69 protein-coding genes and 4 pseudogenes (1 of these 73 running past the window's edge) are annotated in these 115,343 nt (G+C 68.3%); 33 read left to right on the top strand and 40 right to left on the bottom strand.

The window, feature by feature from the left end; genetic code table 11:
* The 3 genes from OG589_RS24700 to OG589_RS24690 form a co-directional block, all read right to left on the bottom strand.
* On the bottom strand, positions 1–270 hold the 5' portion of the coding sequence (locus tag OG589_RS24700) for a hypothetical protein (RefSeq protein ID WP_405139951.1). The gene continues 168 nt to the left of window position 1, outside the view; only the first 270 of its 438 coding nucleotides appear in the window; its start codon is at positions 268–270; the stop codon falls past the left edge of the window.
* A gap of 148 nt (positions 271–418) precedes the next feature.
* Entirely contained in the window at positions 419–979 is a 561-nt protein-coding gene (locus tag OG589_RS24695; protein WP_405139949.1) for an NYN domain-containing protein, read from the bottom strand.
* Positions 980–1,006: 27 nt separating this feature from the next.
* On the bottom strand, positions 1,007–1,783 hold the full coding sequence (locus OG589_RS24690) for an ATP-binding protein (RefSeq protein WP_405139947.1): 777 nt from the start codon (positions 1,781–1,783) through the stop codon (positions 1,007–1,009).
* On the opposite strand from OG589_RS24690, the pseudogene OG589_RS24685 reads away from it, so the two are divergent.
* Positions 1,677–2,195, top strand: a pseudogene (locus tag OG589_RS24685) (helix-turn-helix transcriptional regulator); the annotation flags it as partial. The gene OG589_RS24690 and the pseudogene OG589_RS24685 overlap by 107 nt on opposite strands.
* Before the next feature lie 90 nt (positions 2,196–2,285).
* Positions 2,286–3,377: a hypothetical protein gene (locus OG589_RS24680; RefSeq protein ID WP_405152253.1), complete on the top strand. Its 1,092-nt coding sequence runs from the start codon at positions 2,286–2,288 to the stop codon at positions 3,375–3,377.
* Positions 3,378–3,442: 65 nt separating this feature from the next.
* Here OG589_RS24680 and OG589_RS24675 read toward each other — a convergent pair whose 3' ends face one another.
* The gene (locus OG589_RS24675; protein ID WP_405139945.1) at positions 3,443–5,455 is read right to left on the bottom strand and encodes a DUF2075 domain-containing protein; all 2,013 of its coding nucleotides are present in this window, start codon (positions 5,453–5,455) and stop codon (positions 3,443–3,445) included.
* Between the two features lie 473 nt (positions 5,456–5,928).
* Here OG589_RS24675 and OG589_RS24670 point away from each other — a divergent pair, with 473 nt between their 5' ends.
* A complete protein-coding gene (locus OG589_RS24670; RefSeq protein WP_405139943.1) occupies positions 5,929–7,815 on the top strand; it encodes a DNA/RNA helicase domain-containing protein in 1,887 nt (628 codons plus the stop codon).
* Positions 7,816–8,095: 280 nt separating this feature from the next.
* Positions 8,096–9,658 (top strand): serine/threonine protein kinase, encoded by a 1,563-nt coding sequence (locus tag OG589_RS24665; RefSeq protein ID WP_405139941.1) that lies wholly within the window; start codon positions 8,096–8,098, stop codon positions 9,656–9,658.
* On the opposite strand, the gene OG589_RS24660 is transcribed toward OG589_RS24665, so the two are convergent.
* From OG589_RS24660 to OG589_RS24610, 11 genes are all read right to left on the bottom strand, one after another.
* Entirely contained in the window at positions 9,648–11,777 is a 2,130-nt protein-coding gene (locus OG589_RS24660) for a DEAD/DEAH box helicase (protein ID WP_405139940.1), read from the bottom strand. The two genes, OG589_RS24665 and OG589_RS24660, sit on opposite strands and share 11 nt — an antisense overlap.
* Positions 11,774–13,081 (bottom strand): BREX system ATP-binding protein BrxD, encoded by a 1,308-nt coding sequence (gene brxD / locus OG589_RS24655; RefSeq protein WP_405139938.1) that lies wholly within the window; start codon positions 13,079–13,081, stop codon positions 11,774–11,776. Before brxD ends, OG589_RS24660 begins: the two co-directional genes overlap by 4 nt.
* Positions 13,072–15,795 carry a BREX-2 system phosphatase PglZ gene (gene pglZ / locus OG589_RS24650; protein WP_405139936.1) on the bottom strand — a complete coding sequence of 908 codons (2,724 nt, stop codon included), beginning with the start codon at positions 15,793–15,795 and terminating at the stop codon, positions 13,072–13,074. Before pglZ ends, brxD begins: the two co-directional genes overlap by 10 nt.
* Complete coding sequence (locus tag OG589_RS24645) at positions 15,792–19,496, bottom strand: hypothetical protein (RefSeq protein ID WP_405139934.1); 3,705 nt, start codon at positions 19,494–19,496, stop codon at positions 15,792–15,794. The genes pglZ and OG589_RS24645 overlap by 4 nt, the downstream gene beginning before the upstream one ends.
* A 3-nt stretch (positions 19,497–19,499) precedes the next feature.
* The gene (gene pglX, locus OG589_RS24640; RefSeq protein ID WP_405139932.1) at positions 19,500–23,246 is read right to left on the bottom strand and encodes a BREX-2 system adenine-specific DNA-methyltransferase PglX; all 3,747 of its coding nucleotides are present in this window, start codon (positions 23,244–23,246) and stop codon (positions 19,500–19,502) included.
* A gap of 205 nt (positions 23,247–23,451) precedes the next feature.
* Positions 23,452–27,597, bottom strand: a complete 4,146-nt coding sequence (pglW, locus tag OG589_RS24635; protein WP_405139930.1) for a BREX system serine/threonine kinase PglW — start codon at positions 27,595–27,597, stop codon at positions 23,452–23,454.
* Between the two features lie 67 nt (positions 27,598–27,664).
* Complete coding sequence (locus OG589_RS24630) at positions 27,665–32,158, bottom strand: DEAD/DEAH box helicase (RefSeq protein WP_405139928.1); 4,494 nt, start codon at positions 32,156–32,158, stop codon at positions 27,665–27,667.
* Between the two features lie 151 nt (positions 32,159–32,309).
* Positions 32,310–34,349 (bottom strand): Hsp70 family protein, encoded by a 2,040-nt coding sequence (locus tag OG589_RS24625; protein WP_405139927.1) that lies wholly within the window; start codon positions 34,347–34,349, stop codon positions 32,310–32,312.
* Between the two features lie 2 nt (positions 34,350–34,351).
* Entirely contained in the window at positions 34,352–35,119 is a 768-nt protein-coding gene (locus tag OG589_RS24620) for a hypothetical protein (protein WP_405139925.1), read from the bottom strand.
* Complete coding sequence (locus OG589_RS24615; RefSeq protein WP_405139923.1) at positions 35,119–36,783, bottom strand: hypothetical protein; 1,665 nt, start codon at positions 36,781–36,783, stop codon at positions 35,119–35,121. The genes OG589_RS24620 and OG589_RS24615 overlap by 1 nt, the downstream gene beginning before the upstream one ends.
* Positions 36,784–36,869: 86 nt before the next feature.
* The gene (locus OG589_RS24610; RefSeq protein ID WP_405139921.1) at positions 36,870–40,184 is read right to left on the bottom strand and encodes a hypothetical protein; all 3,315 of its coding nucleotides are present in this window, start codon (positions 40,182–40,184) and stop codon (positions 36,870–36,872) included.
* A 334-nt stretch (positions 40,185–40,518) separates the two neighbouring features.
* Between OG589_RS24610 and OG589_RS24605 the strand changes: the two genes are divergently transcribed.
* Together OG589_RS24605 and OG589_RS24600 are read left to right on the top strand one after the other, a co-directional pair.
* The gene (locus OG589_RS24605; protein ID WP_405139919.1) at positions 40,519–42,606 is read left to right on the top strand and encodes a UvrD-helicase domain-containing protein; all 2,088 of its coding nucleotides are present in this window, start codon (positions 40,519–40,521) and stop codon (positions 42,604–42,606) included.
* Positions 42,607–42,846: 240 nt separating this feature from the next.
* Positions 42,847–43,919, top strand: a pseudogene (locus OG589_RS24600) (ADP-ribosylglycohydrolase family protein).
* 243 nt (positions 43,920–44,162) lie between these two features.
* Here the strand turns inward: OG589_RS24600 and OG589_RS24595 are convergent.
* The 4 genes from OG589_RS24595 to OG589_RS24580 all read right to left on the bottom strand — a co-directional run bounded on the left by OG589_RS24595 (position 44,163) and on the right by OG589_RS24580 (position 46,763).
* The gene (locus OG589_RS24595; protein WP_405139917.1) at positions 44,163–44,306 is read right to left on the bottom strand and encodes a hypothetical protein; all 144 of its coding nucleotides are present in this window, start codon (positions 44,304–44,306) and stop codon (positions 44,163–44,165) included.
* Between the two features lie 325 nt (positions 44,307–44,631).
* Complete coding sequence (locus OG589_RS24590; RefSeq protein WP_405139915.1) at positions 44,632–45,195, bottom strand: hypothetical protein; 564 nt, start codon at positions 45,193–45,195, stop codon at positions 44,632–44,634.
* 387 nt (positions 45,196–45,582) lie between these two features.
* Positions 45,583–45,912, bottom strand: a complete 330-nt coding sequence (locus tag OG589_RS24585; RefSeq protein WP_405139913.1) for a hypothetical protein — start codon at positions 45,910–45,912, stop codon at positions 45,583–45,585.
* A gap of 269 nt (positions 45,913–46,181) precedes the next feature.
* A complete protein-coding gene (locus OG589_RS24580) occupies positions 46,182–46,763 on the bottom strand; it encodes an RICIN domain-containing protein (RefSeq protein ID WP_405139911.1) in 582 nt (193 codons plus the stop codon).
* 299 nt (positions 46,764–47,062) lie between these two features.
* Here OG589_RS24580 and OG589_RS24575 point away from each other — a divergent pair.
* The 5 genes and pseudogenes from OG589_RS24575 to OG589_RS24555 all read left to right on the top strand — a co-directional run.
* A pseudogene (locus OG589_RS24575) lies at positions 47,063–47,347 on the top strand (VOC family protein); the annotation flags it as partial.
* A gap of 250 nt (positions 47,348–47,597) precedes the next feature.
* The gene (locus tag OG589_RS24570) at positions 47,598–48,224 is read left to right on the top strand and encodes a hypothetical protein (protein WP_405139909.1); all 627 of its coding nucleotides are present in this window, start codon (positions 47,598–47,600) and stop codon (positions 48,222–48,224) included.
* 330 nt (positions 48,225–48,554) lie between these two features.
* Positions 48,555–50,708: a BTAD domain-containing putative transcriptional regulator gene (locus OG589_RS24565; protein ID WP_405139907.1), complete on the top strand. Its 2,154-nt coding sequence runs from the start codon at positions 48,555–48,557 to the stop codon at positions 50,706–50,708.
* Positions 50,642–51,871 (top strand): hypothetical protein, encoded by a 1,230-nt coding sequence (locus OG589_RS24560; protein ID WP_405139905.1) that lies wholly within the window; start codon positions 50,642–50,644, stop codon positions 51,869–51,871. The genes OG589_RS24565 and OG589_RS24560 overlap by 67 nt, the downstream gene beginning before the upstream one ends.
* Positions 51,872–51,914: 43 nt before the next feature.
* On the top strand, positions 51,915–52,181 hold the full coding sequence (locus OG589_RS24555) for a hypothetical protein (protein ID WP_405139903.1): 267 nt from the start codon (positions 51,915–51,917) through the stop codon (positions 52,179–52,181).
* 724 nt (positions 52,182–52,905) lie between these two features.
* Here OG589_RS24555 and OG589_RS24550 read toward each other — a convergent pair.
* Together OG589_RS24550 and OG589_RS24545 are read right to left on the bottom strand one after the other, a co-directional pair.
* Positions 52,906–53,997 (bottom strand): ADP-ribosylglycohydrolase family protein, encoded by a 1,092-nt coding sequence (locus OG589_RS24550; RefSeq protein WP_405139901.1) that lies wholly within the window; start codon positions 53,995–53,997, stop codon positions 52,906–52,908.
* 114 nt (positions 53,998–54,111) lie between these two features.
* The gene (locus OG589_RS24545; RefSeq protein WP_405139899.1) at positions 54,112–54,570 is read right to left on the bottom strand and encodes a hypothetical protein; all 459 of its coding nucleotides are present in this window, start codon (positions 54,568–54,570) and stop codon (positions 54,112–54,114) included.
* A 256-nt stretch (positions 54,571–54,826) separates the two neighbouring features.
* Here OG589_RS24545 and OG589_RS24540 point away from each other — a divergent pair, with 256 nt between their 5' ends.
* A complete protein-coding gene (locus tag OG589_RS24540) occupies positions 54,827–55,033 on the top strand; it encodes a hypothetical protein (protein ID WP_405139898.1) in 207 nt (68 codons plus the stop codon).
* 257 nt (positions 55,034–55,290) lie between these two features.
* Positions 55,291–56,262, top strand: coding sequence for an acetamidase/formamidase family protein (locus tag OG589_RS24535; RefSeq protein WP_405139896.1), 972 nt, complete (start codon positions 55,291–55,293; stop codon positions 56,260–56,262).
* Positions 56,263–56,345: 83 nt separating this feature from the next.
* Here the strand turns inward: OG589_RS24535 and OG589_RS24530 are convergent, their stop codons facing one another.
* Positions 56,346–56,762 carry a CoA-binding protein gene (locus OG589_RS24530; RefSeq protein WP_405139894.1) on the bottom strand — a complete coding sequence of 139 codons (417 nt, stop codon included), beginning with the start codon at positions 56,760–56,762 and terminating at the stop codon, positions 56,346–56,348.
* Positions 56,763–56,869: 107 nt separating this feature from the next.
* Positions 56,870–57,412 (bottom strand): RDD family protein, encoded by a 543-nt coding sequence (locus OG589_RS24525; RefSeq protein ID WP_405139892.1) that lies wholly within the window; start codon positions 57,410–57,412, stop codon positions 56,870–56,872.
* A 305-nt stretch (positions 57,413–57,717) separates the two neighbouring features.
* On the opposite strand from OG589_RS24525, the gene OG589_RS24520 reads away from it, so the two are divergent.
* Positions 57,718–58,137, top strand: coding sequence for a nuclear transport factor 2 family protein (locus OG589_RS24520; RefSeq protein ID WP_405139890.1), 420 nt, complete (start codon positions 57,718–57,720; stop codon positions 58,135–58,137).
* Positions 58,138–58,280: 143 nt separating this feature from the next.
* Positions 58,281–58,973 carry an endonuclease gene (locus tag OG589_RS24515; protein WP_405139888.1) on the top strand — a complete coding sequence of 231 codons (693 nt, stop codon included), beginning with the start codon at positions 58,281–58,283 and terminating at the stop codon, positions 58,971–58,973.
* An 88-nt stretch (positions 58,974–59,061) separates the two neighbouring features.
* On the opposite strand, the gene OG589_RS24510 is transcribed toward OG589_RS24515, so the two are convergent.
* Positions 59,062–59,430, bottom strand: coding sequence for a hypothetical protein (locus OG589_RS24510; RefSeq protein ID WP_405139886.1), 369 nt, complete (start codon positions 59,428–59,430; stop codon positions 59,062–59,064).
* 610 nt (positions 59,431–60,040) lie between these two features.
* A complete protein-coding gene (locus OG589_RS24505) occupies positions 60,041–63,184 on the bottom strand; it encodes a tetratricopeptide repeat protein (RefSeq protein ID WP_405139884.1) in 3,144 nt (1,047 codons plus the stop codon).
* A 321-nt stretch (positions 63,185–63,505) separates the two neighbouring features.
* Here OG589_RS24505 and OG589_RS24500 point away from each other — a divergent pair, with 321 nt between their 5' ends.
* Genes OG589_RS24500 through OG589_RS24490 form a run of 3 tightly spaced genes read left to right on the top strand, consistent with a single transcriptional unit; the run spans position 63,506 to position 66,385 of the window.
* Positions 63,506–64,753 (top strand): hypothetical protein, encoded by a 1,248-nt coding sequence (locus tag OG589_RS24500; RefSeq protein WP_405139882.1) that lies wholly within the window; start codon positions 63,506–63,508, stop codon positions 64,751–64,753.
* 52 nt (positions 64,754–64,805) lie between these two features.
* Positions 64,806–65,450: a hypothetical protein gene (locus OG589_RS24495; RefSeq protein ID WP_405139880.1), complete on the top strand. Its 645-nt coding sequence runs from the start codon at positions 64,806–64,808 to the stop codon at positions 65,448–65,450.
* Positions 65,447–66,385: a carbohydrate kinase family protein gene (locus tag OG589_RS24490; RefSeq protein ID WP_405139878.1), complete on the top strand. Its 939-nt coding sequence runs from the start codon at positions 65,447–65,449 to the stop codon at positions 66,383–66,385. Before OG589_RS24495 ends, OG589_RS24490 begins: the two co-directional genes overlap by 4 nt.
* A gap of 209 nt (positions 66,386–66,594) precedes the next feature.
* Here the strand turns inward: OG589_RS24490 and OG589_RS24485 are convergent, their stop codons facing one another.
* Together OG589_RS24485 and OG589_RS24480 are read right to left on the bottom strand one after the other, a co-directional pair.
* The gene (locus tag OG589_RS24485) at positions 66,595–68,589 is read right to left on the bottom strand and encodes a tetratricopeptide repeat protein (protein ID WP_405139876.1); all 1,995 of its coding nucleotides are present in this window, start codon (positions 68,587–68,589) and stop codon (positions 66,595–66,597) included.
* Between the two features lie 697 nt (positions 68,590–69,286).
* Positions 69,287–69,856 carry a TetR/AcrR family transcriptional regulator gene (locus OG589_RS24480; protein ID WP_405152114.1) on the bottom strand — a complete coding sequence of 190 codons (570 nt, stop codon included), beginning with the start codon at positions 69,854–69,856 and terminating at the stop codon, positions 69,287–69,289.
* Between the two features lie 97 nt (positions 69,857–69,953).
* Between OG589_RS24480 and OG589_RS24475 the strand changes: the two genes are divergently transcribed.
* Positions 69,954–70,418, top strand: a complete 465-nt coding sequence (locus OG589_RS24475) for a nuclear transport factor 2 family protein (RefSeq protein ID WP_405139874.1) — start codon at positions 69,954–69,956, stop codon at positions 70,416–70,418.
* Positions 70,419–71,408: 990 nt separating this feature from the next.
* Here OG589_RS24475 and OG589_RS24470 read toward each other — a convergent pair.
* Positions 71,409–71,990, bottom strand: coding sequence for a hypothetical protein (locus OG589_RS24470; protein ID WP_405139872.1), 582 nt, complete (start codon positions 71,988–71,990; stop codon positions 71,409–71,411).
* A 166-nt stretch (positions 71,991–72,156) separates the two neighbouring features.
* On the opposite strand from OG589_RS24470, the gene OG589_RS24465 reads away from it, so the two are divergent.
* The 8 genes from OG589_RS24465 to OG589_RS24430 all read left to right on the top strand — a co-directional run bounded on the left by OG589_RS24465 (position 72,157) and on the right by OG589_RS24430 (position 83,246).
* Positions 72,157–73,491, top strand: a complete 1,335-nt coding sequence (locus OG589_RS24465; protein WP_405139870.1) for a hypothetical protein — start codon at positions 72,157–72,159, stop codon at positions 73,489–73,491.
* 113 nt (positions 73,492–73,604) lie between these two features.
* Positions 73,605–75,839, top strand: coding sequence for a hypothetical protein (locus OG589_RS24460; RefSeq protein WP_405139868.1), 2,235 nt, complete (start codon positions 73,605–73,607; stop codon positions 75,837–75,839).
* 177 nt (positions 75,840–76,016) lie between these two features.
* Positions 76,017–76,880 carry a MurR/RpiR family transcriptional regulator gene (locus OG589_RS24455; RefSeq protein ID WP_405139866.1) on the top strand — a complete coding sequence of 288 codons (864 nt, stop codon included), beginning with the start codon at positions 76,017–76,019 and terminating at the stop codon, positions 76,878–76,880.
* Positions 76,881–76,976: 96 nt separating this feature from the next.
* The gene (locus tag OG589_RS24450) at positions 76,977–78,437 is read left to right on the top strand and encodes an APC family permease (RefSeq protein WP_405139864.1); all 1,461 of its coding nucleotides are present in this window, start codon (positions 76,977–76,979) and stop codon (positions 78,435–78,437) included.
* Positions 78,434–79,672 (top strand): aspartate aminotransferase family protein, encoded by a 1,239-nt coding sequence (locus tag OG589_RS24445; RefSeq protein ID WP_405139862.1) that lies wholly within the window; start codon positions 78,434–78,436, stop codon positions 79,670–79,672. The genes OG589_RS24450 and OG589_RS24445 overlap by 4 nt, the downstream gene beginning before the upstream one ends.
* Before the next feature lie 7 nt (positions 79,673–79,679).
* The gene (locus tag OG589_RS24440) at positions 79,680–80,966 is read left to right on the top strand and encodes a glutamine synthetase family protein (protein ID WP_405139860.1); all 1,287 of its coding nucleotides are present in this window, start codon (positions 79,680–79,682) and stop codon (positions 80,964–80,966) included.
* Positions 80,956–82,098 (top strand): amidohydrolase family protein, encoded by a 1,143-nt coding sequence (locus tag OG589_RS24435; protein WP_405139858.1) that lies wholly within the window; start codon positions 80,956–80,958, stop codon positions 82,096–82,098. The genes OG589_RS24440 and OG589_RS24435 overlap by 11 nt, the downstream gene beginning before the upstream one ends.
* Entirely contained in the window at positions 82,095–83,246 is a 1,152-nt protein-coding gene (locus OG589_RS24430; RefSeq protein ID WP_405139856.1) for a M20 family metallopeptidase, read from the top strand. The genes OG589_RS24435 and OG589_RS24430 overlap by 4 nt, the downstream gene beginning before the upstream one ends.
* A gap of 352 nt (positions 83,247–83,598) precedes the next feature.
* Here the strand turns inward: OG589_RS24430 and OG589_RS24425 are convergent, their stop codons facing one another.
* Positions 83,599–84,336 (bottom strand): hypothetical protein, encoded by a 738-nt coding sequence (locus OG589_RS24425; protein WP_405139854.1) that lies wholly within the window; start codon positions 84,334–84,336, stop codon positions 83,599–83,601.
* A gap of 330 nt (positions 84,337–84,666) precedes the next feature.
* Here OG589_RS24425 and OG589_RS24420 point away from each other — a divergent pair, with 330 nt between their 5' ends.
* The 4 genes from OG589_RS24420 (at position 84,667) to OG589_RS24405 (ending at position 93,130) form a co-directional block, all read left to right on the top strand.
* Complete coding sequence (locus tag OG589_RS24420; protein ID WP_405139852.1) at positions 84,667–86,259, top strand: TIGR02677 family protein; 1,593 nt, start codon at positions 84,667–84,669, stop codon at positions 86,257–86,259.
* Between the two features lie 24 nt (positions 86,260–86,283).
* A complete protein-coding gene (locus OG589_RS24415) occupies positions 86,284–87,471 on the top strand; it encodes a TIGR02678 family protein (protein ID WP_405139850.1) in 1,188 nt (395 codons plus the stop codon).
* A complete protein-coding gene (locus OG589_RS24410; protein ID WP_405139848.1) occupies positions 87,468–91,688 on the top strand; it encodes a TIGR02680 family protein in 4,221 nt (1,406 codons plus the stop codon). The genes OG589_RS24415 and OG589_RS24410 overlap by 4 nt, the downstream gene beginning before the upstream one ends.
* A 203-nt stretch (positions 91,689–91,891) precedes the next feature.
* A complete protein-coding gene (locus OG589_RS24405) occupies positions 91,892–93,130 on the top strand; it encodes a TIGR02679 family protein (RefSeq protein WP_405139846.1) in 1,239 nt (412 codons plus the stop codon).
* 292 nt (positions 93,131–93,422) lie between these two features.
* On the opposite strand, the gene OG589_RS24400 is transcribed toward OG589_RS24405, so the two are convergent.
* From OG589_RS24400 to OG589_RS24375, 6 genes are all read right to left on the bottom strand, one after another.
* The gene (locus OG589_RS24400) at positions 93,423–93,944 is read right to left on the bottom strand and encodes a hypothetical protein (RefSeq protein ID WP_405139844.1); all 522 of its coding nucleotides are present in this window, start codon (positions 93,942–93,944) and stop codon (positions 93,423–93,425) included.
* Between the two features lie 16 nt (positions 93,945–93,960).
* Positions 93,961–100,299: an RHS repeat-associated core domain-containing protein gene (locus tag OG589_RS24395; protein ID WP_405139842.1), complete on the bottom strand. Its 6,339-nt coding sequence runs from the start codon at positions 100,297–100,299 to the stop codon at positions 93,961–93,963.
* 93 nt (positions 100,300–100,392) lie between these two features.
* Entirely contained in the window at positions 100,393–104,037 is a 3,645-nt protein-coding gene (locus OG589_RS24390; protein ID WP_405139840.1) for a LamG domain-containing protein, read from the bottom strand.
* A 502-nt stretch (positions 104,038–104,539) separates the two neighbouring features.
* The gene (locus OG589_RS24385) at positions 104,540–105,115 is read right to left on the bottom strand and encodes a hypothetical protein (protein WP_405139838.1); all 576 of its coding nucleotides are present in this window, start codon (positions 105,113–105,115) and stop codon (positions 104,540–104,542) included.
* 202 nt (positions 105,116–105,317) lie between these two features.
* Positions 105,318–106,319, bottom strand: coding sequence for a class A beta-lactamase (gene bla, locus OG589_RS24380; protein WP_405139836.1), 1,002 nt, complete (start codon positions 106,317–106,319; stop codon positions 105,318–105,320).
* A gap of 204 nt (positions 106,320–106,523) precedes the next feature.
* Complete coding sequence (locus tag OG589_RS24375; protein ID WP_405139834.1) at positions 106,524–107,714, bottom strand: HNH endonuclease; 1,191 nt, start codon at positions 107,712–107,714, stop codon at positions 106,524–106,526.
* Positions 107,715–108,126: 412 nt separating this feature from the next.
* Between OG589_RS24375 and OG589_RS24370 the strand changes: the two genes are divergently transcribed.
* The gene (locus OG589_RS24370; RefSeq protein WP_405139832.1) at positions 108,127–108,357 is read left to right on the top strand and encodes a hypothetical protein; all 231 of its coding nucleotides are present in this window, start codon (positions 108,127–108,129) and stop codon (positions 108,355–108,357) included.
* Positions 108,358–108,375: 18 nt separating this feature from the next.
* Here OG589_RS24370 and OG589_RS24365 read toward each other — a convergent pair whose 3' ends face one another.
* Positions 108,376–109,371 (bottom strand): phosphotransferase family protein, encoded by a 996-nt coding sequence (locus OG589_RS24365; RefSeq protein ID WP_405152113.1) that lies wholly within the window; start codon positions 109,369–109,371, stop codon positions 108,376–108,378.
* Positions 109,371–111,725: an AAA family ATPase gene (locus OG589_RS24360; RefSeq protein ID WP_405139830.1), complete on the bottom strand. Its 2,355-nt coding sequence runs from the start codon at positions 111,723–111,725 to the stop codon at positions 109,371–109,373. The genes OG589_RS24365 and OG589_RS24360 overlap by 1 nt, the downstream gene beginning before the upstream one ends.
* Before the next feature lie 587 nt (positions 111,726–112,312).
* On the opposite strand from OG589_RS24360, the gene OG589_RS24355 reads away from it, so the two are divergent.
* Positions 112,313–113,095, top strand: coding sequence for a GH12 family glycosyl hydrolase domain-containing protein (locus OG589_RS24355; protein WP_405139828.1), 783 nt, complete (start codon positions 112,313–112,315; stop codon positions 113,093–113,095).
* 76 nt (positions 113,096–113,171) lie between these two features.
* On the opposite strand, the gene OG589_RS24350 is transcribed toward OG589_RS24355, so the two are convergent.
* From OG589_RS24350 to OG589_RS24340, 3 genes and pseudogenes are all read right to left on the bottom strand, one after another.
* Positions 113,172–113,597 carry a DUF6508 domain-containing protein gene (locus OG589_RS24350; protein WP_405152112.1) on the bottom strand — a complete coding sequence of 142 codons (426 nt, stop codon included), beginning with the start codon at positions 113,595–113,597 and terminating at the stop codon, positions 113,172–113,174.
* 24 nt (positions 113,598–113,621) lie between these two features.
* Positions 113,622–114,125, bottom strand: a pseudogene (locus OG589_RS24345) (O-acetyl-ADP-ribose deacetylase); the annotation flags it as partial.
* A gap of 40 nt (positions 114,126–114,165) precedes the next feature.
* Positions 114,166–115,101, bottom strand: coding sequence for an acyl-ACP desaturase (locus tag OG589_RS24340; RefSeq protein WP_405139826.1), 936 nt, complete (start codon positions 115,099–115,101; stop codon positions 114,166–114,168).
* Positions 115,102–115,343 lie beyond the last annotated feature (242 nt).

Raw genomic sequence — 115,343 nt, 5'->3', positions numbered from 1 at the left:
TCGGGCGCTCTCCGCCGAGCCTGAGGCCTGCGCCACGAAGACCACTATCGCGTGCCAGGTGCCTTCGCTCAAGACCGCGTACGTGCCCCGGTGAAGCCCCCTGGTTTTCGGGTTGTTCCGGATGTTCCGGACGTCCGGGGCGAGTGCCTTGAGTGCGTCCCGGGATCCGGGCGCTGGTTCACCGACCACCAGGCACGACTGGGGCCGGAGACCCTTCAGCCAGCCCAGTTCCTGGGTTGAGGGCCGGTAGTGCAGGTCGTCTTCCGCCACGGTGCACACTCCAGTTCACTTCATCGGGACGTCGCAGGACGCGCAGGCTGCGCGGATCGGCTGCGTGAGCAGGAGCCGGAAGCGTCTTGTTGTGGATTTGCAACAGTGGGTGTCGCTCGAACTCCGGGCGACACCCACTGGACGGTTCTCAGGCGGCGTGCATTGCGGGCGGTTCGAGGCAGATGACGTCGGGGACGACGGCGGCCAGGTGACGGCTGAGCGAGCCGCGGCGGGAGACGACCGTCACGTGCAGGCCGGTCGCCGTCAGCGAGCCGGCGAGCTCGGTGAAGTAGCCGTCTCCGGACCCGATGACCACGCGCTCGAACCGCCGGTCGATGCGGTCCTCGTACGCCGACTCGACCAGGGCGCTGTCGGCGCCGTCGGGACCGGAACGCGCGAGCAGTCGCACTCCGTGGAACGCGATCCCCACAGCCACGAGGGCCGTGTGGTTCACCGCCACGACGTAGTGGTCCATCGCTCCTATGGGCACGAGCGCCTCGTAGACCATCATCACCTCCTCGACCTCGGAGGTCGTGGGACGGGTCGAGCCCACGAGATTCTCGATGTCGAGCAGGTGCATGGCCCGGCCATGCCGCAGCGACTCCTGGTGCTCCAAACGACGGGAACGGCGGCTCCTCGGCCGCGAGGCGCGGGTGCGGAACTCGTCCAGGTGCGTGACGGGGGTGATCACGATCAAAGCCCTTTCCACGAGTGCAATGGTGTGCGTCTAAATTGATTACAGCACATGTGAACTCGATGCACAAAGGAATTCCAGAGCCCTCGTCACCCTGTCGAGACCTGCCTGCTGAACGGCCGACGGAACTCCAGACCCAACAGGAAGAACGGGGTGTAGGACATCAATCCGGGCCAGGCGCTGACTTCTGTGTGCCCGGCAGCGGGGGTGTTGCGCCCACTGGCGAAGTCGCGCGAGTCCAGGGCGCAGATCCGGCAGCGAGTGGAGCGGCGCGCGGTGGCCCGAGCAGTTGGGGAGCGCGAAAGCGACGGCCTTGGCGGGGGCGTCAGTGGTGATCGTGGTCGTCCGGTACGCCTGGCAGTGGCCCTGGGACAGCTCGTAGGTCATCAGCAGGCCGCGGCCATTCTCGGCGAGTAGTGACAGATCCGGCTCCGGCAGCGTGGACAGTCGCTGGAAGGCGTGGCGGATCTTCTCTGGCTCCGGGTCGCCGTCGACGACCTCGCACCACGTGGGGACCCCGCCGATGTGGAAGACGCGTAGCTCGTACGGTTGCCGGGCGTGCCGCTCGGCGTTCGCGGCCAGTTCACCGACGATGATCTCGGCGTCGATGACGGCGTCCCGGGCCAGGCCGGCCTGCTGAAGCACGTCACGGATGACGGTACGGGCGCGGCGCGCGGCCGAGCCGTACGGAAGGATCCGCACCAGCACGCGGATGTCGCGGTCGTCCGCAGAAGGCTCCTGGTCCGGGTGTTCCGGCCGGCCCTGGGGGTCGGGTGTGTGGTCCTCGGGTTCCTGGGAGGTGCTGTCGGCGGGTGGCATGAGGGGGCTCCGTTCGCTGTCGGTGGCGGTGGACAGCAGGAAAGGTCAACGGGCGGGCCGAATGAACGTGGCTGCCTGCTCGTTGGCCGGGAGCGGGGGAGGGCGGCACCGGAGGTGGTCGATCTCTGGTCGTTTGCCCGGAAGGGCTTGGCGTGCGCGCGGCCGGGGTGTAATCGTCGTCACAGGAAGTGATCGCACGATTACCGATGGAGTGGTCATGGGGGCGCGGGAGCGTGAGGCGGGCCGTCCTGAGCTGGTCAGAGCACGGCGGCGCAAGGGGCTCAGCCAGGAGGCGGCGGCGGAGGCGGTCGGGGTGTCGCCGACGACGTGGGCTCGGTGGGAGCGGGGTGAGCAGGGGGTACGTGCGCGGCACCGGGCGCGGATGGCGGCCGTGTTCGGAGTCGCGGCGATAGACGTGGAACGGTGGGTCGAGGGGTGGGCCTTCGTGGAGACACCTTGCTGGCCGCTGGTGGACTGTGGGGGCGGCTCGCTGGAGGCTACGGTGAAGTCGGCCGACCTTCTGTGGAGGTTCGAGATGGATCCGTCCCGCCGTCACCTGCTGGCCACGCTGCCGTTCGTTCCCGCTGCGCTGGGGGAGTGGCTGACATCCTGGACCTACGACAGTCCGGCCGCGTCCACCGGTCACGCCGGTTCCGGGCGGGCGGTCGGCATGGCGGACGTCACCCGCGTCAACGAGGCCCGCCAGGCGTTCAGCCAGATGGACCACCAGTTCGGCGCGGGCCTGGTCCGCCCGGTGGTCCTGCGCTACCTCAACAGCAACGTCACCCCACTGCTCCACGGCCGCTACGACGACAAGGTCGGCGCCGAACTGCTGAGCGCAGCGGCCGGCATGAGCAGGATGGCCGGTTGGACGGCATTCGACATGAGCATCCACGGCCAGGCTCAGCAGCACTTCGGTCAAGCCCTGAGGTTCGCCAAAGCGGCCGACGCTCCCTTGGTGGCCGCCTGGATCCTTACCGCGATGACCCGGCAAGCGATCCATATCGACCAGCCCGTCTGGGCCCTACGGCTCGCCCGCTCCGCCGCAGACGCTGCTCGGCAAGCGCAGGCGTCGCCGCGTGTGATGGCCTTGATGGCCGTCAGGGAAGCATGGGCGACGGCGTTGAACGCCAAACCCGGGGAGTCGGGGGACAAGCACAGTGCCAAGCAGGTAGAACGGCTGCTCGGTGAAGCAGAACGCGCCTACGAGCAGGGGCACAGCGACCGTGATCCGTCCTGGATCGCCTTGCATGAACTGGCAGAGCTGAACGCGGAGGCCGGACAGTCCTGGGGTCTGCTCGGTGAGCACCAGCGCGCGGCGGCCTGTGCTGAAGCCGCGGTGAACGAGTTCCGGAACCGCCTCCCGCGCTCCGCGCAGTTCAACAGAGTGCACGCCGCCGACGCCTACCTCAGAATGGGGGAGCTGGAGCAGGCCCTGGACTCCGCCCGGGCCGCGATCGCGATGGCCAAGACGTTGAGCTCGGCTCGCTCGGTGGAGTTCATCACCGGCTTAGCAGACCGCCTTGGACCCTATGGCGGCACGGTAGCGGTCCGAGAGTTTCGCGACCACCTGCGAGCCGAACTGGTCGAATGAGCGTCGGCTTTTGTGGCGTTCATCTACTAGTGATCTGTAAGTCGGTAGGGGCGGCAGGATGCTACCTAAAATATTTGGCCTTCCGTGGGCTGTGGTAGTCGGAGATCCACATGCGGTGACGACCGAAGGCGAAGGTATTCTGAACTGCTCAAAACCTGTTGCAGCTTGTTCTGGACGTCTGGAATTCCCAGATCGGTGAGCATTCGCTGAGTTTCATGATCCACGGCGTACAGGACGATGCCGTGCAGGCCGCGAGTGGCGAGGGTCCGGTAGGTGTTTCGAATCACTTCGTGCAGACGGTCCTGCGCCACATTCGAGGTCGCCCGATCTTTGTTCTTCGTCGCCATCCATCGGCTGTTGCGCCAGGTGAAATCGGTGCCGATGATCAAACCGGCATAGTCCCACTCGAAGCTTTGCGCCGTATAGACACAGCCGATCTGCTCGAAGCCTGTATCGTACGTCGCCCACGATGCCGGGCCGGGTATCCTTTTACGAGAGTATTCTCTTCTGGCATTCCATGGTCGGCGCCAGTCATCGATCACCACCGAATTGATGAGGTTGCCCATTCGGTCCGTCTCCGCAGATTCTACAGGCCATTTCCAGCAATAGCCTGCGGTGATGCGAGCGGTGTGCCCCATGGCGGTACGCGCGCGGAGATAATCCTCCATCCCATGGGGTGACTGGGCCAGTAGAACCTCGAAGTCCTCGTTTTGGTTCCACGGCACAGGTGGGCCGCCATGCTGGCCGAAAAGTTGTTCGACCCAGTCGATATATTCAGGACATCTACTGTGGCGAAACTGGCTCCCCAGCATGATTTCGTGAACGTTCTCAGGTAAGACGCCGCAATCATGCGCGGCCTGACGGATCGCCTCGATCGTGCCAACTTCTTCCGCCCGGATGACCTGGTATGGATCTAGCAAAAAGACGGGAACGCGGGCCGCCTCGATGAGTTCGTATGCCTGGGGTACGTTGGTCCTGTCTTCGGGCTTCGTGCGGAAGTTGCTTGATGTGGGCCGGAGTCGGTGAGCCTCGTCGATAATAAGTGCGTGAAGTTCGTTTCTGTCGCGCCGGCCGTGCTGGTTGAAGTACGTGAAAGTGTCCTCGACCTTCCTCCGGGGACCCGTCAGATGCTTGCGTAGGGCGCCGGCGAAAGCGGTGCTCCCCGAGGCGTGGACTGCCTGGTAGCCAAGGCGGTTAAGTTTGCCCAGGAGTTCCAAGGCGAGAACGCTCTTCCCTGTCCCGGGTCCACCGCGGATTATGAAGACATGCTTGTTGCTGGCGGATCCGGCTTCACGGACAGCCCTGATGACCTGGTTGACGGCATCTTGTTGCTCGTCCAGGAGAACGAAGATGGATCGGGCCCGTACGGTGCGGTCCACGGCCCGCATCAAATCCTCGTTGGGAGTGACGCGTGCCTCGTTGATGTCCCGCAGGTGCTCGCTGGCTCGATCAGCGGAGAGGACAGTGGATAGAAAGGAAACGAAGTCCGAGCGGCCGGAAGCGTCGCCGGTGAAGACTCGCACAGAGTCGTCGCATTCCTCCGGCAGTGGCTCAACCGGAGGGAGAATTTTCTCAACGGCGGCCCGCTCCGCGTTGTGAAGGTTGACCACATGGTACATGTGGGCGCTGTTGAGCAGGGACATGTGCCGACGCATCGATTCCCCGTAGGCCCATATCTGCTGGACGGGATGCTGCACGTCGGCATAACCTCCGGGGTGGATCACCCGGCCGGTTGCACGGTTCATCCTCGCCCACTGCCACTGCTTGTTTTCGATCAATACGACGGACAGCTCCCCGTCGGCCGGATGCGAGCCAACAAGAACCATGTCGACACGGCGATCACTCGACAGGTTGCTCATCTCGAGCACGGTGATGATCTCGCCAAGCCCCGCTTGGATCAGCAGATCCACAACGGCGGGGATGCTCCCGCGCCATGACGTCCTCTCCCCGGCCTCCACGCTGGTGTTGAAGCCCCGAGCTGCCCGTTTGGCCATCTCAGCGATGAGACCTTCCCGGTCCCTGGAAAGTCGTTCCTTCAGTTGAGCTGCTGACATGGCGAGCAGATAGCGTGAACCCATTTCGCTCCTGATGGCGTGGCCTTGCTCCCATAGCCTGCCAGATTGTGACATTTCATGAGATCTTGGCCTCCGCAGGGGTGCGCGAGTGACTGCGAGGTGGATCTTGGGTCGCGTCCGCCGCGCCCCTCTTCCTGTCGGACGAGCACCAGGTCGTGCGGCCCGGCGAACTCGGCACTGTGGCGGACATCAGGAAGCCGTGTGCGCCCTATGACTTGTGCATGTGAATTGGATGCACGAAATTTGCCGGACGCCACCCGATGCGGAAGCTGATCAGCGGACGCGCTCCACGCTGCGGACGATCTGCGCTCCGTGATTGCGAGGTGGGCATGACTCGCGTAGGTCGGATTCTGTCGGTTGATCGCTGTAGCCTGCCTGGCACAAATGTGATGCGGCCCGACGGGCTTCCGCTGGTCTGATGATCGCGGACACGCCCCCATACCGCACGAGTCTTCGTGCTGCGTGGGGGTAGGTCCGTGACGGCGTTTCGGCACTCGGCCGAGAGTCTGGCCAAGCTGGCTTCAGAGTCGCTTCCCGAACGGCGGCTGAGCGAGATCATCGCTGATCATCTGAGGATCACCGCAGGCCTCAACCCGTCGGTTTCCGAGCAGAGATCGTGGGACCGGAGCCTTCCAGTGCTCGCCCACGACCTGGTCGACGCGGGGCTCGGCGGCGTGGAGATGATGGTCGAATACCAGCTCCCGCTGACCAGTAAGCGAGCCGACGTGGTGCTCGCCGGAGTCGATCGCCGCACAGGCGGTGACGCCTACGTCGTGGTCGAACTGAAGCAGTGGAGCCGGGCCGACGTTTTCGAGGAGGACCAGCAACTCGTTCTCCCAGAGGGTGTCCGCGGAGGACCCCGGCTTCATCCGGTGCTTCAGGTCCAGGGTTACTGCGACTACATGGCCGATTTCGTAGGCGCTCTGGCCGAATACCCGCACGCCGTGCGCGGTGTGGCCTACCTCCACAATGCCGCAGACCTCGACGTTCAGGACCTCTACGGCCTTGTCCGTGACGGGCGCACCCGGATGTTCACCAAGTCGAGGCGCGGTGACTTCCTCGATTACCTCCGCGACCAGTTCGCCGCACAGTCGGGCGCCCACGTCGCCGACCGGCTGCTCCGCAGTGCGGTGCGTCCGTCCAAGCAGCTCCTCCAGGTGGCAGCCGAGGAGATCAAGAACAGGGAGCAGTTCGTCCTGCTCGCCGAACAGCGCCTGGCGTACGAGATCGTCCTGCACGCGCTGGAGAGGGCGCGCAAGGCGGACTCCAAGGAGGTCGTCATCGTCACCGGAGGACCTGGCAGCGGCAAGAGCGTGATCGCGCTCTCTCTGCTCGGTGAGCTCTCCCGGCAGAATCGCGCGGTCCTGCACGCCACGGGGTCGCGGTCGTTCACCCAGACGATGCGCAACTACGTCGGCAAGGGTTCCTCCAAGGTGAAGGGCTTGTTCAAGTACTTCAACGACTTCATGCAGGCCGAGCGGAATGGCCTCGAGGTGCTCATCTGCGACGAGGCACACCGGATCCGGGAACTCTCGTCGTCGCGATTCACCCCTGCGAGGCTGCGCACGGGTCGGCCCCAGGTGGACGAGCTGATCGCGGCGGCCAGGGTTCCGGTGTTCCTGCTGGACGAGCACCAGGTCGTGCGTCCCGGCGAGCGCGGCACGGCGGCGGAGATCAGGGAACATGCCGCATCGCAGGGTTTCCGCGTTCACGAGATCTCCCTCGATGCGCAGTTCCGCTGCGGTGGGAGCCGGGCGTACGAAGAGTGGGTGGCGCGTCTCCTTGGACTCAAGGGTGGAGGCCCCGAGCTGTGGACTGGCGACGATCACTTCGACGTGACGCTCGCCGAGTCTCCCCACGAGCTGGATGCGCTGCTGCGAGCGAGCCTGAAAGACGGCTACTCGGCGCGGATGACCGCCGGCTTCTGCTGGAAGTGGAGCAAGCCGAACAAGGACGACACGCTCGTCCCTGATGTCCAGATAGGAGACTGGGCGCGTCCGTGGAACGTCAACGGCGACAGAGCCGTGGGTGACGCACCGGCGAGCGCGCTGTGGGCGACGCTGCCTGGTGGGTTCGAGCAGGTCGGCTGCGTCTACACGGCCCAGGGCTTCGAATACGACTGGAATGGTGTGATCATCGGGCCAGACCTGGTAGCCCGTGACGGGAAGCTGGTCACCGTCCGGTCCGCGAGCAAGGATCCCGCACTCACCCGGGGCGTCACCGACGCGGAGGCCGATCGGCTGATCCGCAACACCTACAAGGTGCTGCTCACCCGCGGCATGGTCGGGACCGCCATCTACGCCGTTGACAGGGAGACCCAGGACTTCCTGGCGAACCTCATCGAGCGGCCCGCTGCCCTCTGATCTGCTGGCCGAGCGTCGGAACCAGGAGAGTCCTCGGATTGGCGGTCCTGCGGAGACGCTGGCATCTCTGCACGCATTGGTGCCGATGTGGAAAGCATGGGCGGTGCTGAACGCCGGGCGTCCAACAGCAGGCCCGCATTTTGTCCGGTTCGCTACTCATTGCGAAAGTCGCTAGGTCCCGGAAAGTCCTTGCTGAAACAAACATCGTGGCGGCTGTTTCTGCGCACAGAATGGTGATCGTGTTACTTTTCCCCGCAGAGGTGGGGAAAGGTGGATCAACGTGGCGACCCGGACGATCATCGATGGACGATATGAGCTGGATGCGGTTCCCATCGGCCGAGGAGGCTATGGCGAAGTGCGCAGCGGCTATGACATGCGCCTCGACCGCCGGGTCGCGGTCAAGTTCATCCGGGTGGATCGGCTCCCGGACGGCAAACCAGACGAGGAGCTGACCAAGCGGTTCGTCCGCGAATCCCGGATCACCGCCCGACTGGAGCATCCTGGCGTCCCGATCGTTTACGACCACGGGACCTATGACGACGAACTCTATATGGTCATGCAGCTCATCGACGGCCACCCGGTCTCCATTGTGCTCGGCGAACTGGAGCAGTTCCCCGTCGGCTGGGCCGCCGCCATCGGTGCGCAGGTGTGCACGGTCCTGTCGGTCGCACACGCGGCATCGCTCGTTCACCGGGATCTCAAGCCCAGCAACCTGATGCTCTGCCCGGACGGAACCGTGAAGGTGCTCGATTTCGGGGTCGCCGGCGCGTACGAGGCGTCGAGTCTGACGAGGATCACCCAGACCGGCGTGACGGCAGGTACCCCGGACTACATGGCCCCGGAGCAGGCGTTCAATGCCGTCACCGCCCCGCAGTCCGACCTGTATTCCCTCGGGGTCGTCCTGTACGAGCTGCTGACCGGGCAGCTACCGTTCACCGGGCCCACGCCCCTCGCGGTGATGCGTGGACACACCGACGAGACTCCGCGGCCCCTGCGTCAACTCCGGCCCGAGATCCCTGTCCGACTGGAGGAGCTTGTTCTCCGGCTCCTCTCCAAGAAGCCCGAGGACAGGCCCGAAAATGCCGGAGAGGTTTTCGCTGGGCTGACCGAGTTCTGCCATGACCTTCCCGTTCTGCCGGATTTCGTGAATGCCGCGACCGTTTCCCCGGTTCTCATGTACGCCTCCGTGGTGGCGGGGATCGCACAACGCACCCGCGTGCCAGCGGCTGAGGTCGTCAGCGCACCGGCTTCGCCTAGGCCTGTCGGGACCGAGCTCGGTGAGAGCGACATCTCACATGCCCGTGCTGATGCCCGGGAGCTGGTGTCGGAGTCCCGGTTCGGCCAGGCGGCCTCGGTGCTCGCCGAGGTGATCGAGCCCGCCGTCCAGGTTCTTGGCCACGCCAACCCCGAACTGATCGGTCTTCGGCTGGATCTGGCCAACGTGCTCTTCCTCGGGGGTGACTACCGAAGGGCCGCTCCGGAGTTCCATCAGCTCGCCGCGGACCTTGCCGCGCGTGAGGGGGAGGACCACGATCTGGTGCTCCGCTGCAGGCTGCAGGAGGCGACCTGCCACGCGAAGGTGGGGGAGACCAGCCTCGCGCTGCGTCAGCTCCGTGATCTGCTGGACGATGAGCATGATTTCGGCGTTGACGAGGACCGCATCCTGGAGCTGCGCCGAGAGATCGGGCTGCTGGAGCTCGCCGCCGGCGACAAGGCCGGGGCGGCCCGCACACTGTCAGCCCTGCTGCCCGACCTGGAGCGCCGTTACGGCCCGCGTCACCCCGGTGTGGACCAGATCGCGGAGATTCTGGCCGACCTGGATCTGCACCCTCCTATCCAATGATCGACCAGCGGGAGGGTTCCTCGAGTACCTCCCGAGCTCCTTCCAGATCTGCCAGGCGCGCGGCGAGAGTGGCGACCGCCAGCCGTTCGGGCAGCGCGGCGCCGAACTTCAGCCCTGCCAACGCCTTGGGGTCCACGTCGGGGAGGCAGAGCCGCTCGGTGGCCCCGGCGGTCGCCTTCCGCCACTCTTCCGGAGTCAGGTTCGCGCGGAGCCGTACGGAATCCTCCTCCGCGCGCTGACCGATGTCCGTGATCTCGGACAGGGTCGCCGCGAGTGTCGCGTTGACCCTGGACCCAGCCCAGGTCCACCAGCGGACGTCGCCGGTGACGTCCCTGGTGATGACGTTCCCACCGGGGTGGACCGTTTCCAGGCCTTCCTCACGGAAGACGGCGAGTCGCTCCTGCGCTCGGCGGCTCAGCCGGACCGGCGGGTCCTCGCCCAGCAGCACAGAGCGCATGGCTCGACAGAGCGCGAAGGAGAGCCCGCCCAGTCCGCGCCCGTTCCAGCGGGCCTTACCTTTGCCGTCCGCAGGTTCGGCGAAACAGCGGCGCCGACGCCAGTCGATGTAATTGACCTTCCAGGTCCGCCCGGCGAGCAGCAGCAGCCTCGGTCCCTCGATCTCCTCGGTGAGCAGCGCGGGATCGGTCCGTCCGATCTCCTTGCGCCCATGCAGCACGGTGAACTCGGGGGCGGCGGTGAAGACGGAGGTCATCTCCATGAAGTGCCGGAATCCGAACCGCCGCTCGGCTTCCGGGCCGATGAACAGCATCCCGGAGTCCCCGTCCAGGAATCCCGTCGCGACCAGATGGTCGACGATGGGTTCGGAGCCTGGGCCGAACGGCCACAGCCCGTTCCACCACTGCGCCCAGATCCGATCTCCGACCCGATGCTCCTGCAGGCAGAGCGCCAGCACCTGCTGGGCCACGATGTGCCGGGGCTCGGGCGGCGGTGTGACCGGCTCCACCCAGCCGCGGCCCCAGAGCAGCAGCAGCGCCGCCGCACGCAGCAGCGACCCTTCGTCCAGGGTGAGGAACAGGCAGTTCCGTACGCTTCCCTCCCGGCGTCCGGTCCGCCCGATTCGCTGCAGGAACGACGCGACGCTGAACGGCGAGTTGATCTGGATCACCCGGTCCAGATCTCCGACGTCGATGCCGAGTTCCAGCGTCGAGGTCGAGACGATGACGCAATCCCGGGCTTGTGCGAACGCCTCCTCAGAGCGTCTTCGCTCGTCGGCGGACAGGGAGGCGTGCGAGAGGAACACGGTGACGCCCAGACTGCTGAGGGCATGCCCCAGCTCCTCGACAAGCTGCTTGGAGTCACAGAAGACGAGCCGTTTCTCGCCACGGTGCAGCGCCTCGATCACTTTCGCGGCGTTGGACACCGACCCCACGTGATCCAGTTGCACCTCTCCAGGAGGTACGGACTGCTTCTCTCCAAGTGGTTCCACCTGCCCCTGGTTGGGCAGGTCGGGTGCGACCACGTGCGCGGGCCGGGTTTCCGCGCCGGCTCCCTGCAGCCAGGTCAGCAGCTCGCCCGGATTGCCCACAGTGGCAGACAGGCCGATCCGCTGGAGCGGGCGGCCGAGCAGGTGAGAGAGGCGTTCCAGTACGGCGAGCAGGTGCCAGCCTCGGTCGTCGCCGGCGAAGGCATGCACCTCGTCGACGACGACGGCCCGTAGCCCGGCGAAGAACTGCCGGTGGTCGACGTTGACGCTGACCAGCATGGACTCCAGCGACTCCGGCGTGGTTAGCAGCACGTCGGGTTGATCCCGCAGGATCTGCTTGCGCCGGGGAGAAGTCACGTCACCGTGCCAGAGCGCCGTACTCCGTCCGAGCCAGCCCGTGTAGCCCTCCAGCCGGGGGAGGAGGTTGTTCAGCAGCGCCTTGATCGGGCAGAGGTAGAGGACCGAGGTGCCGCGCCAGTGGTCTGAGGCCATCCGGGACAGCAACGGGAACATCGCCGCTTCGGTCTTCCCGCCCGCTGTCGGGGCGAGCAGCAGCGCGTCCGCGCCGGCCAGCACCGGTGCGATCGCGCCCTCCTGGAGGGGGCGCAGCCCCGGCCAGGAGAGCGTGTTGACGATGTGGTGCAACACCACGGGATGGAGCTCGGAGGAACTCACGGCAGGTCCAACGAGATGTCGTCCACCGACAGCGCGTTCTGCTCGACCTCGGTCAGCTCGTTCGCGCCGACGGTGAGCCGGTAGTGGGCCCGTGGGTCGAAATCGGGGAACTGGTCCACCCGGTCGAGCACCTCGCCGACCAGCTTCTTCAGGAAGAGCCGGGGGGCGACCCCGGTCCTGCCGCCCAGCGAGCCCGTGACCGCTCGGGCGAGGTCGGCCAGATAGGCGTCGTCCACCACCGAGGTCACCCGGGGAGATGCCCCGGTGGCGTACAGGTCCCTGACCCGGGTCCCCAGTTCCAGCAGGCCATCGTGGCTGAACCCCGGCAGCCGGATCTGCACCGCCCGCGGGTTGTCGAACCGGGCGTCGGTGTCGAAGTCGGTGGCCAGCCTGGCAGCGAGCGGCGCCAGCCGCTGGACTCCCTGGGAACCTTCGGCGAAGAAGGCTGGCGTTCCGGTGATAAGTACATAAAGCCCAGGGAATCGGCCCGAGTCGACTTCGTCGATGAGCTGGCGGAGCGCGTTCAGCGCCTTGTCCCGCACGTCGGACCGGACCCGCTGCAACGTCTCCACCTCGTCGAGCACCAGTAGCAGCCCCTGGTGTCCCGAGTCACGCAGCACGGTCAGCAGCCCCTGCAGGAAGCCGAGCGCCCCGAAATGGTCCAGGTCGCCGCGGACTCCCGCCGCTCGTTTGGCGGACGCGGCCACGTGCGGTTGCCCGCCCAGCCAGGCCAGGACGGCTTCCGCGGTCACCGGATCGGAGGCGGCCAGAGCCGCACGGTAGCCCCGGAGGGCGGCGGCGAACGCGGGCGCGGACCGGCTCACCTCGGCCAGCCGCTTCTCCAGCAGGGTCGCTACGGCCAGGTCCAGGTCCGACTCCGGCACCCCGGCGGCGAGCGAGTCCTCCTCCAGGGTGAACATCCACGCGTCGATCACCGAACGGAGCGCGCTCGGCGGGAACTGCGCGGTCGACAGGTTCTCGCAGAGTCGCCGGTAGACGGTCTCCAGCCGGTGCAGCGGCGTCTCGGTCTCGGAGATCTGCACCTCGGCGACGGCCAGCCCGGCCTGCTTGGCCCGCTCGGCGAGCCACCGGGCGAAGAAGGTCTTGCCCGAGCCGTACTCCCCGCGGACCGCCTTGAAGACGGAGCCGCCTCGCGCCGTGGTGGCGAGTTCGTCGTCTAGTGCGACGGTGAACCTGTCCAGGCCCACCGCGAGCAGGTCCAGCCCGGCAGACGGGACGGTGCCGCGCCGCAGAGCGTCGACGACCTCGCGGCGTCGACGTTCGCTGACGTTCCCTACCGCCATGAGACCCCGAACTGCTCGGCGAGGAGGTCCGCGTCCAGCACGACGGTGACACCGTCCGGGTCGTAGCCGATCGGATCGTAGCCGTCGACGCTGAGCACCCGCCGGACCGCGGCCAGCACGCTTCGCACCCGGGTCGCGGGCACCTGCGCGACCGAGGAGAGCGTCGCCTCGTGCAGCCGCCCGCCGCCTGCCAGCAGCGCGGCCAGCACGCTGCGGACCCGCTCGTCGTCGGGGGCGGTCCGCCCGGCGCTCTCCCGCTGCTGGGTGTAGAGCGGGGTGGCGAGGAGTTCATCGAGGAACCGATCGGTGGCGGGCCGCGGAACCGGCGCCTCGGCCGCAGCCAGTTCCTCGAAGGAGATCAACTCCTCCTGGTTCTCTGAAGGCTTCGAAAGCCGCTGTCCCTGAACCTTCCGGGGAGCGGTGGGGGGCGCGGTGAGCGTGACCGCGGTGTGCCACCAAGCCGGTTCCTGCGCGGGGGCGGGTCGCCAGCCGGCGATCTCGTCCACCGGAGCCGCGCTGAACACCGCGAACGGCACGGCGACCTCGGCAGCCGACACACCGCCGTGATATCCGGCACGCTTACCCGTGTAGCGGAGCTCCTCCCGCCAGGGCAGCACGGCCGCGCCGCCGCCGAGCAGCACGCGGTGCCCCTCGATGGAGATCTCCCCTTCCGTGATCGGTTCGCCGGCGGGTCGCCAGCGGGCCGACCCGGCTCCGGTGCCAGTCAGCGGGACGCTGTCGCGTTCGACGACATGTCCGTGGTCACTGGTGAGGATCAGGGTCCGGCCGGTGGCCCTGGCCGCTTCGGCCAGCGCTTCCAGGTGCTGGATCTGGGACTGGGACCAGGTGGTGCCACCCGGGTCCATCTTGTCGAGAGCGTCGTCGATGGTGTTCAGAACCACGCCGACCACACGGGCCTCGCCTTCCAGGGCTCCGCGCACCTCCGGGTGGAGGGCGTGGCCGCCGGGGGCGCGCAGCTCGTCCTTGTGGAAGAGCCGAGCCGCCGGGTCGCCTACCGCGGCGGCGAACCCGGACTTCTCCTCGTGCTGGCCACCGGTCCGCAGCTTCCCGGTGAGCAGGCTGGTCCGGCAGGTCTCAGTGACGGTCGGTAGCGCGGGCAGCAGCACCCGTCGATGGCCTACCGCGGAGTCGATCAGCTCGATCCACCGCCCGCCCACGAGCTCGGCCGCCAGTTCGGCGAGGACTCCGGCCGACATGCCGTCCAGGACGATCAACAACGACCGGCCGAGCGGCCGGACCAGGGTCGGCAACGCCGATTCGATCGGTACGAGCGTGCCGGGCGGTGAGTCGGCGGCGACCACAGTCGCCAGGTGCCGGGCGAGAACCCGGTCCCGGGCGTCGCGCCGGGCCGCCACCGCCTCCAGCAGCGACCGGTAGACCTTGCCCACCTGCTCGTCGGGGTCACCACCCCAGACATCCGCGAACGCCCACTCCGCGTATGCGCCGATCTTGACTTGGTGATGTAGGGCGTCGGCGAGCGTGGACGTGGGCTCCTCCGGAATCGCTAGCGATCGGAGCAATCTGAGCGCCATCTGAGCCACCACGGCCCGGCGTTCCTGCCCCATCCCCCGCTGGGCCAGTTCATGCGCCGCGAGCTGGGCGTAGGCCTGCTCGGCTTGATCCAGCTCCGCCGGTCCGGGGATGGGCAGCGCGTTCCGTACGGCTTTCGCGAATTCGCGCAGCCGGATGGCGTAGGCGCCGGGCAGCAGCGTGGAACGGGGGATGACCGCCCCGGCGTTGAACGCGCGAAGCAGTCCTTCGGCCCGTTCGAGCAGGCTGTCCGGCCGGCTCAGCTGAGCGATGGCCGCCTCGGCCGCGCGAGCCCAGGTCCGTGCCTGCTCGGCGGGCAGATCGGCGCCGCCCAGCCTGGCCCGGAGCAGGCCGCGCGCCTCGCCGATAGACGGGACGCTGGTCTTGCCCTCCGGCCACAACAGCCCGGCGGCCAGCGCTAGCGGAAGCGCGTCGCCCCCATGCCCGGCCGTCGCGGCACGCAGCGTCCAAGCCCCGGCGGGTCCGGTGACGTCGCCCAGCCAAGCGGCTAGTCCGTCCCTTACCTCGGTGGGGAGCGCCGCGAAGCTCTCCATCGCCACCGGGTCGAGCGACCAGCGGAGCAGCCCGGTCGCGTCCGGGTGTCCAGGGGTGAGGTAGGGCTCGCCGTCCGGGCGGGCGCCGAACAGCACCGAGGAGAGGTTCCCGAGCGCGTGCTCACGGGTGAGCGCGCCGCCGGGCGCAGGCGGCCAGCCCGCACCGGCCGGCTCCCACCTGGACAGGGCCGCGGCGGCCCAGTCCTCCGCCAGCAGCAGCGGATCGATGGTCCGCGCCGCGAACGACTGCTTGAGCAGGTCCCACGGCTTCAACGGGATCAGCATGCCGCGCGCCAGATGGGTGAGCAGCCCGAGCCCGAGGTCGGCGGCGTCCATGTCGGTGAGGAGCACCAGGTATCCGGGGTTTCCCCGGTGTGCGAGGAGTTCCTCCCGGACGGACAGCGCGGACGGGCAGGCCCTGACCTGGACGGTGGTCTCGCCGGCAGCCCCCTCCAGGGGGAACGACGGCTCCCCGGCCCACTCGGGGCGGGCGTGGATGCCGATCACCCGTTTCGACTGGCTGGACATGGCGACGCGGCTGACGATGCCGCGGATCGCGGGCAGCGTAGCGGCGGCGAGACGCGGCCCGGTCGTGGGAGTCTCGGTCACGTCTGCGCTTCCCCTGTCGCGAGCTGCCAGGTGATGGTGATCTGTCCCTCGGGGTGTGCGTCGGCGAGCGCCTTCAGCGTGCTGAGCGCGTCGTTGATCGTGTCCCCGGTCACGGTCACCGTGCCCGCGATGGGCGGATCCGTGCGGCCCGGATCCGTGCGGCCCGGAGGGGTGACGATCGGTTTCGGGTTGACCGGGACGAGCTTGGCCAGGAGTTGCTGCGCCTCTCGCCTGGCTTCGGCGAGCGCCGGGCCGAGGGACGACTGCGTCTCCTGGTAGCCGGCGATCTCGCGGAGTCGTTTCACGATGACGGAGGCGGCCGGGTCGTAGGACGAACGAATGTCGACCGCGCGCAGCAGGTCCCAGTCCATCTGTTCCAGCGCGAACGCCGTGACCTGGGCCGTCCGGAGCGACCGGGCCAGGGTCTCCGGCGCGGCGTCGAGCGCGGCCCGGGCCAGGCTGGTCACCAGGTCGTAGGCTTCGGGCTCGCTGCTCAGCAAGGTGACCACTGAGGCCGCGTTCCTGGCGAGGCCCAGTCGGTCCACGGTCCCGTCGGGGCCACGGTGCCCGGTGAGGCCGAGATCGTCGCGGTGCGTCTCCAGGAGCGTGACAAGTTTCCGTGCCGGTTCCAGCAATGTCCTGGCCTGCTCGCGAACGGCTGCCGCGAGCCTGTTGACCGTGGCGGCCGACCGGCGATCCTTGGACGCCACCCCGAAGACCTTGGCGGCACGGCCGATGGCGTCCTTCCAGTCGGACTCGTCGGGCAGCCGCGGCAGGCGCAATTCGTAGGATGCGTCGATCTTGTCCACGGGCGGCCGGGGAACCGGTCCCTCTTCGCCGCGGTACCACTCACGGTCCTGCGCCAGCGCGAACGCCGCGACGACCAGGCCCCGGACGGCCGCGTCCAGACCGCGTGCCTGCGGCTGGTCGAGCCAGGCGATCAGCTTGCCGACCCCGATGGACTGCTCAAGGCCGTCCTGGGCGGCGAACTGGGTGAACTGGCGCCGCAGCGGGAAGGTGTCGCTGGTCAGCAGGTATGCGTTCTCCAGGGCCTCGCCGAGCTTCAGCGGGTTGGCCACCTTCTTCAGTACGTCCCGGTCCTTGGCCGCGACCGGGACCCGGCCGAGCTCGTCGGCCGCCGCGGCCTCCAGGTACTCCAGCACGGTGGCGATCTCGCCGCGGCGCACCTCGGAGGGGAAGTGCGGATGCGCGGGATACTGCGCGGACAGCATCTGGTCCAGCAGGTGTGTCAGGCAGTCCGCGAGCTTGGCGCCGACCGGCGCTCCGAGGTCGAGTTGCGGATCGAGTGACTTGTAGAAGGACAGATGGCCGCGGGAGGAGTCGATGTCGGCCTCCTCGCGCTCGGCCGCGCCGTACGCCTGCTGGAGCACCTGAGCGAGCTTGCCCTCAAACATGGTCTTCCGGTTGGTGAGGATCGCCCGCGCCGCCGACCGGTCCTGCGGGGACAGATGGTTGGCGTTCTGCTCGAACCGGTCGTCGGAGGCGAGCAGGTAGCGCAGGCAGACCAGCTCGCCGAGGTCGTTCTCCCGCTCACTGGTGAAGAACGCGGGCACCCAGACGACGGTGCGGCTGCGCACCCCGCGGCTCTCCAGGTTCTCGATCCGGGCCAGGTCGTCGTTGGGGCCGAAGTTCTGCTCGTCGAACGGGAAGTCGATGATGAGCTTCCACCGGTCGCCTTCGGCCAGCAGCGCGGAGTCGGGCAGCTCGTCGGTGTTGCGGGCGTTGCCGTAGACGAGGTCCACCGTGCGGCGGCTGCCGCGCCAGACGAACGAATGCGTGTATCCGCCGCCGAGCGTGTCGGTGGGGGCCGACGCGCCGAGCGAGCTGAAGACCAGCCGACGCAGGAGTTGCCGGCGCTCGCCGGTGGTGTCCTGGTTGCGGACCCGGTCCAGCACGCTCTCGTAGTCGACACCGGCGAGCTGGATCGTGATCAGTGGGTTCTTTGGGTCGTCGGAGAGATGGATCTCGCTCACCCCCGACTGCCCGAGGGCCCTGAAGAGGGCCAGGACCTTGCCGGTCTCCTCGCCCGCCAGGCGGGTCCTGATCGTGCCATGGTTCAGGGCGGCCAGCTTCTGCGCGGTGAGCGTGCGCAGCGCCGGTACGTTCGGCGCGATCGCGGCGAGCAGCGCCGTCTTCACCAGCCGGGCGTCGCTGACGAAGGCATGGGTGCGCGGCAGCCCCTCTGCCTGGTCGGCGGTGAGCCGGTGCCGGTCCAGCAGCCGCGGCAGCAGCTTCTCCTCGAACAGGGTGCGCGCGTTGGTGAAGTGCTGCGCGATGTCGTCGGTCAGTGGCACCATGCCCGCGCTCATCAGCACGTCGTAGACGTCGCCGACCGGGATCAGGTCGTCCACTCTCAGCTCGTCCCGACCGCGGCGGAGCAGTTCGGCCATGGTCCGCAGACCTGTCCGCTCCCGCTGCAGGAGGCTGGAGAGGGCGACCATGGTGGAGACCAACGCCGGCGAGAACGGGTAGGTCCGGCGGAACGACACCTGGTCGGAGGAGTCGTCGAGTCCGTCCAGCAGCACGTTCCAGACCTTCGGCTCCCGCGTCACGTGCGCGAATGCCGAGTCCAGCGCCTCACGACCACCGGGCTTGGGGGAGAGCAGTCGCCGTTCCACGATCAACGGGAGGTTTCCGTCGGCGAGAACGATCTTGTTGAAGCGGTCCTCCCACCAGCGGAACGTCTCGCCGGTGGCGTACTTCTCCGCGCCGGTGAAGTTGGCGCCGAGGAAGTCCTTGATGTCCCGCTGCCTGGCGACGAACGACATCAGCGGCACCGGACGCCTGCTGGACGCCGACTCCACCAACTTGGAGAGCTTGGGACCTTCACGGTTCACGAACGTCGTGTCGTTGCTGCGGGAGGCGAGCCAGAGCACGAGCTCGTCGATGAACAGGACGACGCCCTGGTAGCCGAGCCGGCGCGCGTGCCCGCTGACCACCTCCAGCCCTTCCTCCAGCGGAATGTACTCAGCGCCACGGGTGAAGCTGGTGAAGTAGGAATCGACCAGAGCCGTCACCAGGGTGCCACGGGCCTCGTCGCCCACCGGAGCGTACCTGGCGCGATCGTAGGACGCGGCGTCCCACGAGGTGTTCAGGGTGCCCCAGCCACCGGCGGCCCGGCTGACGAGTGACCGGAAGAAGATCTCGTCACCCTGGCGGGCACGCATCCGGTCGGCGTCGGCGAAGAGCCGGTCGGTGCTGTGCACCTCGGGCAGCGACGCGTCCGGGTGGAGCTGGGCGATCTGAGAGACGTAGCCGCCGAGCACCGCCTCCTCCACCGTCGAGGCGCCCATCAGGTGGTAGTTGAGGCAGAGGAGCTTCTTCCCGGCCAGCCAGCCGTCGTGCTTGTCGAGCACCGGTTCTAGGCCGCGAAGCCCGCGGGCGTCCGGGTTGTGCTGGAGGATCGCGTTGAGCACCGCCATGAAGTGGCTCTTGCCGGAGCCGAACGAACCATGCAGGAAGACGGCGTCGCTGACGCCCTTCTCCAGGGTGCCCCGGATGTAGCCGAGGGCCTGGTCGAAGCTCTGCGCGAGCTGCGGGGTGACCACATAGCTGTCCAGGGTTGCCGTGATGCGTGAGACGCCGTCACTGAGCTTGAGTACGAAGTCGTTCGCGCTCAGCGATTCGGGGATCTCGATGACGTCCCTGAGCAGGGTTGCTCCGTCGGGAGAGGCCGCCATTCGTCAGTTCCCCTTCTCATCGGTCGATTGGGTGTTCTTCGCGCTCTTTCTACTTCTGGCGCCGCGAGCGCTCGCCGGCGGCCTCCAGGTGGCCAGGTCCTGCCGGGTCAGCTCATGCTCGGCGAGCCGGTCCCGCAGCCAGCCGGAGAAGTACTCCGCGGGCACGTCACCGTTCTCGGCGTCATACTCGTTGTGCCACTGGTGCAGCCACGGTTCCAGCTCGGCGACGCCCGCCAGCAGCGGGATCACCCGCTCGCCGGTGAGGCCGCGCTCGGCGACCAGGTTCGCCAGGGCGGTTGCCTGTTGCAGGTGGTCCCAGCCCGCCCAGCCGTAGACCGGGCTGGTGTCACCGTCCCGTTCCGCGCCGGGGTAGCCGATGAAGCGCTCCTTGGCCACGTCGAGCTTGCCGCGGTGCCGCCAGAAACCCGGGAGGAAGTCCGCAGAGCCGTACTTCGGCGGTACCCGGATCGGCGCCGGTCGCTCTGCCTCGGAACCGGGACCCGTCTCCGGGATCGGGATCTGCTCCTTCAGCCACCGCTCCTGGTGCCGCGCGTGGGCCGCCTCCCAGGCGTCCTCCTGCCGCTGGAGCTCCCAGACTTGCTCCCACTCGGCGCGCTTGCGCAGTCCGCTCTCCTTGTAGCGGTACGCGGCGAGGAACGGAACCTGCTCGTCCTTGAGGAGAGCGGCCAGGCTCGCGGTCAGGTCGTGGTCGGGGGTTCCGACGTAGAGGTCGAGGACCTGCCGGAAGTCCTCGTCGAGCCGGACCAGGTCGGCGAGCTGCGCCACGCTCAGCGCCCGCGGGTCCCCGTTCCGGTCGCTCCAGAGGCGCGGGTCTTCGAGCCGGTCCAGCAGCCAGTCGCGCAGTGCGGCCGCGCGTGCAGTCTCGTACGGTTCCGCCGCCCAGCGCCGCTTGCACTCCGGGCGCTCAACCAGGTGGAGCAGGGGCTTGTTCGAGATGAAGTCGATCCGCCGCCGGACTAGCTCTTTGTACGCCTCGGGCCAGTGTGCCGGGAGGTCGGTGCGCATGGTCGAGCGGTGCCGCTCGAACCAGGCGGTCTCCGTCTCCCCGGCCTCGACCTGCCTGCCGAGCACGATCTCGAACGCCCGCTGCCCGAGCGTCAGACCCGGCAGGTCGTCCCCGTCGTAGGTGAGGTCCTCCTCCAGGATCCCGTAGAGCCGGTAGACCTCCCAGTCCAGTTCCTCCTGCACCGAGATCATCCGCGCCCGGATCTCCGCGTAACGGTCGCGCGCGGAGTTCAGTGCATCCCTGGTTGGTAGGGCTCCCGCACACAAGGCTGTCGGTGTGACGTAGGCCAGCTCCCGGGCCAGATCATCCAGGAGTCGCGCCCGCTCCCCTGGAAAGTCGGTCGGGAGAGGAAATTCACTGACCTTCGTAGAGCCATACTGGAACCGGACGGTCCATTTCTCAGATTCCAGTCCGCGCTTGACGCCATTGCTGGGTTTGTCCTGGCTGACTTCTTTGAGCCAGAAGCAGGCCGTGGACGAGTTGAGTAGCCCCAACAGTCGCAGATGATCGTCCTCTGTCGCCTTCGCCTTCAGTTTGATCACCGGTGCGGTCTGCTTGAAGACTTTCCCACCCCTGTCCAGAACGAAGTGGTTGTGTGTCGCTACCTCCGCAAACGCGATCGACCAGGTGTGTGCACCCTCATCCTTCGGCAGTTGGTGCCACTCATACCAAGGGCGCCCCTCAGCGAAGTAGGTCCTCTTACTGAAGGTGGCGCGATTCCCGAGTTCTGTCCGTAATGGCCAGAGTCGGCGAGCGTGAAGTGGGGCGTCGTCTGTAAGCGATACGAGTGACTTTGTGTTGTCGTAGGGGTGGAAAGCGTGGCCGCCGGGCTTTGTGTCGAAGTCCCGAACCTCATCGCCGAGGACGAGTCGCTGGTGAAAGTCACCCTCTACGTGCTCTCGAATGAATATCCTGGCAGGCGCGGTCATCGCGTCATCGGTACCCATGACGCCGTAGAAGCCGATTCTCAGGATCTGACTGCCGAGCGTGAGGTCACGTGCAGACTCGATGGTCTCCTTGAGCGTATCTGCGCCGCCGCCAGAGAGGGACCAAGGGTGGCCGGAGAGGCGGGCGCGATCCAGGTCTGTGACAGTGATATAAGCGGTCCCACAAGGAAGTTCGCGCTGGTCGAGGTCAACATTTTCGACAATGGAGCGCCAAACCTTGCCGCGACTCGGATCGGCAGGCTGCGCAGGCTCACCGCGGACGCCTAGGACGGCACGGACCGTAGTAGGTCGGTTTCGGTCACGGTTCTTACCGATCAAAATCACAGTGGGGGTGCCGTGGCCGGGGATGTAGGCACCTGAAGTGTCGATGACGTGCGTGAGATCGACCTTGATGGCAAAGAATTCCTCGATGATTTTTTTGCCGAATTCACGCTTCATAAAGGAGTTTGCGGTTATCTGTCCCACATAACCGGGCTCGCTGTCGTCTTTGACCGCGAGGCGGAAGAAGAGCTCGGCGAAGGGAACTGACAATGCGTATTTCCGATGGCAATAGCCGTATCGATCTCGGTAGGCCTGATTAAGCGCCTTATCCTTGACCTGGATGTAAGGCGGGTTGCCGACGACGACATGGTAGCGGCCGTAATCGAGGATGCAGGGGAACTGGTCGAGGTCTTCCCATCCGTACAGGTGGTAGGCCAATGGATCGGCCTTTTCTGCCTCGTCCTCGTCTTGCTTATCGCCCCAAAGCATGCCCTCAACGTTGATCTCAGTCTGCCGACCGCCGGACGCGCCGCCGCCGTAGATGAGGGAGTCGCCGGTTCCGACGTTCAATCGCAGCTCTGGAGTATCGAGAGCGTCCAGGCGGGTCGCCCGGCAAGCACGGAGAGCGGCGACCATCAGGCGGAACTTGGTGATCGCGGTTGCGGCGGGGTTGATGTCCACGCCGTGCACGCTGTCCAGCGCGTGCTGCACCCGGACCCGAGGGTCGGTGCCGGGCTCTAGTCGGAGCCACTCGTCCAGCAGTCGGTCGAACGCGCCGAGCAGGAAGTGTCCCGACCCGCAGGTGGGGTCGATCAGCTTCAGTTCCGCCAGGTCGAATCGTTCCAGAGCAGGGGTGAGGGTCTGGTCGAGGATGAACTCCTCCACGAAGACTGGGGTCTGCAGCAGCGCGTACTTCTCCTGGACATGCACGGAAAGGTCCTGGTAGAGGTCGCCCAGGAAGCGAGTGTCCAGGCTCTCACTGTGGAAGTCGTGTACGAGCCGTACGCCGTCCTCGTCGCGGCGCCGGAAGGCGTCGATCAGCGCGTCGGCGCGGTCCGCCGAGATGTCCCACCACCAGACGAAGTCGGTGTCGGGAAGGAGCGCATGCCCGGCTCGGGTGGAGCGGAGCCAGCGGAACGCCTCGCGGAGCCACTCGCGAGCGTTGAGCCGAGGGTTGGCCGCGATCCATGCCTCTTCGGCGTCGGCCGCCTCACTTGTCGCGTGCCCTTCCGCATTGCGCGAGGCGATCCAGCGGTGCCCGGTCAGGTCGTTGTCCTCGCAGAACCGGATGAACGCGCAGGCGACCACCCAGGAACTAGCCGCCTGCTCACACTGGTCGTCCAGCCAGGCGGTAGGGCCCTCCCCTGTCCGCTTGGCGGCGCGGGCGGTGCCGTACATCTCGTCCAGCCGGGCCTTGAGCCCTGGCACGCTCCGCGCCTGATCTCGCAGGTCCGCCACCACGAGTTGAGCCTGCCGCTGGAGATCCCGTAACAGTTCGGCGGAGACAACCGACACCTGACGACCCCTTCCGTAGTCACACGCGCCTATAGATCATCCCAGAAATAGGTAAAGAGTTATTACCTTCAGCACGCTGTCAACTACATAACGAAATTCAGGGGTCGATCAGGCTTGGGCCACCTCGATTACTGCTGTCCACCGTGGGTCTGGATGTCACCCCGCCGTGCTCAGCGCGAAGAACGCCAGCGACTGAGCCTGGGGCTCAGGACGCGGCGGCATGCTGGTGGGCCCTGATCCAGGTGGTGGAGAGCTGGACCGCGCCGATGGCACCCGGAGCCGGGTGCCCGTCGAGGTGCGGCCGGCCGCTCTGGTTGGCGGGAAGCAGCAGCCACCGGGCCGCGGGGCGAGCCGAGGTCTGGTCGGCCAGTTCTTCCAGCACGGTCAGCCGGTCGTATCGTGCCAGCGGCGCCGCCTCCACGATCAGCAGGGGCTCCTCGGTGGTCCGGAGCCGCTCCTCCAGACTTTCGGCGGCCAGCGCGACGAGCTGGCGCAGGTTGGCCGCGTCCTGCGGGGAGGCGTCCGGGCGATCCGAGCGGAGCACCAGCGCCCAGTCGACGCCATGGGTCCGCGCGGTGGCGCGCATGGCGGCGAGCAACTCAGCGGTGACGTCCACCGTCTCGATGCCGAACCGGCGCTGGAGCGCCTCGATCGCCTGCGGATACCAGACATGCCCCACGTTGAGCGTGACGAATCCGCGATCGGTCAGCGAGACCGTCATCCGGCGTTCGAAGTCCGACGCGGCGCGGTCCCGCGTGGCGGCGGAGCCTCGGGTGCCCGACTGGTAGCTCGTCGGCGGGATGAGGGTGCTCTCGGCGCCTCGCGGCTGGTAGGCGGTCCCGGTGCGGACCAGCGGCACCTTCGCCAGCTTGATCAGGGCGTCCAGCTCGCCGAGACTCGTCGGAAGTGGCCCGATCTCCGGGTAGCGGGCGAGGACGCGAGCCCTGAGCTGGTTCGCATCCAGGCCATGCCGTAGCGCGCCGAACGACGAGGCCAGCAGTTCCAGGGCCCGGCGCGGCTCCATGCGCCGCGGATAGATCTCGCCGAGACCGTTGGCGGCAGCCCGTTCGGACACCGACGCGGCCAGCGTCGCGAGCCGTTCCGGGGGCAGCTCCGTCATGCCGGGTGCGAGTCGCACGGAACGCAGGGCGGCCTCGACCTGCGACGGCGACAGGAGCGGGTCCGCCGCGGCGAGCCGGTCGGCGGCCCGGGCCAGCCGGGTCGCGTAGTCGAGCAGGTCGGTGCCCGGGACGGCTTCCGGATCGGTGGGCTTCTCCAGCGCGATGACCGCGCCGCCCGGGGCGCGGCGGTGCAGGAGCCGGGCGGCGCCGCCCCGTTCGGACTCGACCTCGACGGCTGCCCTGACCAGACCGAGGGTCCGGCGGCGCCGGTCTTCACCGGCTGCGGCCGAGCCTCGCGAGACGAGCAGCGCGTCGGCCAGAGCCGCCGCGGAGCTCACCCCTCCCATCTCCTCGGCCAGGGCGACCAGCTCGTTTCGCACCTGGGCGAGCTTCCGCGGCCAGCCCTTGCGTGCCTCGGGCACGACCTGGCCGACCCGACCTCCGCTGACTCCGGCGGCCTTACCCAGGTCGGAATTGGACGGCCAGACGACGTCCAGCGCGTCGAGACCCAGGTAGAGCCGGAGGATCCGGAGCTCGGTGGAGTCCGCCTGTGCAGTCCCCTTCTTGGGGGCCTTGGGCAGCAGCGACTCCAGCACCGCGTCGATGCCGCGCCGGGAGTCGCCGTCCGTGACGACAGGCTGCATGGCGCCCTGCTGAAGCCGGCCGCGCCACTGTTTGGCTCGACGCCGAATCTCCTTCTTGGTGGGGTCGGCGATACCGGAGAGCCGGGAGAGCTCGAACGCGTTGCGGGCGAGCAGGTCCGCGACAGTCCGCACCTCGATCCGGTGCAGAGCGTCAACGGCCCGCGGTGTGAGCCCGGCGGCGGCGACCGCCGTCTCCAGCGTGGCCCCTGCCGCCAGCTTGTCGAGTTCGTCGCCGGTGACCGGGTTGACGCTGCCGCCGCCGGTGACCGGGACGGGTGCCGGAACGGCCGCGGAGATCCGCTGCCAGGCGGTCCGCATGCTCTCCAGGGAGTCATGCCGGGCCTTGACCTCGCGGGCGAGCGCCATGCGGAAGAACGAGAGCAGGCCGTCGCGGGCTGGACCCGGCTCGAATACGTCCTCGTCGATCGTGACGTCGCTGTCCACCGTCGCGGGGTGGCTGTTCCCCGTGCCGTAGAGGGGGGTCTGGCCGGTGGCCATCTCGTACATCGTGACCGCGGCGGCGTACCGCTCGGCCGCTTGGTCGTACTGGGGGCGGTGCACGGGATGGAAGAACGGGTCGAGGTAGGGCGGGGTGCCGACCGAGGTCTGCTCCACCGGCGCCTTGGCGAGAGAGAAGTCGAACAGCGTGAGGTGGACCTCGTCGTTCCTGCCGAGGGCACGGAACGCCAGGTTGTCGGGCTTGATGTCGCGATGGGTGACTCCGGCGAGGTCCAGCGAATGCAGGATCTCAAGCAGGTCGGTGCCCCAGCGGAGCAGGAAGTCCAGTGAGAGGCGACCCTCCCGCCGGATCATCGTGGCCAGGCTTTCCCGGCCGGCGTCCTCCAGCAGCAGCGCCGTACGTCCACTCACCTGCAGCGGACCGGCGAGACTGCGGGCGATCCGAGGTTCACGGGCACGGGGCAGCACCGAGGCCTCGTCGAGCAGTCGCTGCCTGGCGCCTTCCTCGTCCAGCGCCACCTTCAGGACGGCCTCGCCGAGCTTGGGATCCTTGACGAGCAGGGCGACGGCGGTGGACCCCTGGCCGAGCCGCTGCAGGACCTCGAACCGGCCGGGTTCTTCCTTCGTGCCGAGGACGGCGCCCTGCCCGGCGGTGAGCGGGTCGACCCGCGGCTGACCGCCGATCTCGGCGATCAGTTCTTCCAGGGCCTGCGCGAACCGGTCCACCGACTCGGTGCGCAGATCCACGTCACCCGTGGTCGCCTCGCGGACCAGATCGATCATCGTCTGCGAGGCGCCGGGCAGTTCAGGGGTGAGATCGAGGCCGTTCTCCCGAGCGATCCGCAGCAGCAGGTCCTCGTTCGACTCCGCGGGGGCCTTGCCGGTCAGGATGAGGAAGGTCAGCGCGCCCAGTCCGAACACGTCGGCCAGGACGGCGTCGGCGTCCGTGTTGTGCAGGGTCTCCGGGGCGAGGTAACCGTGCGCGCCCCGATCGGTCAGCGCCTCCAGGGTGCGGGTTCCCGCCACTTGGCCGGTCTGCCCGGGCGCCATCAGGCCGGCGGTGTGCCAGTCACGGACGCGGGCGCCGTACTTGCCGTCGCTGAGCGTCCGGACGTAGACCGAGAGCGGGCTGAGCCTGCGGTGGACCAGTCGGCGCGCGTGCGCGTACCGGAGCGTCCCGGTGAGAGTGCGGACCAGTTCCACACGCTGGTCCACGCTGAGGGAGTCCGCCTTCTGGCGGAGGAAGTGGTCGAGGCGGACCTCGGTCGGGTCGTGGGTGAAGACGACCGCCGGACCCCGCTCATGTTCGTACAGCTCGATGGCCCGCGCGATGCCCGGATAGGCGGCGTTCTCCAGGACGGAGTACTCCCGCTTGGCGGCCCGCAGGATCGCCCCCCGCTCCTCCTCGGAGGCCGCCTTGTTCACCAGGTAGAAGCGGACCCGGCGGGCCTCACCGAGCGAGGGATGCTTAGCGAGGTGGTCCTGCCAGCCAGGACCTTCCGCGATCGGGTCCTCCGAGACCAGCAGGTTGCCAACCCGGCGATGCTTGACGCTCTTGCGGACGCCGGCCCTGGCGATGAGCCGGGCCAGCTCCGCTGATCGCCTGCCGTCGATCAGGTCACGGGAGCTGCGCGGCGCGGCCTCCAGCGCGTCCTTGACGACCTCCTCGAGCCCGGCGGGCCCCTGCCCGTCGATCCGGTAGACGCCGGCCCGGCCACGGCTGTCGAGTCGCACCTCGGTGTCGGGGTTGTGCAGGACCACCGCGGCGTGGACGAATGGCAGCTGACGGCCGCCCGCGTCGACCAGGAGCTGCTTGAAGTGCTGGGCCTTGGAGTTGGCGAGGCGGATGGGGTTGTCCTCTGGACGCCCGTTGTGGAACCAGGTCTGCTGGTCGCCGGTGATCCGGCCGGACCAATGCTTCAGCTCCAGCAGGTAGATGCCGCCGCGCCCGATGACCAGGAGGTCCACCTCGTACTGGCGGTTGTTCTTGGTGGTGAAGGTGAAGTTGCTCCACGCCCTGTAGGGATCGGTCTCGCTGAGCAGTTCGCGGATCGCCGCCAGACCGCTCCGCTCATGGGTGTACTCCGAGGGAGTGACCTCGACCCAGCGGTTACTTCCGGGCTCCACCCGATCCCCCCTCTGGTCGTTAATAGCTCGCAAGTCTAGACATTTCCAATCTTGGGTTGTAGATCGCCTACCCCTCGGACTTGAGTGGGCCGTCGCCGGTCAGGAGCTGGAGGATCTTGACCGCTTCGCCTCGACTGAGCGCGTCGTGGCTCCGCTCGTTGCGGCGGTTGCGCAGGCATCCGTAGCAGGAGGTCTCCTCGCCGCAGTCGCAGCTGGACATCCGCTTCAGCGCGGTCTCGACGACGCGGTCCAGCGACGTGGCGATCCGCATCACCGATCCGGCCCCGCCGGGCACCGAGTCGTAGATCACCAGACTGGTCTGGCCATCGTGGCCGGGGTGCACGGCGCCGTCGATGTCGTTCCTGCTGATCTCAAGACCGTCCGCGGCTCCTTCGAGCAGGGCGTAGAGCGTGGAGATCCACTGCGGACTGGACAGCGCCAGCGAGTCCAGACGCAACTGCATGATGTCGGTCTCGTAGCTGTGGGCGAGAGAACGCCAGCGCAGCGTGCCCTTGCACTCGGACTGCCGCATGGGGTGAGTGTGGGTGGCGGCAGCCCTGCCTCTGCCCAGGTTCAGCGTGGCCCACCCGCACCAGTCGCAGATCAGGAAACCGCCGCCGGTCGCGCCCTCGGCCAGGGCGATCATCTTGCCGCGCGAGCCGGAACGGCACTGCACGGCCAGCCCATTCGTTGCCCGCCAGGTCTGTTCGACGGGTTCGGCCGCGAGCGACACCACATGGGTGGCCCCGTTCCACGAGGTCTTCGGCGGACTCATGCCGGGCTTCGCCGTCTTGTAGTCGGCGACGAAACCGAACTCCGGCACGTAGTACTCGCGGGGCTGCGTGTCGGCGGCCGTGCCGCAGGCCGGGCAGACCGGATCGAGCTTCTCGCTGCCCTGCCGGAAGTGCTGGCAGTGCTTGCACACGTAGTAGAGGTTGCTGATCAGTTCCCGGCCCGGCAGGCGGTAGAGACCCGCCGAACGCCACAGCACGCCGCCGGCGACCACCTCGGAGCCGGGCGCGTACTCGTAGATCGCGCTGGACAGGTCACGGTCCAGCTCCAGCCGTGCTCCGACCGAGCTGTCGCAGTGGGCGGTGCGCAGCTCGACGGTGTCCACCGGGAAGCCGTACTTGGGCAGCACGTTGCGGTTGGCCAGGAAACCGATCAGGTTGCGTTTGGTCAGCGTGTTGATGGTCCGCTGGTAGCGAGCCGCCTGGTCGAACTTCTTGCTGTCCGCGCACTCCTTGATGCGCTGCTCGAAGGTCTCGATGTCCTGGGCGAGCTCCAGCCGCACCTTCTCCAGGAGCTCGCACAGCTCGATCATCCACGATTCCGACTCCACGCCGATCTCGGCCTGCACCGACGGCGGCAGGATCCGGCGGAGGGATGCGGTGATCTGCTGGGGCACGGGAGTGAGGAAGTTCGCCACCATGGTGGAGGGCGCGTCCTTGCCGTCCTCTGCGAGGAAGAACTCGCCCGCAGTGCGCCAGATCTCCCCACTGGTCGCCAAGGCGTGGCGGAAGAACGCCGCGATCGCGACGGAGTGCGCGTGCCTGCGGTCGATCCGTTCGTTGCCGAGCGGCACGTATGGGGCGCGCACCTGGCCCGCGATCATGGTCTCGGGCTCCTGGTAGCGGGACAGGTCATGGGACCGCCGCTGGGCGTAGGTCAGCACGAGAGCGGCGGAGTCGGCCCGCCGTCCGGCCCGTCCGGCCCGCTGGATGTAGTTGGCCGTAGTCGGCGGCATGTTGCGCAGCATCACCGTCTGCAGTTCGCCCACGTCCACGCCCAGCTCGAACGTGGTCGAGCAGGACAGCACGTTGACCTCGCCGCGCAGGAACCTCTGCTGGATGCCGGCAGCCTCGTTGCCGGTCCACTGGGCGGTGTGCTCCTGGGCGACCAGCGGGATCGGCGACATGGTCTGGTAGAGCGTCCGGTAGTGGTCGGAGTCGGTCGTCGTCTCGACCAGCGTGCCTCCACAGCCGAGTGTGGGGCACACCCCGCGCACGGTCACGGTGGTGATGCGCCGGCACAGGTCGCACCGGTAGATCTCCGTGGCGGGCGAGAGCATCAGATGGGCATGACTGACCTGATGCACCACGCCGATCCTGTGCACCTGGTCCTTCGGCAGCCAGCCGTCCTTCATTCCGGTGAGCAGATCCCAGAGTTTCCCCAGCACCTCCTTGGGATCAACCGGCGAGCCGATCGCGTGAAGGACCCGCTTGAGATAGTCGAGCCGCCGGTTGACTCCTCGTGTCGGCACCCAGCTGAGGATCTTGAGCTTGGGCTCGGCTCCGTCCTTGCGAACGTAGATGGGGCCGCGGCGGGGGTCGAACGCCTCGTTGCGAGGGTCGACGTCCTCCAGCATGGTGATCGCGCCCTGGTTCCGCAGCGAACGGGTCAGCTCGGCCAGCAGCGTCCAGCACTCCTCCTCGGAGAGCCCCAGGCCGAGGAGCGCCGGCGGCAGCTTCCACTTTGGGTTGCGGTCCAGCTCCACCCGCATCAGGCCGAGGCCCTCCAACGACTGGCGCTCGTCCATCGCGACCAACTCGTGCATCAGCCAGAGGGAGACCTCGCGCAGCTTCGTCTGCGCGCTGTCCCGGCGTTTGAAGACGCCCGCGTCGGTGGCGGCCCGGGTCGCGTGGTGGAGCAGGTCCACGACCGGGACTCGGTCGTCGCTCTTGGTCGCCCGGGTGAGACCGTCGAGGATCAGACGGCGCCGCTGCAGGTTGGTGTAGCTGTTCTCCAGATAGGGGGCGAAGAAGGCCGCCTGCTGGCGGCTGTCGCTGAAGGTCAGGAGCTTCCGGCCTTCACCCGGCTGGTCGGCCGTGTCCACGTCTGGCGCGGGAGGCAGCTCCTGGTAGAGCGCGGTGGCCAGCACGGCCGCCGCCGCGTCGTTTCCGCTCTCGAACTGCCTGATCTGCCCGGAGCCCCTGGCGCCGCAGGCCAGGCAGGCTGTGGGGGAGCTGGCCTTGGTGTTCAGGCGCCTGACCGGCCGCAGTTGCGTCTCCTGGCAGCCGTCGCGTCCGCAGGTCATGGGGAGAAGGGCATGCAACGCTCCACACCGGGGGCACAGGTGGCCGTCCTGCGCGTCGGTCCCCGGCCCGGACTCCAGCGTCACGTCGTCCTCGTCTGCGACCTCGGGAGCGTCACCGATCAGGAGCCAGGTCCTGGAGTCCTTGTGCTTGATCCGGGGCGTGAAGACCGCACCGCCCGCGGACAGCTCCACCGAGCCGATGAGGTGCACGGCACCGCACCGCTTGCAGCCGGCGAGCTCGAACATGGCGCCGTCGCATGAGGTACAGACCTCGTGCCTGCCGAGTGAGACGTGTGGTCCGGTGCTCGTCAGGCAGGTGAAGGCGCCCTCGGTGGCGCGGGCGAACAGGTGGTAGCGGGCGGAGAGCACGGAGGTGCCCGATGTGTCGTGGACCCGGCTGCCGACCTGGACCAGGGCGGAGAGCGCGCCCTCGGGATCGTCCTGGCCACCGAAGATCAACTGTGCGAGCTTGTCAAACGATTTCGGCCCTCCGGAGAGCGTGCCCCGCAGCGTGGCCATGTTGTGCTCATGGGCGAGAGCCGTACCGGCGGCGGGATGGTCACCGTTCGTCCGCCGTAGCAGTTCACTGCCTGGGTCCTCGCTCTCCGCCAACTCCCGGTAGTCCGCCGCGGAGAGCGGTCCCCAGAACGGGCCCTCCGGCATGGACACCCGCGTCGCGCTGACAAGGTCCTTGCGGCTCTCGTCGCCGTCGACCCACTCGAAGTCGACGTTGAACAGCTTCGTCGCGAAATCCATGACTGCCGGCGGCTGGTCGCCCACGGTGGCACTGGTGGCGATGCACTGCAGCCGCTGTTCGGGCGCCACCCGATCATGCAGGCGGCGCAGCAGCATGCCGAGTTCCTCGGCCTTCGCACCGTCATAGACGTGGGCCTCGTCGAGCGCGATGAACCTCCAGTGACCGCCGTGGATCCCCTCGAACAGATCCATGTCGGCAGGACGGAGCAGCAGGTACTCCAGCATCGCGTAGTTCGTCAGCAGGATATGCGGGGGGTTCTCGCGCATCTCCTCCCGGCTGAGCAACTCGTTCGGCAGGCGCGGCTGCCCGGGGTTGAGCTCATCGAACTGGGCGGCGCCCTTGTGTGCTTGCTCAGGGGTGTCGCCGGTGTAGCGGCCGAAGGTGATGTGCGGCACGGACGCGAGGAGCTGTCTGAGCCGCTTCAGTTGGTCGTTGGCCAGCGCGTTCATGGGATAGAGCAGTAGCGCCCGCACGCCTGGACCGAGTTGCCCGTTCGCGTGTTCCTGCACCAGGGCGTTGAGGATCGGGAGCAGGAAGCTCTCCGTCTTACCCGAGCCGGTGCCGGTGGCCACGACGAGGTTCCGCCCGGTTGTGGCCTTGCGCAGCGCACGCTCCTGGTGCAGGTAGAGGGGGCGGTCCAGCGGCAGAGCCCGTCCGCCGAGCGCGGCGAACTCCTCGCCCAGCACCTTCTCCGCGATCAGCTGCCGGAGCGTGGCCCCCGTCTTGTAGGGCGGTGTCGCCTCCAGCAGCGGACCTTTCGTCAGCATCGGGCTATTCGTGATCTCCGCCGCCAACGCCTCAGCGATCTTTGGATCCCGTACAGGCAGGATCGATCGCAGGTATCGCCGGTAAGTGTCGGTGATCAGAGCACTCGTCTTGAGCGGGTCCACGATTGACTCCGGGGGGAAGAAAATGGGGTCAGAGACCGTTCACGTCGGTCTGCCGGAAACGGATGGGTGTCCTGGGGAAGAAGAGCCATACGCCTGAGGAGTATGTCGCGCCGAGGACCCGGCCGTTATCGAGAAGCCAGGGAAACTCCGCCTGGAGTTCCTTGTAACTGTCGTTGGTCACCACGGTGGCATCCGTCTTGTCGGCCAGCATCGTGACCAGACGGTCGGCCTTGCCATGAGTGCCTGCGGGGGTCTGAGTGATCGAACCTTGCCGGATGGCTTCATAGAGGGCATCACGTTCCAGGACGGTGAGGCGATGAGCCATCGCCGCGTCCACGAATACGCTGACCGCCGAGCCGGGAAACTGAGCCTTCAGTGCGTCGACGGCTTCGAGAAGCCGGGCAAGACTCGGAACATCGCCTAGCCTCGCGTCGCCACCGAGCCAGGCGATATTGGATCCGTCGACCACGAATCTCCGACCCGGCGTCTCTGCTTCCACAGTCGCCGTCGTCGGGACGGCCCTGAGCTGTGGGAAAGATGCCGGCGTAACGGCAGGGGACATCCGCAGTGGCGGCGTGAGGCTGAGCTCGCGCAGCTGCGTCTTGATCTCCTCCGGTGAGAGGGAACCGCCATGGGTGAACTCCTCCACCTCTTGGTCTAGAACCACCTCGCCCGTCTTGGCGAGAGTGGCCTTGACCTTGAGCAGGCCGTCATCCGTGTAGGTGTACTTGAGCAGGAACTCGGCGTCCTTTCGCGGGAGAGGCTGTGGATACTTCAGGCGCAGAGTCGTGAGCTGGAAGTTCTCCTCGTCGTCCAGCGGCTTGGCAGGATCGGCCTCCCAAACGGGGATGGACAGATGAGGACGGAAGTCGTCCATCGGTGTGTAGCTCTTCTCGCGGATGACCGGGAGGGGGGAGCGCTCAGGGATGATCGTGCTGAAGACCTTCTTCTCGGTTCGCGGGTCAACCGTGCTGGTGCCGAGTGCGTACATGGAGGCGACTTTCAGCACGCCGTCGATCTCGCGGTCGAAAATCGCGGCAGCCAACGCGGCCCCTCGGGCGACCGCGGTCATCGGCTCACACAGCCTCGGATTCACGGTCTCGTCGTCCATCAATCGTTCGACTGCCCGCCGGACGCATGGCATTTGGCTCGTTCCGCCGATCATGAGGATGTCGTCCACATCGATCGGATCGATCCCGAGATCGTTGAGACACATCCGGACCGGCTGAAGGGAACGCTCGACCAGGTCGCCGATGACGTCCTCGAACTCGTCACGAGTTACCTGAATGTGCTTCCCGTTTGGAACGTCGAGAAATACGGAATCTTCCGAGGACAGTCGAATTTTGGTGCGCTCTACAGCGAGTGCGAAGCGCCGTGCTTCAGCAGCGCTTAATTCTGGCTTCTTGCCATTCTTGCGAATGATGAGATCGCGGAGTCTAGCGTCTATCTCGAGGCCGCCGAGTTCAGTGAAACCTCGCGATGCCTTTTCGTGAAAGAAGCCGTCAACGTGTTCTAGAACGGTCACGTCGATGGTTCCGCCGCCCCAGTCAAAAACCATGATAGTGCCATTTTGCTGGATATGATGCGTGTATGCGAGAGCGGCCGAAGTCGGCTCGTTGAGGAGGGCTCGTACCTGAATTCCAGCCGTAGTGGCGGCGGCCCGTGTGCGGTAGCGTGCTCCTCCCTTCGCATTGGCGGGTACGGTGATTACTGCGCTGTCGATCTCGGTCAGTTGGTTTCTCGCGCGCTCCCGCATGGAACTGAAAACTCCTGCAGCGACGCTTGTGGCGGGAAAGCGGCGGCTTCCTACCTGTACACCTCCTTCGCTTTTGAGCATTCGCTTGCATGCCTCGATGACATTTTCAGAGCGAAGCTTCGCCTCCCAGCCATAGAGCAGTCCTGAGCGTAGAGCGCTTTGGCCTGCAATGGAGGGAAAGAGATTTTCGAAGGAAGGATAGAACCAGTCCGAGTCCAGGTGATCGGCGTCTAGGGTCAGTACCTCTACGTCCATCCCGTTCCATTGGGCGACAACGGAGTTGGTCGTCCCGAAATCAATGCCGGTAGCCATGCCTACTCCTGGTTGGACGCGAGGCGCTCTTGTGAATCGGAGCCTCTCGGTTTGTTGCGGCCTTTCTCGCTTGAATTGTTTGCAACAAATCGCACTCGGCCTGGCTGAATGACTTGATCGGTAAGCGCATCGACATAGGCGGGTTGAACAATATGCAGGGAATCGTTGTCGCTGCTGTCCTCCTCCACGGTGAAATACCTCATGTCCTCTAGCTTGTCGATACGACGCAGTCCTGCTTGAGTGAACCACTCGGCGAGGTGTTCGCGGATCTTTGTTCGTCCCATTCCGCCACGGTAGAAACGGTTGAATTCAACTAGTTGTGATAGATGTGTTTTCCTGGTATGTAGGGCGTGTAGAACTGCCTGTCGGATTACTGTTGATACTTGCTGAGGTGACAGGGAATCCCCAATGCCATGCTCTTCTAGGAGTCTGGTGGCTTCCTCGGTGAATTCGGCGAGAAGATGGGCCCGGTTTAAGAGCTTGGCGCTCAGTTCAGATTTTAGCGTTTCGATCTCTGTTCTGTATTCGCGCTCCATATCTCTTCGAACTTCTGAGGCAAGTCTGGCGCGCTCCTGGGCGTTAAAATCGGCCCTCACCCTCTTCTTTACTTTAGTGGCAAGTTCGGTCTCTATCTCATCTCGAATCCTTTGGATTTCTTCATTGTCGAGGACGGGTCTGTCGTTAGTGGAATCGTAGATTCCGTTTGAGTGTTGTTTGTCTTGTATCTTTGTTTTCTCAGAGCCTCTGATGCTTGGTGACTTTTTTATCACTATCGTATTCCCTTGTGGATGAGATGGTCGTCGAATTCTGCGAGAAGATCAGAGGACGCCAAGGCTTTCAGAAACTTCAGATCGTTCTGGTCGGTGGTTGTGCGACGTAGGAGCGGTTGTAGTGGAGGGAGCAATGCTAGTGAGCGTCCCACGGGAAAATCGAGGATTTCTGGGTTGAGCGGGAGCGCGAAGAAACGGGCTCCAAATCTCTCGGCATTTTGGAGCCTGTTCCAAGCATCATTCAGGGCGGAGAGTTTCTCGATGTCATCGCGATGATCTCGGCTCAATTCGCGCCAGCGCTCATTCCAGGTTGGATCACCGTGAGGCAGGCCGAGCGCGAAGTATGGGTTCTCCCAGGAGTCACGGTTGTTCCTCGATATCTGACGGCGGTCCCGAATGAGAGCTAGATTGCCCTCGACGTCTGGATGTTGGCTATAAACTGCGGTAAGGAAACTCTCAGCCGTTTCCAGGTTTTCGTATTTATGTTCGGCGGATTCCGGTGCGAGGTAGGCGAGCAGGTTGTAGATTTCGACTTTGAGCGGTGAGGAGACGTCGCTTACCTCCTTCAGAGTTCTGGCCTGTTTCTTGGCCTGGTCGATCTCACCGGCCAGGATCCAGCCGTAGGCGGTGCAGTATGCGCGCCAGGCATGGAAATCGCTGTGGGTAGCGTTGACCGCTCTGGATCCGCGAGAGGCCATGGACCCGCGTCGTTCATCATCGTCGCGAACGGATGCGGCCCATTGCTCGGTGAGAAGACGCCAGAGTCCTCTGTCCGCGGTGACGTGCTCCGGCCACCAGCCGACCCGGGCTCCTTCCAGGATCTCGTTGAGCAGATCCCGCTGAGCGGGAGGCAGAGATGCGCGCAGCTCGAACAACTGGTCCGTGGCACCGTTGTAAAGAGAGCTGAGCTTTTCCAGCAGCTCATCACCGGTCACGACTTCCCCGCTGAGGAAGGCATGGCGGGCCACGCATTCCTTCCAATCAAGCTGCTCCGCGGCGCTGCGGGAGATGGATGCGGGCGCCACGCGGGCTCTCAGGTAGTTCGACTCATATCGCTCCTGGCGGTAGCCCCACGGCTCGTCGTCCAGTCCGATCACTCCCAGGTCGATGAGATCGTCGACGATTGGCAGCGGTAGTTGGGAGATGATCGGGAGGACCTCTTCGTGCCCTAACTGGCTTGGGTGGCCGAGGACGGCAAGGTAGAGGCGCCAGTGGATGTCGCCCTCGAGCGCTACGGAGTCGAGCGGGCGCACCGTTCCGTACTGCGGGCGGGTTGCCGCGAGGAGTTCGACCATCCGGATGCCCCGTCCGCTCATCCAGGGAATGCCGACCTCGACCAATCGCTGCAGGTGCGTGATGAGCTGGATCGGATCGAGACTGGCGAGCGTCGACTTCAGGGCCGTAGGTAGAGCGGGATCGGGGATCTCGGTCACGGCGCGGCTGATGACATCGTGATCGTCACGCTCTGCCTGGGTACTGTCCTGAAGCAGCGAAGTCAGGGATTGCCGGATGGCGATGACGGTGTCCGTTGCCTGGATTCCAAGCTGTGCCCACCCCTCCATCACGGGGTCGGCTGCGCTGCTTCCCGACCGTGCCGCTTGTTTACGGGCACGACGTTCAAGCTCGGCCGCGATCAGCTCTTCCTGTGATCTTGTATCGAGCAATGATTGCCTCATTTATTTAGTGCGAACGGCGTTTGTGAGCGTGGGACGACCACCGACTCGATCTATGTAAGTAGCAGAACCGCGCCCTATTTGTCAGGCTTGCCGGTACGTCCAGCAACGAGAAGTTCCGCGAGCACGAGGTCGATCGTGGTCAACTCTGGGGAGATCTTCGCTATCGAGCGCCACAACGGGCGGAACTCTCTCTCCAGGAATTGACAGCCCCCGTGACCTCGTGCGGCGATCCGTGCGATCAGGGCGAACGCTATGGACACTGCGGGGAGCGCCAGCCATCCGTCACGGCGCTGAGGGTGACAGCGGGCCTCGACGCACTTTTCCAACCCGCGGTACTCGGTGAGTTTGATGCTCACGGACTCACGAATCACACGGTTGGACTGATCGGCCACGTCGCGGGCGTCATAGCTGGTGCGCTTGCTGAACAGCTGTCGCGCGGCTTCGACCCGGGTGTCCTCGTCGAGCAGGGCAGCGGGCACGACGTGGGCCGCCCTCCACATGGCCTCGAGTTGCTCCGGGCTCTGCTGGGCCATCCATTCAGCGTTATGGTCGAACCTGCCGGCCTCAGCGTGCGGATCCACCTCACCGCGAAGCAGCCGGACGGCTGTCTTGCCGCACTGGGCTTCGATGTTCGCCAGCAGATCGGAGTCCTCGGTCGCCTCGCCGGGAAGGGCTGGGCTGGTGAGTAGCGCCGCGATCGCCGGATACTGCCGCCACAGGTCGTAGTCGGACTCCCGGAAGCCATGGACGGGTGCCGCGGCGAGACCCGTCGTGATCAGGGCGACGATGGTCCGATCGGGTGGCAACGCAGCCTCGCTGAGTACGCGGATCGCGTGGGAGTGCTGCCGAAGGATGGCCGAGGTCTCGTTGATGCGTCGTTTCGCGGACGGGTAGTCGATACGGTTGGCCAGATCGATGATCGTCCAGAGTCGTTCCAGCTGGGAGATCTGCGATGGGAGTTGGTTCATTCCTGCGAGGTAGCCGGAGATGGCGGTTTCCTCGTCGTCTCCGCTGTACCGGCCCGGAGCGTCGCAGGTGAAGATCTCACGGGGGTGTGGCCAGCGCGGCCATTCGTCCCAGAGCCAAGGGTCTTGTACGGCGAGTCGTACATGCATCCGTCCCGCGTTGATCAAGTGCTGGGGAAGAGGGATCGAGCAGTCCTTCTCGACAGGAATGATCTCAGGTTCCCGCCAGGGTGCGGTCGTCAGGTAGATCCCGGCGGTCAAACCGTCGACCCAGACCCCGTCCTCCAGCACCAAGTGTTCTTCGTGATAGGTCACCGCCGAAGCGAGCTTGGCTGGCCGCACACTGGCGACGGGTACCGCGCGGCCAAGGAACGGCAGGATGAGGTCGGCACTGTGGTGCGCCTTCAGGGTGGTAGCGGCACGGTTGAGGTGATATCGGCCTCGGCCTGACGAGGCCACCTCCTGCACCGACCTGCCGCCGACCAGGACCTCGATCGGAGAAAGCTTGTCGACGCTGGGAACCTCGATGCACAGGGACCCGATGTTCTCCACGTTCTCGGTCACCAGGCGGAGCGGACCGGCATGCCAGCGGGGGCTCTGCTCAGTCTCCTCCACCAGCACCCTCATGTGAGGCGGGGCAACGATGAACGGTTCGGTCTCGTGGTCGGTGCTACAGGTGATGACATGTTCGAGCTCGTGAGACGTGAATGTGAGCATGGTCGGCTCCACCCGCATACCGGAACCGGCTGTCACTGTCGCCTGACCGGGCGCCAGTCCCGCGTGATTGAACAGACGGATCTGCGGGGTGCACCGGGCGGCAAGGCTCTCTGCGATCACGACTGAGCGGCGCGCGTTGCGGCCGATGGGGCCTCGTACCGTTACCTGAAAGGCTCCGAGAATCGGCCGGGGGAGCGCTGCCCACAGCTCGTCAGAGATCATGGTCGGCTCGCTGACCGTAAAGGATCCCGTGAAGACACTGGGGCCCCCGCTGGACGGGCGGATGTCGACCAGCCAGGTGGTCTCCCTCTCTGCGGGGAGCCAGATGGACGGGGGCTCCGAAAACACGGCGGAGCCGTATGGCGTGGTAACGCCAGGGGTCGGCTCGCCGGTGACGATGCGCGGCTTGCTGTGTCCCCGGACAAGACGTCGGGAGTCGTCGCCGTCCAGACCGAGCCAGGCGACGCCCTCCAACGACAGCTGCACCAGCCGCCAGCCGTCCCATCCGATGGGCAATGGGCTTTCGATCACCTCGTGCGGTGCGACGTTGTGGACCAGACGACGGTCTTTCGGGTGAAGCACCCATACGGTGTCTGGAGGAAGGGCCAGGTGACGGGGGAGGTGCCTGCCGGTCTCGGTGAAGACCAGGAGCGGGTCGGCTGGGTCGACGATCTCCAGTTCGACTTCGTGGCTGGAACCGTACAGCGAAACGTGAGCTGTTCGCGCGGGCTGGGCCACGGCGAAGGTCGTGCTGGGCGCGCCCTCGGCCGCGCCAACCCAGAGCGATCTGCTGCGGACGATGGTCTGCAGCCCGTCGACTGTAACGTTCCAGCGCGCCATTCCATCAGGAGTGTCGCCGACAGGCGGAAGCGTGATCAGGACACCCTGGCCGAACGGATCGAGGCTGAGACGTGGTCGTTCAGTACGGCTGCGTCGTACCTCGCTGAGTTCACCGTGATTCAGCTCTAGTCTGCCGTTGGCCGCGAGTTCCTGCGCCTCCGCGATGAAGCGGGTGGGCAGGCCGAGTCCGTCCAGGTCGGGGTCGGAGGCACGGAGCCGTTCCATCAGGTCGAGACAGCGGTCGAGGACGTCGACGGCGTAGTCGGTGCCGTAGCGAATGAATCGCTGGGCGGGTTCGTCCAAGGTGTTGAGCCGGTGTTGACGGCCGACGGACCACGTGAGGAGAGCCTCCGCGTCCAGCGCGGGGTCTTGGGCGCGGCGCTGGAGGAGGAGCCGGAAGAAGTCTTCCAGGCAGAAGGTCGGAATCCCTGAGTGCATCACGATCGGGCCGAGGTACTTCCATGGCATTTCGGGAAATGTCGGCAGGTCGAAGGTCTTCAGAGCACGGATGAAGCCCTGACCCCAGGTTGCCTGATCCTGAGAGGTGCCATCCAGGTAGCCGCATGCCTCCCACCAGTAGGGCCAGAAGGTGCCCTGGCGGTATGCCGTCGCCGCCACGCCGGACATGGTGACCGCCACGCACCCGGGCCAGCGGTCGAACATGGTCTGGAACTTCCCCTGGAAGACCTTGCGGCGGTACAACACGCCCAGCATTTGCGCGGCTGCGGCGAGCGTCTCACTGCTGACTTCAATCTCTGTGACGAGCGAAACCCCTCGAAGCCGGGGCCGCCAGTCGGTTTCGAGCAGGTCGAGGAACTCGGAAGGCTGAGCCTGCGTGGAGATGCTGAAGTTACCGGTCTGTGACATTGATGTACACCGTGTCTGTCAGGGGCCAGGGAACGATGGACGAGCATTACTGCGCAAAGGGTTAACCGCGCGAGCTACGCCGATCGTTACTCGTGTAGCTCCTCATACTGGCTGGCTGAGTCGCTCGTCGTTGAGCCGGGCGCTCGCTACAAGTAAATCATTGGTTGATTCTATTCACAACCCTTTTCTCGCTGAGGTGGATACCCTAGGGTCGGCAGCGACTGACCGAGCGCGTCTGAGATACGAAGATGTGGAGCGACGCAACGGTGAACGCAGCAGACCTCAATTGGCCGGCGCTGGAAGACATGCGCCGCAACCCAGACAGGAGTCGTAGGTGGCCAAGCTCGGCATCGACATGGATTGCCTCAAGGAGGCGTTCCGGCTGGACGGTCCGGTCAGATCCCGCGTTGCCGATGTGTTCGCTAAGTTCGAACAGGCAACCCACGCCGGGCTGCATCTGGAGAAACTGAACAACGGACGGGATGACCGGATCCGGACGATCAGGATCGACCAGTTCTGGCGAGGCGTCGTGCTCGCACCCGAGAGCGGCAGCACCTACACGCTCCTCAAGGTCCTTCCGCATGATGACGCCTACCGATGGGCGGAACGGCACCGCATCTCGGTCAACGTCGCGAACGGCCACATCGAGATCCGCGACTCCGAAGCCATCGAAGCGGCTATCCCGGAGTTGTCGCGGGAAGCACAGGAGACGCCTCAGCGGCTTCTCGAGCATGTCAGCGACTCGGTTCTAGCCGATCTTGGCGTGGACGAGCAGACCCGTGCATTCGCGCGAGAACTCACCCGAGTCGAGCAACTGGAGGCGGCTAAGGCATTCCTGCCCGCCACCCAATGGGAGACGCTCTTCGGCCTTGCCGCAGGGATGACCCCGGAAGAGGTCTGGACTGACATCGGTGGAACCGCGGAGCGCGAGCCGTACGACACTGAAGACGTCGCTGCGGCGGTGCAGCGTACTCCGGAGCGCGTCCTGCTGGTGACCGGCCCCGCCGACCTGATGCACGTTTTCCGGGAATCGTTCGCACTGTGGCGGATCTACCTGCACCCAGTGCAGTACCAGATGGCGCACGCCGAATTCCGCGGGTCGGCGCGGATCACGGGCGGACCAGGAACGGGTAAGACCGTGGCCGCTCTGCATCGTGCCCGACACCTTGCTCTCCAGTCCCAGGGACAGGTGCTCCTGACAACGTTCACGTCTACGCTGGCCTCCGCCTTGAGGCGGGACCTGTCCTCCCTCCTCGCGTCGGAAGACGAGCTCCTACGGGTCGACGTCCACCACATCGACCAGCTCGCCTACCAAGTGTTTCAGGAAAGGCATGGGAGACCCGCGATCCTCCGCAAGGACGAGGAGGCGGCGGTGTGGCAGCGCGTCGCCAAGCGCAGGAAGGCGCCTTACACCGTGGCGTTCCTCGCCGAGGAGTGGCGACAGGTCGTACTCGCCCAGCAGGCGACCAGCGCCGGAGCCTACCTGGCGGCCAAGCGGGCCGGTCGGGGACGCAGGCTCGGCCCGCGCGAGAAGGCGCGCCTGTGGGAGGTGATCTGGGAGTTCGAGCAGGAACTCCGCCTGTACGGCCAGTGGACCCACGAGACGATTTGCATCGAGGCAACCAGGATCCTGAACGAGACCGCGGACAAGCCCTACGGGCATGTGATCGTCGACGAGGCGCAGGACTTCAGCCCCATGCAGTGGCGTCTGGTGCGGACCGCAGTGGCTGAGGGCGTAAATGACCTGTTCATCGCGGGCGACACGCATCAGCGAATCTACAAGTACCGCCCATCCCTGCGTGAAGTCGGCATCGATATCGGCGGGCGATCGGCGCGGCTCTCCCTCAACTATCGGACTACGGCGGAGATCCTCGCCTGGGGCCTAGGGATGCTCACGGACGGGCTGATCGACGACATGAACGATGGCGTCGAGAGCATCGCGGGTTACCGGTCACAGGTTCACGGCAAAGTGCCGATCCTGCGAGGTTTCACCAGCAGGTTCGACGAGTTGGAAGGGCTGGCTCGGCAGGTACAAGCATGGCTCGACGCCGGTGTGGAACCGGGAGAGATCGGTGTCGCGGCCAGGTCGGACATGCTCGGCAGCAACGCGAGGGATCTTCTGGAACGGCAGGGGATAGCGGTGAGAGTACTCGCACAGCCAGGCCCGGGGAATCGAGTACAGGTCGGGACCATGCACGGGATGAAGGGGCTGGAGTTCCGCTGCATCGCCGTGATCGGGGTAGGCGAGAACCAGGTGCCGCCGGCAACGGCCGTGACGCCTGCGGCGGAGGATGAGCGGGCGCACGCCTATGACCTCCAGCGTGAGCGGTGTGTCGTGTTCGTCGCCTGTACCCGGGCCCGCGAACAGCTCTACGTCTCCTGGCACGGCATGCCTAGCACTTTTCTATCTTCGGTCCTGTAGGTTGCCTAACTCATCTCGGAAGAGCGCAAAGCGACCGGTGGTGGCCGTACGTGCATCAAGCAGACCTTAGACGGCATCCTGCTCCTCGAAGTCCCCAAGAGGTCCCCGCTCAAGGACCTCCTGCTGCATGGCTCGAAGCTCTGCCAGGACGTGACGGTCGCGCTGAAGGGTCCAGCGCACGACCGGCGGAGCGCCGCTGCGGCAGGCGCTGCATTGACCCGACCGAACGGAGAACGCGCCATGACGATTGATCCGATGCATAAGTGGTGCGATCTCGCCCTGCCGTACGACTCGCGTGTTCGGGGATGCCTGTTCGGCGGTGCGATCGGGGACGCCCTGGGTAGTGCGGTGGAGTTCATGTCCCTGCCCGAGATCCGCTCCGCGTACGGTTCGGACGGGATCCAGGATTTGCTATCCAGCAAGATCACGAATGACACGCAGATGACGCTGTTCACTGCCGAAGGGCTGATACGGTCCCACCTGCAGTGTGCAAACCTGGTCACCTCAGTCCGTGACGCCTACGACCGCTGGTTCGACACCCAGCAGGTCAGGCGCCCCATGCTCTCCGATGAGGGGCCGCGCACAGGATGGCTGCGGGAGCAAGCCTGGCTGTACGCGCGGCCTGCGCCGGGGAGTGCCTGCCTGTCGGGCCTGCAATCGGGGCGAGGGAGCCTGGAACTACCGGCGCCAGGCGCTATCGGAATTATCAACCCGGGGTCCAAAGGTTGCGGAACGGTCATGCGATCGGCCCTCTTCGGCCTGCTGCCCTACGACCGTTTGAACCGGCCACGCGTTGTGCCTACCTCACCCACGGACATCCGACAGCAGCTCTCTCCGCAGGGGCTCTCGCGTTGATCGTCCACCGGTTGGTGGCTGGCGAATCCCTGGAACAAGCTGTGCAGCACGCGATGGAACGGCTGGCTCGCTATCCGGCACATGAGGAGACGACTGGCGCGCTGCGTGTCGCAATCCATCGCGCTGGCCGATTGAGTGCCAGCGCCATGGCTGTGGAGTCAATCGGGCAAGGGTGGATCGCCGAAGAGTCGCTGGCCATCGCGATCTACTGCGCGCTGGCCGAGCCCGACCCCCGGCAGGCGTTGCTGCTTGCTGTTAACCATTCTGGCGACTCCGACTCCACGGGCGCGATCTGCGGCAACCTGCTTGGCACATGGCACGTAGTCGAAGCCCTGCCCTCCGACTGGAGCGACGCTGTGGAGGGCCGGGACACCATCGCGACCATCGCGGACGACTTCACCGCCGCGTTCACCAGCGGACTTCCCGCCGAGCGAGCAGCTCGCTACCCCTCCGCCTGACCGTGCCAGTAGAGCGGCTCGACATCAGCGAAAAAGTCTGTCATGGCGAAATCTCCTGTCCAGGTGCAGATCGGAAATGTCGGCTAGGGAGCCTGCCGAACTGGTCGCAGTCCGCCGGACTCGCTTTCGAGGTATAACGCGTCCTAGGGAGTTGCCTAAGCAGCCGCCCATGCTCGTCGGTGGTCTTGTGGCGTCAACAGGAGGGGAGGGCGGCGCGTTTGTCGACCGGGACGGTGCCGAGCATCATGCGATCGGATCGAGGTCGGAGATGACTTGAGCGGCGAGTTGAAGGCCCTTGTTGTAGCCGCCCTCATTGCTGATGCTGATCGCCTCATGTCGGACGCTCGCTTCACTCTGGTAGCCAGATGAAGCGGCGATGGCCCACATGGGCGGGAGCCGTACCCGGGAGACGTACCCGGGAGACGTCTCGGCAGGCGGGTGAAACGGATCGGCCGGCCGTGTCGCGGTTGAGCGGGGAACCGGTGGGCGGGGCTGGAGTGCGCTTAGAGTCCCTCGGGGATCTGGCAGGCGAAGGGGTCGCCGGTACGGATCTGCTTGAGGAGCCATGGCCGTGCCCCCTTGAGTTCTCCTCTGCGCTTGCCTCGTCACCTTCCGTAAGGCACACTAGGGAGTGCCGCGCCCCCGGTGGGTGTTGGAAGTGAGGCCGGGCCTCCCGATGGAATCGGGCGTCCGGCCTTCGCGCTGTCTGCCCTCAGTCGAGGCAGATCACGTGAACCTGCTCGGTCAGAAGATCGAAACAGTCTGTGCGTCCATCCAGCCACCAAGTGGTGGCCCCTACGATGCTGTCGGCAGCCCAGAGAAGCGGTTCTTCGTAAGAGGACTGCCACGAGACCGTCATGTTCTTCGACAGTCTGTACGTTTTGCGGGCAGCCATGAGGAGCAAGAGGTCCAGGTGATCCTGGCCGGGAGAGCGACTCTCGACGATGACTGTCGAGACTCCCATCCCATCCAGTTCGACCAGCAGTCTCTGCAGACACCTTCGGCGCGCTCGTTCGGTTCGGGTCTCTTTCCCGTAGAGGTGAACTGCGACGACGCCGCGTATCGGCATGTCCACGAGCCTCTTGCTGATCGCCAGTTGCCGTGCGGAGGATTCCTCTCTCCAATGCAGGCGGGCGTTCTTGCCCAAGCGGAGAGACCTCAGAACTGCCCGGATGTGGTCGTGGTCGGTGGAGTCCACGATGACGGCTGCCAGGGCGTAAATACCGCAGTCGTCGGGGCGACGACGGAGGCTCTCGTCGATGTACGCGGTAAGCATCGAGTAAGGTTATCGTCACTACATGTCAAAGAAGCTCGAAAACGACGGGGATTTAGAACACGTATTCGGGTTATACGTGGACAAAGCAGGGCGCTGGCCACACAACTTCATAGGAGGGCGGCGTGAAGCCGACGCTTGCGGCCGAGGAGTACAGCGGAATCTGACGCAGTTCCTCACCCATCCTGAGCAGGGCATCCGGTGAGCTGCTCTGCGGTCGGCGAACCGTACGACCCACGGCTGAGGCCGGGGAACATCCTGTCCCCCGGCCGGCCACGCCCACTCGCCGAAAGGCCGTGGAACCTCTGCGCCATCGCCGGGGAACGGGCCCCTGGAGCTCCCGCGCGACTTGCGGGTCGCTCCAGGCGACAGCGGTGGATCGCCAGGAGGTCAACGCCCGGCTGAAGGGCAGCTCGCTAGTATCCGCCCCGGCCAGCAGGTGTCCAAGCAGCTCACGCACGCAGGTGTGCCGCTCGGTCTCGGCAGCCAGGTCGTCCATGGAAGCTCCTCGGCGAGATCGCTGTTACGCCGGGCGAGGATCGCCCGCGAGCGGGCCGCGATGCGCAGCGTGGCCGCGCCGGCTTCGAAACGCGCGGCCCGCATGAGCACGAGGTTCTCGTCGTCCCTGCGCTCCAGCACGATGTCGGCGTCATCGAGGGAGGGCAGCACCTGGGACGGCCCACGCAAGAAGGCGTTGTACGGAAAGCTCTTCGTCGCCATGATTTCGTGCTATCTGAACTACTTCAGATCGCTACTGGGCGCTACCGGAACACGCTGGCGCTCCAACCGCCGTGCGCCATATTCCGAAACAGAGGTCGCGCCGCGGGTGCACCGACCCGCTGTGGCGGGAGGCGAAGGCACGCGACGCGCGGATCGTGGTGCCACGGCCAGGCGAGAGCGTCGACGCCTCGCCCGCCGTGGACGGCAGGGGGAAACTCTCGTCTGAACCGCCCCCGTTTCGGCCGGGTACTTCGTCTCCTGATCGATGATCAGCCTACGAGCCTGAGTGTCCAGCGGCGGGAGGGGTGGGTGTCGCAGGTGAACTGGAGGGCCTCGACGTTGTTGGCGGTGCTGACTCCGCCGGCGATGGTGAGGCACTTGCCGGTCTGGACGTTTCTGATCTGGTAGAGGCCCGTCCCGGTGACGTCGGTGACCCTCCAGCGGCGGGAGGGGTCGGTGTCGCAGGTGAACTGGAGGGCCGTGACGTTGTTGGCGGTGCTGACTCCGCCTGCGATGGTGAGGCACTTGCCGGTCTGGACGTTTCTGATCTGGTAGAGGCCCGTCCCGGTGACGTCGGTGACCCTCCAGCGGCGGGAGGGGTCGGTGTCGCAGGTGAACTGGAGGGCCGTGACGTTGTTGGCGGTGCTCACGCCGCCGGCGATGGTCAGGCACTTGCCGGTTTGCACGTTCGTGAGCATGAACGTGTTGGTCGGCCCGAGGTGCGTGCGTGCCGCGGCTTTCGAGAGCGCGGCCGTATCCGCGCTGGCGGGGGAGGCAGCGGCGGGCACGCCCAGCGCGGCGACGGCGAAGGCGGCGGCGATGCTGAGCAGGGGGCGGATGGAACGGTCCATGTGATGCTCCTCGTGTCGCGCTGTTCCCGGTTCGTCCCGGACAGGCGGATTGATATGGCTTAGCGAGCCTGCCTGCAATGCCAACGGTCGCCGAGAACCGCGGAGCGGCACATGAGTAGGCCCCTACTCAAGCGAGAAAAGGCGGCAGGCCGATGCCGCTCCACACGTCGGTCCGGCCGTACTCGGGCAGAGAGGGGTCCGGGCTCAAGCGCGAGTCCGTCGTTCGTCGGCCATGGAGAGTATGTGGTGATCGATCCGGCTCTGGACCACCTCGTTGACGCGAGTCGGACCTACCGGCGACGGTGTCGCGGATCCCGGCGCTGGCCGGTGTGCGGCCGGTCGAGGACGGGCCGCATCCGGGACTGGGCACACGCAACTTTCTGCTCGGCCTCGGCGGGCGGGCTTATCTGGAGGTCATCGGCCCCGATCCTGACCAGCCGGCTTCCGGTCGGGCCCGTCCCTTCGGGATCGACGAGCTGGCCGCGCCGGCACCGGTGGGCTGGGCTCTCGCAGTCGAGCCAGGTGAACTCCACAGGCGAGTGGCGAAGGCGAGGGAGGCGGGGTTCTCTCCGGGAGATCCTGCGGCCATGACCGGCTTACGGGGCCTGTCCACCATTCGGAAACCGGCCGGAGCGCCGCCACCGACTGGTGGGTCCGTTAAGTCGCCGCCAAGCCGCTGCGAAGTACCGCCGGGCACTCTTCTGGAGAACCGAGAGAGCAGCGGAAACGCCCGATACCCGGATGGCTCGGGCGGATCCCCGGCTGCTCGGGTCACAGGTCCCGACCATCCCCGGACGACTCGTGTCCGGGAACATTTCGACGGAGGAACATCCCATGAAGCTGTCCAGATCGGCTGCCGCAGGAGCGGCGGCGCTCGCCGTCGCCGGCCTGGTCTGCACCGCGCCGTCCGCATCGGCCGCCGACACGCAGTGGAGGCACGCCTTCCAGGTCTCCCCCGGTGCGACCGTGACGGCCACCCAGACGTGCCCCGCGGGCGCCCCCTATCTCGTGCGGACCGGATTCCGCGCGGAGTACGGCACCGGCGTGGCGGTGACGAAGCAGATCCGGCGGGACGCCACCGGCGACGGCTGGGTGGTGACCGCGACGAACACCGGCACCGAGGAGGCGACGGTGACGGCCGTCTACAGCTGCTCGACGACCGCGACGACGTCCCCGAAGTGGAACAACGCCTGGGTGAGGTCGACCGACACGAAATCGCTCAACACCTCGATCAGCTGCCCGTCGGGCTACCCGTACTTCGACACGGGTACGGCCGTTCAGGGCGACACGCAGGTGTTCTACTACGTGACGCCCGACTTCGAAGCCGTGGCCGGCGTCCCGCACGTGACCCCGATCGGATTCCCGCAGAAGATCGAACTGACGTTCCACAGCAGTTATCCGATCACCACCCACCCGTCTGTGACCGAGTGGATCAGGTTTGACTGGGTGTGCTCGAGGTAGCCGGGCTTGGCCGCCCGCCCGGCCGGGGTTCCACTCTCGTCGGAACTGGAGCCCGCCGGGCGCCGGCCTGGTGGCGTCGCCGCCGGCGGGGCGGGCTCAGCGCGCCTGACCCGAGCGGAGCCGGCTCAAGCGCATGACCCGAGTCGAGCGGCGCCGGTGACCAGCCGGACGAGCAGGACCGATCTCGCTGACGACTCGAGGTCGGACCGGCTCGGTCCGGCTGCTCGGCTGTGACGGCGGAGAAGCGCGACACCCGCGGCGTTGCCGGCTTTCACCCTCCTATATGCCGACGGGAGGAGTGAACCCCATGCTGCTCTGGACATGGTGCGCTTGCGGGTTCTGGGGCAGTTCTCGGCCGAGGTGGCAGGGCGTCCGGTAGATCTGGGCGCCCCGCTCCAGCGGGCGGTGATCGCGAGACTGGTGTGCGCCGGCGGGCACGTGGTCTCGACGGACCGGTTCCTCGACGATCTGTGGCAGGGTCGGCCCCCGCCGAAGGCTCTGGGCGCGTTGCGGGTCTACGTATCCAACCTGCGCCGCGTCCTTGAGCCGGACCGGGCACCGCGGACCCCGGCCACCGTACTGGTGAGCGCCCCGCCCGGATACCTGCTGCAGCTCGACACCGACGCCGTCGACGCGTGGCGGTTCCCCCGGCTCATGAACGCGGCGGTGGCCTTCCTCAACGACGGAGAGCCGGCCAAGGCGCTGCACACGGTCGACACCGCCCTGTCGCTCTGGAGAGGCCCCGCCTTCGCCGAGTTCGCCCACGATGACTGGGCGGCTCCCGAGGCGTCCCGGCTGGCAGAGCTGAGGGCCATGGCGGTCGAGTACCGCGCGGAAGCGGGACTCGCGCTCGGCTGCCATGCGGAGATCGTGCCCGAGCTGGAACGGCATGTCGCGGCCCACCCGCTGCGCGAGAACGCGGTGCGGCTTCTCGCGCTCGCCTACTACCGCTCGGGGCGGCAGGCCGAGGCCCTGGCGGCGCTGCGCACGACCAGGGCCATGCTCGCCGACGAGCTGGGAGTGGACCTCGGGCCCGCCTTGCGGGGTCTCGAAGTCGACATCCTCACGCACAGCGACGCCCTGGGCGTGCCGGAGGCCGGCTCTGCTCCTGCCCGCCTCACCGCGCCACCGGCCGCGCCACCGGCCGCGCCACCGGCCGCGCCACCGGCCGCGCCACCGGCCGGGCCGCCGTCTCAGATGATCGGCCGTACGGTGGAGCTCGGCCGCCTGGCGTCCGCCGCCGGGGAGGCCGAGCGCGGGTTCCGGGTGGCATGGCTCGGCGGAGATCCTGGCGCCGGCAAGAGCACGCTGGCCGACGCGCTGCTGCGGCAGCTCGGCGACGAGGGCTGGCAGGTCGCGGTCGGCCGGTGCCCGGAGACCCTCGGCGGGGTGCCACCCGCGTGGGCGTGGCGCGAGGTCCTCCGCAGCCTGTTCGTCGTACAGCCCCCGTCCCGCGAGCTCGAAGTACGGCTCGGGCCCCTGTTGACGGCGGACTCTCCCCAGGTCGGCCAGTTCTGGCTGGCCCAGGCCGTGGGGGACTACCTGGAGACCGCGCCGGGACCGCTGCTGCTCGTGCTCGAGGATGTGCACCGCGCCGATGACGCGACTCTCCAGCTGCTGCGTCACCTGGCTGCCAGGCTGGCGGACATCCCGGTGCTGGTGCTCCTCACGCATCGGCCCGCCGAAGCGAGCGACGACCTGGTCGCGGCCAGGGCCGCCCTGGCCGTCCAGGCCGCGGAGGACGTGACCCTGCAGGGACTCGGCGAGGACGACGTCCACCGCCTGCTGCTGGAACGGTCCGGCATGGAGGTGGACGCCGACACCACCCGGACGGTCACCGAACGAACCGGCGGCAACCCCCTGTTCGTGGCCGAGACCGCCCGGCTGCTCGCCACCGAGGGAGCGTCGGCGGCTCACTCGCTGCCGCCCGGCGTCCGCGATCTCATCCGCAGGCGGATCGCCCGCCTCCCGGCGACGGCGCAGACCACCCTGCGCAACTCCGCCGTGATGGGCCGGGACGCCGACGTCGACGTGCTGGTGGCCGTCCAGGACGCCGACGAGGAGACCGTGCTGGCGGGCCTGGAGGCAGGCGTGCTCGCCGGGCTGCTCACCGAGCCGAGCCCCGGCCGGGTCCGCTTCACGCACGTCCTGGTCCGCGAGACCCTCTACGAGGACATCTCCCGGCTGCGCCGCACCCGGCTGCACGCGCGCGTCCTCGCCGCGCTGGAGCGGGTGCGGCCGGGCGACGTCGGCGCGCTCGGCTACCACGCGCTGGCCGCCGCCACGACGGCCACGGCAGGTGCGGCCGCCGAGTACGCGGGAAGAGCGGCGGCCCAGGCGTCCGGCGTCTACGCCCACCGGGAGGCGGTGACCCTGCTGGAGGGCGCCCTTGACGCCTCGACCTCGGAACCGAGCCCGTGGACGACATCCGGCTGGATCTGCTGTGCCGTCTGGTCTCCGCGCGGGCGAGCGCGGGCGACCTGATGCGGGCGGCGACCGACCGCCGGCAGGCGCTGGCCGTCGCCCGCAGGCTCGGCGACCCCGCCGCGATCGCCCGCGCCGCGGTGGCCAACGACGCGCCCGCGGTCTGGATCTCGCAGACCGACCTCACCGGGGACGCCGACCTGGTGGACGCGATCCGGAGCTGCCTGCCCGCCGCGACGGGCGAGCTACGGTGCCGGCTGCTGGCCGCCCTGGCCCAGGAGTCGGTTGGCCATGACGACGAGCTCACGGAGAGCGCGAGCGCCGAAGCCGTCGAGATCGCCCGCGCCGCCGGCGACCCCCGGTTGCTGTGCCTGGCGCTCAACGCGCGCTACTGGGTGGCGTTCGTGCCCGGCCACCCAGACGAACTGGAGGCACTCGGGCAGGAGCTGCTGGCGGTCTCCGCCCGCGGCGGCCTGCTCGGCTACCAGACGCTCGGGCACTACGCCCTGTGCAATGTCGCGCTCGGCCGCAATGACTGGGCCTCGGCCCAGCGGCACGCCGGACGGGCGGTGGAATACTCCACGAGCGGCCAGCTCGGCCTCGCCCTGGTGGCCATCGCGCACCTCGACGCCCTCCGCCTCCTGCTGGACGGCGAGTTCGAGCAGGCCGAGGCGGCCTACACGGCGCTTGCCGACCGGATGGGCGAGGCCGGAGGATCGAACGCCGCCATCTACGGCAGCATGAGCAGATTCGCGGCACGCCTCGCGTGCGGCCGGGCCCACGAGTCGGTGGCCGAGTTCGCCGCCACGCACCATCGCGTGCCAGGGGCGATCGACGAGTTCTACGTCAGCGCGCTGGTCGCCGCCGGGCGCCTGGACGACGCCCGGTCCGCCTGGCCGGCGCACCGCGCACCGAGACGGGACATCTTCCTGCGGATCAACCTGGCGCTCCGCGCGGGCAACGCGATGGCCCTGGCGTGCCGCGAGGTGGCCGAGGAGTGCTACCGCCTGCTCCTGCCGGCCGAGGGAGAGATGATCGGCCTGCAGACCGTCTCGATGACGCTCGGCCCGGCCGGCCTCACCCTCGGGCGGCTGGCCGAGTTCCTGGGCGACCCCGCCCGGGCTGCGGACCACTACGCCACGGCCGCCGACGTCGCGAGGCGGCTCGGCTCACCACACTGGCAGGACCAGGCCGGCCAGGCACTCGCCGCGGTCCGGCCCTGACGGCGGGCACAGGCGTACAGGGGGCGGGCCCCCGTCGCGACGCATGCCGGACGGCACCCTGTCCACCTGGCGGCTCACCCCGAATCGGAGCGGGCCGCTGCCGTTCCTCATCGATTGGGGGAGCGCCGCCCATCCGTCCGTCGGGCTGCCGGTCGTGTCGCTGAGGTCGATGGGAATCACTCATCCTGCGCCCGAGACGATCCGGCTGGCGTTGGCCGCACTGGGGGCGTCCGTCACCACCCGGCCCGGCGAGCGCCCGGCGCTGCTGGCGGAAATCGGTGCGGCGGATCGAACCTTCACCCTGACCTGAGCAGGCGGATCGGCGAGCGCCGCCGTACCATCTTGCGAGCTGTCGGGACCCGGTAACGGCGGCGTCCGGACCTGACACCGCCTGGTTCGCGGACCAGGACTGACGTCGAAGCGCTCTCCGTCTCGCCGCAGCCCGTGGCGAGGCTCCTCGGAGTGCAGGGAGTTCCGGGTGTTTCAGGCCGCCATGGAAAGGGCCGGTTCGTCCACGGCGGGGCCGCGGGTTACCCAGCCGGTTCGCCGCGCCGTGACCGCCGCGTGCCACATGCGCCCTTGTCGCCCCGCTGGCCTTCCCGTGCTCGGCCTCGCCTTCCGGAGCGAGTGGCTGCTGTTCGACGACCCGGGCTCGTGGTGAGCGCGCTCGGCGTGTTCACCACGGTGTGGTTGGCGCGCACCGCGCACGAGCTCGCCAGGCCCGCCGACATGCCCGCCGCTGAAACGGCCGCTCGGCCCGCCACCGGCCGCGGGCCGCGGCTGTTCGTCAGAACAGGTCGCCGCGAAGGAGCAGGAGGCACACGTCGCCCACACGCTCGCGCAGTTGCTGCGTGCTGACGCCTTCAAGGGGTGGCTGTGCTTCGAGGCCCCCGCTGGTGGCCAGGCGCTCACTGCCGAGCTCGACCTGGGCGTCGAGGTCGCGGCCGTCGACTGGCGTCCCATCACACCGGGACAGGATGTCACGCTCCCCGGGGTGCTGACGGCGTGCCCGGTGGCGGCGATCGGACGGGATCTCAGCATCCTGGGTATTTGGCGAAGGAGACGTGGTGTCCGATGAACTCGGTCGTGAAGTCGTCGGCGAGTTCGGTGATGGTGTCCCGGCCTTCCAACTGTGACAGCCACCGCTGGGGGAGGGCCGTCTCGCCGTGCAGGGCTCCCAGGAGGTTGCCGCAGATGGCGCCGGTTGAGTCGCTGTCGCCGGAGTGGTTCACCGCCAGGAGCAGGGCCTGCTCGACGTCGTGCTCGTGTACCAGGGCACTGTAGGCGGCGATCGCGAGTGCTTCCTCGGCCACCCAGGCGCCTCCGAGGGTCTCCACGGCCTCTGGGGACGGGTTTCCCTTGGTGGCCAGCGCTATCGCGGTTTCAAGCGCTGAGGTGGTCTCGTCGTGTGCCGGGTGTTCGGCGAGCAGGTCAAGGGTCTGTCGTACCGCCTGAGCCGTGGTGTGGCCTCGCATGAGGAAGAAGACGATGGCGGCGAAGGCTCCGGCGGCGAGATAGCCGGTGGGGTGGCCGTGAGTGATCTGGGCGCACTGAGCGGCGAGTTGGAAAGCCGTCCGCGCTTCCTGAACCGCCAGACCGAACGGGGCCGAGCGCATGACGGTGCCGCACCCCTTGGAGCCGGGATTGATCGCACCGGGTTCGCCGGGGGCGGCCATCGGGCCGAGCGCGTGGCGCAGGCCGGACAGGCAGGCGTTGCCCGGTGCGCGGCGCGAGTACAGCCAGGCCTCGCTCCGCAACCAGCCGGTGCGCACCAGTTCGTCCGCGGGTGGTGGTGCGGAGTGCTGCTGGGTGTCCAGCCAGCGCAGGTACGCGTGCCGCACGACGTCGACCTCGGAACCGAAGCCCCGCTGCCGTACCCGCACGTTGGCGCGGATCAGTCCCTCGACGGTGAACAGGGACATCTGGGTGTCGTCGGTGATCAGCCCGATCTTGCCGCGCCAGTCGGGGGTGAGGTCGGTCAGCCCGGCACGACCATGGCGGCGGCGGATGTCGGCGATGGAGTCGAACTCGATGGGCGCGCCGAGCGCGTCACCGATCGCCCCACCGAGCAGGCAGCCGCGTACCCTGCTCCCGAACGTCACATCGCTGTGCTCGGCCTCGTGCATGATGGTGATCTCCTTCCGCACGGCTGACTCTGACCGTACCGGCAGCGGCCGCCATGTACGTAGCGGTTGATCTCTGCTGATTCACGGGCTTCTACGGAACACGGGTTCTGTCGTTCAGAGGGGCGCGTCGAAGCCGAAATCTCTGGCCAGATCGTCCCAAGGGATACGGCGTAGTTCGGCGGCGGCTTCGGGGTGGATGAGCGTGTCGCTGTGGTCCTGGAACCAGATCACGACCAGGCACGAGGACTCGGCGTTGGGAATCCCGGCCTCGAAAAGCCCGATGCACTGCACGGGTGGCAAGTACTCCACAAGGCCATATGGGTGGGGGCCGTGCCGGTCGAAGCGTTGGTGATCGTCGGGAATGGTTCTGGCCGGTGGGATGAGATGGACGGGGTATTGCGTCCACTTATCTTGCGTCTGTTCCATCGTGCGGCCGATGAACAGCTCGTCGTTCATCCGCTGCCTGGGTACGCCTTCGATGAGGCCGCCGTAGGTGAGAGTCATCTCCACCCAGCGCAGATGCACATCGAATCCGGCGTCCAGCCGGAGCGGCGTAACGGTGAGACCGACCATGATTTCCTCCACTGAGCTGAGCGAGATCGACGGCGACATCGCCGGTGAACGGGGGCGCCCGATCCAAGGGGCCCGACCTTCGGGTCCACCCTGACCTTCGAAGCGAAGAACCGCTTCCCCCCGACATCGGGCTGTCTCTGGAAACCTGTCCCCGCGCCCGAAGGGGTGCGTCTTGTGGGCCGCGCACAGTAGATCACATGTGAACTCAATGCACAATACCTATGCTGATGAGTGCGTCTGGAGGAGCTGTTGTCCCTTGCTGCTGCGGCGATGGCGGCGCTGGGTTAGCAATGGACCGATCGACGAGTTCAGCCGGATTGAGGCGATCAAGGGGCAGCGTGCGGCCAACGTGCTGACCGCGTTCAAGCCCCGGCGGCGAAAGGTCGCCCAGGCGCTGGCCGGCTGCGAGACAGTCGGGGAGGGAATTTGGGGGCCTGCGCCCGGCACCGGTCCACGCAGCTGATGAGGACGATTTCGACGTCCACCCCTACTCGCCACGGCATGGCGCCCTTTGGAACGCCTGGTGATGTCAGCCGCCGTGCGAGGGTTCGTGAGGCGGTACTTGCCGGGCGCTCCGATCCATTGGGCGGCGGGAGGTATGTGGGAGGCTTTGATGACATGTGCTCCCGGAGCAAGAGTGGCGATCCGTTCGGCCATCGAATTTCCACCAGTGCGGCCGCCGCTACGCCGCCGTCACGAAACAGCTACCCGGAACCCGTCGTGCTCAAGACCACCCAGGAGACCGCGATCTGGGGTTACTTCCCCACTGACCGGGCGCCGGTGCTGATCGTGGACTCCGGTACGGTCGTCAGGATCGATGCCGTCAACCAGTCCGGAGTGTCGGCCGCCCAGGGGCCGGTAGCGTACTTCGAGGCGTTGGGCGTGCCCGCCGACCAGGTGCTGCCCGAGCTGGCGGAGGTGGCGAAGAACCCCCGCCCGGCGGGCTCCAGCGGCCATATCCTCACCGGCCCGATTCATGTGAGGGGCGCCGAACCTGGAGACGTACTGGAGATCCGTATCCTGGATGTGTCTCCGCGCGTCCCGTACGGCGTGAACAGCACCGGCCCGGGCCGAGGGGTCTGCGGCGATCTGCTGGACACGGCGTCGGACCGCCTGCTTCGGCTGGACCCCTCCAACCGCTACTACTCGTTCGGGCACGGCATCAAGGTCCCGTTCAAGCCGTTCGCCGGAATCACCGGAGTCGCGCCGCCCACGTCGGCCGGCTTCGTCTCCGCCAACCCGCCGAACCGGTGGGGCGGCAACCTGGATTTCCGCGACCTCGTCGCCGGTACGACGCTGTACCTGCCGGTCTTCCAGCCGGGCGCGATGTTCTACACGGGCGACACGCACGGCGCGCAGGGCCACGGTGAAGTGGACCAGACCGCCGTCGAGCACTCGATGGCGTTCACCGCGCAGTTCATCGTGCGCAAGGGCGCGAGCATCGAGTGGCCGCGCGCGGAGAGCGACGACTACTTCTGGTGCATGGGCATCGACGCCGATCTCGACGTCGCGCTGCAGATCGCCGTCAAGGAGGCGGTCGGCTATCTCGTCGAGGTCACGGGCGGTGCGCTGACGACCGCCGACGCCTACGCGCTGTGCAGCATCGCGGTCGACTTCGTCGTCGCCGAGGCGGTCGACGGCAACAAGACCATCGTCGCCTACATCGCCAAGTCGCTGTTGCCCGGACGCTGACCGTCCCACCGGTCAAGGACCGCGCGGCCGAACTCCCGCACAGCCGCGCCGGCACCCCGGTGACCCAGCCGGATGCAGGCCGCTCAGCTCCGGCGCAGTGCCCACTCGACGCCTGGGCAGCGGTCCATGACGACGTCGAGTCCGGCGTCGAGGGCGCGCTGAGCGGCGGCCTCGTCGATCACGCCGAGCGGCAGCCAGACCCCGCCGGCGCCCGCCGTGATGGCCTCGTCCACCGCCTGCCCGGCGTACTCGGATCGCCGGTACACGCCGACGACGTCCACCTTGGCCGGCACCTCGGCCAGAGACGCGTATCCCGGCTCGTTCAGGACGGTCTTGGCGGCGGGGTGGACCGGGATGATCCGCTTGCCTCTCGCCTGGAGCAGGCGTGCCTGGTCGTAGACCGTACGGTGCGGGTCGTCGCCGAGCCCGACAAACGCCCATGTCCCCGACTTCTCGAGCAGTCGCTTGATGACACCCTCGTCCGCGAAACGATCGTCCATGTGTTCCATCAACACGATCGGTACCCCGGGGCTTCCCGCGGAGCGAACACGAAGAGGAATTCCGGCCGGCCGCGGGGTTCGCCGGTCGCCGTGCCGGAAGGTCCGCCTTACGGCTGTGCCGGGCCGGTCGGTTGCCCGCCGGGGGAGGGTCGCGGGATCACCCGGGTTCCGCTGAGGAGGTCGTACGGCGTCCGGGCGGAGGGCAGGAACAGGGTGCCGAGCCAGCCGAACATGATCACGTAGACCAGGATGGTCAGCACCATCACGTACCCGGGAATCCGTTCGGCGGACGCGGTGGCGAACGCGAAGGCGACGGTGTGCCCGAGCTCCCAGGGCAGAGCGATCTTGAGGGAGTTGCGCAGCAGCGCGCGGCCGAAACCGGCCGGTCGCATGGAGCGCGCGCCGACCACGACCAACCCGCGCACCCGCTTCCCGGGGGTGGCCTGAAAGCGGCCGGACTCGCGCCAGGCGGCCCAGAAGGTCACCGGTGCGACCAGGATGACGAAGGAGAGGACGTTCCACGCCGCGGTGGGCAGACGGACCCCTGTCCGATAGAGGATCACGCCGATGGGGAGCAGGAGCACCGGAAGGACGAGGATCCACAGCCAGTCGATCGACCACGCGGTGATGCGACGCCATGCGAGCGCCAACGACTCTCGCCTGGTCTGTGTGATGGGTGACATGGAGGCCCTTACATCGATATGAGGCCGCGGTACGAGTGCGGCGTCGCCTGCTTCTTCGTCGGCCCGTCGACCGTATTGCACCAGCTTGGCAACCTGACCATCCCGCACGGATGCGCCGTCGCGCTCGTCGGGCTGAACGGCGTGGGAAACCTCCGAAACCGGCACCGTGCACGGGGAGCCCGCGCCCGCTTCGATCGATGGAGCGGTCCGGGCAAGTCCCGTTACCTCGGAGGTAATCGACGGGCCGCGACCGGACCCAAGATGCTTGCGACATGAGCAGCGACACGCGTGACATCGTGGAAGAACTGTTGCGCCGGATGGCCGAGGGCGATCACGGCCGTACGGCGGAGTTGTTCGCCGAGCCGATCGACTGGCGGCTCGACTGGCCGGCCGAGGGGCATCCAGTGGTGCCGTGGATTCGGCCCCGGTCCAGCCGGGCCGATGTGGCAGACCATTTCCGGTCGCTGGAGGCCCATCACGTGCCCGAACTGAACGGCACGTCGGTGACGCGGATCCTGGTCGACGGGACGCACGCCGTCGTGCTCGGGGAGATCGCGCAGACGGTGCGGAACGGCGCCGCGTACACCTCGCCGTTCGCGCTGCACCTCACCGTCGAAGACGGGTTCGTCACCCGCTATCACATCTACGAGGACAGCCTCACGGTCGCGCGGGCCCTCAGCGCCAAAGCGTGATCGCAGGGGCAGGTCGAGCGGTCGCCCCGTGAGGGAACCCACTGGCCGGGTCGATCCGTGCCGGACCTCGCTGAGCAGTCCGCGAGGAACTTTCAGGTGTCGTACAGAGTGAGTACGCCGGTGCCGCCGGGTAGCAAGACGGCATGGGTTCGTCGGAAAAGGCAGTGGTGGGGGCGTTGCTCGAGGAGCACGGCCGCACTTACGCGACCGAAGCGGGGATCCGCCTCTCCGACAAGCCCGGACCGCTGTACCAGGTTCTGGTCCTGGCCACCCTGCTGAGCGCCCGCATCTCGGCGGAGATCGCGATAGCAGCCGCGCGGGAGTTGTTCGCAGCGGGCTTGCGTACGCCGGAGGCCATGGAGCAGGCCGATTGGCAGGCTCGGGTGGACGCCCTGGGGCGTGGTCATTACCGCAGGTACGACGAGCGTACCGCCACCCAGCTCGGTGAGGGGGCCTGCCTGCTGCGAGAGAGGTGGGCGGGCGACCTCCGCCGGCTGCGCGACGAGGCGAAGGGAGACGCCAAGCGCGTCCACGACCTGCTGACCGAGTTCCCCGGCATCGGCCCGCTGGGCGCCGACATCTACCTGCGCGAGGTCCAGGCGGTGTGGCCGCAGGTCGCCCCGTACTTCGACAAGCGTGTTCTGGAAGGCGCCCGAAGGCTCGGCCTGCCGCACAGCGTGGACGCGCTGGCGGGTCTGGCCGGTTCGGGTGAGGATCTGGCCCGGCTCGCCGCCGCGCTGGTCCGGGTCTCGCTCAGCAAGCAGGCGGCCGAGACGGTGAAGTCCGCCGCCGAGTCGCAAAACGAGTCGCAGAAGGAGTCGCAGAAGGAGTCGTAGAACCGAGTCGATGTCCCAGGCGATGGGAGCTCGGTAGCGGCTTCGTCGGGGACCTACCTATGGGGCCGCCACCCCGGCGGGTTCGATGCTACGACTTGCCGAAGTTGATCGAGCCGTGGACGTCGCCGGCTTGGACCACCGGCCCGGAGATCCGGGCTTCACCGCTTATCGTGTTGGACACGTCACGCTTCTGCTGGATGACGCGCGTGGCTTCGGTCGTCCATCGGTGGAGCTCTTTCCCGAAGTCGGGATCTGCGGCCGCCAGGGCGACGAGGATTCCGGCGACCTGGTCGGGCTTGCCGGAATCAGGTCGTTCCAGCGCCGCGACCGCTGTCGAGTCACTTCCGAACCGCTGCCGTACGAGCGTGGTCAGCGAAGCCCAGGCGCTCTTGCCGGCTTCGCCCGCCGCGCCACCGATCAGCGCGGACATGATCGCGGTGAGCGTGGTGGGGTCCATCGAGTCTCCCTGCGACGATGTCGGTCAAGCCTTGACTGTGAAGGGCGGGGACCGCAGGAGGGCCTGCGGCGAGAGGTGAGCCGGTCTCGTTGTGGAGCCCTCTGGTAAAGGTAAGCGAGACAGGGATGAAGCGCGATGGCGCCCTGCCGAATGCAGCGGTGCAGCGGGCGTGGCGGGTGCTGGGTATTCCTCCGGGTCGGCGCAGGTAATTGAATCGGTGCTAACATGATTGGAGGAGGGCCGGTCGGCCCTCCTCATTTTTTATGTCTCATGTCGTGTCGTCTAGGCGACGCCACCCGATGACGTACTTGGCAGCATCGGTGCCACGTACGTCATCCATATGTAGGCCCCCGACAGCAGCGCTGCTGCCAGTGTTGCGTAGGTCGCTTTTACTTTCACGTGATTCCTTATCGATCATGCGTATTACGGCCGACCTCATTGTCGGATCGACGCAGACCGATTTTAGGGGGTCCGATGCGCGGAGCGCTACCATTCCAGGCCTTATGCACATATGCCAGAGGATGGGAGATAAAGCGTGAAGTGTACGATTTTGTCCCGTGCGGTGACTGCTGCGAGAGCGATGCGAGCTTTCAGCGCTGAGTCACCGTTCTTACGAATCCACCACCTTCGGCAGCCCGCGCAAGCGAGTCCGGAGGCTCTGCGCCTCGGGGACCACCCCGAGACGCTCATACAGTTCCAGCGCCTGGTCCCAGTTCCGTCGGGCGTGGGCAAGGTGGCCGGTCTGGTGGAGCGCAGTGCCCATCCGGTCCAAGGTCTGGGCTTCCTGGTGGACATCGCCGATCCCGCGCGCGACCCCCACCGCTCTGTCGTAAAACTCCAGGGAGGTCTCGTGGCGACGCGCACGCTGATGGGCGTCGCCGATGCCCAGGAGGGCACGCGCTTGTTGCTGACGCTCCAGAAGCTCTGTTGAGATGTGCAGGGCCTTCTGGTGATGAATGAGTGCCTGCACATCGTGACCCACGCTCGCATAACAGGAGCCGATGCTGTTGAGCGTGTGCGCTTCAGATCGGCGGTCGCCTATGTCGCGGTAGAGGTGCAAGGCGTTCTGGTAGCGTTCCAGCGCTTCTCCGTGACGGCCGAGATGCTGTAGTGCGCTGGCCGTGTTGTGCAGCAGGGTTGCCCTGTCCTTGGGCCCCGTCTCGGGCGCGAGAGCGGCCGCCCGCTCGTAGTGTCCCAGTGCCGTGGCGTGATTCCCGAGGTGTGCTTCGAGTTCGCCGATATTGTTCAACGCCACCTGACAGCCCCGGAGGTCGCCGCCCTCCTCATAAAGTGCGAGAACCTGCCGCAAGCGGTCGAACGCTCCTCGGTAGTCTCCTTTGTCGCAGGCGATGCCGGCGATGTGGTTCAGGCTGGCAGCCTGGCCGTGGCGGTCGTCGATCGCTCTTCGGATGTCGAGTGCCTGCTCGAAATATCCCAGCGCCACGTCGAATTCCGAGCGGTGCCAATGTGCTCGGCCGCTCTGGTCGAGGAGTTCTGCGACACCGTGATGGTCGTCCAGCGCGCGCTGGATGCGCAGAGCCTGAGCCGCCATCTCTAGACATTCGTTGAGCCGGCCTTCACGCCATAGTGCCTCGCTGAGATCGCTCATGGCGCGTGCGGCGCCCGGCCGGTCGCCCGATCGGCGCCATGCCTCGATCGCGCTCGCGTGAACGCGAACGGCGTCCGCCCAGTGTCCCCAGAAGCTGAGGTGGCGGCTCAGCACGTGCGGGAACATCGCGGCGTGCCGCGTCCAGCCGTGGTCCGCGGCATGGCGGGTCAGCCGCAGGAGCTCGTCCAGTTCGGTGCTCAGCCACTTCATGGCCTGGCCGGCGGTCGCGATATCGGGTGATGTCCGCGGTGGGACGTCCACCTCGACGGGGATGCGCACGCGGTGCGGGTACAGGAGCCGGTCCGCCCGGTCCGCCAGGACGAGGTGATAGTCGAGGACGCGTCGCAGGGGGGCCGTACGCTCGCTTTCCGGCTCATGATGGGAGAGCGAGACGGCGTAGTCGCGGATGAGGTCGTGGAAGCGATAGCGGCCGCGTCGCGGTTCGGCGATCAGATGATTGTCCAGGAGATCGTCGAGGAGACTCTCCGCGTCGGCGAGCGGCGATTCCAGCAGCGCCGCCGCGCAGTAGGCGGTCAGTTCCGCCCCCGGATAGAGCCCGAACCGGACGAACGCCCGCTGCTGAGCTTCGGTGAGGTCTTGGTAGGAAAGCTGGAACGCGGCGGTGATCTCGCGGTTCTCGGCTCTGATCTCGGCCAGGCGCCGGTTGTCGCGTCCCAGCCGTTCCGCCAGATCCGCGACGCTCCACGCGGGGCGATGCCGGAGCCTGCCGCCGACCAGCTGGATCGCGAGCGGGAGGTGGCCGCAGAGCCGCGTCACCGTGGCGACGTGCTCGGCTTCGAGCGCGCGACGTGCGCCGGCGGCACGATGGAGCAGCGTGGCGGCGTCTTCCGGCGGAAGAACGTCCAGGGAGAGCGACTCGACGCCCTCCAGGCCGGCCAGCCTCCGCCTGCTGGTGACGATGACCAGGCAGCCGGGCACGCCGGGCAGAAGGTGGCGGATCTGCTGGTGACCTGTCGCGTCGTCCAGGACGATGAGGACTCTGCGTCCGGCCAGTTCCTCGCGCCACAGCCCGGCGCGCGCGTCCAGTTCCTCGGGGATCTCGCGTCCGGACACGCCGAGGCGGTGGAGCAGCCGGTCAAGGGCGGCGGCCGGCTCGACCGCCTCCTGGTGGGCGTGGTGACCGTGCAGGTCGAGATAGAGCCGGCCGTCGGGGTACCGGGCGGCGAGACGGTGCGCCAGGTGCACGGCGAAGGCGGTCTTGCCGACCCCCGCCATGCCATCGATGGCCAGCACGGGCACCGCCGCGTCTCCGAGCACCCTGTCGGAGGTCAGGAAGGCGAGTTCGGCCGTCCTGCCGGTGAAGGTGGGGACATCGCGCGGCAGGTCGTTGGGAGGGGGATTCTCGGTGGTCGTTCGCGCCCGGGCTTCGGGCAGGAGCCCGGGGTCGCGACGGAGGATGCGCTGATGCAGTTCCTGCAGGGCGGGGCTCGCCCCGGTGCCGAGCTCGTCGACGAGTCGTTTCCGTGCTTGCCGGTAGGCCGCCAGCGCGTCCGCCTGGCGCCCGCTGACGTACAGCGCCCGCATGAGAAGCTCGACGAGCTTCTCGTCGAAGGGGAAACGGGTGACCAGTTCGGACAGTTCCGCGATCAGCCGGGTGTGGTCTCCGCAGCCGAGTTCGAGGGTGATGCGCTCGATGGTGCCGCCGAGCATCTCGTCTTCGAGGTTCTTGCGCGTGATGCCGGCCCAGGAACCCTGCAGACCTGCCAGTGGTTCGCCGCGCCACAGGTTCGCCGCTTCCTGGTAGAGCGAAAGGGCGTGATCGGTCTCGCCGCTCGCCGCCGATGCCCGGGCTTCTGCGCGCAGTCTGCGGAACCGGTGATAATCGATTTTTTCGACGTCCGTTTCCAATATGTACGTCCCGGAAAGGCGGCGCAGGTAGGCGCCTTTTCCTTCGCCGATATCCTGAAGGCGGCTTCGCAGGCGGGCGATGTGAGTCTGTAAATGAGCTCGCGCTTTCTCCGGCGGGTTGCCGTCCCACATCCTGTCGATGAGCGATTGCGCCGAGACCGGCCGCCCCGGCGTCATGAGCAGGACCGCCATGACGAGCCGTTCTCTGGCCCAGCCCAGGTCATGGCGTCGCTCGCGGGACCAGAGCTCCACCGGACCCAGAATGCGAAATTCCATTCGAGCCCCTTCTCGGGACGGCCGCCATTTCCTTGCCTGGTACTTTTTCACGGGCCGGGCGATGGATCCAGTGCCTGACGTGGCCGGGAGTAAAGGCGTCCCTTGCTCGATGTGGCTCCGCCGGTAAAACGCAAGCCCGCCGCAAGGATTTCCGCAAGGCCGGTGGCCGACGCTGCCGAGGAGGGCGAGGGGGCCTCGCCTGAACGGCCGGCGGCCGACGAGGGGGATGCGTAACCAATGTCTGGTCAGGAGTGGTGTCGGGTTCCGATCGGGCTCGACGCGCGTAGGTGGGTGACCCGCCCGAACTGTAAAGCGGTACTCGTGGCGGTCCACACGGTCACCTCGGGACAGCGGCTGCTCGACACGGTGAGACTCGTCGAGTCCGACCCGCGGATCCAGGTCGTCTTCACGATGGCTCCCGACGTCTTCAGCAACGGGGTGACCGAGTTCCTCGATGGCCTGCGCGCGGTATGCCTTCCCTGGCACCAGGCGACGCGGCAGCGGTTCGATCTCGCTCTGGCGGCGAGCCTGGGCGCGGTGCACGAGATCCACGCGCCGCTGATCGTCATGCCGCATGGCGCCGGCTTCAACAAGCTGGTGAGGGGGCGCGAAGGGCTTCGCGCCGCCGGCGGTTCCGTCGCGTACGGGCTCGACGCGCAACGGCTGGTCCACGACGGCGAGGTCGTCCCGGCCGCGATCGTGCTCTCCCACCGGTCCGACCTCGGCCGGCTCGGCCGGGCATGCCCGGAGGCGGTGCCCGCGGCGACCGTGGTCGGCGACCCGTCGTACGATCCTCTGACGGCGAGCATGGCGCATCGCGCCGCCTACCGCAGAGCGCTGGCGGTCAGGCCGGACCAGACCCTCGTCGTGGTCAGCTCGACGTGGGGTCCGAAGTCGCTGTTCGGGCGGCGTACTGACCTGCTGCCTCGATTGCTCTCGGAGCTGCCCTCTCGCCGGTTCCGGATCGTGGTGCTTTTGCACCCAAATGTCTGGTTTGGGCACGGCGTTCGGCAGGTGGAAACCTGGCTCGCCGACTGCCTCCGGCAAGGCCTCGGCCTGGTGCCGCCCGAAGCGGACTGGCGATCGGTGCTCGCCGCGGCAGACCTGATCATCGGCGATCACGGTTCGGCGACCCTTTACGGGACCGTCACGGGGGCTCCGGTGGTGCTCGCCGGCTTCGCCGAATCAGAGATCGATCCGGCCTCCGCGTTCGGCGAACTCGCCGCCGTCGCGCCGCGGCTGTCCCCGCGCAGGTCACTGTACGAGCAGCTGACCATGGTGCGGTCCGAGGCCCAGGGCGACCGGTACAAGAGCGCGGTCGAGCGCATCACCTCGGCGCCAGGTCGCTTCGACCACAACATGCGCCACCTGATCTACCGCCTGCTGCGCCTGAAACAGCCCGCGACCATCACCGCGGCCGTGCCGGCGGCGGTGCCGTTCCTCCTTGACCGGAGGGCTGCGCATGAGGGCTCGCCCGCCAGCCCGCCCTTCGCGGCGAGTGTCCCCACCCGCTGTACGGGCTGCCGCGCCGGCGTCCGGGCGAGGCGGCCGGAAGGGCGGCCAAGGTGACCGGCGGGGCCGGCTCACGACACTGTGCGGTTGACCGCAGACGGAGGCGGATGTGTTCGAGAAGGTCGTCGGCGTTCATTTGTTCCGGCTCCAGGACGTGTTCCACCTGAGCCGCACCAGGTCCGTCTCGCAAGCGGCGGCGGTCGATCCCGGCGCGCCGGCGATCCTGGTGATTCCCCGTGAGGGACCGCTCCGCGAACCTCACCTGATGCTCTTCACCGGCGCGCGGAACTTCTGCGCGATGCCGTCGGGCACGCTCGTCTCGGAGGGCGTCCACGTCGTCGTCCGCCTCGGCGACGGTCTGGAAGAGAGGTGGTGCGAGGTCGCGGACGTGGTGGTGGGGGTGGCGAGGTGTCCGTACGCCTTCGCGGCCCAGCGGGTGACGCGCATTCTCGACCGGCATCCGGGCTGCGAGGTCGCGACCGGCAGGCGAAGGCGTGGCTGCCTGGCCGGACTGCGGGACGGGCGGCTCGCGAAGATCGCCGAGGTGGCCGGCGCGGGTCATCCGGGGGCCGCGATGTACGGGTCGTTCCTGTACGGGTGGCTGGTCGCGGGCATACCTCTGGGATGCCTGGCCACGGCGTCGGTGGTCCACGGTCGTTACATCGGCTCGGCCGCGGGCGGGCCGGGGTCACTGGAGGTCGCGGGCCGGGCGCAGATCAGGATGATCGATCCCGGGCGGGGGAGGGCCTTGTGACACGCAAGGTCGTGGTCGCCGGTGCCGTCAGCTTCTACCTGTCGGTGGGCGTGCCGGAGTTCCCGCTGCGCTACACAGCCAAATGCACGCCACGCTGGATGGCCGCCGGCGTGTCCGGGGCGGCGGGTCACATCGCGCGCGTCCTCCGCGCGCTCGGGGAGGACGTGCACCTGTGCACGGTGGTCGGACACGATGCCGCCGGAGTGGAGATACGCGCGGAGCTGGAGCGGGGCGGGCTGCTCGGCCCGGGCGTGATCGAGGGCAGGGAGTCGTCCATGGGAGTGGCCCTGGTCGCGCCCGACGGAAGCCGGTTGGGGCTTCCGTACCTCGAGCCGGTGAACGGGGTCGCCTACCCGTTCGAGGTGATGAGCGCGGCGGCGCGCGATGCGGGCCTGCTCGTCCTGACGAACGCGAAGTTCGTCCGGCCACTGGTCGGACCGGCGGCCCGGCTCGGCGTGCCCATCGCGGTGGACGTCCACCTCATCGCGGATCTCACCGACGAGTACAACCGGCCGTGGCTCCAGGCGGCGGAGATCATCTTCTGCAGCCACGAGGCCCTTCCCTGCCCGCCGGAGCTGTGGGTGCGGCGACTGTTCGAGCGCTATCCGAGATGCCGGCTGGTGTGCGTTGGGCTGGGATCCCAGGGGGCGTTACTGGGCACCAGGGACGGGCGGCTGCTCCGCGCGCAGGCGGTGGCGCCACGGGCCGTCGTCAACACCTCGGGGGCGGGCGACGCGCTGTTCGCCGCCTTCCTGCACGTATGGCGGCGTACGCACGACGAGGCACGCGCACTGCGGATCGCCGTGCTGTACGCGGGCTGGAAGATCGGACACCGCCTTCCGGTGACGGCGTCGCTGACCGGCATGGAACTCGCGGACCTGGAGAAGTCGTATCCGCCCCGGATCACCCTCCGGCGCTGGGACGACGGCGGCTAGGCGCCGGCCTTTGCCCTGGCTTCCTACCGGCGGCGTACTCGGCGTCCTGGGCGGAGATCTCGACGACATGAGCCACAGGGAGGCGGCGATGAGGTGGAGACTCGCGGTCAGCACGCTCGGCCTGCCGGGCGCGGGCCTCGCGGAGGCGTGCCGGACCGCTCATCGAAGATCACGGCACGCTCGGGTCCGGCGCTCCCTGTGGAACTCGCCTACTCGGTCGTCCGTTTCGCGATACGCGTCCGTGCGACGGCCTGCCGCTCCTCCTCCTGGTACCGGAGTGCGTCTTCGCTCCTGCCGTCCGACCGGGCCAGGTCCGCCAGCGCCCGGAGCGCCAGCGCCTCACCGGCGGCGGAACCGATGTCCCTCATGAGGTGCAGGCCCTGCGCCAGCAGATCGGACGCGACCACGCTGTGCCCGGTATGCGCACGGCCGAGCAGGATGAGGACCCGTGCCTGGTTGTGCGGATCCGCCTCCGCCGCCAGGAGGCTCCGCGCGTCCGCCAAAGGTGCGACAGCCTCCCCTGCACGCCCGTTCTCGATCATGGCCTCGCCGATATCGCACAATGTGAGAGCGACCCTGCGGGACTCCCCTTCCGCGCGATAGCCGTCCAGCGCCGCACCGAACAGCGCGATCGCGGTGTCCAGATGGCCGAGGTCCCGCTCCAACAGCCCCAGCCGCCGCGACGAGCCCGCGACACGCTGCCGGTCGCCGAGGCGACGCCAGATGCGCAGCGCCCGGCGGAACTCATCGGCGGCCTCCTCCAGCCGGCCCAGAGAGCGCAACGCCAGTCCTGTACGGTTCAGCATCTTGGCCTCGGCAGCAGCGTCGGAGCACGCTCGCGCCGCCTCCAGCCCCAGCCGGTCCACCGCCAACCGTTCGGCGTGGTGACCTCGGTACAGGAAGAGCGGCCACAGCAGGTCGACGAGCTGCCACGCCGTGCGGTACGAACTCCGCTCGAAGGCGGTTCGCGCGGCCGCTCGCACGTTGCCGAACTCGTTCTCCAGCCAGTCCAGGGCCTGGTCCGGGTGGGTGAAGACGAGAGGTTCGGCAGGCGGGTACTCCAGTTCCGGCGCGGGCAGGCGCCGATACGGCAGTATGAGCCCGCTCGCGGTGAACGCGGTGTCCAGGAACCAGTCCAGGGCCCGTCGCACGGTCTCGTCGCGAACTGCCTGAACCTCGTCCTGCTCGGCCATCTCACGCGCGTGGAGCAGGGTCAGGTCGTGGAAACGGTAATTTCCGCCGGGGACGTCGTCCAGCAGATTGGCGTCCACCAACACCCCGAGCAGGTGCCGGATGCGCGTACGGGAAAGTCCGACCGTGGCGGCGGCCGCCCGGCTGTCGAACGTTGCGCCCGGGAAGAGTCCGAGCAACCGGTAGACACGCGCCGCCTCGGGTGGTGACAGCCCGAGGTAGGAGAGCATCAGGGCGGCCCGAATCGTGATGTCCTGATCCACGGAAAGGGCATTGAGGCGGTGCCTCTCATGACTCAGAGCGTCGACCATCTCGTTCAGGTCCCAGCTCGGCCTGGTCGCGAGCCGCGCGGCGGCCACGCACAGCGCCAGCGGGACACGTGAGCAGAGCTCGACGAGTTCCAGGGCGGCGCCCGGCTCCCGCTCGATCCGGTCGTCACCGAGGTTCCGTCTCAGCAACTCCAACGCTCCCTCGCCGGTGAGCCGCTCGAGCTGTACGCCGCGGGCGCCGCGCATGACCAGCCCCGCCAGCCGCCAGCGGCTGGTGACGACGGCCATGCTGTTCGCCGAGGCGGGAAGCAGCGGGCCGACCTGGGCGGCCGAGAGGGCGTCGTCCAGGACGACGACCAGGCGACGTTCGCCGACGACGGATTGGTAGAGCGCCGCACGCTCCGCCAGCCCCGCGGGGATGCGCTCGGGTTCGATGCCGAACGCCCTGATGAACCGCCCCAAGACCTCCGCCGGCTCGATGGGCTCATCCGCCGCGTGTCCACGCAGGTCGGCGTAGAGCTGGCCGTCGGGAAAGGTGGAACGCTCCCTGTGCGCCCAGTGCAGCGCCACCGCCGTCTTGCCGATGCCGGCCGGGCCGCTGACCACGGCGACCTTGGGCACACCCGCTCCGCGGTCCTCGGAGCGTACGGAGTCCAGGACGGCCAGCGCCTCGGCCCGGTCCACCAGGACGTTGCCCGGGGGCAGTTGGGATGGTCGAGGGAGGGGGGTGGATCCCCGATGCACGTGGATCCCACCCTGGATGTCGCGGGCTTGGACGACAGGTCCCAGAACCGACCCGCTCAAGTCGTTGAGATGACCGTCAAGAGCGTCGTCGTCACCGGGACCGCTGTTCAACACCCTGCCCGTATCGTGGAGGGGAAGCCTGGTGAAATGGCCTGAGCCAGTGGAAGACCGTCCACCTGTCGGCACTGAAACGGACTTCTATGCTTGCTCTGCCCTAACGCCCCGTCAAGGTCGATCGCGCGATTGGGCAACAGCGAAGCGTCCAGAACCCGCAGGACGGTGGTGTAGCCGCCTTTTCGAGGGCACCGATGCGGACCCGACCGGCGGTCACATCTCTGAGACGTGTGACGGGGATGGAGCCCATCCGCATCACGATGGTCGTCCCGCCCATCGGCGGTAACGATCTCGGCTTCGGCTCCGTGCTTCGCCAGTGCGTCTTCTGTACATGGGGAGGCCGAATGCGAGCGAGCACTGCAACCAATCGCAGGGCGACGTCATCCGCAGCGGCCTGATGGCGACCGCGTCCAGCAGTCCACCAACGCCAACTCCCTGCGCAACCCCCTCCCTGCCGCCCGTTGACCGTGCCGGGGCCGCCCAGATACACGCTCGGCGCGTTGCCGCCCTGCATGTGACCGTGCACGTCGCCGCGACCGCACCAGGCAGGTCTACCCGTTGTACGGGTTACGTTCGACGCCGTTCAGGACGGGCCCGAGGGTTCGTCGGGGCGGGTGAGGGCGGTGATGGCGGGGCGGAGGGCGGCGGCGATTCGGGTGGGGGAGACGTCGCGGAGGGCTGTGAGGTCGAGTAGTTGGTGGGCGATCGTCACGCCCAGCATCGTGCTGATCATCAGGGCCGCCCGCAGGTCGGCGTCCTCGGCGGGGATGGCGGAGCTGAGCTGCTCCACCTGCTCGTCGAGCCGGGCGCGCACCCCCTCGGCGGCCTCAGGGTGGGTGAGCATGGAGCGCATCATCGCCAGCGACGCCTGCGGGATCGGCCCGATCTTCATGCCGATCCTGGCCAGGAGTTCCTCGACCAGCTCATCCGGGCCGCCGTTCAGGGGCGGGATCGCGGGGATGCGCACCGCCAGGTCGAACAGCTCCTGCTTCGAGCCGAAGTACTGCATCACGAGGGCCGGGTCGACCTCGGCCATGGAGGCGATGGCCCGGATCGTGGCGCGCTCGAAGCCGCGCTCGGCGAAGACGGTGCGCGCGGCGGCCAGAATCCGCTCCTCGGATCGGCGCCGGCGCTCCACGCGGCTGTTCGGCATCTCGTTCACGGCATGACTCTACCGACGGTGACCGACGACACCGCTCCGCTCTACAGTCGTTGAATCAACATCCGTTGAGTGAAGGAAGTGTTCGACGATGGCCAAGTCCCACCGCACCCCCCGAGACGTGCTCGCCCTCTTCCACCGCGCCATGGTCGACAAGTCGGCCGACGACCTCGCCGATCTGTACGCCGTCGACGGGGTCCACGAGTTCCCGTTCCGGGCCCCGGGGTTCCCTACTCGTTTTAGCGGACGGGATGAGGTGCGCGCCGGTTACCACAAGGCCTGGGACGCCAGCCCGGTGCGGCTCGCGGAGATCCATGACGTGGTCGTGCATGAGGCCGCCGATCCGGAGGTGATCGTGGGGGAGTGGCGCGGCACGGGGACGGCCGGGCCCGACGGGCGGCCCTTCGAGGCGTCCGGCCTGCTCATGTTCCGTGTGCGCGACGGCGAGATCATCGAGATGCGCGACTACATGGACGTCTTCGGCACCTTCCACGCCACCGGACGCCTGAAGGACGTGGTGGCCGCCCTGGGCGCCCAGGCCGCGGCGACTACCTGACCAGCTCGACGGAGTCGCACGGCGCCCTGCTCGACGCCGCCGGCCGCACCCCGTCCCTGACCAAGGCGGCCTCCCTCTACCGCCGCGCGGAGGAGGTGCTGGTCCAGGAAATGCCTCTTCTACCGGAGTGTCTCGGGATATTCGGAGAACGTCTCGAACGTCATCCTGACCCCGTCCGGGACGCTCGATGTCTTCTCCGGGAAAGCGTGAGCTTTGCCGGCAGGGAGTGAGCACGCGCCAGGCTGACCGGGCCTTCGCGGAATCGCCGTTGGGGCGGTGGGTGTTCACCGCCCCAACGGCGCGTCGGGTTTTCCGGCTCTCGCGGAGCAGCAGAGGGTGCCGGCAGGTTCAACCGGACCGCCCATTTGTGGAGTGGCCCGCGGTGAGCCCGCTTCTTCTTGTGTGGCTATCGGATTATCTGTGGCCGTACGAGTGGTGACCGTGATGCCAATGGTGGTGGCCGTAGGGATGGCCGTGGTGCCGGTGATCGCCACCGTAGGGCTGACGCTCGTCGCAGCGGCCGTTGTATCGGCCGTAGGGATCCAGGTCGCAGTGGTGGCCTTGGGATATGGAATGGGTTTCCGGGTTCATGGCGCTTGCGCCGGCAGGCTGCGCCGACATTGTCACGGGAACGATAAGGCTGAACGCTGCCAGCGAGGTGGCCGCGAGAGCATTTTTGAGCATGGGACATCTCCGAATCTGATGATGGAAGCCCGGCGTGGTGCCTGGACTTACGGAGTGTCGAATCGGCTACCGGGAAGATGTCGAATCGACGTCTATGTCCTAAGACGCTAGTCGAGCGCATCCGGAATGGTCATCCCATGGAGGCAAAAGCCGGGAACCGGATGCTTAAGTAATTCGACAGGTCGATAATTCCGACTTTTGCGTGATATGCGGCACCAGTGACGGCGAGCGGATCGCCAAGGCTCACGATGAGCGTCAGGTCCGTCGTGGCGGTCGCCTCCAGGTGAGTGCGAGGCCGGCGCCGGGTCAGCCGGGTGTCTGGGCGGTTTCCAGTTTCTGGATGATCGGGGTGAGGAGGGCGTTGAGCTCCCGGGCCAGGGCGGCGACTGCCAGGCGTGCGGTGTCGGGGAGGGACTCGGAAGGGCCGTCGGGGGCGGGTGGCAGGGCGTCGAGGGGGATGGGCGCGTCGATGAGCAGGGTGGTCCGTAGGAAGGGCGCGCGGGTGAGGTCCTGGTCGGTGGGCTCGAGGTACTGGCCGAAGGTCTGCGGCCACTCGCGCCAGCCGCGGTCGCGCCACCATTCGCGGGAGGCGGTGAGCTGGGCGGGCAGTGGTGACACGAGCAGGATGTGGGCGGTGAGCGTGCCGTCCCAGGGGTTGCGGTCGCAGGCGGCGGACAGGATGCGGCGGTGCCGGCGCACGTACGGCGGCGAGGGTGTGATGGCGAGCCGCCAGGCGGCGCAGGCGAAGGTGACGGGCGCGATGTCGCCCCATGAGCCGTCGAACGCCGCGACGTTGGCCCGTACGAGCTCGGCGTAGTGGCTCGGCCCGTCGGCGGCGAGCTCCCGGTCGTGGCCGTGGTCGACCCAGAAGGCATCGTGCTCGCCCATGCGTTCCTCTCCGTGACGTGGTCCCGCCGCCAGTTAACGCCACACCGGCGCTCGGCGCGCCGGATTTCTCCCAGAGCCGACATGAGCTGCCCGCCGCCTTCGGCCGCCATGTCGCCAAATTGTCGTAGCCGCGCGGCACACTGTTCCAGGCGTGGGAGGTGGGGTGTTGGCGAAGGGGTTCGGCCGGGAGAAGGTCAGGAAGCTGCTCGGGCTCGCCGTCTGGGAGGTCGAGCTCGCGGTCGAGACCGGTCTGCTCAGACGTCTCCCTGATCGCAGCTTCGACGCCGTCTCCGTCAGCACGGCACAAGCCGACCTGGAGCTCTTCCGGAGACTGCTCGCCGCCGAGCGTCGCTGTAACACCAGCGAGGCGGCGGCCAGGCTGGGAGTGTCGGCGGAGGCCTTCAAACGGATCTCCGCCGTCGCCGGCTTGATTCCCCTGCTGACTGAGGAGATCAGGAAGTACGGCCGGACTCTCACCGTCGGCTACTACCGCGCCGCGGATGTCGATGCCTTGGCCGACCATGCCCGCGCCGACACCGAGCTGCGCGCCGTCGCCCGGGCGGTCTCCCGCTCGGAGGCCGCCAAGAAGGCCGCGCGCACCCGCAAGGCGAACCTCGCCCGGGCCGCGGCGGCCCGCATGGAAATCGGGGCGACGAGGCCGATCCCCGATGCGGATCCGGACCAGGTCCTCCTCTGGACCGCAGCGCTGATGGTGGCCTCCGGCGTCTGTCCTGGACCGCTCCGACCTCTCCGCCGCATGCCGGACGGCCGTGTCGATCCTCTGGTCTCGACTTTGCGTGAAGCCCGCCTTCCTCGTGCGGAGTTGGAGGAGATGCTCGCCGAGCTGGCCGAAAGGTCGATCGAGCTGGTCGCTCTCCTGGTCCCGCCCGAGGCCGTGGAGCGCGAGTTGGGCGTCCCGGTCGCCATGCTGCCGGCAGATCTGCCGAGATTCGGCGACCACCTGCTGGCACCCTTCCTCCATGAGCTGGTTTCCGCACCACCGTCGTGGCTGCTGTGGGCGCGAGCCGATCGGGAGCTGGAAGAGGCCGTTGACACGGAGGCCCGTCGCGCCGCCGAGGAGGTTTCCCGGCGGTGGCGGGCCGAGCAGGCGGCCGTTCAGGAGGCCGTCCGAGCGGCCTCCAGGCTGTCCGACGAGTCCGTGGCGGAGATCTTCGGCCTGTCCGTCGAAGTGATCCGGCTGCTCCGCCCGAACAGTGGCCGCTGGCCGTCCGAGCTTGTCGCGCGGTTGTCCCGGCGTACTCCGCCATGGCTGCGGGATGAGACCGCGGCCCGCACGGAGGCCGACCGCCGCCGTCGCGCCACCGCCGCCCGTGCCCAGCGGGTCGCAGCCCGTCGGCTGTCCTGGCGCCGGCGCTGGGCCGAGGCGTTGGGCGTTCCGATCGAGTACGTCCCCGAAGCGATCGGACGGCCCACCCCTAAAGCGATCGAGGCGGCCAAGCGAGACCCACCCCATTGGGCGCGCGGCGCGGCGTCCGGTTGAAGCCCATGCGGACCGGTGGATTCCGCCAGAACCAAGGTCGGATCGCTGAAAGCATAGGCAGGCGCATGATGCCGCCCAGCGTTTAACCGACCCTGATATGAGGTGAGCCGGGCATGACGCCCTCCTCCGCAGCCGGAGCACGTCGCCAGACCGGGGTGTCGCCGGGCGTCTGGGCCGCTGTGTGGCAGGCATTCCGCACGGCAGGACGGCTATACGTCCCCTTGCTGACCGTCTCCGTGGTGACTGCGGGCCTGGCCGGACTCGTGGACGTGGCCGTGCTGGCGTGGATCACCGTGCCGGGCGGATCCGTCATCAACGGTGTGCCCGTTCCCGGCGCCGGCTCCGTCGCGAGACCAGCCCTGCTCGGCCTCGCCGCCATCGGGACGTTGGTCGCGGGAACGATGTCCATGACCGCGGGCTGCCGCCTCGTGGCCGCGGGGCTCGAAGGGCATCCGGTGTCGGTCGCGTGGGCACTGCGCGGACTGGTTCGCCGGATCGGCACGCTGCTGCTTCTGTCGGCGATCCTGCTCATCTCGATGGCGGTCGTCGCGGTCCCCTTCGCGGTGGCGTGGGCGCATGCCGGGACCGCCGTAGGTCTCCTGGTGGCGGTGGGGCCGTTCCTGCTGGCGTGCCGGGTGCTCCTCGCGGTCCCCGTCCTGGGGGCTCGCCCGGTCGGGGTGGTCGCGGCCACGGTTCAGGCAGTGCGGCTGGCCCGCGGAGATCACTTCGGGACCATCGCGCATCTGGGGGTGGCCCCGGTGGTGTCCGCGGTGGCATTGCTCCCGTCGTGGATAGCCGGATCGTTCGTCAGTGGTACGGCGGCGATCGCGGGCAACGTGGCAGCCGTCATCCTGGGGACACTGCTGGCACCCCTGCAGGCGGCGTTACTCGCGGGCTGCTACACCCACCTGTGCCGACATGCCGGTCAGCAGGCGCTGCAGGTGTCCTCGCCTGAGCAGGCGCCGCCGCGTCGCCGCAGCAGGACGGCGGCCGCCATGCCGGCGCTGGGAGCGATGCTGCCGGGCGCGCTTTACGGTGTCCTCCTACTCGGCGACCCGTTGGGGGTTCCGACAGCGACGGTCGTGGGTGTGCCGGTCACGCTGGTGGACACTATGTCGCCACGCGTCGTCTTCGGCAGAGGCGGGGCTCCGATCCTTGCCGATGTCGAGCCGCTGGCCTGCGAGGACGTGCGATGCGCAAGCTGGCGGAAGGTCGAGATCGACGAGACCTCCAGGCTCGTGGACGTACGTGGCACAAATGTGGTGCCGGGGAGCGACGGCACCGTCCGGATAGTCCCGTGGGTCGACGAAGGCACGGACATGACCCTCCGGCTGGTCTCCTGCCCTCACGAACGCTGCACCGATCTACGGATGGGTCGACGCCTGGCGTCGGCGTCGCACGAGGTCGTATCCTCCTACAGCGCGGTCGCCGCTGGTGAGCCCGCGCCCGTGATCGCATCGGTGGTGCGGCCTCTTACGGCTGGCGGTGCGAATCCCGATGCCGAGGAGTTGTTCGCGGCGCTCCGCTCGGAGCCCCGGCCCCCGGGTGAGGATCAGTCTGGTAAGCGACGGATCGGCCCCCTCCCATCCCCCGGTAAGCCTCAGGACGAGCGCGTCCCTTCTCACGACGGGCGGAGGGAGCACGTCTTCTCCGCCCATGTCCAGCGGAAGGACACGTCGTCGACGGTCCAGCTGACCTTGTGCGAGAGCGTGGCATGCACGTCCCCGCGGACAATCGGGATGTTCCGGGCAGTCGCGGACGCCGTCTACGAGGACCGTCCGCTGGCTGTGACCGTGGGAGGCACCGGCCGGGCCGTGGTCGCCCATCTCGACAGGCGCAGCGGGAGGATCAGTGTGGCGGTCTGCGGGTCCGTGTCCTGTGAAGGGCACACTGTCGAGGTGCTGGGGCCGCTGCCCGGTACCTGGGCCATGTCGCACCGCTTCGTGCGGCTGGCCCTTGCCGTCAGGCGCGACGGCCGGCCGGTGCTCGCGTACAACGATCCGGAGACCGGCGCGGCACGGATACTCACCTGCGCGACGGTGATCTGCGCCGGTACGCCGCACGTCACGGAGCTGCGCCGTCTCATGTCACTGCGCGGGTTCGGGTTCGCGCTCGACGATCACGACCGGCCGCTGATCGCCGGCTACTCCCCCGACGACGACCGCGTCACACTCCTCGCCTGCGCGGATGAGAGATGCGATGTCAGACGCGAGGCACCGCTACTGCGAGCGGCGGAGCCTGGCCCGCTGGAACTCGCGATCGGGCCCGACCGGCTGCCTCGCGTCGTCTGGGGCGGGGCAGGCGAGTACAACGTCCTCACCTGTGACCGCCCGCGCTGCGGCGTGTGAATCATGCCGGGGGTTTGTCCATGGACACCATGCGCCGGTCCTGGCTGCCACATCTGCTGGCCACCGCGGACAGCATCAGCGCCGAGCTCCCCCAGATGCCGAACTGATCCGGCCCGGACCGGGGACCTGGACGTCGGCTATACCTTGCTCTTAGCGTGATGTGAGGAGGGCAGGCGCATGAGTGTTGTGAGTGGCGCGGCCGCGAGTTCCAGCGTCGCTGAACGGATCCGCAGCCGCATGGGGCAGCTCTCGGCCGGCGAGCGCAAGGTCGCGCGGGCTCTCCTGGCGCACTATCCGTCGGCGGGTCTGGGGTCCACTCACGAGCTCGCGGGGCGTGCCGGCGTCAGCGCCCCTACCGTCGTCAGGTTCGTCGCCCACCTGGAGTTCGACGGCTACAAGGAGTTCCAGCAGGCGCTCCGTGATGAGGTCCAGGAGCGCAGGGCCTCGCCGCTGACCATCCCGCAGCGCATCACCAAGGACGACCTGCGCTCCGTCTCCGCCCACGTCTTCACCCAGGCCGTCCAGCAGACCTACGCGTCGCTCCCCGACGAGGAGCTGGACAAGGCCGTCGACCTGCTCGCCGACACCAGCAGGCACGTCACCTGCTTCGGCGGCCGTTACTCGCACCTGCTCGCCGCCTACTTGGACCTGCATCTGCGCCAGATGCGCCCGGGGACGACCGTGCATCCGCAGACGCCCACCCACCACTCGGGCTTCCTGCTGGACGTGGGCAAGCGTGACGTCTGCGTGGTGTTCGACTTCCGCCGGTACCAGCGCGACGTCGTCGACCTGGCCGTCCACGCGCACGGCAGGGGCGCGAAGATCCTGCTCGTCACCGACCCGTGGCTGTCACCGGCCGCCGAGGTGGCCGACCTCGTTCTGCCGGTCAAGGTCGACGGTCCGAGCCCGTTCGACTCGATCGTCCCGGCCACGGCCGTCGTCGAGTCGATGGTGGCCGGTGTGCTCGCCAAGCTCGGGAAGGAGGCCGAGACCAGGATCAGAGAGGCGGACGAGCTGGCCGGGGACATCATCTTTGACTGAGACGTTTCTTGGGCGATTCATTGACATTCGGATGAAATGAATGTTTCATGGCGGGCACCCCGCGCCCGAACTCCGCGTCCCCCTGGAGCCCGCCTCATGGCCCACAAAGCACCACGTAAGCTGCGCCTGTGGGAGGCGCTCGCCCTCTCCGTCGGGCTGATGGGCCCGACCCTGGCCATGGGCCTCAACGGTCCCGGCGTCGCCGCCACCGTCGGCAAGGCCGTCCCGCTCGTCTTCGTTCTCGGCCTCATCGGAGTCGGCCTCGTCGGCTACGGCTTCTGGCGCCTGACCCAGCACTTCAACCATGCGGGCTCCGTGTACGCGCTGGCCGGTGCCACCATCGGGCCGCGCGCCGGATTCTTCGGCGGCTTCGCGCTCCTCGGCACGTACTTGTTCTTCCTGACCTGCACCCAGGCCGCCACCGGGGTGTTCGCGCACGCGTTCCTAAAGGCGCTCGGCGTCCACAACAGCGGACCGTGGATCGTCGTCGCCGTCGTCGCCGCGCTCGGCGTCACGATCCTCAACTCACGTGACACCCGGCTCACCGCGCGGACGCTGCTGATCATCGAGGGTCTCGGCATCCTGGCCATGCTCGTACTGGCCGCCGTCGTCGTCGGCGGCTCCGTCATCGGGTCGGGCGGCGTCACCGAGAGCGGGGGTGCACCCACCCTGGACCTGTCCACGTTCACCTCCGGCGGCACCACCTTCGGCGCCGTCATGACCGCCACCGTCTTCGCGTTCCTGTCCTGGGCCGGCTTCGAGGCCTGCGCCTCGCTCGGCGAGGAGACCGACAACCCCAGGCGCAACATCCCGCGCGCTCTGGTCGGCAGTGTCGTGCTCACCGGCCTGCTCTTCGTCCTCATGATGTTCACCGAGACGATCGGCTTCGGCACGGACAAGGCGGGCGTCGATGCCTTCGCCGGCGCCGAGTCGCCGCTGTCCACGCTGTCCGACCGCTACATCGGCACGTGGTTCGCTCTCGTGGTCGCCTTCACCGCGGTGGCGTCGGCGTTCGCGAGTTCGCTGTCCTCCTCCGCGGCCGCCGCCCGCATGCTCTTCGCCCTCTCCCGGGACGGTTTCGGGCCGAAGGCGCTCTCCCGCGTCGACACCCGCACCGGTTCTCCCCGCGCCGCCCTGGTCGCCGTCGTCGTCATCACGCTCATCGTCGACGCCGTCGTCTGGGCGTCCGGGGTCGGCGCCTTCGACGCCTACTACTGGTTCGCCACGCTCGGCGTGCTGTGCATCCTCGTCGCGTACGCCGTGGCGGGCGTCGGCGTCATCGCCTTCACCTTCTCCGGCCGCTCCGCCATCCCGCGCTGGGAGGCGGTGCTGCCGGTGGCCGGCATCGCCTACCTGCTGTTCGTCTTCTACAAGCAGTCGTCCGGGCAGGACGCGCCGTACTCCTACTTCCCGTGGATCGCGGGTGCCTGGTGCCTGCTCGGCGTCGTGGTGATCCTCTCCGCGCCCGCCCTGGCCCGGCGCATCGGCGAGCGGCTCACCTCCGAGCTCACCGGCACGGGGAGCGTCGCGGACGAGCAGGTGGAACAGCTTCGATGAGCCTTCTCTACGACGCCGATCTCGCCGTCGTGGCCGGGGCGCAACGGCTGCGGTTCTTCCCGCTCGCCCCGGTCTCGGGGCACGGGGCCCGCCTGGTGGAGGCGGACGGCCGCGAGCTGATCGACCTCTCCGGTGCCTGGAGCGCGGCCGGTGTCGGCTACGCGCATCCGAGGGTCGTCGAGGCCGTGGAGCGGGCGGTACGGCGGATGCCGGGGGCCAGTCTGCTTTCGGCCACCAACCCCGAGGCGGTCGCGCTCGCCGAGGAGCTGCTGGCCATCACTCCTGGCACATCCGATCGCCGGGTGTACCTCGGTCACGCCGGCTCCGACGCCAATGCCGCGATCATCAGGAGCATCCGCGCCGCCGGTGACCGCCCGCGCATCCTGACGTTCGAGGGCTCCTACCACGGCGGGCTCGGCCCCGCCCAGCAGGTCTCCGGCCTTCATGTCGCGGCCGGCGCCGAACGGGACCCCGGTCTGGTGCTCGTCCGCTACCCGGACCTCGACGGCGTCGGCATGGAGCTCGCCGCCGGCGACGTCGCCGCGGTGATCGTCGAACCGATCCTCAGCGACGGGGGAGTGGTGATCCCACCGGCCGGTTTCCTCAAGGGGCTCGCCGACCTGTGCCACCGGCACGGCACCTGGCTGGTCGCCGACGAGGTCAAGGTCGGTCTCGGGCGGACCGGCCGGCTGCATGCCTTCGAGTGCGACGGCATCGTCCCCGACCTCGTCGCGTTGGGCAAGTCACTCGGCGGAGGCCTGCCGCTCTCCGCGGCGATCGGCCCGGCCGGGATCCTCGACGCCGCCGAAGGATCTTCGCTGCTCACGACCGCCGGCAACCCGGTGGCGGCCGCGGCCGGGCGCGCCGTGCTGCGCATCCTGGCCGAGGAGGAGTTGCCCGCCCGCGCGGCCCGGCTCGGTGCGGGGCTGAACGCCAGGCTCGACCAGCTCCAGGCCCGGCACGACCAGGTGGCCGACGTGCGCAACCGCGGGCTGATGGGCGGCATCGAGCTGATCGACGCCACGACCGCGGCGAAGGTCGTCTTCCGCGCCTACCAGCTCGGAGCGGTGCTCTACTACGTAGGACCGAGGTCGAACGTCCTGGAGCTCACCCCGCCTCTGGTCATCGACGAGGCGGATCTCGACCGGGCGCTGGACATCCTCGACACGGCCATCGCCGATGTCGCGGCAGGCAAAGTGGACGACGCGGCCGTCGCGCCGTACAGAGGCTGGTGACGTGCGCATGACATCGATGATCTTCGTGGCGACCTGCGACCTCGCGGGGCAGACCCGAGGCCGGGCCGTCCCGGCGGCGGACCACGACAAGGTGCTGCACACCGGGGTCGGCTGGGTCCCCGCCGACCTCGCGATCAGCTGCTTCGGCCCGATCGCCGAGGACAACGTGTTCGGCTCGACCGGTGACCTGCGACTGCTTCCCGACGAGTCGACCGGCGTCGACATTCCGGCGGACGGCACGCACCCGGGCGTGCGCCTCTACCTCGCCGACCAGGTGCTGCCCGACGGATCTCCGTGGCCGTGCTGCCCGCGCGCCTTCGCCCGGACGGCGCTCGCCGAGTTCCGCGAGCTGACGGGGCTGGAGGTCGTGGCGTCGTTCGAGCACGAGTTCGTCCTGGAGGGCCTCCCGGCCTCCCAGCCGTTCTCGTTCGGGCGCTTCCGCGACGCCGAGCCGTTCGGGTCGCAGCTGGTCGAGCTGATGACCCGGGCAGGTCTCGAACCGGAGACCTGGCTCCCGGAGTACGGCGACGGGCAGTTCGAGGTCACCATGCGGCCGAGCGACGCCATGACGGCGGCGGACCGCGCCGTGCTGCTGCGCGAGCTGGTCCGCGACCTCGGCCGGCGCCGCGGCCACCGGCCGACCTTCGCGCCGCTGATCAGTCCCGAGGGCGTAGGCAACGGCGTGCACGTGCACCTCTCGCTGCGTGACGCCGAGACCGGGGCGCCGGTGCTCTTCGATCAAGCGCGACCAGGGCGGCTGTCGGAGATCGGCGGCCGGTTCGCGGCCGGCATTCTCGGGCACGCCCATGCGATCACCGCCATCACGGCGCCCAGCCCCGTGTCGTTCCTGCGGCTCACCCCGCACCGCTGGAGCGCCGCCGGTGTCTTCCTGGCCGAGCGCAACCGGGAGGCGCTGCTGCGCATCTGCCCCACCACGGCGGACGGCGACGTGGCCCGGCAGCTGAACCTGGAGTTCCGCGCCGCCGACGCGACCGCGAACCCGTGGCTGGTCATCGGCACGCTCGTACGGGCCGGACTGCGGGGCATCACCGCCGCGTACCCCGAGCCGAAGGTGTGGCCGGAGAACAGCACCGAGGCCGAGCTGGCCGACGTACCCCGCCTGCCCGGGTCGCTGGACGAGGCGCTCGACGAGCTGGCCAAGGACGACGTCGTGCGGGCCTGGTTCGACGATGACCTGCTGCGGACCCACCTCGACGTCAAGCGCACCGAGCTGGCGCTGGTCGAGGGGCTTACGCCCGAGGAGAAGTGCCGGAGGGTCGCCGATGTCTACTGATCTCAAGGCAGAGATCGACGAGATGGGGCTGGTCGACCACCACGTGCACGGCGCGCTGCGCGGGCCGGTGGAGCGGCCGGCGTTCGAGGAGCTGATCACCGAGTCCGACCGGCCGATCCCGCAGTGGATGACCCAGCTGGATTCGCAGCTGGGTTTCGCGATCCGGAGGCACTGCGCGCCGCTGCTCGGGCTGGAGCCGTCGGCGAGCGCGGACGACTACTGGGCCGCGCGGTCCGCCGTGGCCCCCGGCGAGCTGGCCGGCACCTTCCTGCGCGCGAGCGGGACCGACCACTGGCTGGTGGAGACGGGCTACAAGGGCGACCAGATCCTCAGCCCCGCCGAGATGGCATCCGCCAGTGGTGCCCGGGTCGACGAGGTGGTGCGGCTGGAGGCGGTGCTGGAAGAACTGGCGGGTACGGCCCCCTCCGCCGGCGGCCTGCGCGACGGCTTCCGCGAGGCACTGCGGCAGCGGACGCGCGGCGCCGTCGGGCTGAAGAGCATCGTGGCCTACCGCTACGGCTTCGACTTCGACCCGGCGCGCCCGACCGATGCGGAGGTGCGGAAGGCCGCCGGCGACTGGCTGCGGGAGATCGGCAAGGGGGCGGCGCCACACGTCGACGACCCGGTGCTGCTGCGGATGCTGCTGTGGGAGGGAGTCGAAACGGGTCTGCCGCTGCAACTTCACACCGGCTACGGCGATCCGGACGTCGAGTTGCATCGCTCCGACCCGCTGCTGCTGACCCGATGGCTGAAGGCGGTGGAGCACACCGGGTCCGACATCCTGCTGCTGCACTGCTATCCCTTCCAGCGCAACGCCGGCTATCTCGCCCAGGTCTTCCCGCACGTCTATTTCGACGTGGGGCTCGCGATCAACTACACCGGCGCGCGTTCCGACGCGATCGTGGCCGAGAGCCTGGAGCTCGCGCCGTTCGCCAAGGTCCTCTACTCGTCCGACGCGTGGGGCCCGCCGGAGTTGCACTACCTCGGTGCGCTGCTGTGGCGCCGCGGCATGACGCGTGCCCTGACGGCGTGGGTGGAGGAGGGCGAGTGGACCCCGGCGGACGCCGTACGAGTCGCGACGATGATCGGGCGCTCCAACGCGGCCCGCGTCTACGGATTGGACCTCGGATGAGCGAGCACCCCGAGCTGTGGGCGGCCCTCGATCAGGAGCTGCCCGCCGCGTTCTCGTTGCGCCGCCGGCTGCACTCCTCGCCGGACCTGTCCGGCGAGGAGTCGGCCACACGCGAGGCCGTACTCGCGGCGCTGCCCGACGGGCTGCCACTGACCAAGGTCGCCGAGACCGGGGCGGTGGTGCGCATCGGCGGACCGGGGCCGGCCGTCGGAGTGCGCGGTGAGCTCGACGCGCTCGGGGTGACGGAGGCGACCGGCGTCGAGTGGAGCTCGCGGAACCGCGGAGTCATGCACGCCTGCGGTCACGACGTGCACCTGGCCGCGCTGGTGGCGGTGGCCCGCGCCGTCCACAGGGTGGGAGGGCCCAAGCCGTTGCTGCTGGTCCTGCAACCGCGCGAGGAGACCTACCCCTCGGGCGCGCAGGACATCGTCGAGAGCGGCGTGCTCGGCGCCGAGCGGTGCGGGGCGATGATCGGCGCGCACGTGCAGCCAGTGCTGGCCGCCGGCGTCGTCGCCTGCGTACCCGGCGGTGTCAACGCCTCTTCGGACGAATTCCAGATCAGCGTGCACGGCGAGTCGGGACACGCCGCCTACCCGCACCTCACGCGCGACCCCGTTCTGGCCCTGTCGCACACGGTGGTCGCGCTCCAGAGCGTCGTCAGCCGGTCGATCGACCCTATGGCGCCGGCCGTGGTGGGGGTCTCGTCACTTCAGGCGGGCAGCGCGGCCAACGTCGTCCCCGGCGTGGCCAGGGCGCGTGGCACCATACGGGCGCTGTCGACCGCGACGCGCGAGCTGCTGCACCAGCGGGTCGTCGAGGTGGCGGAGTCGGTGGCGCGGACGCACGGCTGCGAGGCGGAGGTGACCTTCGTGAAGGGGGAGCCCGTGCTGGAGAACAACCCCCGGCTGGTGGTGCAGGTGTCCCGGCTGCTGCGGTCGCACGGGCTGGAGGTATCGGACACGCTGCGCTCGGTGGGCGCGGACGACTTCTCCTTCTTCGCCGAGCGGCTGCCGTCGTTGATGCTGTTCGTGGGTACCGAGACCGACGTCTCCCTGCACAGCGACAGGTTCCTCCCGAGCGATGGGGACGTCGACCGGCTCGCCCGCGCGATGCTGGCCGGCTACCTCGGTGCCTGTACAGCGCTGTGACTCACGTCGGCCGCGGCCGGCGACCGTGGCACACCCGTCCGCACATGGCCGACGTCCTGGCGACGTATTCGGAGAACGTCTCGAACGTCACCCTGACCCCGTACGGCACGCTCGATGTCTTCTGCGGGAAAGCGTGAGCTTTGCCGGTAGGGCGTGAGCACGCGCGAGGCTGACCGGGCTTTCGCGGAATCGCCGTTGGGCGGTGGGTGTTCACCGCCCAGTCGAGCGCATCCGGAATGGTCATCCCATGGAGGCAAAAGCCGGGAACCGGATGGTTAAGTAATTCGACAGGTCGATAATTCCGACTTTTGCGCGATATGCGGCACCAGGGTGAGGAGGGCTGCTCTTCCGCCTACGTGGCCGCCGCGCGACGCTCGCGTTTCTCACGGGTGGCCGCGGTGGCGTCCAGCAGCTCGGCCACGGTGCGCCGGGCCGGCTTTCCCGGATCGTCTCTGCCGGTGGGCGGCTTGGGGCCGGCCGTCGCGGCGGTCGCGAGCAGGTCGGCGTCGAGGCGCAGGAAGTCGGCGAGGGCCTGCTGAGCCGCGGTGAGCGAGCCCAGGCCTGCGGGAACGGGTGGCTCCAGTTCGTCTTCCATGTCGTCGTCGAACGCCTCTTCGTCGCGCTCCCAGCCGCCGATCGCGGCCAGCCAGGCGAGGTACAGCGGCCGCAGGTCGCCCGAGGAGAGTTCGGCGCGGACGCCGACGATGGCCGAGAGCCACCGCTCGGGGTCGTCCACCAGGTCTGCCTCCTCGTCCTCGCTGCGGAGATCGAGGACCAGATGCTCACCCGATACCCAGCCCTCGACGCTCTGGTCGACGAGGTAGGGCCGCACGGTGGCGATGTCGAGGAGCTTCTCGGGGATACGCAGCATCACCTGGTTGGTGCCCCAGTTGGCGACGTACACGTGGGCGTCGTAGTAGCGCTCCATCATCTGGGCCGGGTCTCCGCGGAAGTCTCCCCACTCGTAGTCGTTGGTGAACTTCGTGGCGGTGATGCGAGCGCGGGTGGAGAGGGAACGCATCTCGGCCTGCTGGGCCGCGGTCAGCGGGCGGTCGATGGCCACGAACTCGTAGTACTGGTACTCGCTCATGGATCAGTGGCTCCAGTGCCGGTAGGGGTCGATCCATTCGGAACCGTCGGGCGCGCGAGTCGGGAGGGGGAGATCGCCGATCGCCTGGCGATGCGAATCTCGAGCGCACATCGCAGCCCGCTTCATCTTGAGCACGGTCGCCAAGAATAGTGGGAGCGAACTTCGGCGGTGCTCTCAACCGCATATCCTCCGTGGTCTGAAGCGGAGAGCAATGCGGGTCGGGCGGGCGGCGAGGCGGAGCCTTTGATCGCTGACGCCGCGAAGCACACGAAGAGAGTCCCTGGCGCGACATATCTGCGGCAGACTGTCATGGTGGTTGACCTGGTTCAGGTGGCTCACACCGATCCCCAGCCGTTCGCGCATCTGAGCGCGCCCAACGCGCCGCTTTATCGCCTGGTGCTGTGTACGTTCGCGCGGGCCAAGGAACGGTTCATCGTGCACCTGCGTCCGGAGGACGTCGCGGCGGAGCTGCGTGCGTTGACCGAAAAGCATGACGAAACCGACCGGCGGATCGCCTTGGCGGACGGGCGGTTCGCCCACTCTGATGTCCAGTTGGCGCAGGCGATGGAGAAGCTGGTCGAGTGGGGTAACCTGCGGGCCGACGCCGACACGGGACGGGTCACGTCCGTCGAGGATTTCCACCGCAAGCGGTTCCTGTTCCAGCTCACCCCGGCCGGGTACGCGGCGGAGCAGGCGATCGCGTTCTACGAGGAGGCGATCGGGCGGCGGGGCGCGCTGCAGTCGGTGGCGCTGGGCGACATCGCCGAGCAGTTGCGGTCGCTGGCGGTCCTGGCGAGGGCGGCCGACCCTGATCCGGCCACGACCCATCTGCTCCTGCTCACTCTGGCGGAGCGGTTCTCCTCGCTCGCGGACAACGCGCAGGCGTTCATGGCGTCCCTGCGCCGTGCGATCGACTTCTCCGACGGCGATGTCGCGGGGTTCGTCGCCTACAAGGAACGGCTGATCGACTACATCAACCGCTTCATCGCCGACCTGGCCAACTCCGGCGCCCGGATCGCCGCGCTTCTGACCGAGCTGGAAGATCTGGACCACCACAGGTTGCTATGGCTGGCCGCGCGACGGGAGGCGGCGGACGCCGTACCGGAGGGCGCGGATGAGGCGGCGGCGTACGCCAGGGCCGAGGAAGCGGCGTTCGACGCCTGGCGGAACCGCTGGCGCGGCCTGAAGGACTGGTTCGTCTCCCATGAGGCGCGGAGTCCGTCGCAGGCACGGCTGCTGCGGCAGGCGGCGGTGACGGCGATCAAGCAGCTCATCGACGCGGTGGGCCTGCTCAACGAGCGGCGCTCGGGCCGGTCGGACCGTTCCGCGGACTTCCGCACCCTGGCCCGCTGGTTCGCCGAGGCTCCGGACGACGCGGCCGCGCACCGCTTGTGGCGGGTCGCTTTCGGCTTGTCGCCCGCGCGCCATCTCACCGTCGCGGCCGAGACCGTGGCCGAGTGGGAGCGGGAAGAGCTCGCTCCGGCCACCTCCTGGCGGGACGCTCCACCCATCAGGATCTCCCCGCAACTGCGCAGGACCGGCTCGTACGAGCGTCGCGGCAAGCCCAACGGGGTGCGCGACCGGTCGGCGGAGCGCAGGTTCCTGCTGGAGCACGCGGAGCGGGAGGCCGTCGAGACGGCCGCCGCGCGGGCGCGGCTGCGCACGGACGGCCCGTCCCGGCTCTCGGAGCTGGGCATGCTCGATCCTCGGGCGTTCCGGCTGTTCCTCGGACTGCTCGGTGACGCGCTCTCCGCCCGTTTCCCAGGCGAGACGGAGGTGAAGGTCGTCACCAGTGACGGCTCCATGGAGGTGCGTCTGTCGGAGGTGGCCGGCGGTGGCCAGGTGGCGATACGTACGGAGGACGGCGTGCTCACCGGCCCGGAGCATGTCATCGAGATCACCGATCTGATGGTGACTTCATGATGAGCGCGAAGAGGAGGTGACCGCTTGACTCCTGAGGAGGAGGCCGCGCAGCGGCGCACGGCGATGCGGGCGCTGCTGGCGAAACCGCTGCTCACCGTCGAGAGCGACGCGGCCACGCTGCTGCTCGTCCGCCGTCACATCGCCGCGCTGCGTGACTGGCTGAGCCGCGAGACCGGCTGGCGGTTGCTGGCCGACGCGGAGACGGCCCGGCTGTTCAAGACCGCGCCGACGACCTCGGAGGCGACACACCCGGCTCGGGGGCGCGCCGGCGAGCCGTTCGGCCGGCGACGTTACGTCGTGCTGTGCCTGGCGCTCGCCGTGCTCGAACGGGCAGACGCGCAGACCACCCTCGGCCGGCTCGCCGAGGAGGTGCTCAACGCAGGGGCCGAGCCCGAGCTCGCCGAGTCCGGATTCACGTTCGCACTGGACCACAGGGCCGAGCGCGCCGATCTGGTGGCAGTGGTCCGCACGCTGCTCGACTGGGGTGTGCTGCGCAAGGTCGCCGGTGACGAGGACGCCTACCTGTCCTCCGCCACCGGAGATGTCCTCTACGACGTGCGCAGACCTGTGCTCGCCGTGCTGCTCACCGGCGCGCGGGGTCCGTCCACGGTGCGGGCCGCTTCACTTGAGGAACGGCTGTCCGAGCTCACGGCCGAGCCGATCCCCGACACCGACGAGCTTCGCAACCAGGCGTTGCGCAGGCGGCTCACCCGCAGGCTGCTCGAAGACCCCGTCGTCTACCACGACGACCTGGACGACGCCGAGCGCGCGTACCTCTTCTCCCAGCGGCATGCGATCACCCGCAGGATCGAGGAGGCGACCGGCCTGGTGCCGGAGATCCGCGCCGAGGGGATCGCGATGGTCGACCCCGACGACACTCTGACCGACGTGCGCATGCCCGAGCAGCGTACCGACGGGCATCTCACATTGCTGGTCTCCGAGCACCTCGCCACCAGGGGAGAGGCCACCGTGGACGAGCTGCACGCCTTCGTACGGCAGGCTGCCGAGCGCCACCGGTCCTACTGGCGCAAGGGGGTGACCGACCCCGGAGCGGAGGAGGGACTGCTGGGCACGGCCCTTGAGAAGCTGACCGCGCTGCGGCTGATCGAGATCTCCGCCGGCCCGCCATCGCGGGTGCGCGGCAGACCGGCGATCGCACGCTACGCGCTCGAAGAACCGACCATCCGCGAACCGGGACAGGCTGGCACGTGACACTCCCGAACCCCTCATCCGAACGGTGGAAGCCGCTTCGGGCCGGACTCGTCGACATCTTCTACTACGACGTCGAGGAGTTCCACTTCCACGACGGTCGCCTGCTGCTGCGGGGCAACAACGGCACCGGAAAGTCGAAGGTGCTCGCGCTGACCCTGCCGTTCCTGCTCGACGGGGAGCTCGCGCCGCACCGGGTCGAGCCCGACGGCGACCGGCAGAAGAAGATGGAGTGGAACCTGCTGCTGGGCGGCAGGCACCCGCACCACGAGCGGCTCGGCTACACCTGGATGGAATTCGGCCGGCGCGCCGCGGACGGCACCGTCGAGTTCCGGACCATCGGCTGCGGGCTGAAGGCCGTGAAGGACCGGGGCATCGCCCGGCACTGGTTCTTCGTCACATCCCAGCGGATCGGCGGTGATCTGTCGCTCCTGTCCGCCACGCGGGTCGCGCTCACCCGCGAGAAGCTGCGTGACGCCATCGAGGGACACGGCATGGTGTACGACCGGGCGGCGGACTACCGCAGGGCGGTCGACGAGGCGCTGTTCGGCCTCGGCGAGCACCGGTACGAAGCTCTGGTGAACCTGCTCATCCAGCTCCGCCAGCCGCAGCTGTCCAAGAAGCCGGACGAGAAGCTGCTCTCCCGCGCGCTGACCGAGGCGCTGCCACCGCTGAGCCCCGAACTCATCACCACGGTGGCCGAGGCGTTCCGCGGCCTGGACGAGGAGCGAGGCGCGCTACGCGCTCTGGAGGACGCGCGCAAGGCCGCCGGCGATTTCCTCGGTCACTATCGCAGGTACGCGGCCATCGCGGCCAGGCGCAAGGCGACCGCCCCGCGCGTGACCCAGAGCCGGTACGAGCAGCTGGGCAGAGACCTCATCGAGGCCGAGAGCCGTCATGCCGCCGCGCAGGTCAAGCTCGACGCCGCGCAGCAGGCACTGGACGCACTGGCGGCGGAGAAGATCCGGCTGGAGGCGCGCGGAGAGGCGCTGCGGCAGAGCCCGCAGATGCGGGACGCCGAGCGACTCAAGGAGCACGGCGAGGAGGCGAGCCGGCAGGCGGAGACCGCGCGTATCCGGGAACGGGACAGGGATGGTCTGACCGTCGAGGCGGCGCGCCGCCGGAAGCGGGCGGATGAGCACCGGCTCGACGCGGAGCGGGCGGCGACGACGCTGGGCGCCGCACAGGACCGTACCGTCTCGGCGGCACGCCGCGCGCTGTGCGAGGACGCCCACCTGACGGCCGCCGGCCGGTGGGCGCATGGACCACATCTCTCCGGGGATCGGCGCGACGTGGACGGTGCCCTCCTTGCCGTGGGCGGCCGTGGTCCCGGGCCTGACACCGCCGGCACCCGGCGCGAGCTGGAGGACGATCTGGCCAGAGCCCGTCGCGACGCCGGCGCGCTCGCCGATCGGCGAGCTCAGGCCGTGTCCGAGCTCGACCGTCTGCTGGCCGTGGTGGAACGGGCACGGACCAGGCTCGGCGCCGCGCGCGACGAGGTCGACCGGCTGACCGGCGAGCTGCAGGCCGCGGCGGAGCGGATCGCCACGGCGGACCAGGTAACGGCGGACCAGGCGGCCGATCTGCTGCACGCGTACGTCTCCTATCTCACCGGTACGGCCGAGCTGCGCGTCGCCGGCGTCGACGACGTGGTCGCCGCCCTTGCGTCCTGGGCGCGGTCCGCCGAGGGGCGCAACCCCGCGCTGGCGGCCGTCGACGACGCGGCCCGGGCCGCCACCACCGAGCTGGGCCGCAGGCAGGCCGAGCTGGAGGCGGAGACCCGCTCCCAGCGGCAGGCGGCCGGGTCGCTGGAGGAGGAGATACGGCGGCTGGAAGCCGGCGGCCACGACGCTCCACCCGTTCCGCACACCCGCGAGCCGGGTACGCGGGACGGCCGTCCGGGAGCGCCGTTCTGGAAGGTGGTCGACTTCGCGGGTGAGGTCCAGGCCGACCACCGCGCGGGACTGGAGGCGGCGCTGGAGGCGGCGGGGATTCTCGACGCCTGGGTGACGCCCGGCGGCACGCTTGTCGCGGCGGACGACACGGTCATCCTTGCGGTGCCGCCTGTGAACGGGCCCGCGTGCTCTGACGTGCTGCGTCCTGCGGTCGATCGTGCCGATCCGCGGGCCGCCGCGCTTCCGGACGCCGCCGTGCACGCGGTGCTCGCCTCGATCGGGCTTGGTCCTGGCGCGACGACCTGGGTCGCGGTGGACGGTCGCTGGGCCAACGGGGTGCTGGCCGGGTCCTGGCACAAGGCGAGTGCCGACCATATCGGTGAGGGCGCGCGGGAGGCCGCCCGGCGCGCGCGGCTCGTACGGCTCCGTGCCGAGCTCGGCGCCGTACGAGCGCGCCTGGACGAATTGCGCGAGGCGGGGAAGGAGCTCGTCGCCCGGCAGGGGACGCTCGCCGCCGAGCACCGGGCGGTGCCCGCCGACGCGGCCCTGCGTGAGGCGCACGTCAAGCTGGCCGGCGAGCACGAGCGGCGGCGCGAGCTGAACGCCGCGCATCAGGCGGCGACCGGGCTCATGACCACCAGGCAGGGCGAGGTGGCGGCGGCCCGCACGCGGGCGTCGGAGTTCGCCGGAGACGTCGGCCTCCCGACGGACGCGTCGGAGCTGGCGGCCGTCAAGGAGGCGGTCGCGGACTACCGTCTCGCGCTCGCGCAGCTCTGGCCGGCCGGCCATGCGCTGCTCGTCGCCCAGGAGGCGGCGAACGACGCGGAGGAGGAGCTGGCGCTCACGCGCGAGCGGCTGGAGAAGGCGGCCGTGGACGCGGCCGAGGCGCGCGAGCGGGCCGAGGCGGCGGCGGAGACCTACCGCGAGTTGATGGAGACCGCCGGGGCCGCGGTGGAGGAGCTGTACCGCAGGCTCGACGCCGTCCGTCGGGCCATGCGCGACCGCGACGCGGCGGAGCAGAACGCCCGTACGGAGGAGCGGAACGCGCTCGGGGAGCGGGGGAAGGCGGAGGGCACGCGCGAGACCCTGCGCGCCGAGATCGGCCAGGCGGCGACGGTCCGGGACACGGCCGTCGAGGAGTTCCAGGCGTTCGCCGCCACCGGGTTGCTGCGCATCGCCCTGCCTGAGCTGGAGGTCCCCGATCCCGCGGAGCCGTGGGCGGTGACCCCGGCGGTCGTCCTCGCCCGCGCCGTGAACGCCGAGCTCGACTCCGTCGACGACGGAGACGGTCCTTGGGATCGGGTGCAGAAGCGGGTCACCGAGGAGCACAAGCTGCTTTCGGACGGCATGGCGCGGCACGGCCATTCGGTGGGGCTGACGATGCGCGACGGCGTCATGGTGGTGGACGTTCTGTTCCAAGGGCGTACCAGGGACGTTCCCGGCCTCGCCGAAGCCCTTTCGACGGAGACCGAGCATCGCAAGGAGCTCCTGTCGGCCAGGGAGCGGGAGATCCTGGAGAACCACCTGCTCAACGAGGTGGCCGGCACGCTGCACGAGCTGATCGCCGCCGCGGAGGAGGAGGTGGCCACGATGAACGCCGAGCTGGAGTCCCGGCCCACCTCGACCGGCATGCGGCTGCGCCTGGTGTGGAGGACGGCGAAGGCCGCACCCGAGGGGCTGGATCCGGTGCGGGTGAAGCTGCGCCAGACCGTGGACGCGTGGTCGGACGCCGACCGAGCCGCGGTGGGAGCCTTCCTCCAGGAGCAGATCGCCAAGGAGCACGCCGAGAACGCCGCCGCCGGCTGGACAGAGCAGTTGACCAGGGCGCTCGACTACCGCTCCTGGCACGAGTTCACGATCAGGCGGCTGCAGGACGGCCAATGGCGGCCGGCCACCGGACCGGCCTCCGGTGGCGAACGGGTCCTGGCCGCTTCCGTGCCGCTGTTCGCCGCCGCGTCGGCCCACTACAAGTCGGCGGGCAACCCGTACGCGCCACGGCTGGTGGCCCTCGACGAGGCCTTTGCCGGAGTGGACGACGATTCGCGCGCCAAGTGTCTCGGACTGCTCGCGACGTTCGACATGGACGTGGTCATGACCAGCGAGCGGGAGTGGGGCTGCTATCCGCAGGTGCCGGGTCTGTCGATCTGCCAGCTGTCCAGGCGGGACGGCGTCGACGCGGTGCTGGTCACCCCGTGGCGCTGGGACGGGCATGAGCGCCGCAGGAGCGAACGGCCGACCGTTGATGCGCCACACGTTGACGCCCTGCCGGGGCTGTCACACGCCGGCGCCTCGCCGGGTACGGACCAAGAAGGCCTGTTCGCGTGAACGTCCCGGAGGGCCGGCGCGAAGGATCGGACGAGCTGGTCCAGGCAGACGACCGGCGAGAGCGATGGGGAGGCTCCGACGAATTCGTCCGGAAAGACGATCAACGGGATCGGCAGGGCGGATCGGCAGGGGCGAAACGACCGGAAGCACCGGGAGGGCCGGAGAAACCCGCGGGTCCGGGGGGACGGGAGGGAGCGGAGCGGTTGACGCGGTTGCTCGGTGGCCAGGACACCGCGTGGCTGGTCGAACGGGCACGCCGGCGGCTGGAGCTGGGAAGGCCGCTGACCGGCTCCATCACGCTCACAGCGGCCTCGCCCGAGCAGCGGCGCGCGGTCGAGCGGCTGCTCGGCCGGCGGGCGGGCACGGGTACCTCGCTGTCGGTCTCCCTGCACGAGGTGGACCGAGTGCTGCGAAGGAGCGGCACATCGCCTGACGGACTGGAGGCCGCCCTCGTACTGCTGCGCGGCCCGGTGCGCGATCTCGCACGGGAAGGAGCGGAACGGGCCGCGGCGTGGCGTGACGCGCACGCGGGACTCGACGTTGTGGTCGCCGAGCGACCGGAGCTGTCGGGCTGGCGCGCCTGGCTGGATGCGACAGGCCTGGTAAGGCGGATCGCCGCCGGCCCCGGCGACGCCGGGATCATCTTGGACCGGCTGGCCGCGCTGCTGCGTCTCCTGCCGTCGCCCGGGATCCCGATCGGCAGGCTGGCCGCGGAGACCTGCGGGGACGCCCACGCCCTGGATGACGGCGAGCCCTTGGCGGCGCTGGCCCTGTCCGCGGCCCGCGCCCTCAGCGGTCCGCCCTACGCGGGAGACGGCACGGCCGACGCTCGCCGCCGGGCGTGGGCGAGCGTAGGAGTACACCTCGACGAGCTGTCGTCGCTCGTACTCTGCCTGGGCCTCACCGGAGACGATCACACCGCGACGGGGCGCGCGCTGGCGACGGCGCGCGCGGCGGGGGAGCCGTGCGTGCTGACCCTTCGCCAGCTACGCCGCCACGAGACGCCGATCGTCGAGGACGTGGTCCGGATCTGCGAGAACCCGATCGTGGTCGCCGCCGCCGCGGACGAGCTCGGGCCACGCTGTCCTCCCCTGATATGCGTCAACGGCAGGCCGTCCGCGGCGGTTTGGAGGCTGCTCGATCTGCTCGCCGCCGGAGGTGCCCGCTTTGCGTACCATGGCGACTTCGACTGGGGTGGGATCGGCATCGCGAGCGCCGTCTACGAGCGCGTCGGATGGCGCCCCTGGCGCTACGACGCCGCCGCTTACGAGGCGGTGACGTCCTGCGACGACGCGACGACCCCGTCGAGCCCGCTGACCGGCCGCGCGCGGCCGACGCCATGGGATCCCGCGCTGTCCGCGGCGATGGCACGTCGAGCCGTACGGGTCGAGGAGGAACTGGTCCTCGGCGACCTCCTCACCGACCTGACCACGAACAGGTAACCGGCAACCCTTGAGGTTCCGTCGGGCGGGTGCGCTGTCAGGTGATCGCGCGCCCGGAAACCCGCAGAGTGGAGGTATAGGGTGCGGTCGTGAGGTCATTCGGGGGCTTCCTTCTCACCTGGTTCGATTCCGGGTAGGCCCGATTGGGCCTGCTGGTACATCTAGCTCCCGGGCCTTCCTCACGACCGATCGGCTGCGGCCTTCCGCGATGCGGGGCATGACACCCCGCATCGCGACGGCCTGGGGCCTTGGGCAGGTTACGGTTTGCACTGGTCCGGGGTAGCGCGCACCGTTACGGTTTGCAGCGGGCTGGGTCCGCCTGGAGGAAGTCGTCGCGGGTCGCTTTTGTGTTCTTGGTGCCTCCGTCCCAGGTCAGGACTTCACCGCTTTTGAGGGCTGCCAGGTCGTCGGACGTGAAGGGGACTCGGCCTCGTAGACCTCTGTTGCCCACGGTGCCGTTGACGTTCGCGACGTACGGGACGCCCTTCTGTAGTGCGGTGAGGTTGCCGCCCGTGGTGGTCCAGCCCTGGGGTGGGGGCTGGAAGAGCTGGATGCCGTCCACCGCCCCGGTCTGGCCTCCGTTGTGCACGCTCCAGTCGGACGACGCGTCGTCTTCGGTGTCGGCGAAGACGGAGAAGTCTCGCGCGACGTAGCCGGGGCAGCCGGCCAGCAGCAGCCTGACGCCACCGTCCTGGACCCGTTCGACGGCGAGGATGCCCTTCGGCGCGGGCGTGGTGCAGCCCGTGCCGAAGGAGGCCAGGGCCAGCAGCGCGGCGGCCGCGTACCCGAGGCCCGGCCTCCTCCTGCGAATCATCGTTCCATCGTCCCTTCTACTGCACGGGTCCATAATGCAGCGGCGCCCACCGCAGGTAGCTTCCCCACCACAGGTTGGCGTCCATCTCGAAGCGGTTGCTGACCGCCGGATCACCGACGCTCAACTTGGAGTGGATCGAAGCGCCCGCGTAGTCGGCGATGAAGTCGGTGGCCCGCGAGTACCGCGACCACTGCTCGGAGTGCACCGCCTCGTGCTTCTCCAGGTTGGGCCCGTACTGGTCCGCCACCTTACGGCCGGCGACCCGCGTGATGTCGTCTCTGGCCTGCTTCTCCTCCCGCAGCTTGTTCTGGAACTCCTTCTTCGAGTACGGGTAGAAGTGGACGTCACCGACCGTCATCGGCTGGTCGCCTCCCGGTGATCCGCCGTAGCAGACGTACTGCAGGGACCGGCGTTCGCAGATGCCGTCGCTCAGGGCCGGCAGCGCGTGGTACGTGACGGCGAGCAGGTTCGCGCCGTTGGTGTTGTTGCCGGAGTGGAACGGGTGGAGCAGGAGCGACTTCAGCAGGTTGACCCCGTTGTCGCGCTTGACCGGCTTGCAGTAGCACCCGCCGGGCGGCGGCTTCGGCGACGGGCCCGGGGACGGCCGCGGCCTGAGCTTTGGCTTCTTGGGATGGTGCTTGGGCGGGGTGACCTTGTGGGTCTTCGGGTTGTAGCCGACCTGCTTCTGCACCTTCTTGGAGCAGAACCTCAGGTCGTACTGGCATGAGTTGGGCCTGGACCCGAGCTCCTCGCCGGTCGGGTCGCTGAACGTGGCCGGGTTGTTGTTCCCGTAGGAGTAACCGTTCAGAGACTGGCTCTGGTCGGTCGAGAGCACAGGGTCCACGCTAAGGAACCTGCCGATGAGCGGGTCGTACGCGCGTGCCCCGACGTAGGTGAGCCCGGTGGTCTCATCGGCGGGTTTGCCGAGGAAGCCCTTGTCGTCGGGCCATTCACCGCCGACCGTGTTACCGCGCGGCGCGCCGAACGGGGTGGTGTAGCGCTTGGTGACGGTCTGCCCGGCCGCGTCCACCGCCAGGGAGGACGTGCCGTGCGAGTCACCCGCGAGGAAGGAGACGGTGTTCGCCCCCGTCTCCGTGCTGCGAACCGCGATGACCTGGGCGTCCGCCGCGTAGAAGCGGCTGCTCCAGGTCTTGACGGTGCTCCCCGTCGTCTTCGAGTGGATCTCGGTCGCGCCGAGGTACAGCACGCTCTCGCCGTCGCCCACCGCGCGGCGGATCAGCAGCGAGCCGTCGGCGTCGTACAGGTAGGCGGTCTTGCGCGCGCCTTCTGTGACGGTGGCGAGGCGGCCCTGCGGGTCCCAGGTCAGCACCTGGGCGCCGCGCCCGGTCGTGTTGCCGGACTTGTCGTAGGAATAGGTGGCGGGCGTGCCCGTGCAGGAGCCCGTGGCCGAGATCGCGGTGAGGGCGTGCCGCTTGGCGGTGTCGCCGTAGCAGTAGGTCGAGGTGGTGGCGGAGGCGCCGTTGTACCGCGTCTCCGAGGTCCGCTGGCCCGCGTTGTCGTAGGTGTATCCGGTGCGGTACGGGGCCCCGCCGCCGAGGGTCTTGCTGGTGCAGTCGTCGGTGGCCGGGGTCCACGCCTCGGTCAGGCGGCGCTGCCCGTCGTAGACGTAGCACTGGAAGTCGGTCCTGCCGGCGCCGTCCAGGTCGGCGGTGTCGGCGATCTCGTTGACGTTGCCCGCGGCGTCGTAGCGGTAGGTCAGGTCCTGCGGTTTGGCGGGCGTGGACTGGGTGGTGACGAAGGACCTCGTCAGCCGGTCGGTGCCTTCCTCGTAGGTGTTGTTGAGGAAGGTCTTCTTGGCCGTCGTGGCTCCAGAGAGCCCGAGTGTGAACTGCTCGGGCTGCCCGATGGCGTTGTAGCTGGCGCCCTGGAGGTAGTCGCTGGTGCCGGTGACCCCGACGACCTGCCCGGTCGGCGTGTAGGTCAGGCTGACGGTCTCCCTGGCCAGACCCGGGGCCGCGGGCTCGGTGGAGCTCTTCAGGGTGCCGTCGAGGTTGTAGGTGCTGGCGAAGGTGTAACTGGCCTGCGCCGCTCCGGACTTGACCATCGGGTCGTTCGGGTCGAGGGCGAGCTCGGTGCTGGTCGCGCGGTACTGGCCGTCGTAGGCGAGCACCTTCTTGGTGTACGCCTTCCCCGAGACTCCGCCGTCGTAGCTGGTGGAGGAGGTCAGCTGACCCAGGGCGAGCGTGTCGTACGTCCAGGCGGCGAGCTTGCCCGCGTCGGTGCGCGACCCGGACCACAGCCCGGTCTTGCGGTTCAGCTCGTCGTACCCGTACAGCAGCCGGTCGCCGTTCGGCCCGGTCACCGTGTCGGTCTCGTCGAACGCGGTGTAGGAGATGGTGCTGGCGCCCTTGTCCGGATCGGTGATGCCGGTCTGCCGCCCGAACAGGTCGTAGGTGTACGACCATTTGGCGCCGTCGGGTCCCGTGATGGTCCGCTGCTTGCCGTCGGGAGTGTAGGTGAAGGAGGTGGACGCGTACGACGCGCCGGCCTGCGTTTCGCCGCCGTACCCCGTGTCGGCGGGCGAGGTCGAGTTGTACTCGCGGGTCTCGGCCGTGCGCCCCAGCGCGTCGGTGATGGTCCGGGTGGCCTGGCCCCCGGTCACCGCGCTGGTCGCGGTGGAGTCACCGGTGTACGTGGTCGAGGTCGACCACTTGCGCACGCCGTAGATGAGGAACGTGCTGCTCGTCTCGCGGCCCGCGCCGTCGAAGACGATGCTCGTCTGCTTGGGCGCCTCGCCGTACTCCTCGCGGGTGTAGGTCGCGTTCGGCGTCTTCTCCGAGTCGAAGATGTCGGTGTACGCCTCGTAGGCGAGGCCGCGCGAGTCGTAGCGGATGTCGGTCAGCAGCCGGCCGCCGTTCGGGGTGGGCCGCTGGGTCTGCATGGGTCGCAGCAGCGAGTCGTAGATCTGGTACGACCAGCTGGCCGTGGTGGACGACTTGATGTTCGAGGTGCCGATCGACGGTGCCTTGCCCCGTTCGTACACGTAGGAGTAGGCGATGCTGGCGCTCTGGCCGCCGTCCTTGCTGCGGTCGGGCAGCCACACCCCGGTCAGCCTGCCGAGCCCGTCGTAGGTCTGCTCGGTCTTGGCGTTGTTCGGGTCGTACGTGCGCAGCGGCAGGCCACGCGTCCCGTCGAGGAAGGTGGTGATCTTCTGTTGCTTGGGGTTGGTGACCACCGTCTTGGTGAGGACGCCGGCGCCGGCCGGTGTGTACGCGGTGGTGGTGGTGTTGCCGCCCGCGTCGGTGTCGGCCAGCGGCCTGCCCAGCGTGTCGTACGTGGTCCTGGCCGTGCGCTGCCAGCCGGTCGGGGGCCGCTCGTCGCCGGTGACGGCCGCCGGGTAGCCGGTGGCCCGGCCCGTCCAGGTCTCGTCGCCCTTGACCGGCTTCTGGCTCGCGGACCAGCCGGTCGCGGCGGTGTCGTCGTACACGGTGGCCGTGTCGGACAGCACGTCGCCGGCGGTCGAGCCGTCGGCGGGCAGCGACAGGTCGGCCTCCTTCACCGAACAGGGACGTCCGACCTCGCGGGTGCGGGAGACGAGCGAGTTGATGCCCTTGGTGTCGTCGCGCGCGTACCAGGTGCGGGTGCAGGTCTCGTCGCCGCTCTTGGCGGTGTCTCCGGTGCTGTCCTCCTTGACCGGCATGCCGTAGCCGTCGAACGTCGTCGAGGTGGTCGTGGTGCGCCAGGTCTTCGGGACGGTGAGGTAGGTGTGCGTCGACGTCCTGCCGGTGCGCACGTAGTACGCCTCGGTGTCGGCGTACGACTTGTGCTGGGTCGCCGTCTTCGCCGACCAGGGGTCGCTGACCGTCACGGAGACCGGGTCGGCCCCGTCGTAGTCGATCTCCTCGCGCACGAGGCCCATGTACTGCTCGGAGTCCGTGAGGTCCGGGACGTCCAGTCCGGCGAAGTCGAGGCCGGGTACGGAGACGGCGCGCCGGTTGTCGGGGTCGAGAACCCTGCCGCCGCCGGGCTTGAGCAGCCGGTCGCCGTTCATGCCCTGGAGGTAGACGGAGACGGACCTGCCACGGGTGTGGTCGGCGTCGCCGACGTACGTCGTGACCTTCTGGTAGCCGCGCCAGAGCGACCAGGTGCGCTCGTCGGCCGGGGTGAACGGGCCGTCGTTGTAGCGCCAGGCAGGCTTCTCGTACTCGTAGGAGTACTCGGTGAGCGGGTTGAAGCCCGCCGGGTCGGCGGTGTTCACGGCGAGCACGCGGTACTTGTGGAACCAGTCGATGGCCGCGTCCGTCGCGCCGTTGATGTGCCAGAACTGCGGGAAGCAGGACAGGGAGTTGTCGTCCTCTGCCTTGGGCATCCGCGAACCGCGCACGCACTCGGGCTCGTTGTAGGTGACCGTGGTGATCGCGCCGGTCTCCGAGGTGATCGTCTCGATGCGCGGCCTGGTCAGCGGCAGGATGTTGCCGCCGCCCGGCTGGGTGCCGCCGGCGACCCGGTTGGGCCGCATGTGGTAGGTGAACGACACCGGGTCGAGGGTCAGCGGCGTGCCCGAGGACCCGGTCCGCACGATCGACTCCAGGGACAGCGTCTGGTCGGAGGAGTTCCCGATGTCACCGCCGTCCAGGTACTTCTGGGTGAACGCCCAGGAGTCGACCGGCGTGTAAGCGGTCCCCGACAGCACGGACGTCTCGATCTTCACCAGCCGCTTGCGGGAGAAGAACGCGGGGCTCTCCGGGCGGCAGTCATCCTTCTTCTCGTCCTTCGTGCAGATGGCGTCGAAGGGGACGTCGGGCCAGTTCTGGGCGGTGTCCTTGGTCAGGTTGCCGCAGTCGGTCGCCGTGCAGCGCTCGGCGTAGGAGAAGGCCACCTTGTCGGGGGCGTCCGCGGTGAAGAGCGTGTCGGACCGCTGCCCGTAAAGGATCTTGCTGAGGTAGCCGCCGCGCGTGTAGACGGTGTTCGCGGTGTCGGCCTTGTTCTTGCGGTAGTAGTTGGTCTCCGCCGTGTACCAGTACGACATGGCGTTGCCGTTGGTGTCTTCGACGTAGTCGAGGTTCCACCGCCAGGCCTGAGTCAGAGAGCGGCCGGCGAAGGAGTCGCCCTTGCTGTAGCCGGGCTCCCCTGAGTCGTCGCCGTACACCGGCACCGTCCACACCGAGTCGGTGCGCTCGCCGCTCGCGCCCTTCAGCTTGTTGAGGCCGAAGACGTACTTGGTGCCGTCGCCGGTGACGACGGTCCAGTACTCGCCGTCGTCGTCGCCGTTCTCCGCGCCGGTGGAGTGGGTGACGGTGGAGGCGTCGTCGTTCTTCAGGCGCCACTTGCCGCTGGTGTCGTCCTTGACGAGCTCGCTGGACTTGCCGTTGAGGACCAGTGAGGCGTTGTCGTACTTCCAGCACAGGTCGCGCTGCTTGTCCTGGCCGTCCTTGTCGCAGGAGCCGTACTGGCGGTCGATGTAGGAGGTCACCGCCAGGTCGAAGCCCTCGCCGACCGAGGTGCCCTGGTTGTTGGTGGTGGAGGTGTGCCCGTCCACGCCGCCCGAGTCGTAGGACAGGTCGAGCGAGGGGGTGGGTCCCGCGGCCTCCACCGGGGCCATCGGATACGACCAGGTGAAGGACCCGGAACCGCCGCCCGCCTCCCAGGTGGAGGACGAGGTCAGCGGGGTGGCCGCGTAGTTGCCGCTGCCGTCGGGCGCCTCGCCGTCCGCGCCGGGGGCCTCGGCGGTCACGGCCAGCACGGCCGGAGACGCTCCCAGAGCGACCGGCGCGGACAGGGTCTGCGCGGTGTAAGCGTTTACAGAAGGAAGCGGAGTCTGCGTTCGGCACTCCGGCAGGGCCGGAGTGGTCAGCGCGCAGGCGGGCAGCTGTACGAGCCGGAGACGGCCGCTCCACCCGCCGCCGTACGCGGAGGCGAAGGAGGCGTAGCCGATGCTCAGGCGCGCACCGCCGGGGTCCTTCGCCGACGCGGTGAGCAGCACGCCGTCCACTCCGGCCGCCTCGGTGGCGGTGCGGTCGAGGACCTGTACGCGGGCGGCGGCGTTCTTCCCCTCGCCGGCCTCCGGTGCCAGGGTGACGGGGAGCCCGCCGACGCTTCCGGCGGCGCCGGCCGGGAGGTCAACCGCGCCCGGCTTCGGCCACCGGACCGTGCGCTCCTTCGCGGCCCGCTCCGCCGCGGCGTCGTTACGTGCCTTGGACGCGGCCACCCGCTCGCGGGACTCCTTGGCTCCGGTCGCGTCCATGGCCCTGACCTTGCTGGACCGTTGTTTCGGTACGGCGGGGGCGCCGGGTCCGGCGTCCGCCGCGGACGCCACGGGGGTGATCCCCGTGGGTAAGAACATCGCCACCGCCAGCGCGGCCATCAAGGCTGCGCGCATTCCGGGCCGACCCATGACTCAACCTCCTAAAGAGGACGAACAGGGAGAACTGGCTGAACTGCCAGGTGAAGTTACGGTGGGGGACCGAGATCTCGGCCCCCCACACCGTCAGTCGCCGACGACGGCGTCGATCTGCTCGGAATCGGACATGGCGCCCGCCCACAGCCTCAGATCGCTGATCCGCGCCGGCAGGAAGTGGCCCCAGGCGGTCGCGCTGAAGCCCTTGCCGACCGCGAAGTCACCCGATCCGGCCGCCGCGGTGTACGCGGCGTCGAGGTCGTTCTGCTCGTGGCCGATGTAGAGCCGCACGACGGGCCCGTCCGCCGCCAGGGCGTCGTACACGCCGGTCAGCCGTACGGGGCTGTCCAGGCTCGCCTCGGCGTCGGAGCTCACCCAGCTCTTCGTGCCGTCCTTGTTGACCCGGCCGAAGCGCCAGAATCCGACCGGCACCGTGACCTCGTTGCCGTCGTCGTCGAGCCGGGTCTCCTTGCCCGTCAGCTCGAACCAGATCCCCCACGAGGAGCCGTCCGCGGTGCGCTGCCCGGCCACCTGGCCGACGGAACCGATCGGCATCGCGAGGACCTTGTCCCGGTCGAGCTCGGCCTTCGCGGTCACCGTGAACGAGCCGGTGTCGTCGACGACCGGGCCCGCGGTGGTGGCCGCGCCGTCCTTGCCGTCCAGCACCAGGCCTTCACCGTCCAGCGACGCGCCGCCGGCCAGCGCCAGCGAGCGGCCGTACCCGGAGAGCGGGTCGGGCAGCGCCGTGCCGGTGACACCCGCCGGGTCCCAGTTCGCCACCAGCTCCACGTCGTTGCGCCCCGACGCCGCGGACTCCGCGCGCGCCTCGGACGCGACCTCGTCCGGGGTCAGGACGCGCTGCCAGGCGGCGACCTCGTCGATGGAGCCGGGGAAGTAGTACTGGAAGACGTTGGCCCACTTGTAGCGGCCGATCTCCAGCGGGCCGGTGGCGGACCACGAACCGGCCGCGGTGGCGGTGCCCTGCGGCAGGCCGTTGACGTAGAAGCTCAGCTGCTGCGTGGTGGGGTCGTACGTCCCGGCGACGTGGGTCCAGGCGTTCACCTTGGCCGCGCTGTTCTTCGCGCAGACCCCGAAGTACGCCTTGCCCGTCGCCTCGTCCTTGTCCTTGACGCCGAAGCAGAAGGACACGCGGTCCTTGTCGTACCAGAGGTTGAAGGGGCTGTACCCTCCGGCGCCGTCCTGCGAGAGCACGATGCCGGTCGACGTCGTCCTGTCGAGCCGCACCCAGGCCGCGACCGTGTAGGCGGAGCGCGTCTCCAGCACGGGTCCCGAGGTCGCCGCGTATCCCGAGGTGCCGTTCAGGCTCATGCCCTTGTCGGTCTTCGGCGCGGGCAGCGGGTCGCCCTTGTCGTCGTACCAGAGCTCGCCGCGGCGCCCCCGGCCGTCCCGTACGGCGCCGGTGGCGAGCGTGGCGCCGTGCCCGGCGGCCGAGTCGACGGCGACTCCGGAGTCCTCGTCGAAGTGCCACCTGCCGACGGGGCCCGCGCCCATGGCGACCAGGAAGTCGACCACGGTCGTGGCGCCGTACCGGCCGACGTTGTCCTTGGCGCGCACGAACAGGCTGTACGTGCCGGAGGTCTGCGGGGTGATCACGGGCCGCACCGTCGCGCCCGTGATCGCCGCCGACCAGGCCGGGTTGGTGGACTGGCGGTACTGGTACGACACGTTGTTGGAGTCACCGGACGCCGGCGCGAACGTGAAGGTCGCGCCCTGCCCCGGGCCGCCCGCCGGCACACAGCTCGTGGTGGTGCACGCCTGGTAGGGGGCGCCGAGCGTGACCACGGGCGCCTTCGGCGCGGTCGGGTCCACCTTGAAGAAGCACCAGCCGGTGGTCGAGGCGTTGGATGGCCCGGGCAACTGCTTGGTGTAGTTGCTGTAGTACGAGCGCGTCCACGACCTGTAGCGGTACAGCACCCCTTCGAGCAGCGTCGGCGTGGACGCGGTCACCTGCTTGTTGTCGGCGACGTGCCCGGTCGTCGGCCGCTCCATCGTGGTGAAGGCGTCCGTCCAGGTTCCGTCGGAGTTCTTCTTGTCGACGTCCATCGCGGCCCGCAGCATCGCGCCGGACTCGCCGCCGGGCATGGTCTGCGGGGTGGACGCCAGGGTGGGCGTGGGGTCGGAGACGACGGCGGGCGCCGTCTCCTTCGTCTCGCAGACCGTGCCAGAACCGGTCACGATGCCGATCCCCGTCGGCTTCGCCGGCAGCCCCACGTAGTCCACGGCGAGCACGGCGTCGTTCCTGAACCGCTTCCAGGCGGAGGTGTCGCCCTCGTCGTGCGCCCGCAGCTCCAGCGTGAGCTTGGCGAACTTGCCCGCCGCGAAGTCCGCCACGGTCGGGGTGAGGTTCTCGTTGGTCTCGTCCGGGTTGTCCTTGAAGTCGATGGGCGCGCTCGGCTGGTCCGGATCGCACGCCGACCCTCGTCCCGCCGACACGTTCCGGTCGACCATCAGGTCGAGCTCCTTCGGCCGGCCCGACCAGGTCGTGGACGACGTGAAGTTGTTCGTACGGGTGAGGTCGACCCACCGGGGAGAGCACTGGAACGCCCACGGCTCGGTCACGCGGAACGTCGCGCTCAGCACCTGCTTGCCCTTGAGGCTGGCGGGCGAGAACTGGAAGTACAGCCGCTGGGTGTAGCCGGGGCCGCAGTAGTAGTTGTTCCAGGTGCCGCAGTGGCCGACGCCCTCGCCCTGGTTGTTGTCGCCGTTGCCCCAGTTGTAGGACTTGTAGCCGTCCGAGCGCAGCAGGGTCCTGTCGGTCTCGCCCCAGGTGACGGTCGGGTCGATGTAGACGGGGTACGCGGCGGGGTCCTTCTGCTGGAGCAGCTTGGCGTCCGGGACGAGGGTGAGCTTGTCCTCGCCGACCTGGATGGGCAGGGCGGCGTGCCCGGCCCCGAGCGCCGGCCCGTCGGCGGCGTCGGCCGCGACCGCGGTGGACGCGCGCCCGGCGGGCGGCGCCGCGGTCTTCTCACCGGCCGGCGGCGTCTTCTCACCGGCGAGCGGCGCCGCGGTCTTCTGGGCGACGGGTCCGCCCGCGTCGCCGGTGTCGCCCGTGGAGTCCCACATGGCGGCGGGCGGGGAGGTGAAGACCTCGGTGGCGTTACCGTCGGTGGCGGACATTCCGCCGCCCTCGGTCGCCGCCACCTTGAGCCCGGACGACTGGACCGAGTACTCGATCCGCTTGAGCTCGGGGTTGTTCGCGGCCTCCGGGGTCTTGACCACCAGGACCTGGCGGAAGCCCTCGGTCGTCGCCGTCATCCTGAGGTCGACGTCCGGCAGCACGTCGCGGTAGGTGGCGTTCGGCCCTTCGAGCACCGGCTTCGGCAGAGCCCCCGGCCAGCCCAGCGCGAGCGTACGGCCGTCACGGGTGATCCGCACGAGTTGAGCACCGTCGCCGCCCCCGGAGAAGGCGAGTCGCACGGCGGCGGCCACCGGTCCCACGCCCCCGTCGGCGCGCTGTTCGAGGTTGGCGTCCGGCGTCACCCACGTGCCGTCCGCCCCCTTGACCCGGACGGGCACGGTCGACTGCTCCAGATGGAACGAGTCGCCGTCGGGATTGGCGTAGGTGGTGGTGAACTCCGTCCGGGCCCCCGTCACCTCGACCGGTTGCCCGGTCTCGGCCGCCAGGCTCAGCGCCCGCTGCTCCTCGCTGGGCTGACGCTCCTGGCCGGCTTGGCCAGTGGCGTCACCGGGCTCGGCCATCCCCTTCTCGGTCATGGCGACGGCGGGTGCCCCGACCGTCAGTAACGTTCCAATCACGAGCACGGCAGCGGGCATGCGCCAACTGCGCAGCACGGGACCCCCGAACATAATTCGTCCCCTCGGCGCACCAACATCATCTCAAGATTCGCCACATCCTGACCTTCAACTCCAGTTCCTGTCAATGAACAAATAAGCACCATCGCGGACGGTAATGGGCGGTATCCCCCTAAAGCAGGTCAAAAGGTGATTTATCAGGACTGAACGACCAGGCCACGGGCACCTCAGCCACACCCAGAACCGCTACGCCCGAACGTCGGCGACCACCGACGCCAGCAGACCCGACAACTGCGAGTTCGTCCTGGTTAAGGACCAGAAATCTGCTTTAAGACGCCAAGTCCACACCTGAATCCCGACCCTCGCTCACCCCCGCCGGCGCCCACGGCAAGCCACTCCGCGTGTCAAGCCCCGTGAACGATCGCGGCCGCAGTCCGGGCGACATCGCTGGAGCGCGGAATCGTCAGCCGGCCCACAGCGAGGCATCGGGCCACTCGGCCTTACGGTCGCTGTCGGTCAGTGGCCGGTAGTGCGTGACGGCGATGAGTTCGCCGGAGCCGTCGAAGCCTCGAAACTCGGCTATGTCGTCGACGTGGCGGATCGCGTGCGGCACGGTGACCAGGCCGCCGGCCGGAACGGGGACATCGAGGACCTCTCCGGCGAAGCGCACCCGCACAGTGGCGATTCTTCGAGTCGCCATCAGCGTCAGGTGGGTCACCCACTCCGTGCCGGAACTGGTGAGCTGGCACGACAGATCCACCAGGTCGCTGCCGCGCCAGGTAGGGAGCGGCTTTTCCGGGCGGTGCATTACCCAATCGGGCATGCCGCCTCCTGAAGAACTGGGCGGGTACTGCCAGTGCCCGCTCGTCGAACGCGCCAGCAGGTAGGTGTCGTCGTAGAGCTCGCCGTCCTCGTCGCCGCGGAACAGCACGACCACCGATCCGTAGCGACCCCACCGGCCTGCCGCCGCGATCGCGGCCGAGCCGGGCGGGAGAGTCACCGGAAGTGGCGGCGCACCGTGGTCCAGCGCGTCGAACAACTCCTGCTCGCTGAGGAACCTATAGGAATCATCGAATGAGTCCTGTTCTGTATGTCCCACAGGCCTCAGCGTAACGGCGCCCGCGCCACGCACTCCGGTCGTGTCACACATCCTTCATTGACGACCACTTCGTGTCCTTCAGATTCATCTGGGAATCGAAGAACTACGGAGTGGCCGTCTTATCTCACAGTCGGGAATTCGGTTAGGGGAGCTTGCCGAGGGCTCGGGCGAGGAGGGTGGCGGTGTCGGCGATCACCTTGTTGTCATTGGGTGCGTCGGGAGTCTGGTTGGTGGTATAAATCGTCATGATCAGCGGTGGGGCCGACTCGGAGGTCCGGATGACGGCGATGTCGTTCGTGGCTCCATAGGAGCTGGAGGCGCCGGTCTTGTCGCCGATGATCCAGGTCTTGGGCAGTCCGGCGCGGATGCGCGTGCCACCGGTCGTGTTCGCGCGAAGCCAGCTGTTCAGCTGCGCCCTGTCCCTGGCGTCGAGCGCGCTGCCGGTCGTGACCTTACGCAGGTCGCCGGCTACGGAGGCGGGGGTGGTGGTGTCCCGCTTCTCCTTGGGGTTCCAGTTGTTGAGCTCGGTCTCCCACCGGTCCAGGCGGGAGACGGGGTCCTTCAGCGTGCGGAAGTACTTTGTCAGACCCTTCGGGCCGCCGATCTGCTTCAGAATCATGTTGCCCGCGGTGTTGTCGCTGTAGGTGATGGCCGCTTCGCAAAGCTCGGCGACGGTCATCCCGTCGTCCACATGCTTCTCGGTGACAGGTGAATTCTCCTTCACCTCACTGGATTTCCAGTGAATGACCCGGTTCATCAGCTCCGGGTCAGACGTGCGGGCCTTGTGAAGTACCGCGGCGCTGGCGAGCGCTTTGAAGGTGGACAGCAGCGGGAACCGCTCGCCGGACCGATAGGTGATCCTCTTGCCGGTGGCCGTGTCCAGGGCGTACGCGCCGATGCGGCTCTTGGTGGACGTTTCCAGCGCGCGCAACTGCCTGCGCACGTCGGCTTCGAGGGACGGACCCCGCAGGTCGAGGACGGCCTGCCTGGTTCCGATCCCGGCCCACGTCACCCCGGTACGCGGGATCGCCCGGGTGTCCGCCGAGGCGGCGTTCACCCCGTAGGCGGTGCCGGCCACGAGTATGGAGATCGCCAGTCCGATTGCCTTCGGCGCCGCGAAGAAGCGGCCGGTACGGTGTCGCATTCCATGCCCTTGCTCTCGATCAACAGGAGGGGCGAGCAAATCAGGCCGGGTATGACGATGTCCAATATCGATATTAGTGCGACACCGATATCGCAGTGAGTATCGTCACTGCTCAGGCCGCGATCGCCGGACGCGTTGATCACCCCGGCCGCTGGACCATCTGGAGATCGCGCCGCGGTCTAACCGGCCGGGTATTGCCGACTGTCAAGAGATATCCCGGTGATAGGCCAGGTGGGCTGGGTTCAGGGTGTGTCCATCAGCGGTGCGCAGTGTGGCGATCGGCTGGTGGGTGACGGCGTCGATGGCCACCAGGTCGTCGGTGATCACGATCATGCCTCCGTCGAGCAGGACATGGTGGTTGGGGCATAGGCAGAGGATGTTGCCCGGCTCGTCCGGACCGTTGTGGGGTGTGCCCAGCGGGCGGATGTGGGCGCCCTCCGCGTAGGGGCCGCGCCGGGTCATGAGACGGATGCCGCAGATCTGGCAGTGGTGGTCGTGCGCGAGTTTGACCTGCTCGGCGAGCGTGGAGTCGCGGATCACGCGGTTGGTCGTGACCGTGCGGCGGCCCGGGGACGGGGTTCCGTCGGGGAGGGGTACGGTCACGTCGTTGAGTGGGGAAGTGCCCGGGGGTTGAGAGGCGAGCCCGGTGGCCGCGAGTAGCCTGTCGTGGTCGACGCCGTGGAAGTGCTGGTCGAGGAGTCGCAGGACGATCCGCGCACGTACGGCTGAGCTGTCGGTCACGAGGTCGTGTACCCAGGAGCGCAGGCCGTTGAGTGGCTGGGTGGTCTGTATCCAGCGCTGCGCGGGGCCGCCGCTGGCATCGGGAACGTCGCTCTGGCCTGGGAAGTCCCAGAGCTCGTGGCGATACAGACGGAGCACTGGAAACTCGGCGTGCGTGCCGTCGCCGGGGTGGCCGAACTCCCGCAGAAGCGATTTGAGCGCGGAGGAGGTGTCCTTCCACGGCACCAGCCGATCGGCGCCCTGGGCCGCTCTGCCGAGAGCCCAGAGAAGGGTCAACGGCTGGTGCCGCTTCCGCGCGCCCGGCGTGGCCGATGCGGCCGTCTTGAGTGTTCCGATCTTCCGGAGCAGGCCCTCTGGGGAACGTTCATCGGTGACGTCGCCGGGCCGGGTGACCTCGAAGCCGAGGTCGGCCAATGCGCGCGCCACGGTGGCGTTGCCGCCGGAGAACGCCTCGGCCCGCAGGGGCCTGCCGTCCACGTCGCGATGTGCCACGCCGGCGATGGCCTTGGAGTCGTACCGCTTGCCGTCATGCACGAGGAAGTAGTCGCGCGCCGGGCCATATCCGTACGTCTTGAGAAAGGCGTCCCTTCCTAGCTTGTCGTACTCCTCGATAGCGGAGAGCACCATCTCACGTCGAAGATCGGAAAGCGCCATGGAGAAATGATAAGGACGCCTATTCCTCTAATCGCCGAATTTGATGGAGATATAAGCCTGTATGCGTCGTTTGTCCATTGGCGTGCCCAGTGGTGGCAGCCGGGTGGAGTGCCTGAGTGGGATTGGTAAACGGAACAGTCTTCGTGTGATCAGTCGGCTACGATCACGTTCGTGCGATCCCCGTGGTTGAGGAGCTTCAGCGGCTTCGTCTAGGGCCGCCGAGAAGGTCTCGGTGGTGCTGGAGGTCGCCATGTCTCGCACCGCACATCACATTCGTTCCCGCCGCCTGGATGATGACCGGGGTTGGGGCGGGCTTCCCGGGCCCTGGCGAGTCGCCACAGTTGCCGACCTTCGGTACCCGGAGGCGGAAGTCAGGGCGGCCCTCAGCAAGGGGCGACGCCCGCAGCCTCGGATGATCCGTCGCCGAGTGGAGTTCTACTCATATCTGGACGCGTACGGCCGTGGGCACGTGGCCGAGGACGCCAACCTCGAAGAGCGCCGCGAGCGCCGACGTCTGCGTGATCGTTTGTCGGCGACCCTGAAGCACGCCAACTCGGCGCCGCTGTGTGCTTTCGACAACGACGACGACTTCGAGATCCATCCCTTCCGGACTCGTCACAGTGCCCTCTGGCACGCCTGGTGATCGCCCGGTCCGGACCGGTCAGCGGTCGAGATCCGCGGAGTGGATCAGCCGTCGCACGGTGTCCGTGCTGAAGGGCTGGTCTCGCTGCCAGACAGTGCCGGCGGCGTTGAGCTTGGCCGTGAGCTTCTCCGTCAGCTGGTCTCGTTGTTCGGGAGGTAGGCCGCCGTCCCAGATGAGCTGCGTGTAGCGGACGGTGTCGACAATGGCGGACTTCACGCGCTCGTGGGCGAGATAGATCCCCAGGTCTTGCTGCCAGTCACGTGTGCGGTCGGTGGGCATGAGCTTGAGCCAGCCGTCCAGGACGGTCTCGCGTTCGTCGTCGTGGTAGCTCATCTTGTGGAAGTGGACGGCGAGCTCGTACACAGGATCGCCCCACAGGGCCAGCTCCCAGTCGAGGAAGACCACTCGCCCGGTGCTGAGGATCATGTTCTTGCGGTGCACGTCGGCGTGAACAAGGCCGAACGGCCGCCGTGTGAGCTCCGGCCAGCGTGCCCGAATCGAGGCGAGGGGATCGCCGGGGATTCCGAACGTGGCGAACAGCGACTCGTATCGCTCGATGAACGTTTCGTACACCTGCTGTGTCACGTCGGACAGCAGGTTGGCGAAGGCCGGGGTGTCGTTGGTGGCGGGCCAGCACGGGGGCAGGTTGGGGAGCTTCTCGCGCGGCACCGTGGCCAGCTGGGCGAAGAGCTCGACGACGTCGGAAAGCACGGGCGAGGGGACGCGCTCTCCCCGGGGGGCGATGTCGTCGACCAGCTCACCGGGGATGAATTCGTGCACCTGGAAGGCCGGTGATTCGGACACATGCAGCAGACGCGGGGCGTGGCCGACATAGGGGCCGATGGCGCCCAGCACCTCGTACTCGGGCCACACCCGAAGGTCCATGGTGTCCGCGCCGTGGAGTGGGATCCGGACGATCACCGGTCCTGATGGCGTGTCCAGGCGGACGTTGTTGTTGTAGAACCCGCGTGCTCCCTCGTTGGCCGCGAGGGCTGCCTGGTAGAGGTCGATCATCACGCGATCAATCCTCGTACGTGGTGCTTCATTCGAGCCTCCAGCGCTTCGAGCGAGTCGAGTGCTTCGATCGAGGCCCGCGCGGTGCGGGCCGCCCGGCCTACCGTCTCATCTGGACGATCCAGCAGTTCCAGGATGTACGCCGCGACGATCACCAGCGTGGGATACACCTCGACCGCCAGCAGCTCGTCCACCGCCCAGCGAACCTCCTCCACCGCCTTCTCGGTATCACCGGATCGGGTGTGCAGCGCTGCCCGGATCAGCTCGGCTCTTGCGCGACCGGATCGGTAACGTGCCTTCTCCAGGGCGTCACAGGCCAGATCGAGTGACGTGCTCGCCTCGTCCAGCCGTCCGATGGACAGCTGCGCCTGTCCGAGAGCGGTGTAGGCCTTGCCGAGCTCGTGCAGCGCCCCGAGATCGGTGTTCGCCTCGATCGCCTCTTGTGCGGCGCGGACCGCGGAGAACGGATCGGTCCAGGCCAGTAGCTCGGCCCTGTTGGTCTTGACCAGCGCGGCACCCACCACGGTGGCGGCCTGGAGATAGTGCTGCTCGGCCTCGCGCAGGTGCTGATCGGCGCGCTGGAAGTCGTACGAGAAGCGTGACGCCAGGTACTGAAGCCGCTGAAGGTCGCCCCGAAGGGCGTGAGCGTCGGCCGGGCATTCCGCGATCACCTCTCCAGCGAGCCGGAACGCCTCCAGGAACCGCCCCTGGGCCATGTGCAGGTCGGCGCCCCAGAGGCCGGCCGGCAGTCGTTCCGGGCCTCGGCGGGCGTCCCACACGGTCGAGTAGATGCGCAACGCCTCCGCCGTCTCGCCGGAGATGCGGCGGCCATGTGCCGCCGCCACGGCAAGCCGGGCACCGGCGGTGGTGTCCACGGACCATGACCCGGCGGGCGTCAGCCGGTTGATCTCCTCGGCGTCGCCGAGGAGCACCGCCGCCTCGGCCGTAAGGCACCGAGCCGTCTGCTCCAGCTCCTCACTCCGATGCCCTTCATCAAGGTGACTTCGAAGGTCGGTGACGAGTCCGGCCACACCCTGCGCACCGCCGTACGCGGTGATCCGATCGGCGTAGTCGAGCAGCTGGTCACCGGACACCGCCCCCGCGCACAGGCCGTGGTAGGCGGCTTCCCTGAGCGGAACCGTGAGCTGGGTGTCGCGGGCGCGCCTGTTCCACAGCTCGTGCAGCACCTGATGGGCGTTGTGCGCGATGGCAGGCGACAGCCGTACCCGCAGGACGTTCGCCATGAGCTGGTGCAGGTGGAACCGTTCGTCGGCCACCGGATACACGAACGAGTACGAGGTCACCGACTCCCAGGCCATCAGACCACCCGGCAGGTGGAACGCTTGGGCGAGCTCCTCGAACAGCTCGAAATCGAAGGTGCGCGCGACACTGAGCAGCTCCAGGTGCCGTCGCTCCTGCGCGCCGACGTGCTGGAGGAACCTCTGCATGATCTCTTCCTGGGACACCACGCGTTCGGAGCCCTTGCTGTCCACCGCCAGGTGCAGGTAGAAGGGCACTCCCACGCTCGCGCGGGCGATGACGTCTCGCTCGGCCGGATCGCTGACACCGCCGTCCGCGAGCAGTTGGACGCGCGCCCCCATGGGGAGCCCTTCGAGAGGCAGCTCCCGGATGATGCCGGCCCAGTCGTCGTCATAGCGCTGCCAGGCCAGAGGCTCGCGGCTGGCGATCACGATGAGGCCGTGGTCGAGCTGGGCCACCAGGTCGCGCAGCCACACGTCGGAGGTCGAGGAGCCGAGCGCCTCATACGCGTCGATCACGATCAGGTACGGCCTGGCCGCGCGTGCCGCCCGGAGGTCTTCGGCGAAGAGGTAGGTGACCGCGTCGACCAGCTCGGCCCCCGGGAGTTCGTCCAGCTGGCGAAGCGTCTCGTCGTTGCGGAGGTGACGGCGTCGATTGCGGGTCTCGACGCCCTTCTCCAGCAGCTTGAGCAGGCCGACGGCGGTGCCGAACACGGGCACGCCCGCGGCGCCGTCTATCACCTCGGTCAGTACCTCGCTGTGCTCGACCAGCGGCAGGCCGCGGCGGGTCAGCCCGAGGTGGGGGTGTAATCGCTGCCAGAGCACGGCGTAGGCGATGTCGTAGCGGTCGAACCGTACGCCCTGCTCGCCGAGGCTCATCCGCAGCACGGCCAGCGCGTCCTCCTGCTGGCGATGCGCGGGGACCTGGAGGTCGAGGGCCGCGACCATGTGCGAGTCCTGTGCGCGTCGTTCGAACTCCCTCAGCAGCCGCGACTTCCCGATGCCCCCCACCCCGATGACGTTCAGAACCCGTGGTCCCTCGTCTGTGCGGGCGAGCTCCTGGGCGAAGGCCGCCAGCGGGGTCTCGCGGTTCACAAAGCGGCGATGAAGCGCCGCAACCCGACGGAACCGCGGCTCGAGGGGCATGCGAACCTCTTCGTCTGAGGTGATTGATACGTGCGATCAGTACATATCCGACAAGCTGATGAGAGCGGCTTATAAGCGGATACCGGGGGGATTATTCACTCTGACTCGTCGGCGCGACTCCGTAGTCGACCATCAAAGACGAAGTCGCAGTTCGGCGTCAACACTGCGAGTAGAGGACTGTCGAAACCTCCTTTTAGGTCCTTGGTTACGTGATATCGCGACTGAAGGCTTGGTTTCCTCCAAAGTGAGGGAAAGCCCCCCCTTGTCTTGATCGTCGCGGCCGGATCTTCTGTCAAGGTCTCTCCCGTGTCGGGGCGTCCGCTGGCCTTTGTCGGGATTGGTGCGTTGAACGCTTCATCGTGTGGGCCCGATGCCGGTCCCTGTGGAATGACAGCTACTTCCCGTCAACCAGGGGCGCGATCGGGAGTTCGCGGCGGTGTCCTGAGGGCTTGGGCGGGCGAGGATTGACAGGGGGAGTCAGGGCGGAATAGTTGAGCTTGTCGCCAAACTAATCTAGTAGTCGAGGAGGTTCTGACGTGCTGGTTAAACGTCGTCCTGTCGTTCAGCGGGTGCTTGCCTGTCTGGCGATGGTGGCCGCTCTCGTCGCCGGTACGACCCTGCCGGCCCATGCCGCCAACACCTGTACCGCCTACGGGACGATCACCCAGGGCAAGTACTGGATCAACAACAACCTCTGGGGACAGAGTTCGGGCTCGGGCTGGCAGTGCATCTGGGACACCTCCACCTCCGGCAACGCGATCGGCTGGGGGACGTCCTGGGGCTGGTCCGGCCAGTCGAACTCGGTCAAGTCCTACGCCAGCTCGGTGCTCGGCTGGCACTGGGGCTGGAAGAACTCGAACACCGGGTTGCCCATCCAGCTGTCGGCCAACCGGAGCGTCAACACCGGCTGGAACTACAAGGTCACCCAGAACGGCGCGGTCACGATGAACGTGGCCTACGACCTGTGGCTGCACGCGATCTCGAACCCGAGCTACAGCGACAACCCCACCGATGAGGTGATGATCTGGCTCTACCGCTCCGGCGGCGCGGGTCCGGTCGGCACCAAGCAGGCCACCGTCAGCATCGCCGGCACGAGCTGGGACCTCTACCGTGGCAACATCGGCTGGAACGTCTTCTCGTTCGTGCGCACCACCAACACCTCGTCGTCGACGCTCAACCTGCGCGACTTCCTGAACAACCTCGTGTCGCGCGGCTGGATGAGCAACTCCAAGTACCTCACCAGCGTTGAGGCGGGAACCGAGGTGTTCATCGGCACCGGGCAGCTCGACACCAACTCCTACTACGCGAACGTGGCATAGCGTCCAGTCCGACGCCGCGAAGCGGAGGGGGACGGACACCGGCCCGCCCCCTCAGTCGGGGACCGGCCTGGCGTTGTCAGCGTGCCGGGTACTCCTCGTCGAACCACCTGCGCAGCCGGGTGAAGATCGCCTGTAGCGCGCCGCTCTCGATCGCTCCTTGGATCGCGCCGTCGGAGAACCGCTCACCGCGGATGAAGGTGGTGGTCAGGCGGGCGGCGTCGGCCACGGGCGCGTCAGCGAGGCCGTGTGCGTCTGGGAACAAGGGGGTCGTGCGGTGCCATTCCGACCAGTTGAACACCACGACGACGTTCAACTCGTACAGCAGGCCGATGACGGCGTTGATCGCGTCGCTGTAGATGGGGAAAGGGACCTGGACGGAGCCGTCGTCGAGCTTCTGCCCTCCACCCCAGGGCACCTGGAGATCGGCCGGAGTGAGGTCGGCGACGAGCGTGAACAGACGCGCCCATCGTTCGGCCGGCTGGGCGGCGAGCGTCGAGGCGATCTCGCTGTCGCCGGGCCCGGCGTAGCTGAGGGCCCGCTCGAAGGCGGCGTACGCCTCCGGGCTGAACAGGACGAAGCGTACGTCCCTGACCTGCGACGGCGTGGTGCGTACGGTGCTGATCGCGATGCGGGCGGCGTCGTCCGTCGGCCATCCGAAGATCCCGGTGGACACGGCGGGGAAGGCGACGCTGGCCGCGCCGAGCTCGTCGGCGACCCGGAGGGACTCGCGGTAGCAGGAGGCCAGCAGCTCAGAGCGGTCCTCGCTCGGGGAGAAGACCGGGCCGACGGTGTGGACGACCCAGCGGGCCGGTAACTCGCCCGCTGTGGTCGCCACGGCCTTTCCGGTCGGCAGCCCCTTGACGTATCGCGCGTCACGAAGTCGCCGGCATTCGGCGAGGATCGCGGGCCCGCCGCGCCGGTGGATCGCCCCGTCGACCCCGCCGCCGCCCAGGAGTGAGGAGCCGGCGGCGTTGACGACGGCGTCCACCCGCTGCTCGGTGATGTCACCCTGGACCAACGTGATCTTCATGCGCACCGTCACCTTCAGCGCCTGCGGCGCGGTTCGGTGTTTACCGTAGGTTGGCTCCGGTGGTGGCGCGGCGGGCTTCGCGGCGGTCGACGAAGCGGGAGGCGGAGACCTCCAGGCGGGCGAGGAACTCCGAGAGCTCGTCACGGGCCTTCTCCGCCTCGGCGTCGAGGCCGGTGAGGTCGAAGACGGCCCACTGGCGCAGGACGGGCATGAGGACGTCGTCGAGGTGCAGGCGCAGGTCGTAGATTCCCGCGTTGGCGATGGTCATCGCCTTGCGGGTGAAGCCCTCGATGCCGGTGCCGGGCATCTGGAAGGTGGTCACCACGTCGGTGACGGCACGCATGGTCTGGCTGGGGGCGAGCTGGAACGCCGCGTTGAGCAGGTTGCGGTAGAAGAGCATGTGCAGGTTCTCGTCGGCGGCGATCCTGGCGAGCAGGCGCTCGCAGTTCGGGTCCTGGGAGGCCTTGCCGGTGTTGCGGTGGGACACGCGGGTGGCCAGTTCCTGGAAGGAGACGTAGGCCAGTGAGTGCAGCACTCCCTCGTAGGAGTTGCTGAACCCTTCTCCCATGTGCAGCATGCGGGCCCGCTCCAGGGCGACCGGGTCGACCGCGCGCGTGACCGTCAGGTAGTCGCGGATGGCGGTGCCGTGCCTGCCTTCCTCGGCGGTCCACCGGTGCACCCAGGTGCCCCAGGCCGCGTCGCGGCCGAAGGTCGTGGCGATCTCGTGGTGGTAGCTGGGCAGGTTGTCCTCGGTCAGCAGGTTGACGATGAGGGAGACCCGCGCCTCCTCGGGGATCGCCGAATCGGTCTCGGCCCAGGCCTCGCCGCCGAAGATGCCGTCGTAGTCGCGACCCTGCGACCACGGGACGTACTCATGCGGGAACCACTCCTTGGCCACCTTGAGATGCCGGTCCAGCTCCCCGGCCACCACGGGCTCAAGCTCGAACAGCAACTCGGTGTCATTGAACGCGCGCAAAGGACGATCCCCCCGTTTGGCTTACCGAACCGTAACCTACGCTAGCGTAGGTTCGAGGCGGGTGCGTTACGGGGGTTGGGTTCCATCGTCAGCCCGCGTGGTCCCTCTACACCAAGGGCCGCTCGTCCTTCTGCGCCAAGCACCGTCCGTACCTCTGCGCCCAGGACCGTCCGTCCCTCTGAGTCAAGGGGGCGCCGCCCATTCCGCCGGGGGAAAAACCGCGCGTGAGGGGACTGCGTCCT

This window comes from Sphaerisporangium sp. NBC_01403 (assembly GCF_045040145.1).
Classification (GTDB): domain Bacteria; phylum Actinomycetota; class Actinomycetes; order Streptosporangiales; family Streptosporangiaceae; genus Sphaerisporangium; species Sphaerisporangium viridialbum.
Note: the sequence above shows the minus strand (reverse complement) of the source record. Positions and strands in the feature narration are given on the sequence as shown.

Bases quoted from the DNA above. Each gene is read 5' to 3' on its own strand.
- OG589_RS24690 (WP_405139947.1), bottom strand. From the start codon at position 1,783: ATGCCACCCGCCGACAGCACCTCCCAGGAACCCGAGGACCACACACCC.
- OG589_RS24675 (WP_405139945.1), bottom strand. From the start codon at position 5,455: ATGGGTTCACGCTATCTGCTCGCCATGTCAGCAGCTCAACTGAAGGAA.
- brxD (WP_405139938.1), bottom strand. From the start codon at position 13,081: ATGGCGGTAGGGAACGTCAGCGAACGTCGACGCCGCGAGGTCGTCGAC.
- OG589_RS24645 (WP_405139934.1), bottom strand. From the start codon at position 19,496: ATGGCGGCCTCTCCCGACGGAGCAACCCTGCTCAGGGACGTCATCGAG.
- OG589_RS24630 (WP_405139928.1), bottom strand. From the start codon at position 32,158: ATGCTGACGAAAGGTCCGCTGCTGGAGGCGACACCGCCCTACAAGACG.
- OG589_RS24625 (WP_405139927.1), bottom strand. From the start codon at position 34,349: ATGGCTACCGGCATTGATTTCGGGACGACCAACTCCGTTGTCGCCCAA.
- OG589_RS24610 (WP_405139921.1), bottom strand. From the start codon at position 40,184: ATGTCACAGACCGGTAACTTCAGCATCTCCACGCAGGCTCAGCCTTCC.
- OG589_RS24595 (WP_405139917.1), bottom strand. From the start codon at position 44,306: ATGTGGGCCATCGCCGCTTCATCTGGCTACCAGAGTGAAGCGAGCGTC.
- OG589_RS24590 (WP_405139915.1), bottom strand. From the start codon at position 45,195: ATGCTTACCGCGTACATCGACGAGAGCCTCCGTCGTCGCCCCGACGAC.
- OG589_RS24585 (WP_405139913.1), bottom strand. From the start codon at position 45,912: ATGGCGACGAAGAGCTTTCCGTACAACGCCTTCTTGCGTGGGCCGTCC.
- OG589_RS24580 (WP_405139911.1), bottom strand. From the start codon at position 46,763: ATGGACCGTTCCATCCGCCCCCTGCTCAGCATCGCCGCCGCCTTCGCC.
- OG589_RS24570 (WP_405139909.1), top strand. From the start codon at position 47,598: ATGAAGCTGTCCAGATCGGCTGCCGCAGGAGCGGCGGCGCTCGCCGTC.
- OG589_RS24555 (WP_405139903.1), top strand. From the start codon at position 51,915: ATGCCGGACGGCACCCTGTCCACCTGGCGGCTCACCCCGAATCGGAGC.
- OG589_RS24550 (WP_405139901.1), bottom strand. From the start codon at position 53,997: ATGCACGAGGCCGAGCACAGCGATGTGACGTTCGGGAGCAGGGTACGC.
- OG589_RS24545 (WP_405139899.1), bottom strand. From the start codon at position 54,570: ATGGTCGGTCTCACCGTTACGCCGCTCCGGCTGGACGCCGGATTCGAT.
- OG589_RS24530 (WP_405139894.1), bottom strand. From the start codon at position 56,762: ATGGACGATCGTTTCGCGGACGAGGGTGTCATCAAGCGACTGCTCGAG.
- OG589_RS24520 (WP_405139890.1), top strand. From the start codon at position 57,718: ATGAGCAGCGACACGCGTGACATCGTGGAAGAACTGTTGCGCCGGATG.
- OG589_RS24515 (WP_405139888.1), top strand. From the start codon at position 58,281: ATGGGTTCGTCGGAAAAGGCAGTGGTGGGGGCGTTGCTCGAGGAGCAC.
- OG589_RS24510 (WP_405139886.1), bottom strand. From the start codon at position 59,430: ATGGACCCCACCACGCTCACCGCGATCATGTCCGCGCTGATCGGTGGC.
- OG589_RS24505 (WP_405139884.1), bottom strand. From the start codon at position 63,184: ATGGAATTTCGCATTCTGGGTCCGGTGGAGCTCTGGTCCCGCGAGCGA.
- OG589_RS24480 (WP_405152114.1), bottom strand. From the start codon at position 69,856: ATGCCGAACAGCCGCGTGGAGCGCCGGCGCCGATCCGAGGAGCGGATT.
- OG589_RS24475 (WP_405139874.1), top strand. From the start codon at position 69,954: ATGGCCAAGTCCCACCGCACCCCCCGAGACGTGCTCGCCCTCTTCCAC.
- OG589_RS24470 (WP_405139872.1), bottom strand. From the start codon at position 71,990: ATGGGCGAGCACGATGCCTTCTGGGTCGACCACGGCCACGACCGGGAG.
- OG589_RS24460 (WP_405139868.1), top strand. From the start codon at position 73,605: ATGACGCCCTCCTCCGCAGCCGGAGCACGTCGCCAGACCGGGGTGTCG.
- OG589_RS24455 (WP_405139866.1), top strand. From the start codon at position 76,017: ATGAGTGTTGTGAGTGGCGCGGCCGCGAGTTCCAGCGTCGCTGAACGG.
- OG589_RS24450 (WP_405139864.1), top strand. From the start codon at position 76,977: ATGGCCCACAAAGCACCACGTAAGCTGCGCCTGTGGGAGGCGCTCGCC.
- OG589_RS24445 (WP_405139862.1), top strand. From the start codon at position 78,434: ATGAGCCTTCTCTACGACGCCGATCTCGCCGTCGTGGCCGGGGCGCAA.
- OG589_RS24440 (WP_405139860.1), top strand. From the start codon at position 79,680: ATGACATCGATGATCTTCGTGGCGACCTGCGACCTCGCGGGGCAGACC.
- OG589_RS24435 (WP_405139858.1), top strand. From the start codon at position 80,956: ATGTCTACTGATCTCAAGGCAGAGATCGACGAGATGGGGCTGGTCGAC.
- OG589_RS24430 (WP_405139856.1), top strand. From the start codon at position 82,095: ATGAGCGAGCACCCCGAGCTGTGGGCGGCCCTCGATCAGGAGCTGCCC.
- OG589_RS24425 (WP_405139854.1), bottom strand. From the start codon at position 84,336: ATGAGCGAGTACCAGTACTACGAGTTCGTGGCCATCGACCGCCCGCTG.
- OG589_RS24400 (WP_405139844.1), bottom strand. From the start codon at position 93,944: ATGATTCGCAGGAGGAGGCCGGGCCTCGGGTACGCGGCCGCCGCGCTG.
- OG589_RS24395 (WP_405139842.1), bottom strand. From the start codon at position 100,299: ATGGGTCGGCCCGGAATGCGCGCAGCCTTGATGGCCGCGCTGGCGGTG.
- OG589_RS24390 (WP_405139840.1), bottom strand. From the start codon at position 104,037: ATGACCGAGAAGGGGATGGCCGAGCCCGGTGACGCCACTGGCCAAGCC.
- bla (WP_405139836.1), bottom strand. From the start codon at position 106,319: ATGCGACACCGTACCGGCCGCTTCTTCGCGGCGCCGAAGGCAATCGGA.
- OG589_RS24375 (WP_405139834.1), bottom strand. From the start codon at position 107,714: ATGGCGCTTTCCGATCTTCGACGTGAGATGGTGCTCTCCGCTATCGAG.
- OG589_RS24370 (WP_405139832.1), top strand. From the start codon at position 108,127: ATGATCCGTCGCCGAGTGGAGTTCTACTCATATCTGGACGCGTACGGC.
- OG589_RS24365 (WP_405152113.1), bottom strand. From the start codon at position 109,371: ATGATCGACCTCTACCAGGCAGCCCTCGCGGCCAACGAGGGAGCACGC.